Annotated in this window: 112 protein-coding genes, 3 tRNA genes and 3 pseudogenes (1 of these 118 running past the window's edge); 55 read left to right on the top strand and 63 right to left on the bottom strand. The window is 52.4% G+C overall.

What is annotated here, in order from left to right:
- Positions 1–136 carry the 5' end (the start) of an oligogalacturonate lyase family protein gene (locus tag MUU51_RS02460; RefSeq protein ID WP_159775678.1) on the bottom strand. 1,046 nt of this gene lie to the left of the window's left edge, so only the first 136 of its 1,182 coding nucleotides appear in the window; the start codon lies at positions 134–136; the stop codon falls past the left edge of the window.
- A 399-nt stretch (positions 137–535) separates the two neighbouring features.
- Here MUU51_RS02460 and MUU51_RS02455 point away from each other — a divergent pair, with 399 nt between their 5' ends.
- Positions 536–2,095: an MFS transporter gene (locus MUU51_RS02455; RefSeq protein WP_159775680.1), complete on the top strand. Its 1,560-nt coding sequence runs from the start codon at positions 536–538 to the stop codon at positions 2,093–2,095.
- A 71-nt stretch (positions 2,096–2,166) separates the two neighbouring features.
- On the opposite strand, the gene MUU51_RS02450 is transcribed toward MUU51_RS02455, so the two are convergent.
- A complete protein-coding gene (locus tag MUU51_RS02450; protein WP_159775682.1) occupies positions 2,167–2,397 on the bottom strand; it encodes a helix-turn-helix domain-containing protein in 231 nt (76 codons plus the stop codon).
- A 354-nt stretch (positions 2,398–2,751) separates the two neighbouring features.
- Here MUU51_RS02450 and MUU51_RS02445 point away from each other — a divergent pair, with 354 nt between their 5' ends.
- Together MUU51_RS02445 and nhaC are read left to right on the top strand one after the other, a co-directional pair.
- Positions 2,752–3,963: a trans-sulfuration enzyme family protein gene (locus tag MUU51_RS02445; RefSeq protein ID WP_258967015.1), complete on the top strand. Its 1,212-nt coding sequence runs from the start codon at positions 2,752–2,754 to the stop codon at positions 3,961–3,963.
- 10 nt (positions 3,964–3,973) lie between these two features.
- The gene (gene nhaC / locus MUU51_RS02440) at positions 3,974–5,413 is read left to right on the top strand and encodes a Na+/H+ antiporter NhaC (RefSeq protein WP_159775686.1); all 1,440 of its coding nucleotides are present in this window, start codon (positions 3,974–3,976) and stop codon (positions 5,411–5,413) included.
- A 59-nt stretch (positions 5,414–5,472) separates the two neighbouring features.
- Here the strand turns inward: nhaC and MUU51_RS02435 are convergent, their stop codons facing one another.
- The 6 genes from MUU51_RS02435 to tdcA all read right to left on the bottom strand — a co-directional run bounded on the left by MUU51_RS02435 (position 5,473) and on the right by tdcA (position 13,093).
- Entirely contained in the window at positions 5,473–5,958 is a 486-nt protein-coding gene (locus MUU51_RS02435; RefSeq protein ID WP_159775688.1) for a cold shock domain-containing protein, read from the bottom strand.
- A gap of 207 nt (positions 5,959–6,165) precedes the next feature.
- Positions 6,166–8,460, bottom strand: a complete 2,295-nt coding sequence (pflB, locus tag MUU51_RS02430) for a formate C-acetyltransferase (protein ID WP_258967014.1) — start codon at positions 8,458–8,460, stop codon at positions 6,166–6,168.
- A gap of 31 nt (positions 8,461–8,491) precedes the next feature.
- Positions 8,492–9,703 carry a propionate kinase gene (gene tdcD / locus MUU51_RS02425; protein ID WP_258967013.1) on the bottom strand — a complete coding sequence of 404 codons (1,212 nt, stop codon included), beginning with the start codon at positions 9,701–9,703 and terminating at the stop codon, positions 8,492–8,494.
- A 21-nt stretch (positions 9,704–9,724) separates the two neighbouring features.
- Positions 9,725–11,056, bottom strand: coding sequence for a threonine/serine transporter TdcC (tdcC, locus tag MUU51_RS02420; protein ID WP_258967012.1), 1,332 nt, complete (start codon positions 11,054–11,056; stop codon positions 9,725–9,727).
- A 23-nt stretch (positions 11,057–11,079) separates the two neighbouring features.
- Positions 11,080–12,069: a bifunctional threonine ammonia-lyase/L-serine ammonia-lyase TdcB gene (gene tdcB / locus MUU51_RS02415; RefSeq protein WP_258967011.1), complete on the bottom strand. Its 990-nt coding sequence runs from the start codon at positions 12,067–12,069 to the stop codon at positions 11,080–11,082.
- Between the two features lie 85 nt (positions 12,070–12,154).
- The gene (gene tdcA, locus MUU51_RS02410) at positions 12,155–13,093 is read right to left on the bottom strand and encodes a transcriptional regulator TdcA (RefSeq protein WP_110511339.1); all 939 of its coding nucleotides are present in this window, start codon (positions 13,091–13,093) and stop codon (positions 12,155–12,157) included.
- 720 nt (positions 13,094–13,813) lie between these two features.
- Here tdcA and MUU51_RS02405 point away from each other — a divergent pair.
- Complete coding sequence (locus tag MUU51_RS02405; protein WP_258967010.1) at positions 13,814–14,680, top strand: hypothetical protein; 867 nt, start codon at positions 13,814–13,816, stop codon at positions 14,678–14,680.
- Between the two features lie 15 nt (positions 14,681–14,695).
- Here the strand turns inward: MUU51_RS02405 and MUU51_RS02400 are convergent, their stop codons facing one another.
- Together MUU51_RS02400 and MUU51_RS02395 are read right to left on the bottom strand one after the other, a co-directional pair.
- On the bottom strand, positions 14,696–15,334 hold the full coding sequence (locus MUU51_RS02400) for an ECs1377 family protein (RefSeq protein ID WP_258967009.1): 639 nt from the start codon (positions 15,332–15,334) through the stop codon (positions 14,696–14,698).
- A gap of 220 nt (positions 15,335–15,554) precedes the next feature.
- Positions 15,555–15,713, bottom strand: coding sequence for a YqaE/Pmp3 family membrane protein (locus tag MUU51_RS02395; protein ID WP_110511345.1), 159 nt, complete (start codon positions 15,711–15,713; stop codon positions 15,555–15,557).
- A gap of 161 nt (positions 15,714–15,874) precedes the next feature.
- Between MUU51_RS02395 and MUU51_RS02390 the strand changes: the two genes are divergently transcribed.
- Positions 15,875–16,054, top strand: a complete 180-nt coding sequence (locus tag MUU51_RS02390) for a GDFGVC terminal motif YodC-like protein (protein WP_159758122.1) — start codon at positions 15,875–15,877, stop codon at positions 16,052–16,054.
- 50 nt (positions 16,055–16,104) lie between these two features.
- Here MUU51_RS02390 and stpA read toward each other — a convergent pair whose 3' ends face one another.
- The gene (stpA, locus tag MUU51_RS02385; RefSeq protein WP_159775702.1) at positions 16,105–16,506 is read right to left on the bottom strand and encodes a DNA-binding protein StpA; all 402 of its coding nucleotides are present in this window, start codon (positions 16,504–16,506) and stop codon (positions 16,105–16,107) included.
- Between the two features lie 693 nt (positions 16,507–17,199).
- On the opposite strand from stpA, the gene alaE reads away from it, so the two are divergent.
- Complete coding sequence (alaE, locus tag MUU51_RS02380; protein WP_159775704.1) at positions 17,200–17,637, top strand: L-alanine exporter AlaE; 438 nt, start codon at positions 17,200–17,202, stop codon at positions 17,635–17,637.
- A gap of 166 nt (positions 17,638–17,803) precedes the next feature.
- Here alaE and MUU51_RS02375 read toward each other — a convergent pair whose 3' ends face one another.
- The gene (locus MUU51_RS02375) at positions 17,804–18,148 is read right to left on the bottom strand and encodes a DUF2002 family protein (protein WP_110511349.1); all 345 of its coding nucleotides are present in this window, start codon (positions 18,146–18,148) and stop codon (positions 17,804–17,806) included.
- A gap of 160 nt (positions 18,149–18,308) precedes the next feature.
- Between MUU51_RS02375 and MUU51_RS02370 the strand changes: the two genes are divergently transcribed.
- Positions 18,309–18,635 (top strand): ElaB/YgaM/YqjD family protein, encoded by a 327-nt coding sequence (locus MUU51_RS02370; protein ID WP_159775706.1) that lies wholly within the window; start codon positions 18,309–18,311, stop codon positions 18,633–18,635.
- 64 nt (positions 18,636–18,699) lie between these two features.
- Here MUU51_RS02370 and pdxR read toward each other — a convergent pair whose 3' ends face one another.
- Complete coding sequence (gene pdxR, locus MUU51_RS02365; protein WP_258967008.1) at positions 18,700–20,052, bottom strand: MocR-like pyridoxine biosynthesis transcription factor PdxR; 1,353 nt, start codon at positions 20,050–20,052, stop codon at positions 18,700–18,702.
- A gap of 85 nt (positions 20,053–20,137) precedes the next feature.
- Here pdxR and MUU51_RS02360 point away from each other — a divergent pair, with 85 nt between their 5' ends.
- From MUU51_RS02360 to leuA, 13 genes are all read left to right on the top strand, one after another.
- A complete protein-coding gene (locus MUU51_RS02360; RefSeq protein WP_110511351.1) occupies positions 20,138–20,569 on the top strand; it encodes a carboxymuconolactone decarboxylase family protein in 432 nt (143 codons plus the stop codon).
- 181 nt (positions 20,570–20,750) lie between these two features.
- The gene (gene nrdH, locus MUU51_RS02355) at positions 20,751–20,996 is read left to right on the top strand and encodes a glutaredoxin-like protein NrdH (RefSeq protein WP_159775710.1); all 246 of its coding nucleotides are present in this window, start codon (positions 20,751–20,753) and stop codon (positions 20,994–20,996) included.
- A complete protein-coding gene (gene nrdI, locus MUU51_RS02350) occupies positions 20,993–21,403 on the top strand; it encodes a class Ib ribonucleoside-diphosphate reductase assembly flavoprotein NrdI (protein WP_125352032.1) in 411 nt (136 codons plus the stop codon). The genes nrdH and nrdI overlap by 4 nt, the downstream gene beginning before the upstream one ends.
- Complete coding sequence (nrdE, locus tag MUU51_RS02345) at positions 21,376–23,520, top strand: class 1b ribonucleoside-diphosphate reductase subunit alpha (RefSeq protein WP_258967007.1); 2,145 nt, start codon at positions 21,376–21,378, stop codon at positions 23,518–23,520. Before nrdI ends, nrdE begins: the two co-directional genes overlap by 28 nt.
- 10 nt (positions 23,521–23,530) lie before the next feature.
- Entirely contained in the window at positions 23,531–24,493 is a 963-nt protein-coding gene (gene nrdF, locus MUU51_RS02340) for a class 1b ribonucleoside-diphosphate reductase subunit beta (protein ID WP_258967006.1), read from the top strand.
- Positions 24,494–24,879: 386 nt separating this feature from the next.
- Positions 24,880–26,082: a glycine betaine/L-proline ABC transporter ATP-binding protein ProV gene (gene proV / locus MUU51_RS02335; RefSeq protein WP_159775718.1), complete on the top strand. Its 1,203-nt coding sequence runs from the start codon at positions 24,880–24,882 to the stop codon at positions 26,080–26,082.
- The gene (gene proW / locus MUU51_RS02330; RefSeq protein WP_159775720.1) at positions 26,075–27,157 is read left to right on the top strand and encodes a glycine betaine/L-proline ABC transporter permease ProW; all 1,083 of its coding nucleotides are present in this window, start codon (positions 26,075–26,077) and stop codon (positions 27,155–27,157) included. The genes proV and proW overlap by 8 nt, the downstream gene beginning before the upstream one ends.
- Before the next feature lie 63 nt (positions 27,158–27,220).
- Positions 27,221–28,216 (top strand): glycine betaine/L-proline ABC transporter substrate-binding protein ProX, encoded by a 996-nt coding sequence (gene proX, locus MUU51_RS02325; RefSeq protein ID WP_159775722.1) that lies wholly within the window; start codon positions 27,221–27,223, stop codon positions 28,214–28,216.
- 139 nt (positions 28,217–28,355) lie between these two features.
- Positions 28,356–29,540, top strand: a complete 1,185-nt coding sequence (locus MUU51_RS02320; protein WP_159775724.1) for an MFS transporter — start codon at positions 28,356–28,358, stop codon at positions 29,538–29,540.
- A gap of 276 nt (positions 29,541–29,816) precedes the next feature.
- Positions 29,817–30,347, top strand: coding sequence for a transcriptional repressor MprA (gene mprA, locus MUU51_RS02315; RefSeq protein WP_110511362.1), 531 nt, complete (start codon positions 29,817–29,819; stop codon positions 30,345–30,347).
- Positions 30,348–30,472: 125 nt separating this feature from the next.
- Positions 30,473–31,645 carry a multidrug efflux MFS transporter periplasmic adaptor subunit EmrA gene (gene emrA, locus MUU51_RS02310; RefSeq protein ID WP_159775726.1) on the top strand — a complete coding sequence of 391 codons (1,173 nt, stop codon included), beginning with the start codon at positions 30,473–30,475 and terminating at the stop codon, positions 31,643–31,645.
- Between the two features lie 16 nt (positions 31,646–31,661).
- The gene (gene emrB / locus MUU51_RS02305; RefSeq protein ID WP_159775728.1) at positions 31,662–33,200 is read left to right on the top strand and encodes a multidrug efflux MFS transporter permease subunit EmrB; all 1,539 of its coding nucleotides are present in this window, start codon (positions 31,662–31,664) and stop codon (positions 33,198–33,200) included.
- Between the two features lie 136 nt (positions 33,201–33,336).
- Complete coding sequence (gene leuA, locus MUU51_RS02300) at positions 33,337–34,995, top strand: 2-isopropylmalate synthase (protein WP_258967005.1); 1,659 nt, start codon at positions 33,337–33,339, stop codon at positions 34,993–34,995.
- Here leuA and MUU51_RS02295 read toward each other — a convergent pair.
- The 18 genes from MUU51_RS02295 to mltB all read right to left on the bottom strand — a co-directional run bounded on the left by MUU51_RS02295 (position 34,992) and on the right by mltB (position 50,045).
- Entirely contained in the window at positions 34,992–35,756 is a 765-nt protein-coding gene (locus tag MUU51_RS02295; RefSeq protein WP_159775731.1) for an AraC family transcriptional regulator, read from the bottom strand. The two genes, leuA and MUU51_RS02295, sit on opposite strands and share 4 nt — an antisense overlap.
- Positions 35,757–35,831: 75 nt before the next feature.
- A complete protein-coding gene (gene luxS, locus MUU51_RS02290; protein WP_110511367.1) occupies positions 35,832–36,347 on the bottom strand; it encodes an S-ribosylhomocysteine lyase in 516 nt (171 codons plus the stop codon).
- Between the two features lie 200 nt (positions 36,348–36,547).
- Positions 36,548–38,104 (bottom strand): glutamate--cysteine ligase, encoded by a 1,557-nt coding sequence (gene gshA / locus MUU51_RS02285; RefSeq protein ID WP_159775733.1) that lies wholly within the window; start codon positions 38,102–38,104, stop codon positions 36,548–36,550.
- A gap of 78 nt (positions 38,105–38,182) precedes the next feature.
- Positions 38,183–38,611 carry a YqaA family protein gene (locus tag MUU51_RS02280; protein WP_133461156.1) on the bottom strand — a complete coding sequence of 143 codons (429 nt, stop codon included), beginning with the start codon at positions 38,609–38,611 and terminating at the stop codon, positions 38,183–38,185.
- The gene (gene yqaB / locus MUU51_RS02275; protein WP_258967027.1) at positions 38,608–39,174 is read right to left on the bottom strand and encodes a fructose-1-phosphate/6-phosphogluconate phosphatase; all 567 of its coding nucleotides are present in this window, start codon (positions 39,172–39,174) and stop codon (positions 38,608–38,610) included. Before yqaB ends, MUU51_RS02280 begins: the two co-directional genes overlap by 4 nt.
- 118 nt (positions 39,175–39,292) lie before the next feature.
- The gene (locus MUU51_RS02270) at positions 39,293–39,607 is read right to left on the bottom strand and encodes a BON domain-containing protein (protein WP_159775735.1); all 315 of its coding nucleotides are present in this window, start codon (positions 39,605–39,607) and stop codon (positions 39,293–39,295) included.
- A gap of 326 nt (positions 39,608–39,933) precedes the next feature.
- Positions 39,934–40,010 (bottom strand) — tRNA-Arg (locus MUU51_RS02265).
- Positions 40,011–40,204: 194 nt separating this feature from the next.
- Positions 40,205–40,281 (bottom strand) — tRNA-Arg (locus MUU51_RS02260).
- A 3-nt stretch (positions 40,282–40,284) separates the two neighbouring features.
- A tRNA-Ser gene (locus tag MUU51_RS02255) sits at positions 40,285–40,377 on the bottom strand.
- Between the two features lie 325 nt (positions 40,378–40,702).
- Positions 40,703–40,888 (bottom strand): carbon storage regulator CsrA, encoded by a 186-nt coding sequence (gene csrA, locus MUU51_RS02250; protein ID WP_000906486.1) that lies wholly within the window; start codon positions 40,886–40,888, stop codon positions 40,703–40,705.
- 239 nt (positions 40,889–41,127) lie between these two features.
- Entirely contained in the window at positions 41,128–43,755 is a 2,628-nt protein-coding gene (gene alaS, locus MUU51_RS02245; RefSeq protein ID WP_258967004.1) for an alanine--tRNA ligase, read from the bottom strand.
- Between the two features lie 131 nt (positions 43,756–43,886).
- Positions 43,887–44,387: a recombination regulator RecX gene (recX, locus tag MUU51_RS02240; protein ID WP_159775739.1), complete on the bottom strand. Its 501-nt coding sequence runs from the start codon at positions 44,385–44,387 to the stop codon at positions 43,887–43,889.
- A gap of 149 nt (positions 44,388–44,536) precedes the next feature.
- Positions 44,537–45,595, bottom strand: a complete 1,059-nt coding sequence (recA, locus tag MUU51_RS02235; RefSeq protein WP_159775741.1) for a recombinase RecA — start codon at positions 45,593–45,595, stop codon at positions 44,537–44,539.
- 73 nt (positions 45,596–45,668) lie between these two features.
- Positions 45,669–46,166, bottom strand: a complete 498-nt coding sequence (gene pncC / locus MUU51_RS02230) for a nicotinamide-nucleotide amidase (protein ID WP_159775856.1) — start codon at positions 46,164–46,166, stop codon at positions 45,669–45,671.
- Between the two features lie 137 nt (positions 46,167–46,303).
- Positions 46,304–47,182 carry a metal ABC transporter substrate-binding protein gene (locus MUU51_RS02225; protein ID WP_159775743.1) on the bottom strand — a complete coding sequence of 293 codons (879 nt, stop codon included), beginning with the start codon at positions 47,180–47,182 and terminating at the stop codon, positions 46,304–46,306.
- Between the two features lie 14 nt (positions 47,183–47,196).
- Entirely contained in the window at positions 47,197–48,057 is an 861-nt protein-coding gene (locus tag MUU51_RS02220; RefSeq protein ID WP_159775745.1) for a metal ABC transporter permease, read from the bottom strand.
- A complete protein-coding gene (locus MUU51_RS02215) occupies positions 48,054–48,731 on the bottom strand; it encodes a metal ABC transporter ATP-binding protein (protein ID WP_374684567.1) in 678 nt (225 codons plus the stop codon). Before MUU51_RS02215 ends, MUU51_RS02220 begins: the two co-directional genes overlap by 4 nt.
- Positions 48,732–48,965: 234 nt before the next feature.
- Positions 48,966–50,045, bottom strand: a complete 1,080-nt coding sequence (mltB, locus tag MUU51_RS02210) for a lytic murein transglycosylase B (RefSeq protein ID WP_258967002.1) — start codon at positions 50,043–50,045, stop codon at positions 48,966–48,968.
- Positions 50,046–50,279: 234 nt separating this feature from the next.
- Here mltB and srlA point away from each other — a divergent pair, with 234 nt between their 5' ends.
- The 7 genes from srlA to gutQ all read left to right on the top strand — a co-directional run bounded on the left by srlA (position 50,280) and on the right by gutQ (position 55,218).
- The gene (gene srlA / locus MUU51_RS02205; protein WP_159775751.1) at positions 50,280–50,843 is read left to right on the top strand and encodes a PTS glucitol/sorbitol transporter subunit IIC; all 564 of its coding nucleotides are present in this window, start codon (positions 50,280–50,282) and stop codon (positions 50,841–50,843) included.
- Entirely contained in the window at positions 50,840–51,796 is a 957-nt protein-coding gene (gene srlE, locus MUU51_RS02200) for a PTS glucitol/sorbitol transporter subunit IIB (protein WP_159775753.1), read from the top strand. Before srlA ends, srlE begins: the two co-directional genes overlap by 4 nt.
- Positions 51,797–51,808: 12 nt before the next feature.
- Entirely contained in the window at positions 51,809–52,171 is a 363-nt protein-coding gene (srlB, locus tag MUU51_RS02195) for a PTS glucitol/sorbitol transporter subunit IIA (protein ID WP_258967001.1), read from the top strand.
- Positions 52,172–52,186: 15 nt separating this feature from the next.
- The gene (gene srlD / locus MUU51_RS02190) at positions 52,187–52,966 is read left to right on the top strand and encodes a sorbitol-6-phosphate dehydrogenase (protein ID WP_258967000.1); all 780 of its coding nucleotides are present in this window, start codon (positions 52,187–52,189) and stop codon (positions 52,964–52,966) included.
- 97 nt (positions 52,967–53,063) lie between these two features.
- Entirely contained in the window at positions 53,064–53,423 is a 360-nt protein-coding gene (gene gutM, locus MUU51_RS02185; protein WP_159775759.1) for a transcriptional regulator GutM, read from the top strand.
- A 63-nt stretch (positions 53,424–53,486) separates the two neighbouring features.
- Positions 53,487–54,260, top strand: coding sequence for a glucitol operon DNA-binding transcriptional repressor SrlR (gene srlR, locus MUU51_RS02180; protein WP_159775761.1), 774 nt, complete (start codon positions 53,487–53,489; stop codon positions 54,258–54,260).
- Positions 54,253–55,218, top strand: a complete 966-nt coding sequence (gene gutQ / locus MUU51_RS02175; RefSeq protein WP_258966999.1) for an arabinose-5-phosphate isomerase GutQ — start codon at positions 54,253–54,255, stop codon at positions 55,216–55,218. Before srlR ends, gutQ begins: the two co-directional genes overlap by 8 nt.
- On the opposite strand, the gene norR is transcribed toward gutQ, so the two are convergent.
- A complete protein-coding gene (gene norR / locus MUU51_RS02170) occupies positions 55,215–56,729 on the bottom strand; it encodes a nitric oxide reductase transcriptional regulator NorR (protein WP_258966998.1) in 1,515 nt (504 codons plus the stop codon). The two genes, gutQ and norR, sit on opposite strands and share 4 nt — an antisense overlap.
- A 182-nt stretch (positions 56,730–56,911) precedes the next feature.
- On the opposite strand from norR, the gene norV reads away from it, so the two are divergent.
- Positions 56,912–58,351 (top strand): anaerobic nitric oxide reductase flavorubredoxin, encoded by a 1,440-nt coding sequence (gene norV / locus MUU51_RS02165; protein ID WP_258966997.1) that lies wholly within the window; start codon positions 56,912–56,914, stop codon positions 58,349–58,351.
- Positions 58,348–59,481: an NADH:flavorubredoxin reductase NorW gene (norW, locus tag MUU51_RS02160; RefSeq protein ID WP_258966996.1), complete on the top strand. Its 1,134-nt coding sequence runs from the start codon at positions 58,348–58,350 to the stop codon at positions 59,479–59,481. The genes norV and norW overlap by 4 nt, the downstream gene beginning before the upstream one ends.
- 41 nt (positions 59,482–59,522) lie before the next feature.
- Here norW and MUU51_RS02155 read toward each other — a convergent pair whose 3' ends face one another.
- From MUU51_RS02155 to MUU51_RS02140, 4 genes are all read right to left on the bottom strand, one after another.
- Positions 59,523–60,536: a HoxN/HupN/NixA family nickel/cobalt transporter gene (locus tag MUU51_RS02155; RefSeq protein ID WP_258967026.1), complete on the bottom strand. Its 1,014-nt coding sequence runs from the start codon at positions 60,534–60,536 to the stop codon at positions 59,523–59,525.
- Entirely contained in the window at positions 60,536–62,758 is a 2,223-nt protein-coding gene (gene hypF / locus MUU51_RS02150; protein WP_258967025.1) for a carbamoyltransferase HypF, read from the bottom strand. Before hypF ends, MUU51_RS02155 begins: the two co-directional genes overlap by 1 nt.
- Positions 62,759–62,765: 7 nt before the next feature.
- Positions 62,766–63,293, bottom strand: a complete 528-nt coding sequence (gene hydN, locus MUU51_RS02145) for an electron transport protein HydN (protein WP_258966995.1) — start codon at positions 63,291–63,293, stop codon at positions 62,766–62,768.
- A 133-nt stretch (positions 63,294–63,426) separates the two neighbouring features.
- Positions 63,427–64,440 carry a LacI family DNA-binding transcriptional regulator gene (locus tag MUU51_RS02140; RefSeq protein WP_159775773.1) on the bottom strand — a complete coding sequence of 338 codons (1,014 nt, stop codon included), beginning with the start codon at positions 64,438–64,440 and terminating at the stop codon, positions 63,427–63,429.
- A gap of 322 nt (positions 64,441–64,762) precedes the next feature.
- Between MUU51_RS02140 and MUU51_RS02135 the strand changes: the two genes are divergently transcribed.
- From MUU51_RS02135 to MUU51_RS02120, 4 genes are all read left to right on the top strand, one after another.
- Positions 64,763–65,242 carry an Hcp family type VI secretion system effector gene (locus tag MUU51_RS02135; protein WP_258966994.1) on the top strand — a complete coding sequence of 160 codons (480 nt, stop codon included), beginning with the start codon at positions 64,763–64,765 and terminating at the stop codon, positions 65,240–65,242.
- 30 nt (positions 65,243–65,272) lie between these two features.
- The gene (locus tag MUU51_RS02130) at positions 65,273–66,157 is read left to right on the top strand and encodes a hypothetical protein (protein WP_258966993.1); all 885 of its coding nucleotides are present in this window, start codon (positions 65,273–65,275) and stop codon (positions 66,155–66,157) included.
- A 679-nt stretch (positions 66,158–66,836) separates the two neighbouring features.
- Complete coding sequence (ascF, locus tag MUU51_RS02125) at positions 66,837–68,306, top strand: PTS cellobiose/arbutin/salicin transporter subunit IIBC (RefSeq protein ID WP_258966992.1); 1,470 nt, start codon at positions 66,837–66,839, stop codon at positions 68,304–68,306.
- A 3-nt stretch (positions 68,307–68,309) separates the two neighbouring features.
- Positions 68,310–69,728 carry a 6-phospho-beta-glucosidase gene (locus tag MUU51_RS02120; RefSeq protein ID WP_258966991.1) on the top strand — a complete coding sequence of 473 codons (1,419 nt, stop codon included), beginning with the start codon at positions 68,310–68,312 and terminating at the stop codon, positions 69,726–69,728.
- A gap of 43 nt (positions 69,729–69,771) precedes the next feature.
- On the opposite strand, the gene hycI is transcribed toward MUU51_RS02120, so the two are convergent.
- Positions 69,772–70,227 carry a hydrogenase maturation peptidase HycI gene (gene hycI, locus MUU51_RS02115; RefSeq protein WP_159775779.1) on the bottom strand — a complete coding sequence of 152 codons (456 nt, stop codon included), beginning with the start codon at positions 70,225–70,227 and terminating at the stop codon, positions 69,772–69,774.
- Positions 70,228–70,478: 251 nt separating this feature from the next.
- Between hycI and MUU51_RS02110 the strand changes: the two genes are divergently transcribed.
- Positions 70,479–72,092 carry a sigma 54-interacting transcriptional regulator gene (locus tag MUU51_RS02110; protein WP_258967024.1) on the top strand — a complete coding sequence of 538 codons (1,614 nt, stop codon included), beginning with the start codon at positions 70,479–70,481 and terminating at the stop codon, positions 72,090–72,092.
- A gap of 18 nt (positions 72,093–72,110) precedes the next feature.
- On the opposite strand, the gene MUU51_RS02105 is transcribed toward MUU51_RS02110, so the two are convergent.
- The 10 genes from MUU51_RS02105 to MUU51_RS02060 are packed head-to-tail and all read right to left on the bottom strand — an operon-like array spanning position 72,111 to position 82,883.
- Positions 72,111–72,524 (bottom strand): formate hydrogenlyase maturation HycH family protein, encoded by a 414-nt coding sequence (locus tag MUU51_RS02105; protein ID WP_159775783.1) that lies wholly within the window; start codon positions 72,522–72,524, stop codon positions 72,111–72,113.
- On the bottom strand, positions 72,521–73,288 hold the full coding sequence (locus MUU51_RS02100) for an NADH-quinone oxidoreductase subunit B family protein (protein ID WP_258966990.1): 768 nt from the start codon (positions 73,286–73,288) through the stop codon (positions 72,521–72,523). The genes MUU51_RS02105 and MUU51_RS02100 overlap by 4 nt, the downstream gene beginning before the upstream one ends.
- Positions 73,275–73,835, bottom strand: coding sequence for a hydrogenase 4 subunit H (gene hyfH / locus MUU51_RS02095; protein ID WP_258966989.1), 561 nt, complete (start codon positions 73,833–73,835; stop codon positions 73,275–73,277). The genes MUU51_RS02100 and hyfH overlap by 14 nt, the downstream gene beginning before the upstream one ends.
- Before the next feature lie 10 nt (positions 73,836–73,845).
- A complete protein-coding gene (locus tag MUU51_RS02090) occupies positions 73,846–75,579 on the bottom strand; it encodes an NADH-quinone oxidoreductase subunit D-related protein (RefSeq protein WP_309582913.1) in 1,734 nt (577 codons plus the stop codon).
- Positions 75,576–77,165: a hydrogenase 4 subunit F gene (locus tag MUU51_RS02085; RefSeq protein WP_258966988.1), complete on the bottom strand. Its 1,590-nt coding sequence runs from the start codon at positions 77,163–77,165 to the stop codon at positions 75,576–75,578. The genes MUU51_RS02090 and MUU51_RS02085 overlap by 4 nt, the downstream gene beginning before the upstream one ends.
- A gap of 4 nt (positions 77,166–77,169) precedes the next feature.
- Complete coding sequence (gene hyfE, locus MUU51_RS02080; RefSeq protein ID WP_159775808.1) at positions 77,170–77,820, bottom strand: hydrogenase 4 membrane subunit; 651 nt, start codon at positions 77,818–77,820, stop codon at positions 77,170–77,172.
- A 10-nt stretch (positions 77,821–77,830) separates the two neighbouring features.
- Positions 77,831–79,270 (bottom strand): hydrogenase 4 subunit D, encoded by a 1,440-nt coding sequence (locus MUU51_RS02075; RefSeq protein WP_258967022.1) that lies wholly within the window; start codon positions 79,268–79,270, stop codon positions 77,831–77,833.
- A gap of 16 nt (positions 79,271–79,286) precedes the next feature.
- Positions 79,287–80,237, bottom strand: coding sequence for a respiratory chain complex I subunit 1 family protein (locus MUU51_RS02070; RefSeq protein ID WP_309582912.1), 951 nt, complete (start codon positions 80,235–80,237; stop codon positions 79,287–79,289).
- A 10-nt stretch (positions 80,238–80,247) separates the two neighbouring features.
- Positions 80,248–82,263 carry a hydrogenase 4 subunit B gene (hyfB, locus tag MUU51_RS02065; protein WP_258966987.1) on the bottom strand — a complete coding sequence of 672 codons (2,016 nt, stop codon included), beginning with the start codon at positions 82,261–82,263 and terminating at the stop codon, positions 80,248–80,250.
- The gene (locus tag MUU51_RS02060) at positions 82,263–82,883 is read right to left on the bottom strand and encodes a 4Fe-4S dicluster domain-containing protein (RefSeq protein ID WP_159775814.1); all 621 of its coding nucleotides are present in this window, start codon (positions 82,881–82,883) and stop codon (positions 82,263–82,265) included. Before MUU51_RS02060 ends, hyfB begins: the two co-directional genes overlap by 1 nt.
- A 311-nt stretch (positions 82,884–83,194) precedes the next feature.
- Here MUU51_RS02060 and hypA point away from each other — a divergent pair, with 311 nt between their 5' ends.
- Genes hypA through flhA form a run of 6 tightly spaced genes read left to right on the top strand, consistent with a single transcriptional unit; the run spans position 83,195 to position 88,924 of the window.
- Complete coding sequence (gene hypA, locus MUU51_RS02055; RefSeq protein ID WP_258966986.1) at positions 83,195–83,545, top strand: hydrogenase maturation nickel metallochaperone HypA; 351 nt, start codon at positions 83,195–83,197, stop codon at positions 83,543–83,545.
- Between the two features lie 3 nt (positions 83,546–83,548).
- Positions 83,549–84,418, top strand: a complete 870-nt coding sequence (hypB, locus tag MUU51_RS02050; RefSeq protein ID WP_258966985.1) for a hydrogenase nickel incorporation protein HypB — start codon at positions 83,549–83,551, stop codon at positions 84,416–84,418.
- Entirely contained in the window at positions 84,409–84,681 is a 273-nt protein-coding gene (locus MUU51_RS02045; RefSeq protein WP_159775820.1) for a HypC/HybG/HupF family hydrogenase formation chaperone, read from the top strand. The genes hypB and MUU51_RS02045 overlap by 10 nt, the downstream gene beginning before the upstream one ends.
- Complete coding sequence (hypD, locus tag MUU51_RS02040) at positions 84,681–85,802, top strand: hydrogenase formation protein HypD (RefSeq protein WP_258966984.1); 1,122 nt, start codon at positions 84,681–84,683, stop codon at positions 85,800–85,802. The genes MUU51_RS02045 and hypD overlap by 1 nt, the downstream gene beginning before the upstream one ends.
- Positions 85,799–86,809, top strand: coding sequence for a hydrogenase expression/formation protein HypE (gene hypE / locus MUU51_RS02035; protein WP_258966983.1), 1,011 nt, complete (start codon positions 85,799–85,801; stop codon positions 86,807–86,809). Before hypD ends, hypE begins: the two co-directional genes overlap by 4 nt.
- 39 nt (positions 86,810–86,848) lie before the next feature.
- Positions 86,849–88,924, top strand: a complete 2,076-nt coding sequence (gene flhA, locus MUU51_RS02030; protein ID WP_258966982.1) for a formate hydrogenlyase transcriptional activator FlhA — start codon at positions 86,849–86,851, stop codon at positions 88,922–88,924.
- A gap of 114 nt (positions 88,925–89,038) precedes the next feature.
- Here the strand turns inward: flhA and MUU51_RS02025 are convergent, their stop codons facing one another.
- Entirely contained in the window at positions 89,039–89,383 is a 345-nt protein-coding gene (locus MUU51_RS02025; RefSeq protein ID WP_258966981.1) for a nitrous oxide-stimulated promoter family protein, read from the bottom strand.
- Between the two features lie 203 nt (positions 89,384–89,586).
- Between MUU51_RS02025 and MUU51_RS02020 the strand changes: the two genes are divergently transcribed.
- Positions 89,587–90,108, top strand: a complete 522-nt coding sequence (locus tag MUU51_RS02020) for an NlpC/P60 family protein (RefSeq protein WP_258966980.1) — start codon at positions 89,587–89,589, stop codon at positions 90,106–90,108.
- A gap of 46 nt (positions 90,109–90,154) precedes the next feature.
- Here MUU51_RS02020 and MUU51_RS02015 read toward each other — a convergent pair whose 3' ends face one another.
- Positions 90,155–90,298 (bottom strand): hypothetical protein, encoded by a 144-nt coding sequence (locus MUU51_RS02015; protein WP_159775832.1) that lies wholly within the window; start codon positions 90,296–90,298, stop codon positions 90,155–90,157.
- A gap of 57 nt (positions 90,299–90,355) precedes the next feature.
- Here MUU51_RS02015 and MUU51_RS02010 point away from each other — a divergent pair, with 57 nt between their 5' ends.
- The 6 genes and pseudogenes from MUU51_RS02010 to MUU51_RS01985 all read left to right on the top strand — a co-directional run.
- Entirely contained in the window at positions 90,356–90,592 is a 237-nt protein-coding gene (locus MUU51_RS02010; RefSeq protein ID WP_159775834.1) for a hypothetical protein, read from the top strand.
- 127 nt (positions 90,593–90,719) lie between these two features.
- Positions 90,720–90,980 (top strand): SymE family type I addiction module toxin, encoded by a 261-nt coding sequence (locus tag MUU51_RS02005; RefSeq protein WP_258967020.1) that lies wholly within the window; start codon positions 90,720–90,722, stop codon positions 90,978–90,980.
- A 775-nt stretch (positions 90,981–91,755) separates the two neighbouring features.
- Positions 91,756–93,312, top strand: a complete 1,557-nt coding sequence (locus MUU51_RS02000) for a recombinase family protein (RefSeq protein ID WP_258966979.1) — start codon at positions 91,756–91,758, stop codon at positions 93,310–93,312.
- Complete coding sequence (locus tag MUU51_RS01995) at positions 93,302–94,201, top strand: ParB/RepB/Spo0J family partition protein (RefSeq protein ID WP_258966978.1); 900 nt, start codon at positions 93,302–93,304, stop codon at positions 94,199–94,201. The genes MUU51_RS02000 and MUU51_RS01995 overlap by 11 nt, the downstream gene beginning before the upstream one ends.
- Positions 94,194–95,090: a plasmid partitioning protein RepB C-terminal domain-containing protein gene (locus MUU51_RS01990; RefSeq protein ID WP_159775838.1), complete on the top strand. Its 897-nt coding sequence runs from the start codon at positions 94,194–94,196 to the stop codon at positions 95,088–95,090. Before MUU51_RS01995 ends, MUU51_RS01990 begins: the two co-directional genes overlap by 8 nt.
- A 56-nt stretch (positions 95,091–95,146) precedes the next feature.
- Positions 95,147–95,419 (top strand): annotated as a pseudogene (locus tag MUU51_RS01985) (transposase); the annotation flags it as partial.
- Between the two features lie 285 nt (positions 95,420–95,704).
- Here MUU51_RS01985 and MUU51_RS01980 read toward each other — a convergent pair.
- Entirely contained in the window at positions 95,705–95,851 is a 147-nt protein-coding gene (locus MUU51_RS01980; protein ID WP_235033698.1) for a DUF1214 domain-containing protein, read from the bottom strand.
- Between the two features lie 147 nt (positions 95,852–95,998).
- Here MUU51_RS01980 and MUU51_RS01975 point away from each other — a divergent pair.
- Both MUU51_RS01975 and MUU51_RS01970 read left to right on the top strand, forming a co-directional pair.
- Positions 95,999–97,019 (top strand): annotated as a pseudogene (locus MUU51_RS01975) (IS110 family RNA-guided transposase).
- 343 nt (positions 97,020–97,362) lie between these two features.
- Positions 97,363–97,554, top strand: coding sequence for a hypothetical protein (locus MUU51_RS01970; RefSeq protein WP_159775840.1), 192 nt, complete (start codon positions 97,363–97,365; stop codon positions 97,552–97,554).
- 100 nt (positions 97,555–97,654) lie between these two features.
- Here MUU51_RS01970 and MUU51_RS01965 read toward each other — a convergent pair whose 3' ends face one another.
- The 3 genes from MUU51_RS01965 to MUU51_RS01955 all read right to left on the bottom strand — a co-directional run bounded on the left by MUU51_RS01965 (position 97,655) and on the right by MUU51_RS01955 (position 102,828).
- Positions 97,655–99,319, bottom strand: coding sequence for a bifunctional aspartate transaminase/aspartate 4-decarboxylase (locus tag MUU51_RS01965; protein ID WP_159775842.1), 1,665 nt, complete (start codon positions 99,317–99,319; stop codon positions 97,655–97,657).
- Positions 99,320–99,404: 85 nt separating this feature from the next.
- Positions 99,405–101,090, bottom strand: a complete 1,686-nt coding sequence (aspT, locus tag MUU51_RS01960) for an aspartate-alanine antiporter (protein ID WP_159775844.1) — start codon at positions 101,088–101,090, stop codon at positions 99,405–99,407.
- Between the two features lie 40 nt (positions 101,091–101,130).
- The gene (locus tag MUU51_RS01955; protein WP_159775846.1) at positions 101,131–102,828 is read right to left on the bottom strand and encodes an aspartate-alanine antiporter-like transporter; all 1,698 of its coding nucleotides are present in this window, start codon (positions 102,826–102,828) and stop codon (positions 101,131–101,133) included.
- A 1,102-nt stretch (positions 102,829–103,930) separates the two neighbouring features.
- On the opposite strand from MUU51_RS01955, the gene MUU51_RS01950 reads away from it, so the two are divergent.
- Positions 103,931–104,317 carry a VOC family protein gene (locus MUU51_RS01950; RefSeq protein ID WP_258966977.1) on the top strand — a complete coding sequence of 129 codons (387 nt, stop codon included), beginning with the start codon at positions 103,931–103,933 and terminating at the stop codon, positions 104,315–104,317.
- Between the two features lie 168 nt (positions 104,318–104,485).
- Here MUU51_RS01950 and MUU51_RS01945 read toward each other — a convergent pair whose 3' ends face one another.
- The 4 genes from MUU51_RS01945 to MUU51_RS01930 all read right to left on the bottom strand — a co-directional run bounded on the left by MUU51_RS01945 (position 104,486) and on the right by MUU51_RS01930 (position 108,168).
- Positions 104,486–104,641, bottom strand: a complete 156-nt coding sequence (locus tag MUU51_RS01945; RefSeq protein WP_159775850.1) for a hypothetical protein — start codon at positions 104,639–104,641, stop codon at positions 104,486–104,488.
- A 231-nt stretch (positions 104,642–104,872) separates the two neighbouring features.
- On the bottom strand, positions 104,873–106,363 hold the full coding sequence (locus MUU51_RS01940) for a hypothetical protein (RefSeq protein ID WP_258966976.1): 1,491 nt from the start codon (positions 106,361–106,363) through the stop codon (positions 104,873–104,875).
- A gap of 426 nt (positions 106,364–106,789) precedes the next feature.
- Positions 106,790–107,815, bottom strand: a complete 1,026-nt coding sequence (locus MUU51_RS01935) for a hypothetical protein (protein WP_258966975.1) — start codon at positions 107,813–107,815, stop codon at positions 106,790–106,792.
- A gap of 170 nt (positions 107,816–107,985) precedes the next feature.
- Positions 107,986–108,168, bottom strand: a complete 183-nt coding sequence (locus tag MUU51_RS01930; protein WP_154158540.1) for a helix-turn-helix transcriptional regulator — start codon at positions 108,166–108,168, stop codon at positions 107,986–107,988.
- Positions 108,169–108,521: 353 nt separating this feature from the next.
- Between MUU51_RS01930 and MUU51_RS01925 the strand changes: the two genes are divergently transcribed.
- Positions 108,522–109,145: a hypothetical protein gene (locus MUU51_RS01925; RefSeq protein ID WP_258966974.1), complete on the top strand. Its 624-nt coding sequence runs from the start codon at positions 108,522–108,524 to the stop codon at positions 109,143–109,145.
- On the opposite strand, the gene MUU51_RS01920 is transcribed toward MUU51_RS01925, so the two are convergent.
- The 5 genes from MUU51_RS01920 to MUU51_RS01900 form a co-directional block, all read right to left on the bottom strand.
- A complete protein-coding gene (locus tag MUU51_RS01920) occupies positions 109,139–110,062 on the bottom strand; it encodes a tyrosine-type recombinase/integrase (RefSeq protein WP_258966973.1) in 924 nt (307 codons plus the stop codon). The genes MUU51_RS01925 and MUU51_RS01920 overlap by 7 nt on opposite strands.
- A gap of 37 nt (positions 110,063–110,099) precedes the next feature.
- The gene (radC, locus tag MUU51_RS01915) at positions 110,100–110,543 is read right to left on the bottom strand and encodes a RadC family protein (protein WP_159776997.1); all 444 of its coding nucleotides are present in this window, start codon (positions 110,541–110,543) and stop codon (positions 110,100–110,102) included.
- Positions 110,540–111,076, bottom strand: a complete 537-nt coding sequence (locus tag MUU51_RS01910) for a hypothetical protein (RefSeq protein WP_159776996.1) — start codon at positions 111,074–111,076, stop codon at positions 110,540–110,542. Before MUU51_RS01910 ends, radC begins: the two co-directional genes overlap by 4 nt.
- Positions 111,077–111,169: 93 nt before the next feature.
- Entirely contained in the window at positions 111,170–111,580 is a 411-nt protein-coding gene (locus MUU51_RS01905) for a DUF2787 family protein (RefSeq protein WP_154159021.1), read from the bottom strand.
- A 256-nt stretch (positions 111,581–111,836) separates the two neighbouring features.
- A complete protein-coding gene (locus tag MUU51_RS01900; RefSeq protein WP_235033757.1) occupies positions 111,837–112,220 on the bottom strand; it encodes a hypothetical protein in 384 nt (127 codons plus the stop codon).
- 132 nt (positions 112,221–112,352) lie between these two features.
- Here MUU51_RS01900 and MUU51_RS01895 point away from each other — a divergent pair, with 132 nt between their 5' ends.
- From MUU51_RS01895 to MUU51_RS01880, 4 genes are all read left to right on the top strand, one after another.
- Entirely contained in the window at positions 112,353–112,640 is a 288-nt protein-coding gene (locus MUU51_RS01895; RefSeq protein ID WP_159776995.1) for a helix-turn-helix domain-containing protein, read from the top strand.
- A gap of 499 nt (positions 112,641–113,139) precedes the next feature.
- Positions 113,140–113,460: a hypothetical protein gene (locus tag MUU51_RS01890; protein WP_154158545.1), complete on the top strand. Its 321-nt coding sequence runs from the start codon at positions 113,140–113,142 to the stop codon at positions 113,458–113,460.
- 15 nt (positions 113,461–113,475) lie between these two features.
- On the top strand, positions 113,476–113,820 hold the full coding sequence (locus tag MUU51_RS01885; protein ID WP_154158546.1) for a hypothetical protein: 345 nt from the start codon (positions 113,476–113,478) through the stop codon (positions 113,818–113,820).
- Positions 113,821–113,887: 67 nt separating this feature from the next.
- On the top strand, positions 113,888–114,310 hold the full coding sequence (locus MUU51_RS01880; protein WP_159776994.1) for a hypothetical protein: 423 nt from the start codon (positions 113,888–113,890) through the stop codon (positions 114,308–114,310).
- A 755-nt stretch (positions 114,311–115,065) separates the two neighbouring features.
- On the opposite strand, the pseudogene MUU51_RS01875 reads toward MUU51_RS01880, so the two are convergent.
- Positions 115,066–115,182: pseudogene (locus MUU51_RS01875) on the bottom strand (IS3 family transposase); the annotation flags it as partial.
- Between the last annotated feature and the right edge of the window lie 161 nt (positions 115,183–115,343).

Genomic DNA, 115,343 nt, shown 5'->3' with positions numbered 1-115,343 from the left:
CGCGACTAAAGCACTTCTGATAAAAATAGTTACGATGACACAGGACATTGACAGGCGTTAAGCGCGTGACATAAGCGCCGGTGTCTTCATCCCGAAAGGTGTGGAAAGTAAACTGAATCTGCGATCCTTTTGCCATAGCTCACCTCTGAGTAGCAAGAAAGCAGGCCTGTTATTTGACCTGTCGATTAATTGAAATAACATTTCAATAATATAAAAACAAGCTACCATTAAAGGCAATGATCGTCGTCAAGCCTTGCCAAAAATGCCGAAGGGATCACAAAGCGAGCGCTACTTGGTGACAGACGATAATGTCATTATTCAAATTACAATTAATTGTTTTTTAATCATTCATGGCTGTTACCGGCTTCGGGAGATTAAACTGTTACAGATGTAACAAAATTGAACTAAAAATCGCCAACTGCTGCTCTGAATGTGATTATGCTCACGTTTATTCCTTCATTTGACACTTATAAAACCGAATGCCTTAAAAAATAAAACAACGGTTTAATTTATCAACCCAGAGGGTGGGACGGTCATGAACGCAGAAAAACCAATATTACTCAGGCACCAACTGGCTTATGGCGGTGGGAACTTGCTGGGGAGCGGCGCACTGGCGATCGCCGGGATCTGGCTTCTCTATTTCTATACCACCTTCTGCGGCCTGTCGTTGTTAGAGGCATCTGCGATTTTCTCTGTTGCCAGCATCATCGATGCCATCAGTAATCCGCTGATGGGCTATCTTTCTGATAATTTTGGTAAAACACGCCTCGGCAAACGCTTTGGCCGTCGCCGTTTCTTTATTTTACTCGGCATCCCGCTGATGATGTTCTATCCGCTATTGTGGGTTGAAGGTTTCGGCTTCTGGTATTACTTGTCCACTTATGTGCTGTTTGAACTGATTTACACCTCGGTCATGGTGCCATATGAAACCCTGGCCACAGAAATGACCACCGACTTCTCAGCCCGTTCCCGGTTGACGGGTTATAAGGCGATTTTTGGCAAAGTGGCAAACTTTCTCGCGGCATTTATTCCCGGTCAGTTCATTTTGATTTACGGAAAAGAATCAGCACAGCCCTTCTTTTTCACCGCCTTAACCTACGGCGTGATTTTATGCGTCGCGATTGGCTTACTCTATTTCTCGTCCTGGGAGCGACCTACAGAAGAAACGACCCCGGCGAATGAGAAGAAAATGTCACTGGGACAAACAATGCTGACGCTTGTCCGTGATATGAAATCGACTTTCCATCTACGGGTATTCCGCAAACATTTAGGCATGTATTTGTTTGGCTTCGGCGCAGAGTGGTTATTTGCTTCGGTGTTTACCTATTTCATTATCTTTGTATTGCAGTACGACCCGGCGATGGTGGCTGGACTCAGCAGCCTCAACTCGGTGCTGCAACTCTTCTCAACCGCTATTTTCATCGTTATTTGCGTAAAACATGGCTTCTGTAAGCCGTATATTCTGGCACTGGGGATCGTGGTGTTCACCATTATCTGCTACAGCCTGCTCTATTTTCTGCACCTGCCGCATCAGTATGCGACCATCGCAATGCTGACCATTACCGTGATTTTCGGGATTGGTACTGGTGGGGTGTATTACATTCCCTGGACGGTCTACACATTCCTGGCCGATATTGACGAAGCGTTTACCGGCCGGCGTCGGGAAGGGATCTACGCCGGGGCGATGACCTTCTCCGGCAAGCTGATGCGCTCCGTTATCGTCTTTGTAATGGGCGCCATTCTCAGCTTCTATGGCTTCCAGTCTAAATCCCATACCCAGCCAGAAAGCGCGGTCACTGCCATTGCGCTGGTATTCTGTGTGGGGGTTATAGCCCTGGCGCTGATGGCGATTGTGTTCAGTATGCAAATGAAACTGAACCGTAAAACCCATCTGGTTGTCCTCGGCGAGGTCGCCAGAGTGAAAGCGGGTGGAGAGATAAGTCAGGTTGAACCGGCGGTTCGTACGGTGATGGAAGAATTGATTGGCTATCCCTATGAACAGTGTTGGGGCAACAGCAAAGTGTGCCGCAAAATTTTCGCCGAGCCAGCCCATGTGGAGGCGGAACCGCCGCTGAGCCCATCCCGAAACGCCTGACCGCTTACCCTCACTGGCCGGGAAACCGGCCAGCCTTAACGGCAATGCCGTACTGCTAAATGGAAAAAGATTCAGGGTGGGCTGTCAAAATCAAATAACGCATTGATAGCCACTCCCAATCCTTTAGCCAGAACACCCACCACTTCAATAGTAGGATTCCGGACTCCTCGCTCAATACCACTCACATAGGTTCGATCCAGCCCGCATTTGTCGGCAAATGCTTCCTGAGAGAGACCAGACTGTAACCTAAGCCTTTTAAGGTTTGCGCCAAAAAGCGACCTGATGCCAGATGTAGTTTTCATGCTGACAACATGACGCATTGTAGTCTTTCAGCCCACGGACTATAAGTCACATCCATTCATTAGCCTTCTGCTTCCCCTGCACTTCCTCATATAAACAAATGACCGATTCCCCTCCCGCAACGCCTTATTTTTCCGCTTTTTTAAGCCCATTTCTTCTTTTCTGCGCCGCAAAAACGGCCTTTTTTTCTCACATTCCAACAGTGCAAAAACTGTTGACTATGAGCCACATTATTCACGTGCTAGCATACTTAAATGTGACTTATAGTCCACATAACACGTTCACGTAATAGCCGTACCGCCTTGTTTACAGAGTCACTCACACAGTTCATCAGAACGTTGAAAAGGATATGTAGCATGGATATCAGCAACCTGTTTTTGGAAAACAACGCATTTAGCGACGCCGATAACATCATCTGTTCCGGGCATGAAGAGCAGCATGAAAACTATTTTGGCGCGGTCAGTCCTCCCATCATCCAGACCAGTCTGTTTGTGCAGAAAAATTACCAGGCCTACTGCGATGACATGCAGCATGAGGCGGAACGCTTCATCTATTCCCGCGGGCTAAACCCGACAGTTCAGATGGTGGAGGAGAAGCTGGCCCGTCTGGAGCGCGGCGAAGCCTGCCGCTGTTTTGCTTCCGGCATGGGGGCCATCAGTGCGGTATTAATGGCGAACCTGAGCAGCAATGACCACATCATTCTGGTGAATAACATTTACGGCCCAACGATGGCGCTGATCAAACTGATGGCTAAGAAGTTTGGCATCCACTATAGCGTGGTACTGGATGGTAATCTGGAGTCGATCGCCAACGCCATCCACGCCACCACCCGCATGATATACGTTGAATCTCCTGGCACGATGACCATGAACGTCGTGGACCTGGCCGCCATCGCCCGGCTGGCGTCGGCGCATAATATTACCACTGCAATTGATAACACCTGGGCGACTCCGCTGTTTCAAAAGCCGCTGACGTTAGGCTTTGATATCGTCATTCATTCCTGCACCAAATACCTTGGCGGTCACAGCGATCTTATCGCCGGAGCGGTAGTGACGTCGCATGAACGCATGATTGCGATCCGCGATTTCTCGCACCAGCTACTGGGCGCGGTACTGTCGCCGTTTGCTGCCTGGCTGCTGCTGCGTGGGCTGCGCACGTTGCCGGTGCGAATGCAGCGCCATCAGGAGAATGTCGTGCAGGTGATCGAATACCTGAAAACCCGTCCGGAAGTGGAAAATATTCGTCATCCCTCTCTGGCCGATGCGGCACAACGGGCGATTATCCGTAAGCAGATGTTTGGTTTCTCGGGGCTATTCTCGTTTGAAATTCGCGACGGTGGCTTTGCCACGGTGAAAACCTTTATCGACAGTTGCCAGCTCTTTAAAGTCGGCTGTAGCTGGGGTGGATACGAAAGCTTAATCATCTCTCCTAACCGGGGCTATAACGAACCAGCGCTGGCGGCAGACAACATTGCGCCCGGGCTGATTCGCCTGTCCATCGGTCAGGAAAGCCCGGCGATGTTGATTGCCGATTTGGATACTGCATTTGCAGCACTCTCTGCACGGTAAGGAACAACACATGAATGCGCAGAAACAGCCTTCATTTATGTCCGCCGTCTGTTTGCTGGCGGTCATTTTTATTATTTTTGCCATCGGCATTGGCCTGCTGAATTACCCGGTCGAGTTCACCTTAATCTGCATCACCATCGTCACCAGCCTCTATGCCGGGATGTATGGCGGCCACTGGAGTGAAGTGATGGCGGTGCTGGTCGGCAAAATTAAAGATGCGGTGCCCGCGATTTTGCTGCTGCTCTCCATCGGGATGCTGATTGGCTGCTGGATGGTCTCCGGCACCATTCCGCAGATGGTGTTTTACGGCCTGGCGATCATTAACCCGGCGTATTTGTACCTCACCGCGTTCCTCGTCACCGTGTGTATTTCGACGTTTACCGGCACCTCGTGGGGAACGGCGGGCACCATTGGCGTGGCGCTGATGGCAGTGGCCTCGGCGATGGACGTTTCGCTGCCAATCACCGCTGGCGCAGTGATTTCGGGGGCATATTTTGGCGACAAACTCTCGCCGCTGTCGGATACCACCAATATGGCGGCCATCGCCGCCGGAGCGGATTTATACCAGAGCATCCGCAATATGCTCTACACCGCGCTTCCCGCTTTTGGCTGCGCATGCATCGGCTTTTATCTGCTCGGCAACCATCTCGATGGGGGTAACAGCAGCCAGTTGGCCACCATTGAGGTCATGAAATCGTCTCTGTCTTCGCTGTTTTGGCTCAACCCGCTGCTGCTTTCCCCGGCGCTCCTGGTATTTGTTGGCGCGCTCAAAAAATGGGATTCGGTGCTGGTTCTGGTGGCGTCTGCGCTGTCGGGGATTTTGCTGGCGGTTCTGTTTCAGAATATCGCAATGGCCGATATCATCAGCGCCGCGATTAACGGCTTTAAATCGAGCATGCTACCGGAATTACAGGCGCTGTCGATGGACGAGTCCACGGCGAAAAATATCAACGTGCTACTGAATCGCGGGGGCATGTATTCGATGGTGAGCCCGATAGTGGTGATGCTGTGCGCGTTTATCTTCGCCTCGGCGCTCGACGTCTCCGGCGCGCTGGCGGTTATCCTGCGCAGCCTGGTGAAAAAGCTCAACACCATCACCAGAACCATTCTGGCAACGATGTTTACCAGCTCGCTTCTGGTGGCCTGTACCGGCAATGCAGTGATCAGCTTCTTTATCGTCAAAAGCATGTATGACCCGTGTTACAAGGAGAAAAAACTCCATATGGTCAATATGTCGAGGGCGATGGAATCAGGCGCGACGCTGCTGGAAGGGTTGTTCCCGTGGACAATTTCCGGGATGTTTATGGCGAAAACGCTTGGCGTGGCGACGCTGGATTATGCGCCATTTGTCCTGTTTAACCTGGCCTGTCTGCTAATGGCAATTGTGTATGCCATCCTCCCGCGCTGGACTCACTTCGGCACCCGATTTGAAACGGCGGTTGTACAGTAGCGTCAACGAGGAAACGAGGAATAGAACGGAAAGGGCAAGGTGCATCTTGCCCTGTTCGTTTATTTCGACTGCAACATCTTCATCGTGGCGTCGATATCAATCTCATCTTCCGAGAAGATGTGCGTCGTTCCCTGGAAAGTGGTGATAACCAGCTTTTTCAGGGTGCGCATTTCGCCTGGTTTTGGCGCCGCTTTCGGGCGAATGTTGTGCATCAGTGCGCCAACCGACAGCACCGCGTTCTCTTTATCAATCCCGACTTCAGCAGGCACTTCTTCGTTGAAGGAGAGGAACGATTTAATCGCCGTGAGCTTGATACGCTCGCCCGCGATATAAATGTATTTGCTCTCAGGATCGACCTTCACGGCGAACGCCGAGGGGCCTTTATTGTTGGTGGTTGGCTCGAACGTCACCGTGGCGTCTTTCTTAATCAGCTCAGGGTTCGAGACCTTAATCACATGAAAATAGCGGTTCTCGCCGTTTTCATCTTTGATAAAACCGAAACCTTTGTCTTCAAACCAGGTTGTGATTGTCCCGCGCATCGCCATTACCACCTAATAAATCGTTAAACATGTCAAAAATTGCAGCGCGCAGTTTAATGCAGAATCCCTGCGCCGACCATGTCTTTAGTTTAAGTCTGAACGATTATTCGCCAGCGCGCCAGACAACAGGCGGGGAATTAACGCGGAGTGAGGAAGAGTAAAAAAAAGGGGCGCCTTCCAAGCGGAGTCGCCCCGATGACTATGATGACGGTTTTAAATCGCCTGGGTGAATGTCCGTGAAATCACATCCTGCTGCTGCTCGCGGGTCAGTGCGTTAAATCGCACCGCATAACCGGAGACGCGAATCGTCAGGTTCGGGTAATTGTCCGGGTGTTCAATGGCGTCCATCAACATGTCGCGGTTCATCACGTTGACGTTCAGATGCTGCCCGCCTTCAATGCGCTCCTCATGATGGAAATAGCCGTCGAGCAGCCCGACGAGGTTGGTTTTGCGACTGCCCTCTTCCTTACCGAGCGCTGCGGGGACTATCGAGAAGGTGTAGGAAATGCCGTCTTTGGCATAGGTGAACGGCAGTTTTGCCACTGACGTCAGCGAGGCCACCGCGCCTTTGCGATCGCGGCCGTGCATGGGGTTCGCGCCCGGCGCAAACGGCGTCCCACCCCGACGTCCGTCCGGCGTGTTGCCGGTTTTCTGCCCGTACACCACGTTAGAGGTGATGGTCAGCACCGACTGAGTCGGCACCGCATTGCGGTAGGTTGGCAGCGCGCTAATCTTCTTCATAAAGCGCTCTACCAAATCGCAGGCAATGTCGTCCACGCGGTCGTCGTTGTTGCCGTACTGCGGGTAGTCGCCTTCGATAACGAAGTCCACCGCCAGGCCGTTGTGGTCACGAACCGGGCTCACTTTCGCGTACTTAATCGCCGACAGCGAATCCGCCGCCACTGACAAGCCGGCGATCCCGCAGGCCATGGTGCGATAAACATCGCGGTCGTGCAGCGCCATCAGCGAGGCCTCATAGCTATATTTATCATGCATATAGTGAATGAGATTCAGCGCGCTGATGTACTGTGTCGCCAGCCAGTCCATAAAGTGGTCGAGGCTGCTCATGACGGTGTCGTAATCCAGCACGTCGTCCATCAGCGGGGCCGTTTTCGGCCCGACCTGGATTTTGAGCTTCTCGTCCACGCCACCGTTAATCGCATACAACAGCGTTTTTGCCAGGTTGGCACGCGCGCCAAAGAACTGCATCTGCTTACCGATCACCATCGGGCTGACACAGCAGGCAATCGCATAGTCATCGCTGTCGAAATCGCTGCGCATCAGATCGTCGTTTTCATACTGCAATGAAGAGGTGACGATAGACATCTGCGCGGCGTATTTCTTGAAGGCAATCGGCAGCGCTTCCGACCACAGAATGGTCAGGTTCGGCTCCGGCGCGGGCCCCATGGTGTGCAGGGTATGCAAGTAGCGGAAAGCAGTTTTAGTCACCAGCGTGCGGCCATCAAGACCCATGCCGCCAATCACTTCGGTGGCCCAGATAGGGTCGCCGGAGAACAGCGTGTCGAACTCCGGCGTGCGCAGGAAACGCACCATCCGGATCTTCATAATGAAGTGATCGACCAGCTCCTGGGCCTCTTTCTCATTCAGGCGACCGGCCTGCTTATCGCGTTCAATGTAAATATCGAGGAACGCGGTGGTGCGGCCGAGCGACATCGCGCCGCCGTTCTGCGATTTCACCGCTGCCAGATAAGCAAAATAGACCCACTGCACCGCCTCCTGCGCGGTCTGCGCCGGGCGGGAAATGTCATAGCCATATTTGGCGGCCATTTCCTGAATCTGTAATAGTGCGCGCCGGTGTTCAGACAGTTCTTCACGCAGGCGAATGGTGGCTTCCAGATCTTCGCCACGCTCCATCGCGCCCTGCAAACCAGCAAACTGCAGTTCACGTTCGCGCACCAGATACGTAATGCCGTACAGCGCCACGCGGCGATAGTCGCCGATGATGCGCCCGCGCCCGTAACCGTCCGGCAAACCGGTCAGCACGCCCGATTTACGGCAGCGCATCATTTCCGGGGAATAGACGTCAAACACGCCCTGGTTATGGGTTTTACGCAGCGACGTGAACTGGTATTCAAACTGCGCATCCATTTCACGGCCGTAAGCGTCGAACGAGCTTTTGATCATGTTGATGCCACCAAACGGATGCAGCGCACGCTTGAGCGGTTTGTCAGTCTGCAAGCCGACTATTTTTTCCAGCGGCTGGTCGATGTAGCCCGCGTCATGGGCGGTGATGGTGGTTGCGACGTTGGTATCAAAATCCACCGGCGCATGGGTGGCGTTTTCCTGGCGAATGCCCGCCATCACCTTTTCCCACAGCGCCGTAGTGGCCGGCGTGGCGTCAGCGAGAAAAGATTCATCGCCTTCGTAAGGGGTGTAGTTTTGCTGAATAAAATCACGAACGTTAATACTGTGCTTCCATTCCATGCCGTTAAATCCCTGCCAGGCATCGGTATAATGCATATCGTTTATGTCGATATTAACCTTCATTTCTGAGCTCTCTGTTATTCAACTTTCTATTTCAGGAAAGTGCGTATTCAGCAGAGAAATTCATTTCCCCTAACTGAATGGCATCGAGTGCAATCATCTTTTCTTCATTGGTCGGAATAACGGCGCAGGCGACCGCCGAATTTGCGCCGGAAATAATCCGTTCCTCGCTTCCACGCAGGGCGTTTTTATCTTCGTCCAGCGTCAGGGAAAACACCTGCAAATGCGCCATCACCAGTTGGCGAATTAACGTGGAGTTTTCGCCGATCCCGCCGGTAAAAATAATGCCGTCGAGGCGGTGTAATGAAGCAGCGTGTCCGGCAATATGGCGCGCGATGCGATGCACAAAAGTCTGAATGGCGAGCCGGGCGTGAGTGTGCCCGTCGTGCCACGCCTTTTCGAGCGTGCGCATATCCGACGAAAGCCCGGAAATGCCCAGCAACCCGGACTCCTTATTCACGACCCGCTCCAGATCACTGAAGCTTTGCCCGGTCTGTTCGGCAATCCACGCCATCGCACCGAAATCGACGTCGCCGCAGCGGGTGCCCATCATTAGCCCTTCCAGCGGCGTCATGCCCATTGAGGTATCCACGCTGCGCCCGTTACGAACCGCGCAAATCGACGCGCCGTTCCCCAGGTGCGCAATCACCAGCCCGGAATCCTCTTCATTCAGGCCCAGCAGGGTATGCGCCTGCTGGCTGACATAGCGATGCGAGGTGCCGTGAAAGCCGTAGCGACGCACGCCCAGCGCTTCAAAATAGTGCCACGGCAGACCGTACAGATACGCGTGCGGCTCCAGCGTCTGGTGGAAACTGGTGTCAAACACCGCCACCTGTTGCACACCGGGGAACAAACGCTGCGCCGCCTCCACGCCGCTGAGGTTGGCGTAGTTGTGCAACGGTGCCAGCGGCGAGACTTCACGGATTTGGGCAATAACCTCGTCGGTAATCCGCACCGATTCGCTGAAAATACTGCCGCCGTGGGCGATACGGTGGCCAATTAAGGCCACGCTGTCGATCAGGGCGCGTTTTTCCAGTTCGCTGGCAATCGCCTGCAACGCACATTCGTAGGTTGGGTAAGCCAGCGTCGCAGGCTCACCTCCGTTCACCGTGAGGGCTGCGCCTTCATTATTGATGCCGTCCGCGAGGCCGGTCAGCAATACGTCCTGGCTTAGTGCATCCAGTACCGAAAACTTAATCGATGAGGATCCACAGTTAATGACCAGCACTACCGGAAATTCAATCATTTACGACTCCATCATCCTTGATCAGAACAGCTTATAAACGATGTTCAGAATGGTCAGGAAACCAATGGCGGTGACAAAAATGTTGTCCGCCTTCCCTTTGAATTTCGCCAGCGCCGGGACTTTACGAATCGCGAACATCGGCAGCAGGCACAGCAGCGAGGCGATAATCGGCGCGCCCATCGCTTCAATCAAATCGAGGATATTCGGGTTGGCGTATGCCACCACCCAGGTCGAGCCCATGATGAAAATCATGCTCAGGGTGTTCAGTTTGCGGCTGGTGATTTTGGTCTTGTCGCCTTTGTAACCGAACTTAAGGATCAGCCCGTTCAGCCCTTCCAGGGTACCGAGGTAGTGGCCGAAGAAGGATTTGAAGATAGCGACCAGTGCGATAATCGATGCGCCGTATTCCAGCACGGTGGCGAACGTGGTTTTCTGTCCGGTCATCGACGCGAAGTGGTTCGCGAGGTAGGAGAGCACCGGAATGTTCTGCGCTTTGGCTTCCACCATGTTTGCCGGCGAGAGCGTGAACAGGCAGCTAAAGGCGAAGAACATCACCACCGCGACCATCAGCATACTGGCGCGACCGATGATTTTGGAACACTTCTTCTCGGTGTAATCACGGCCAAACTCCCCTTCGTACTCTTCGCGCTTGGAGACCACAAAAGAGGACACAATCGGCGAGAAGTTGAAGGAGAACACCATGATAGAAATACCCAGCCACACGGTCACCAGAATGCCGTCGTGTCCGGTCAAGGCGATATCGCTGAGGTTAACCTGGTCAATCACCGCGGAGTTCCAGTAAGGGATCAGCGACAGCGAAATCAGCACCAGACAGGCAATAAACGGAAACACCAGGAAACTCATCACCTTGACCATCAGGTCTTTGCCGAACCAGATAATGAACGCCATCACCAACAGCAGGAACAGCGCCACCAGGCCACGGTTGAGCGGCACCAGTTGAAGCTGGTTTTCCCAGAAGGTCATGAAGGTGTTGGTTATCGTGACCCCGTAAATCCACAGCAGCGGGCAAATCGCAAAGAAGTAAAGGAAGGTAATGACGACGCCGCCGGTTTTGCCGAAGTGTTCTTCGACGGTTTCGGTGATGTTGCCGGACGGATTGCTCCCCGAAAGACACAACCGCGCCAGCGCCCGGTGACAGTAAAAGGCAATCGGATACGCCAGCACCAGCATCAGTAAAATTGGGATCAGGCCACCGTAACCGGCACGGATTGGGAAAAACAGCACCCCTGCCCCGATAGCGGTGCCAAACAGACCCAGCGTCCAGGTGGTGTCAGATTTGCGCCAGGCCGACGCTTTGTCGGTACTGGCAATGAGGGTTTCTGCATTGCTCATAGTCGTTTCCTTTTCAAAAGAAATTAAGCGTCAACTAAACCAGTAATTTGCGACACGCGGGACAGGTCGATATTGCCGCCAGAAATGATGCTGACGGTTTTGCGCCCACGAATATGTTCATCAAGTTTGCCGCTGAGTAGCGCCGCCGAGGCCAGCGCGCCCGCGCCTTCGGTAATGACTTTATTGCGCTGGATGAGCGCCACCATGCTGCGGCGAATGTCGTCTTCGCTGACCAGCACAATGTCGTCCACCAGTTCGCGCACGATTTCAAAGGTCAGAATGCCTGGGCGGGAGACGTCGCAACCGTCCGCCAGCGTGGCGCAAGTGCGGTGGTTGGTGATCTCCCCGGCGCGGAACGAGGCCGCCATACCGTGTACGTTTTCGGACTGCACGCCGATGATGCGGATGGTCGGGTTAATGGATTTAATTGCCGTGGCGATCCCCGCAATCAGGCCGCCGCCGCCGATCGGTACAATCACGTTATCGACGTCGTACAGATCCTGGAGGATCTCAAGCCCGATGGTGCCCTGCCCGGCGATAACCATTTTGTCGTCATACGGCGGGATGAAAATGCGCCCTTCCATTTCGACGATTTCGCTGGCGCGGGCGATGGTGTCGTTAAAGCTGTCACCGTGCAGCACCACTTCGGCGGAATAATCCGTGGTGGCTGCGACCTTCGATTTCGGCGCACTGCGCGGCATCACCACTTTGCCGTCGATGCCAAGCATCGCACAGGAGAGCGATACGCCCTGCGCGTGGTTCCCGGCGGAGCATGCCACGATGCCTTTGCGTTTTTCCGCGTCGGTCAAAGAACTTAATTTGTTAAATGCGCCACGGATTTTAAATGAGCCGGTGCGCTGCATATTTTCGAACTTGAGGTATATTTCGCCTTTGCAGCATTCGCTCAAATAATTAGAACGTGGCATCCCTGTTTTATATATTTTACCGATCAGACGTTTTTGCGCCATTTGAATATCATCAAGGGTGACGGGCAGATCGTATGTAATATGCATTTTATCCTCTTCTCAGGAATAAAAATAAAGGGGGGGCAGAGCCTGTCTTCCAGCGCTCCAGAGTTAGTAATAATAAAAATTTAAATCAGGCTAATTCGGCGAATTCTTTTCGCTTGCGACAATTATGCAGTGAATATTGTTTTGCCAGTTCGACTAATACTGAGGCGGATTTTTTAATTCGATAATTCTTTGACCAGATGGCAGCATAGCGCGCCACCGGCAGCACGTCTTCGACGGGCAGCGTAATAAACTGGTTTGAACCAAACGGGGCGGTCATGTCACACGGTATGACGGTCAGGAAATTGGCATTCAGAACCAGGTTGTAGATGGTGACGACGGAGTCGGTTTTAACGATGTTCTCGGTGCTGATGTGGTGTTTTTCGAAGGTGGTGAGCAGCTCTTTATAGAATCCCATATCGGTTTGCGGCAGGACCCACTGTTCGTTTTGCAACGCATCCAGCGTGGTCATGCCGGTGCATGTTCGGGATTTACTGGCCACCAGCACGAACTCGGATTCAAACAGCGGCTCGACGTGCAGATCCTGAAGCTGCATTTCATCGCTAAGGGTGCCGATGGCAAAATCCAGTCGCCCATCACGCAGCGCCGGGAGGAACGATGCCAGCTGTGCTTCGTACATCGACACCTGCGCCTTCGGGAATACCTCTTTGAATTTCTTCATCATGCTGGAAAGAAAGGTAAAGCCAATCAGCGACGGGAACCCGAAGGAAACGTCCACCACATGGCTACAGCTCAGGCTGTTAATCTCGCTCACCATGTTTTTCATTTCACGGGTGATGGACTCGGAATAGGAGAGTAAAACCTGGCCGGCACTGGTGAGCGTCACGCCGGTATTTTTCCGGACCATCAGCTCAATGCCAAAATAGGATTCGATGTCATTGATCGTTTTACTGACCGCAGGCTGGGTTAAACCAAGCTGTTTCGCCGCTGAGCCGATAGAGCCACTTCTGATGACTTCCTGAAAAACCACCAGCTGCTGCGTTTTCGGTAAAATGATATTTTCCATCTTATTCACCCTTAATTTCCATTTCGCGGTGAATTCTAGGCAATATAACCCCTTGGGGTATGTGCGATTACTCACAGTTTGCCAGAAACCGTTTTTACACAACCCGACAAAATACAAAAAATCGTTATAATTCATATCGTTGATTATTTTTAATCTGCATTTAGAGTGATTTCCATCAATGAATAAGAAGGGTATAAATTTATTTTATGGCGATAAAACATGACGTTCATGGTTATATTCCCCGCTTGCTTAAGGTTAACTTTCAATCAATTAGCGAGCAGGAAACAATCATTCATTAATCAATTATTTTTGTATTTATCAACATAAGCTATAATGTCACACGTAAATAAAGGTTAAATTCAGATCAGGTTCGCACTATTATGTTAATCACAGCGCCGCAGCAATGTTTTGTTATCATTACCTAAGCTTGCTCTTAACATGCGATTAGAAATTAGAACATATTTACAACACTGCCTTTTCCCGTAAATTCAGGCTAATATTTTACATAACCTGACATTCCTAAGCATAAGAATGAACTCAATTATGCCATGGCAGTCTTTTGTGCTCCATGTCGCATATTGAACATCTTGCAGCTTTCGGCGTGAGCGCAGGTTACCGGATTATTTTTAAACAACACTCGGATTGTCGTATTAATGACCAGACAGCTAAGATCGGGCTTATCCTTCCTAATTTCTCCGCTTTCGCGCGGGTGGAGTCAGTATGTTTGATTCAAAAATGGCGGACCTACGACAGGGGCGATGGAAAAAACGTCTTCCGCTGCTGGTCTTAAAAGGCGCACGCAGCGGTAATCCTTATGATTACTACGAGGTGCATCTGGTTGATGTCGACCGTAATCGCTATCAACTGGTGGGTTACAAGCATCGCACCGTGACACTTGCCCGCTGGGATTATGACGTGGGGCGCTATCTCGACGAGCAGCGCATCAGCGTGGCGGAACTCGACGCTATGCAGGCAGAAATTATCCATCACCGCAGCTACGGGCCGGTGAGTTTCTCCGGCATTCTTGGCTTCAACTTTAGCTATCGCACCCGTTTCGCCTATATCAAAACCCTGTTTAGCCGGGGCAAGGGCAAACTGGTGTCGACGTTTTTCGCCAATAAAGAACTGAAAAGCCGTGACCGCATCGCCCTGCTTAATCTGCTGGTGAATGAATACATTCAGCAGCGCCCATCGCGGCTCCACGCTGGCGTGCTGATCGATGAAGTGATCGAAATGCTGTACGGCAAGCTCTGGTACAAGCACATTCGCAATGAAGAGTTTCGCCGCAAAGTGAGACTGCTGCTGAAATCGCTGGTTATCACAGGGGATTTGGCGCAGAAAGATGACCGCTATTACGTGCAGCCGCAGTCCGTCGCGACGATCGTCGAATTTGAAAAAGAAGAGCGCCGCGTCAAGCAGCAGGACAAAATGCAGCGCAATTTCGTGCGCCTGATGATTGTCATCACCGCCTCTACGGCGCTGATCACCCTTGCGCTGCTCGGGCTGGCGGGTGTGGTCGATTTGCATAAAGTCTGGGACACCCTCAGCGACCTTAATCCATTCAGCGTCCTGATGAAGCTGATTTAACGCCGCTTCCTCTAATTATCTCTCCTGCCTCACCCACTGATAAACAGGTACCCGGCGAAGGGTACCTGTCAGCGTATCGAACGCGTCCACTTCATCGGTGGAAATCTTCATGCCGGACTTTCTCAGGGTAGAAACATCCGCGGCGATACGCTGCATGCCAAACCAAAACAGGCCATCCAGCGCCGTAACCGGTAAACCAGCCTCCAGCGCCAGTCTCAGACGTTCGCGCGGGGCTTTCACCTGTTTCGCAATATTCTGATAGGAGGCTGTCGTGACATTTCCCGACTCAACCCGGCGTATGCGGTTGGAGAAACGGTAGCGGAACGTTTCCGGCACGTGGCTGAGATCGGCTTTGAGGCTATAAACGCAACCATAGCGGTTATCGCTGATGGTGACGGGTTTACGGCTGAGTTGCAGCTCAGCACGCAAACGGTCGATAAACTGCGGCGCGCGGATCAGTTGCAGGCGAAAAGGCAGCTCAAAACTGGTGACATAGTCCACGTTAAGCAAGGCCAGCCGCAAACGCGCCTCACTGCCCGCTTTTTCCTGTCGACACTCTTCAAGCACTTCAGCCCATTGCTGCGTCAGCCGTGGCGATTCATCCACTTGCGTAAACTGGTATTTTTCAATTTCATAATCGATGCGTGCTGCCATGGATATTTCCTTACCCGCATACCCTCAATTTTCACTCACTTTACCGCATAAAACTTCCCCTGCGCTACGGCGCACAGGTGCGCAGCGTCCCGGATGGCTCTGCGCTGGCGTTTCGTCGGAGTGTTGAAGGGGGCAAAGCGGGCAGGTGTTAAAAGTCGGGTATTAAAGCACAGGCCCGGTGAGCGAAACGCCACCGGGTAAAAAACGTCACTGATTGAAATCAGTCGCGCGTCTGAACCCAGAATGCGTGGATCAGACCCGGAATATAACCGAGCAGCGTCAGCACGATGTTAAGGATAAACGCCCAGCCAAATCCTTTACCCAGCAAAACGCCCAACGGTGGGATGAGAATGGTAAAAACGATGCGCCAGAAACCCATAAAAACTCCATGCAATTAGTCATGATAAAAAAGAGATACATCTCTAAGCGTAGCCATTGTCGCCCGTCCTGGCATTTTCACCCATCGCGTTTACCCTCTTTTACCTTTTTAACCCTGCGTGCGCTAAGGTATAACGACAGGCAATAAAAAAGGAGAACACAATGTATTCTGTTGGCGATCTGGTACAACCCAAAATGGGCGGCCCCAAAATGAAAATCATCGAAATTCACGGCGACCAAATTGTGGCTGTTGCTGCAAGCGATGAACAGGGGGAGAAATATACCCTGAAAGCGGTAGATGTTGCTCCCTACCATGAAGAAGGCGACTTTGGCGTCTGCTAAATAAAAACGGTGAGGGAAACCTCACCGCCATCGTTGTTAACGCTTCAATCTTAAATCAGAAAATCATTAAGCGATTTACCGTTAGCCACCGCCTGAGCGATCGGCTTCGGCATTCTGCCCTGACCAGTCCAGGTTTTCTGCTCACCGTTGAAATCAGTGAAACGGTATTTTGCCGGGCGAGCCGCACGTTTTTTGCTGGTGCCTGTTGGCGCCGCAAGGTCACCCACCAGGTCATCCGGGGAGATGCCTTCGGATTTCATAAGTTCAAGCCAGGTATTGATTTTTTCCTGTTTCTCGGCCAAATTTTCGCGCAGACTTTCTTCTTCGCTACGTTTTTCTTCAGTCACGATCCTGAATTTTTCCAGCATCTCTTCAAGCACGTCAATGGAGAATTCACGCGTCATGGCGCGCAGGGTACGAATATTATTAAGTTTCTGTAACAGAGTTGACATATATTATTTAAATTCCTTTCCACTGGCTAAAAATTGTTACTACGGGAACGATTGTATTATATGAGTGGATTATTTACCACCGCTGCACAGGTCTCTTTATCTCATAGTGATATTATCAATATATATATTTAACGATAACAGCCCAGGAATACTTTCATATATCCGTAAACATTTAACGGTGACGACTGAATAAATACTGTTAATTTTATCTGTAGGCATGCCTGACGGAAGGAAAACTCTTTCTTTACTGTCAGGCGATTAGCCCAGCCCACAACTGAACAAGAAACTGAATAAACACCCACTTAAGATGAATAGAAAAACCACAGCACACCCAGAATAAACCACTGCAAAAATTAACATAATAAGCAATAAACGCTGAATAAATTTTGGATGATGCCACAGGATAAAATTTTGCTCGCTCAACCAGCGCCACTGAAACAGCCTTGCCGAAAAATACAATTAACATATTGAAAAGTAACAACAAAAACAACATCAGCAACAAAAATAGCGTTATGCAATGAAAACCTCTCCACGCAGAGTATTTTATTAACAAAACGCGTATAAATAAAAATTTTGAGCTAGTTGTTACTTTCAATCCAGATAGATATTCTATTCCGGAAAGCAGAGCCAACCCAAAGCACTGTTCATAACGCTAAAAGCCCGTTTTTACCTCTTTCTTCAAGGAGCATACTGATGTTCTCTGCGCAGTCTCGCCTGCGTCATGCGGCAGCAGACACTTTCGCCATGGTGGTCTACTGTTCCGTCGTGAACATGTTAATTGAAATCTTTCTCTCCGGTATGAGCTTTGAGCAGTCACTTTCTTCGCGTCTGGTGGCTATCCCGGTCAACATTTTAATTGCATGGCCATACGGTTTTTACCGTGACTGGATGATGCGCTATACCCGCCGATTGAGCCCGTCAAAATGGATGAAAAACCTCGCCGACGTCGTAGCCTACGTGACGTTTCAGTCGCCGGTGTATGTTTTGATTTTACTGTCGGTGGGCGCAGACTGGCATCAGATTGCCGCTGCGGTAAGTTCTAACATCGTGGTGTCGATGATGATGGGCGCCGTTTACGGCTATTTCCTCGATTATTGCCGCCGTTTGTTTCGCGTCAGTCAGTACGCCTGACGCTGATATACTCGAAACAATTCACATTGCAGGCAGACGGCAACCCTGCGTGTCCCGGGAGCTTACTCAAGTAAGTGGCTGGGGTGAGCTGGTATAGCCAACGCACATGCGGCTTGAAGTATCACGAGTATAAATGCCACGACTGGCCAGACTGCCAGTCGTAGGCTTATAACCCGTCGCCAAAAAGTCCATTCAGAAAACGCTCAAGCGCAATGCGAGAGCTGAAGCCGTGCGGTATTCCATAATGCTGTTGCGCATCGCCGCCTAAATAAAGCGGAAACTGTTGATAATGGTCGCAGGTTTTAATATCAGAAGCCGGGTCCGCCAGCATATTGCTGCGCTCTTTAAGGGCCGGATGAATGATAAGCGCCGTTCTGCCCATCCTCGCTTCGCGATTCACATAGACATAATTATCGCCACGGCGGTAGCCGTAAATTTTCTGCGTCACGTCGTCCATCGTGAAACCGACTTTTTCAAGAACGCGCGCTACCTCATCAGGTCGTAAATACATAGTGTTTCCTCGTTATCCTGTACAGCCACGCCACCTTACAGTATTCAGCATTAGCATCGCTTTCAGAAAAATCCATAAACGGCTTAATAAGGCGTGATTCATCTCAGAGGAATGAAATCTGTCCTAGACTTAAAGTCACCGTTAATCAGGGGAGGATCCCATGTTCAACAGACCTAATCGCAACGATGTAGATGATGGCGTTCAGGATATTCAAAACGATGTAAGCCAACTGGCCGACTCCCTGGAAGAGGTGCTAAAGTCCTGGGGCAGCGATGCCAAAGACGAATCGGATAACGCCCAGCGCAAAGCCAAAGCATTGCTGCGTGAAACCCGCGCCAGGATGCATGGTCGCACTCGCGTCCAACAGGCAGCGTGCGATGCTGTAGGATGTGCGGACAGCTTTATTCGTGATAAACCGTGGCAAACTGTGGGTGCCGCCGCTGCGGTCGGTATCTTTATTGGCGCGTTACTGAGCATGCGTCGATAATTAGCGCTTCGTGCTGATAATAAATATGCGTCCGCCCCGGCAGGCTTCTGGTCTGCCGGGGTTTTTATTTTATCGCCTGGTAGAGCATTTTCGCCTGCTGCTGCGCCATCGCCAGACTTGAGATATTGGTGAAGCTCATCAACAACCCCGATTCACCTTGGCTGTTGAGCCGCCAGTCGCTTAATGCCTGAACCGCAAGCCGGGCCTGACGCCCGCGGCGGGCAAGTTCGTGACAGTCCCCGTCTACGCTCATCACCAACTGAATACCCCCCTGCTGCGACACAACGCGAAACCCCTGCTCCGCCAGCGCCTGCTCCAGCCACTGACGTCGCTGGGCATAGTGTTGACGCATCTTTTTCAGATGTCGCCAGAAATGCCCTTCGCGCATGAAATCCGCCATCGTTTGCTGCCACAACAGCGGCACGCCGCACGCCGCCAGCGACGCCTGCTGACGAAATGCGTCCACCTGTGGCAGCGGCACCACCAGCCAGGCGGTGCGCAGGGCGGGAAACATCGATTTGCTGAACGTTCCGGCGTAAATCACCCGCTGCGGTGCATCCAGGCTTTTAATCGGTGGTAGCGGTTTACCCTGATAGCGAAATTCGCTGTCGTAGTCATCTTCGATTACCCACGCTTCCCGGTGCGCGGCCCAGTCCAATAGCTGATGGCGGCGCGGGAGTGACAGCGCTACGCCCAGCGGGCTCTGATGCGCGGGCGTCAGCAGCGCAAAACGCGCATCCGGTGCCAGCCGCAGTCCTTCATCAATACGCATGCCTTCGCCATCCACCGGCACCGGACAATACGCGATGCCCTGACGGGCGATCAACGGGCGGATCAGCGGAAAACCAGGGTCCTCCAGCCAGATTTTATCCCCCGGATGGCCGAGCGTGTTGAGGATCAGCGCCATCGACGCCGCATAGCCCGTGGTGATAAACACCTGTTCCGGCAGACACTCGATGCTTCGGGAAAAACGCAGGTATTCGACAATCGCACTGCGCAGCGCCATTTCGCCACACACATCGCCGAGCGCCAGATCGAAGCGCGTCTGAGTGCGCAGCCGCCGCCCCATCACCCGCGCCCACTGCGCACGCGGGAACAGATCCAGGGCGGGTAGCCCCATCTGAAACGGTTGCGGCTCCGGCTGCTCGCCGCCGTACCACATCGGTTCCGGCGCGGCGGGCCCTGGCATCACGCCTGCACTGACAAACGTTCCTGCCTGCCCGCGTCGCTCCAGCCAACCCTGCGCCACAAGCTCACCGTAGGCGGCTTCCACCGTGGCGCGCGAGACGCCAAGTTCCTGGGCGTAGACCCGGCTGGCAGGCAGCCGTTTGCCCGGCTCAAGTTCGCCCTGCTCAATGGCGGCTTTAAGCTGGCGGGAAATTTGCTGGTAGCGTGGTCCACGGGAGATGTCATTCATGGTCTGGTTTTTCACTCAAAAGATGGCTCTCTTTAGCAGACCATTATAGTGCTAAAGTTCTGCCATCGTTAAGAGGAGAAACCCAATGACCACATTACGTCAGCCGTACTATGAACTGAGCCCTGAAGTCTATGCCGCCTTTGTGCAAGCAAGTAAAGCGCTTGAGCGCAGCGAACTGGATCTGTCGTTGATTGAACTGGTGTATCTGCGCGTATCGCAGATTAACGGCTGTGCTTTCTGCCTGGAAATGCACAGTAAAGCGCTACGCAAACAGGGCGTTGAGCAGGTGAAGCTGGACGCGCTCGCCGGCTGGCGCGTGAGTCAGCAGTTCTCCGACCGTGAGCGTGCGGCGCTGGCCTGGGCGGAAGATGTGACCGACATTGCCCGCACCCGTGCAGAAGATGCGGTTTATGAACCGCTGCTGGCATATTTCAGCGCGAAAGAAATCAGCGAATTGACCTTTGCCATCAGCCTGATGAATGCCTTTAACCGTCTCGCCGTCAGTATGCGCATGTAATTTCAGTCAAAAAACCTCGCCCTCGCTACGCTCGTTAGCGGGGGCAAATCAATTCAAAATAACTATATATTGTATGGTTGAAGTTTTTATTAACTACATCTAGTATTCCTTTTGAAGAGACACCCACACAACCGACGCTAACTTTCGCGCCGCTTTGTCATTTTAAACGGAAATACGAATCATGCGCATTACTATTTACACTCGAAACGATTGCGTTCAATGCCACGCCACTAAACGTGCGATGGAATCCCGGGGCTTTGAGTTTGAGATGGTGAACATTGACCTCGATCCTGCCGCCGCTGACACCCTGCGCGAACAAGGATTCCGCTCTCTGCCGGTGGTTTTCGCCGGGGAAGAAAGCTGGTCAGGCTTCCGCCCGGACATGATCAACCGCCTGCGCCCTGAGGCGACCGCGGCTCGCGCATGAGCACCCTCGTCTACTTCTCCAGTAGTTCCGAAAATACGCTGCGTTTTATCGAGCGTTTAGGGCTGCCCGCAGTGCGCATTCCGCTTAACGAGCGGGAGCGCATTCAGGTAGACGAGCCGTACATTCTGGTGGTGCCAAGCTACGGCGGTGGCGGTACGGCAGGCGCCGTGCCTCGCCAGGTGATCCGTTTTTTAAATGACCCGCATAATCGCGCGCTGATCCGCGGCGTGATTGCGTCGGGAAACCGAAACTTTGGCGAGGCCTACGCCCGCGCCGGAGACGTGATTGCGCAGAAATGTGACGTGCCTTATCTCTACCGTTTTGAGCTGATGGGCACCCCGCGCGATATCGATAATGTGCGAAAAGGAGTGAGCGAATTTTGGCAACGACAACCGCAGAACGTGTGACCCACAGCACCCCGGACTACCATGCGCTGAACGCGATGCTGAACCTGTACGACAAAGCGGGCCGTATTCAGTTTGAAAAAGATGCCGAGGCGGTGAGCGCTTTCATGGAAAGCCACGTCAGACCGCAAACCCGCACCTTTGCCAATCAGGACACGCGGCTCGACTGGCTGGTTGCCGAAGGGTATTACGATGCTCGCACGCTTGCCCGCTTCGATCGCGCCTTTGTGGTGGACCTGTTCGCGCACGCGCACGCCAGCGGCTTTCGCTTCAAAACATTCCTCGGCGCGTGGAAGTATTACACCAGCTACACCCTGAAATCCTTCGACGGCAAACAGTTTCTCGAACACTTTGAAGACCGGGTGGTGATGGTTGCGCTGAGCCTGGCGCAAGGCGATGAAGCCCTCGCCCGTCAGCTCGTCGATGAAATGCTTTCCGGACGTTTTCAGCCCGCCACTCCGACGTTCCTCAACGGCGGCAAACAGCAGCGCGGCGAACTGGTATCCTGTTTCCTGCTGCGTATTGAAGACAATATGGAGTCGATTGGCCGCGCGGTGAATTCGGCGCTGCAGCTCTCCAAACGCGGCGGCGGCGTGGCATTTTTACTCTCCAACCTGCGAGAGTCCGGGGCGCCGATTAAGCGCATTGAAAATCAGTCCTCCGGCGTGATTCCGGTGATGAAGATGCTGGAAGATGCGTTCTCTTACGCCAATCAGCTAGGGGCGCGTCAGGGCGCCGGTGCGGTTTATCTGCATGCGCATCACCCGGATATCCTGCGTTTTCTGGATACCAAACGCGAAAACGCCGACGAAAAAATTCGCATCAAAACGCTGTCGCTCGGCGTGGTGATCCCGGATGTGACCTTCCAGTTAGCGAAAGAAAACGCGCAGATGGCGCTGTTTTCGCCGTATGACGTGGAGCGCCTGTACGGCAAACCGTTCGGGGATGTCGCCATTAGCGAGATGTACGACGAACTGCTCGCCAACGACCAGGTACGTAAAACGTACATTAACGCCCGTGATTTCTTCCAGACACTGGCCGAAATTCAGTTCGAATCCGGCTATCCGTACATCATGTACGAAGATACCGTGAACCGCGCCAACCCGATTGCCGGGCGCATCAACATGAGCAACCTGTGCTCTGAAATCTTGCAGGTTAACAGCGCCTCGAGCTTCGATGAAAATCTGGATTACGCCCATACCGGGCATGATATCTCCTGCAACTTAGGCTCGCTGAACATCGCGCTGGCGATGGATTCCGCTGACTTCGGCCTGACGGTGGAAACGGCAATCCGCGGCCTGACGGCGGTGTCGGACATGAGCCACATTCGCTCGGTGCCGTCAGTCGAAGCCGGAAATGCCGCGTCGCACGCTATTGGTCTCGGGCAGATGAACCTGCACGGTTATCTGGCGCGGGAAGGCATTGCTTACGGCAGCCCGGAAGGACTGGATTTCACCAACCTCTATTTCTACACCGTGACGTGGCACGCGCTGCATACCTCGATGAAACTGGCGCGTGAGCGCAACCAGCGTTTTGCCGGATTTGCCGATTCGCGCTACGCCAGCGGAGCGTATTTCCGCCAGTATCTTGAGAATGACTGGCAGCCGAAAACCGAGAAAGTCCGTACGCTGTTTGCAAAGGCGGGCATCACCCTGCCCACGCGTGAGATGTGGCAACAGCTGCGTGAAGACGTGATGCAGCACGGGATTTATAACCAGAATCTACAGGCCGTGCCGCCGACCGGGTCGATTTCCTATATCAATCACGCGACGTCGAGCATTCACCCGATCGTGTCCAAAATTGAAATTCGCAAGGAAGGCAAAACCGGCCGCGTTTACTATCCCGCGCCGTTTATGACTAACGACAACCTGGCGCTGTATCAGGACGCTTACGAAATCGGGCCGGAGAAAATCATCGATACCTACGCCGAAGCGACGAAACACGTCGATCAGGGGCTGTCGCTGACGCTGTTCTTCCCCGATACCGCTACAACGCGCGACATCAATAAAGCGCAGATTTACGCCTGGAAGAAAGGCATCAAGACGCTGTATTACATTCGCCTGCGCCAGCTCGCGCTGGAAGGCACTGAAATTGAAGGCTGCGTGTCGTGCGCGCTGTAAGGAGAAAAGGATGAACCGTTTATCACGCGTCAGCGCCGTTAACTGGAACAAGATTGAGGACGATAAGGACCTGGAGGTCTGGAGCCGTTTGACCAGCAACTTCTGGCTGCCGGAAAAAGTACCACTGTCGAACGACATTCCGGCGTGGCAGTCGCTGAGTCACGCCGAGCAGCAGCTGACCATCCGCGTATTCACTGGACTGACGCTGCTCGACACCATTCAGAATACCGTTGGCGCGCCGTCGCTGATGCCGGATGCGCTGACGCCACACGAAGAAGCGGTGATGTCGAATATCAGCTTTATGGAAGCCGTCCATGCCCGCTCGTACAGCTCGATTTTCTCCACGCTGTGCCAGACCAAAGACGTGGACGCGGCCTACGCCTGGAGCGAAGAAAACGCGCCGCTGCAGCGCAAAGCACAGCTGATGCTGGAACACTACGCCGCCGATGCGCCGCTGAAGAAAAAAATTGCCAGCGTTTTTCTGGAATCCTTCCTGTTCTATTCCGGCTTCTGGCTACCGATGTATTTCTCCAGCCGTGGCAAGCTGACCAATACCGCAGATCTTATTCGTTTGATTATTCGAGACGAAGCGGTTCACGGATATTACATCGGATATAAATTCCAGAAAGGCCTGGAAAAAGTCAGCGCCGAAGAGCAGCAGGCGCTGAAAGATTTCGCCCTTGAACTGCTGTTGGATTTGTACGACAACGAACTCGCCTATACCGACGCGTTGTACGCTGGCACCGGTTGGGAAGACGATGTAAAAGCGTTCCTTTGCTACAACGCCAACAAGGCGCTGATGAATCTGGGCTATGAAGCGCTGTTCCCGGCGGAAATGGCAGACGTGAACCCGGCGATCCTGGCCGCGCTGTCGCCGAACGCCGACGAAAACCATGACTTCTTCTCCGGTTCTGGCTCTTCCTATGTGATGGGGAAAGCGGTCGAAACCGAGGACGAAGACTGGAATTTCTAATCCTCTTCATATTTCAAGTTGCAGGTGCGTTGGCTGCATGCGTGCCCCCCTGTCACTTACTTTAGTAAGCTCCAGGGGATTTGCGCATTGGCCGCCCGCCTGCAACTCGAACTATTTAGAGGATTAAGCCATATTTATAATGCAGTTATTTATAATCCTATCATTTCACCCCCAATTTCCCTCGCAGTAACAAAAAATATCAGCAAATTTCATGGGTGCTCAGCCCTTATATCATGGGGGCATCGCGCCTGTTGGCGCCGGAAATGCCCGCGTCATTAGGACATTGAGGGTTGTCTCAGATTCTGAGTATGTTAGGGTAGATCCGGTCAATTATTTTCATCAGGTAGCATATCGACATAATTAAATAACAGGAATCAGTTTATTGCATGGCAATTAAATTAGAAGTTAAGAATCTTTATAAAATATTTGGCGAGCATCCGCAACGCGCATTCAAATATATTGAAAAAGGTCATTCGAAAGAACAAATTCTTGAGAAGACCGGGTTGTCACTTGGCGTTATGGACGCCAGTCTGGCCATTGAAGAAGGCGAGATTTTTGTCATCATGGGGTTATCCGGCTCCGGTAAATCCACCATGGTACGCCTTCTCAATCGCCTGATTGAACCCACCCGCGGTCAGGTTCTCATCGACGGTATTGATATTGCGAAAATATCCGATGCTGAGCTCCGTGAGGTGCGCAGAAAGAAAATTGCGATGGTCTTCCAGTCATTTGCGCTTATGCCGCATATGAACGTCCTGGATAATACGGCCTTCGGAATGGAATTAGCGGGCGTGCCACCGCAAGAGCGTCATGAAAAAGCCCTGGACGCGCTTCGTCAGGTGGGTCTCGAAAATTATGCTCACGGTTATCCGGATGAATTATCCGGGGGGATGCGCCAGCGCGTGGGTCTCGCCCGTGCATTAGCCATTAACCCTGACATCTTATTAATGGATGAAGCGTTCTCCGCGCTCGACCCTTTAATTCGTACCGAAATGCAGGACGAGCTGGTGAAATTACAGGCCCGTCATCAGCGCACCGTTGTCTTTATTTCCCACGATCTCGACGAAGCCATGCGCATCGGCGACCGTATTGCCATTATGCAAAACGGCCGAGTGGTACAGGTCGGTACACCGGATGAAATTCTGAATAATCCGGCCAATGACTATGTGCGCACCTTCTTCCGTGGCGTGGATATCAGCCAGGTGTTTAGCGCCAAAGACATTGCGCGCCGTAACCCAAAAGGGCTGCTGCGTAAAACGCCGGGCTTTGGCCCACGCTCTGCGATTAAGCTGTTGCAAGATGAAGACCGCGAATATGGCTATGTCGTTGAACGCGGTAATAAATTTGTCGGTATTGTTTCCATTGATTCTCTGAAGGCCGCGCTGGCCGAGGGCCTGGGCATAGACGCTGCGCTGCTGGATGCGCCACTGCCTCTTGACGCTCAGACCGCGCTTAGCGAGTTGCTCTCTCACGTTGGTCAGGCACCGTGCGCGGTACCGGTCATCGACGAAGAACAACAGTACGTGGGCATCATCTCCAAGAGCATGCTGCTACAGGCTTTAGATCGCGAGGGAACAAACAATGGCTGATCAATCGAATCCGTGGGCAACCACACCGGCGGCCGATAGCGCCGCACAATCAGGCGCTGCGCCATCTGCCGACGCCTGGGGCACGCCTGCTTCTACTCCGCCTGCAAATGGCGGCGGCGCAGACTGGCTGCATAGCGCGCCTGCGCCAAAAGCAGAACACTTCGATATTCTGGACCCGTTCCATAAGACACTGATCCCACTCGATAGCTGGGTAACCAGCGGGATTGACTGGATAGTGGTGCATTTCCGTCCCGTGTTCCAGGGCATTCGTGTACCCGTGGATTACATTCTGGGTGGCTTCCAGCAGCTGTTGCTGGGTATGCCCGCGCCGGTGGCAATTGCGGTCTTTGCCCTGATTGCCTGGCAGATTGGCGGCGCCGGAATGGGTATCGCCTCACTGATTTCACTGATTTTGATTGGTGCAATTGGCGCGTGGTCTCAGGCGATGGTGACCCTCGCGCTGGTACTGACCGCCCTGTTGTTCTGCATCGTTATCGGCCTGCCGCTTGGCATTTGGCTGGCGCGTAGTCCGCGTGCGTCGAAGATAATCCGGCCGCTGCTCGATGCGATGCAGACGACACCCGCGTTCGTGTATCTGGTGCCTATCGTGATGCTGTTCGGTATCGGTAACGTGCCGGGCGTGGTGGTGACCATCATCTTTGCCCTGCCGCCGATTGTGCGTCTGACTATCCTCGGGATTAACCAGGTGCCAGCCGATCTTATCGAAGCGTCGCGCTCGTTTGGTGCCAGCCCGCGCCAGATGCTGTTCAAAGTGCAGCTGCCGCTGGCGATGCCGACCATTATGGCTGGTGTGAACCAGACCCTGATGCTAGCGCTGTCGATGGTGGTTATCGCCTCGATGATTGCCGTAGGTGGTCTGGGACAAATGGTTCTGCGCGGTATCGGCCGACTCGATATGGGTCTGGCGACCGTCGGCGGGGTGGGGATCGTTATCCTCGCGATTATTCTCGACCGTCTGACTCAGGCTGCTGGCCGTGATTCCCGTAGTCGCGGCAACCGTCGCTGGTACACCACTGGCCCAGTAGGCCTGGTGACTCGCTTCTTCATCAAGTAATTCTGCATTTCCCGGCAGCCCTGCCTGCCGGGTCCACTCCCTGATACTTATAAAGGAACAACAATGCGAAATAGCGTAATTTTTGCCACTGCGTTTGCCACCCTTGTCTCCGGTAGCGCGTTTGCCGCTGACCTGCCAGGCAAAGGCATTACCGTTCAGCCGGTACAGAGCACCATTTCCGAAGAGACCTTCCAGACCCTGCTGGTTAGCCGTGCGCTGGAGAAACTGGGTTACACCGTCAGCAAACCGAGCGAAGTGGATTACAACGTCGGCTATACCTCGATTGCCTCCGGAGATGCGACCTTTACCGCCGTGAACTGGAAACCGCTGCATGACGATATGTATACCGCAGCCGGTGGCGATAAGAAGTTTTATCGTGAAGGTGTGTACGTGACCGGTGCCGCGCAGGGTTATCTGATGGATAAGAAAACCGCTGAGAAGTACCACATCACCAAAATCGATCAGCTGAAAGATCCGAAGCTTGCCAAAATCTTCGATACTAACGGCGACGGTAAAGCAGACCTGACCGGTTGTACGCCGGGCTGGGGTTGTGAAGCGGTAATTAATCATCAGATTGACGCGTACGGCCTGAGCAATACCGTGGTGCATAACCAGGGTAACTACGCGGCCATGATGGCCGATACGATTACACGCTTTAAAGAAGGCAAACCGGTGCTGTATTACACCTGGACGCCATACTGGGTGAGCGATGTGCTGAAGCCGGGCAAAGACGTGGTGTGGCTGCAGGTGCCGTTCTCCGCAATGCCGGGCGAGCAGAAAGATATCGACACCAAGCTGCCGAACGGTGCCAATTATGGTTTCCCGGTGAACACCATGCATATCGTGGCCAACAAAGCCTGGGCCGAGAAAAACCCGGCGGCGGCGAAGCTGTTCGCGCTGATGAAACTGCCTATCTCTGATATCAACGCCGAAAACGCGATGATGCACGAAGGTCATTCGTCAGAAGCCGATATCCAGGGTCATGTGGACGGTTGGATTTCAGCTCACCAGCAGCAGTTTGACGGCTGGGTGAAAGAAGCGATGGCTGCGCAGAAGTAAGCACGTTCTCAGGCCCGGCAGCACTCTGCTTGCCGGGCCTGGATTTCCACTCACCGCACTATCCGACATCCTTCATTTTCCTTCTCCCCGCACTTATTGGTTATCATTGCTTACCTGCAAAATAATCACTTAAAGAACAATGACCAAAAAATCTCATGAGCTTAGCCCGGCGCTGATTGCGCTGATGTCCGTCGCAACCGGCCTTGCTGTGGCCAGTAATTACTATGCCCAACCACTGCTGGACACCATTGCCCGCGCCTTTTCTCTGAGCGCAGGACAAGCCGGTTTTATCGTCACCGCCGCACAACTGGGCTACGCCGCCGGGCTGCTGTTCCTGGTGCCACTGGGCGATATGTTTGAGCGCCGAACCTTAATCGTTAGCATGACGTTACTGGCGGCGGGCGGAATGCTCATTACCGCCTCCAGCCAGTCTCTTGCGATGATGATCCTCGGCACCGCCCTGACCGGCCTGTTTTCGGTGGTGGCGCAAATTCTGGTCCCGCTAGCCGCGACGCTCGCCAGTCCGGATAAACGCGGAAAAGTGGTCGGCACCATCATGAGCGGGTTACTGCTCGGCATTTTGCTGGCGCGAACCGTCGCCGGGCTGCTGGCCAGTCTCGGCGGCTGGCGCACCGTGTATTGGGTGGCGTCGGTATTAATGGTGCTGATGGCATTCGCCCTGTGGCGCGGCTTGCCGAAAGTGAAAACGGAAACGCATCTGAATTACCCGCAGCTGCTGCGTTCCGTATTCAGCTTGTTTAAGCACGATAAACTCCTGCGCACCCGCGCGCTGCTCGGCTGTCTGACCTTCGCTAACTTCAGCATTCTCTGGACCTCGATGGCATTTCTGCTGGCGGGCGCACCATTCCACTTTTCGGAAGGCATGATTGGCCTGTTTGGCCTGGCGGGTGCTGCCGGGGCGCTGGGCGCTCGTCCGGCAGGTGGTCTGGCGGACAAAGGCAAATCACATCTCACCACCACTACCGGGCTGGTGCTGCTTCTGCTCTCCTGGCTGGCTATCTGGTTTGGACACGCCTCGGTGCTGGCGTTGATTGTCGGCATTCTGGTGCTGGACCTCACCGTGCAGGGCGTACACATCACCAACCAGACGGTGATTTACCGCGTGCAGCCAGAAGCACGTAATCGTCTTACCGCAGGCTATATGACCAGCTACTTCATCGGCGGAGCTGCCGGGTCGCTGATTTCGGCATTTGCGTGGCAGCACTGGGGCTGGGCGGGCGTTTGCCTCGCCGGGATGACAATGGCCGCACTGAACCTGCTGGTATGGTGGCGAGGTTTTCACCGACAAGAAGCCGTTGTCTGAAAAGTCTCTACATTCAGGGCCTTATTCCCGCGTTGGGGTTTAAGCACATCCCCTGGTCTGTTAAGGTTATCTACCTGATTAGCCGGGCAACTGTTTCAAGGGTAAATAATTCATCCACGCACTGAAACCTCCCGGACACTGGCGGCGTGTACCTTTGCCGCCGGTCTCAATTTTTTGATTTATTTGCTCCATCGTATGAATTCGTCAGATTAATTCATTTACATTATTTGTCACCGTCGTTACTATATCGGCTGTAATTAATGAGGTTATGCCCAAATGGATAGTTCGTTTACGCCCATTGAACAAATGCTAAAGTTTCGCGCCAGCCGCTATGAAGATTTCCCGTACCAGGAAATCCTTCTGACTCGCCTGTGCATGCACATGCAAGGGAAGTTGCTGGAAAACCGCAATAAGATGCTGAAAGCTCAGGGTATCAACGAGACATTATTTATGGCGTTAATCACGCTGGAGTCTCAGGAAAACCACAGTATTCAGCCGTCAGAACTGAGCTGCGCACTGGGTTCTTCACGTACGAACGCCACCCGTATTGCTGATGAACTGGAAAAACGCGGCTGGATTGAACGCCGTGAAAGCGACAATGACCGTCGCTGCCTGCATCTGCAACTCACCGAGAAAGGACATCAGTTCCTGCGCGAAGTGTTACCGCCGCAGCACAACTGCCTGCACCAGCTCTGGTCTTCTTTAAGCGTCACCGAAAAAGAGAGCCTCGAGCAAATCACCCGAAAACTCCTGACCCGTCTCGACCAGATGGATGAGGATGGCGTGGTCCTGGAAGGGCTTCGCTAAGCGTGTGAATCGCTCAGTTTCCTGATTTCAAAAATAAAACCGACAGGCCAGCAGCGAAATCTGCTGGCCTTTCTGACAAAAGGTCGGCTTAGCCGATGTGAAATAATAAGATCGTGGAGAAAAACATGAGCGCGAATGCGGAGACTCAAACCCCGCAGCAACCGGCCACCAAGAAAGGTAAACGTAAAGGTGCCCTTCTTCTGCTGACCTTGCTCTTTATTGTTATTGCCGTGGCATATGGGATTTATTGGTTTTTAGTACTGCGTCATTATGAAGATACCGATGATGCATACGTGGCAGGGAACCAGGTTCAAATCATGGCACAGGTGTCGGGCAGCGTGACGAAAGTCTGGGCTGATAACACCGACTTCGTGCAAAAAGGCGATGTGCTGGTCACCCTCGACCAGACCGATGCGCAGCAGGCGTTTGAACGTGCACAGACGGGGCTTGCCTCCAGCGTGCGTCAGACCCGCCAGATGATGATCAATAGCAAGCAATTACAGGCCAGCATCGACGTCAAAAAAACAGCACTGGCGCAGGTGCAGACCGACCTTAACCGTCGTATTCCGCTGGGCACCGCGAACCTGATTGGTCGCGAAGAGCTGCAGCACGCCCGTGATGCCGTGGCCAGTGCACAGGCTGAACTGAATGTGACTATTCAGCAGTTTAATGCCAACCAGGCCATGATTCTGGGGACCAAACTGGAAGACCAGCCAGCGGTGAAACAGGCAGCGACCGAAGTACGTAACGCGTGGCTTGCGCTGGAACGTACCAAAATCGTTAGCCCGATGACCGGCTACGTCTCTCGCCGTGCGGTTCAGCCAGGCGCGCAGATTAGCCCAACCACTCCGCTGATGGCGGTGGTTCCGGCAACCAATCTATGGATCGATGCTAACTTTAAAGAAACCCAGCTGGCGCATATGCGTATTGGCCAGCCTGTGACCGTTATCAGCGATATCTACGGCGATGACGTGAAGTACACCGGGAAAGTAGTGGGTCTGGATATGGGGACCGGCAGTGCCTTCTCCTTGCTTCCGGCGCAGAACGCCACCGGAAACTGGATCAAAGTGGTTCAGCGTCTGCCGGTTCGCGTAGAGCTGGACGAAAAACAGCTGGCTCAGCATCCGCTGCGTATTGGGCTGTCTACGCTGGTGAAGGTGGATACCTCCAACCGCGACGGTGAAATGCTGGCGAATCAGACGCGTCACACGCCTGCTTATGAAAGTAATGCACGTGAAATTAGCCTTGATCCTGTGAATAAGCTGATCAACACCATCGTGCAGGCCAACGCCAACTAATTCCGGGGTGAACGTAATGCAACAGCAAAAACCGCTGGAAGGCGCGCAGTTGGTCATTATGACCATTGCGCTGTCTCTGGCGACGTTCATGCAGGTGCTGGACTCGACGATTGCTAACGTGGCGATCCCCACCATTGCTGGTAACCTTGGCTCATCGCTGAGTCAGGGAACGTGGGTTATTACCTCGTTCGGGGTGGCGAACGCCATTTCCATTCCGATTACCGGCTGGCTGGCAAAACGTGTGGGCGAGGTAAAACTGTTTACCTGGTCCACCATCGCCTTCGTTATCGCCTCCTGGGCGTGTGGCGTGTCGAGCAGCCTGACGATGCTGATTTTCTTCCGCGTCATTCAGGGTATCGTTGCCGGTCCGCTGATCCCGCTTTCGCAGAGTCTGCTGTTAAACAACTACCCGCCAGCAAAACGCGCCGTGGCGCTGGCGTTGTGGTCGATGACAGTTATCGTTGCACCGATTTGCGGCCCAATCCTCGGCGGTTATATCAGTGACAACTATCACTGGGGTTGGATCTTCTTCATCAACGTGCCGATTGGTGCGGTGGTGGTGCTGTTAACCCTGCAAAGCCTGCGCGGACGCGAAACCCGAACCGAACATCGCCGCATTGATGCCATTGGCCTGGCGCTTCTGGTGGTCGGGATTGGCAGTCTGCAGGTCATGCTCGATCGCGGGAAAGAGCTCGACTGGTTTAACTCTACCGAAGTCATTGTCCTGACCATCGTCGCGGTGGTGGCGATAAGCTTCTTGATTGTCTGGGAGCTAACGGACGAGAACCCGATAGTCGATCTCTCGCTCTTCAAATCGCGAAACTTTACCATCGGCTGTTTATGTATCAGCCTGGCCTATATGCTCTACTTCGGCGCGATCGTTTTGCTGCCGCAGCTGCTGCAGGAGGTATATGGCTACACGGCCACCTGGGCGGGTCTGGCATCGGCGCCGGTGGGAATATTACCCGTTATTCTGTCGCCGATTATCGGCCGCTTTGCGCATAAGATAGATATGCGCCGGCTGGTGACCTTCAGCTTCATTATGTACGCGGTGTGCTTCTACTGGCGTGCGTATACCTTCGAACCGGGAATGGACTTTGGCGCATCGGCGTGGCCACAGTTTATACAGGGCTTCGCGGTGGCGTGCTTCTTTATGCCACTGACCACCATCACCCTTTCCGGCCTTGGGCCAGAGCGGATGGCGGCGGCATCGAGCCTGTCGAACTTTACCCGTACGCTGGCGGGCTCTATCGGTACGTCAATAACGACCACCATGTGGAGTAACCGTGAAGCGCTACATCACGCACAGCTGACCGAGTCGGTGAATCCTTTTAACCCGAATGCGCAGCAGATGTACGGCCAGCTTCAGGATTTAGGGATGTCGGAGCAGCAGGCCTCCGGCTGGCTGGCACAGCAGATCACCAACCAGGGATTGATCATTTCCGCGAACGAAATCTTCTGGATGTCAGCGGGGATCTTCATCGTACTTCTGGGGCTCATCTGGCTCGCCAGACCGCCGTTTGGCGCAGGTGGTGGTGGCGGTGGTGCGCACTAACGTATCGTGAATAACAGGACCCTCCTTTTACAGAGGGTCTTTTTTTGTCCATTTCTCGCAAGACTCTGTCACATCCGCTAAAGCGCTGCACCCTGCTCTTCCGTCAGGATTAAACCCACGACAAGAGGAGAATCCCATGCTGAACAACCCCGCTGAAAAATATCGCCCCTGGCCCGTTTTATCCTTACCGGACCGCCACTGGCCGGACAACGCGCTGACTCATGCCCCGCGCTGGTTATCAACGGATTTGCGCGACGGGAACCAGGCTCTCGCCGAGCCGATGGACGCCGAACGCAAGTTGCAGTTCTGGGATTTACTGCTGCGCTGCGGCTTTAAAGAAATTGAAGTAGCATTTCCGTCCGCATCGCAAACGGACTTCAATTTTGTCCGCCAGCTGATTGAGGAGAAACGCATTCCGGAAAACGTCACAATCCAGGTCTTAACCCAGGCGCGTGAAGATCTTATCCTGCGCACCTTCGAGTCGCTACGTGGGGCGCACCGGGCGACGGTCCACCTCTATAACGCCACTGCCCCATTGTTTCGCCGTCTGGTATTTGGCATGGAAAAAGCACAAATAGTGGAACTGGCGACACGCTCCACGCGCCTTATTCGTCAGCATTGCGAGGCCCAGCCGGACACCCTTTGGCAATATGAGTATTCGCCGGAAACATTCTGCTTTACCGAGCCTGAGTTCGCGCTGGAAATTTGTGAAGCCGTGGTGGCTGTTTGGGAACCCTCCGCCAGCCGACCGATGATCATCAACCTTCCCGCGACGGTGGAAGTGAATACCCCCAACGTGTATGCCGATCAGATTGAATACTTCTGCCGTCACTTCTCGCGCCGCGATGATGTGTGTATTAGCGTGCATCCGCATAACGATCGTGGAACCGGCGTCGCAAGCGCCGAGCTGGCGGTAATGGCCGGAGCTGACCGCGTGGAAGGATGTCTGTTTGGCAACGGTGAGCGCACGGGCAACGTTTGTCTGGTGACACTGGCGATGAACCTTTACAGCCAGGGCGTTTCGCCGGGGCTGGATTTCAGCGAGATGAAACAGGTCGTTGAGGTAGTAGAGAGCTGTAATCAGCTGCCGGTTCATCCGCGTCATCCGTGGGCCGGAAGCCTGGCTTACACCGCATTCTCCGGCTCGCATCAGGATGCTATCAAGAAAGGCTTTGATGCACGTAAGCCCGACGAACACTGGGAAATGCCCTATCTGCCAGTCGATCCGCAGGATATCGGCTGTAGCTATGAGGCGGTTATCCGCGTGAACAGTCAGTCAGGAAAAAGCGGTAGCGCATGGCTTATCGAGCAGAATCACGGCCTGACGTTGCCGCGGGCGTTGCAGCAGGATTTCAGCCAGCATGTACAGCGTGAAACCGACGCTCACGGCCGGGAAATGACTCACAATGCACTGTGGCGGCTGTTCCGTTCCCGCTACGGCCTGATCACACAGCCGGCCCTGCAGCTGAAAGATTATAAGAGCGAGAGTCAGCACAACGGCGAGCTGTTATTGCAGGCGACGCTGCTGATTAATGGGGAGAGCTGGCACTTGCAGGGTAGAGGCAATGGTCTGCTTTCGGCGGCAGTCAATGGCCTGACGCGTTTGCACAAGCAGACGCTGGTAATTAAGGACTATCACGAACACACGCTGGGAGAACGTAGCGACAGCCGATCGGTGGCCTATATTCGCTGTCTGTCAGCAGATGGCAGCAGCCAGTGGGGTGTCGGCATCGACAGCGATATTTCACGGGCATCACTTCAGGCGCTGCTCAACGCCGTCGGCGCGCGGTCCTAATCGCTATAAAAATACTCGCTGGGTGACGTGCCCATCACCCGGCGAAACATGGCGGTGAATGCGCTATGGCTGCCATACCCGAGGTCGAGAGCCACTCTGAGTACCGATTGCCCCTGGGCCAGCCGCACCAGCGCTTCCATTAATCGGGCGCGCCTAACCCACTCACTCCAGGTCAACGCCGTCTGCTGCTGAAAATGACGGTTAAGAGTGCGCTCACTCATATTGGCCACGCTTGCCGCCCGGCGGCTGTCCCACCCGTCGGCAGGGCTTTGCCGCATCTTCTGACACAGCGCGCGCAGAGCAACGTCCTGCGGCTCCGGTAGGCCAAAAGGTAGCACCTGCATGCCGCGGATCTCATCGAGGATCAACTCATAGATCCTTTCTTCGCGGCTGCCCGGCGCATACTTTTCGGCAAGATTTAGTGAAGCAACGATAAGCTCCCGCAGCAACGGCGAGATCTGCACAATCTGGCAGGTCGCGGGCAGAAACGCGCGGGCCAGCGGATCGATAAACAACGTGCGGGCCGCCACGTGTCCAGTCGTGCGCAGCGCGTGGGGCGTGCCAGCAGGCAGCCAGACGCCGCGCCCCGGCGGCACTACCCAGCATCCTTCCTGCGTATCTACCCGAACAACACCGCTCAGAATATGCAGCAGCTGGGCACAGTCGTGCTGATGCCAGGGTTCACTATCGCCGTGCGCATAGTCATGGGCAAAGGGAACAAGCGGGCGATGGATGAAGGAGAACGTTAGGGTTGTGGTCATTGGCGCAATCGCGGTGGCAGGCCTGAGAGGAAGATAAAAAACCCGGCGCATTAGGCCGGGTATCTAAAGAGAATACTAGATGTGCAGTTCCTGCAGCTTCTCTTTTGGCAGCGCCAGCTCATCATTACTGTTCACACGAACACCGCGGTCAATGATATGACGGGCGATTTCCTGTGCTTCTTCCAGCGAGTGCATGGTGTACGTCCCGCACTGATAGACGTTCAGCTCAGGGATCTGGTTCTGCTCTTTCACCTTCAGCACGTCGGCCATCGCCGCTTTCCATGCTTCGGCTACGCGGGATTCGTCCGGCGTGCCAATCAGGCTCATGTAGAAGCCGGTGCGGCAGCCCATTGGGGAAATGTCGATGATTTCCACGCCGTTGCCGTTGAGATGATCGCGCATGAAGCCCGCGAACAGGTGCTCAAGAGTATGAATGCCGCGCTCTGGCATCACTTCTTTGTTCGGTACGCAGAAGCGCAGATCAAAGACGGTGATTTCATCGCCGTGTGGCGTGTGCATGGATTTCGCTACACGAACAGCAGGGGCTTCCATTCGGGTATGGTCGACAGTGAAGCTATCTAATAACGGCATTTTGTCTCCTCCGAACTCTTCTCATCCCTTGTGCCATAAGGGCTACGCGGAAAATATTACGAAGAGTATTTTTTTTGAAATTAACTGAACTCTTTGTTCGCAGGCGAGTCTTACTCTATGAAAGACGCGCATTTGTTATCATCATCCCTGTATTCAGAGATGAAATTTTGGCCACATTACTGTGGCCTTTTTCTTTTCTGTCAGGCGTGACGCGCGACCAGCTCGGAGAACGGCTCTGTATCCGCCTCTTCAGTCTGACGCTGACGTGCTAACGAAGCTTCACGCTCCGCTTCAAAATCCGCTTCGCTCAAAATCTCCAGCGGTTCTTCACGCAGCATTTTACGATATTCATCGCCCAGCGCTTTGCCGGTGCCACCAATGCCACTCTCAAGCATAGAACGCAAAATACGTGCTGAGAACGTTAATTCCGGATTATCAAAGCTTGCGACCAGCTCGTCACACACCTTCTGATACGCTTCGCCGCCTTCGATGCCGTCCAGCGTCTGCGCCACTCGACGCAAATCAGCAAACAGGTCTTTGCCGACCTGAGCCAGCGGGAACTGTGCTGTTTCACAGCCAATGCCCAGCGTCAGACCCGGTTTACGACCTTCCAGAATCACACGATTCCAGTTAGTGCGAGTACACAACAGCTCATCGCTGCTCATTTCTGGCGCATCTGCCAGCACGCACCAGACCATGAACAGGTCGAGGAAGCGAACCTGCTGCTCGTCCACACCAATTGGCGAGAACGGGTTGATGTCCAGCGAACGCACTTCGATATATTCAATACCGCCACGCAGTAGCGCATCCGACGGCGTTTCACCGCTGCGAGTGACGCGTTTTGGACGAATCGGCGCGTACAGTTCATTCTCAATCTGCAAAATGTTGCTGTTAATCTGCAGATAGTGACCGTCTTTTGCCAGACCAATTTTGGCGTACTCTTCTGACGGCGTTTTGATCGCCCGCTTCAATCCTGCCACATACTCGTGGAGATCGTTAAACGTAATTCCGAGATTACTTTGCGACTTATTGGTATAACCCAGATCGCTCAAACGCAGAGACGTCGCGTACGGCAGGTAATACATGCCGCCCTCGGTTTTCTCAAACGGCAGCGTGGTCGGTTTGCCCTGCAAGAACGATGAGCAAATGGCCGGAGAAGCCCCGAACAGATACGGGATCACCCAACCAAAGCGGTAGTAGTTGCGGATCAGGCGGAAATAGCCAGCAGAGATAGCCTCTGTGCCGTCTTCCTTGCCTTCTATGCCACACTTTGCCTGCCAGAACGCCATCGGCAGCGAGAAGTTGTAATGCACGCCGGAGATGGTCTGCATCAGCGCACCGTAACGGTTTTTCAGCCCTTCACGGTACAGCGTTTTCAGACGACCCACGTTAGAGGTGCCGTACTGTGCCAGCTCGATATCCTGGCCTGGCGCGATATAGCATGGCATGCTCAGTGGCCACATGCGCTCGTCGCCGATATGGCGTGCGGTGTGTCGATGCACGTCACGCAGCAGCGTCAGCATGTGGTCAATGTCGCCATCTACCGGAGTGATAAACTCCAGCAATGCTTCGGCAAAGTCAGTTGTAATCCATTTATGGGTCAGTGCTGAACCCAGTTCTACCGGGTGACCCGTTGTTGCCAATGAGCCATCAGCATTAACGCGCAGCGTTTCGCGCTCAAGACCGCGTTGGATCCCCTGAACTGCCTGAGGATTTTTTTCCAGCCAGGTCAGCGCCTGTGATACGTCCGGGATCAAATTGACCTCCCGCCTGTCGAAATCATTTTATTAAGCATAATTGTAATGGTTGACGATTAAAGGTCACAATCAATCCAATTAGTGCCACCACGTCATACCCTGAAGCGTCGCTGCGGCGATAGCCACATAGCGCAACGCCTTGCCAAGGCATAAGAAAAAAAGCACCGGTCCCCAGGAAAGACGCATCCATCCTGCCAGGACACACAGTAAATCGCCGATAACCGGCATCCAGCTAAGTAATAGTGTGGCCGCGCCATAACGTCTTAGCCAGCCCATCGCTTTCTCCCGCCAACGCGAATTATCACGCTGCGGAAATAAACGCCCAAGAATAACGTTAGTTACCCCTCCAAGGCTATTACCCATTGTTGCTATTAATACGAGTAACCACGGATGGCTGACGCCCGCTATCAGCATGCCTATCAGGACAACTTCTGAATTTCCGGGTAACAGCGTGGCGCTCAGAAAACTACTGGCAAAAAGCGATAACAGTGGGAGCGCGTCACTCACAGCAAACGCACGTCCACAATATCCATACCCGCACTTTTCGCCGCCTGAATACCAAAATCGGCATCCTCAAACACCACGCATTGCTGCGCAGGGACGCCCATCAGTTCTGCACACAGCAAAAACGTATCCGGCGCTGGCTTATGATGAGAGACATGATCGGCAGCAACCACCGCGGTGAAGTACTGGCGCAGGCCCAAATGATTGAGCAACGCTTCCGCCATTGCACTTTCACTGCCGGTGCCAACCGCCATCGGACGGCGGCCGTGCCACTCTTTGACAACGTCAATTAGCGGCAACGGGCGCACGGTATCCAACAGAATCGCTTTCACGGCGTCCGTTTTCTCACGTGCCAACTGATGGGGATCGAGAGTGGCCTGATTCAGCTCAATGACCGCCTGAGCAATGTGCCAGGTCGGTGAACCGTTTAAGGCAGCCATGGCGTGTTCATCAAATCGCATTCCGTATCGCCCGAGAACGTCTCGCCACGCTATAAGATGAGTGGGTTCGGTATCAAGGATGGTGCCATCCATGTCGAAAATCAGCCCTGCATAGCGCTCGTACATCATGTTCTCACTCACCGGATATCGAAACGTTACTTTAACGTAAAACGTCACTGTTTGTCGCTGCCCGCTGAAGACAACAAAGGCACCTGACGGTGCCTTTTATCCGTATTTTCAGACGTTACTTGACCTGCATGTCATTCTCAACAATGCGAACACCGGTCACGTTGCGGGTTATCTCCACCGCACGGTTGGCAACCTTCTGCGATGAGACGAATCCACTCAGCTGAACGCGCCCTTTAAAGGTCACTACGCTGATTTCTGAGGATTTAACGTCTTTATCGTTGAACAGTGCGGATTTCACTTTGGTGGTCACCACGGTGTCATCGATATAGCCGCCAGTGCTTTCCTTCGTGGAAGAACCTGCACACCCGGCCAGGGACACGCTAACGATAAGAGCTGCACAACATGCAGAGACAGCTTTGAACCATTTCATGGATTTCTCTCCTTGCTACCTTAAAACAGATTAATCACAGATATAAATTAGCCTGAAAGAGGAAAGATGCCAATAGTAAACAAACGGTTAAAGAATTGTCTGGAAAGTTCATGACAAAGTGATATGCGAGAGAACAAAGAGAATGTGTAACAAATGTGAGTATTTAATGCTGGGGGAGGGATTCAAAAAGAATGGTGCATCTGGGAGGATTACTCGCCGAAGGCTCGCCCTTTCGGGCCGTTGCTAAAGCAACGTTATCCTCTCTGGTGCCCGCTGAGAAAGTAACTTTCTCAGGAGTACTATCATCGCTGATAGCCAAGAGAATATGGTGCATCCGGGAGGATTCGAACCTCCGACCGCTCGGTTCGTAGCCGAGTACTCTATCCAGCTGAGCTACGGATGCATCGGAATTACTAAGGTACTGCTGACTCAATGTCACTCATCATGCCACAACACTGATGAAGATGGTGCATCCGGGAGGATTACTCGCCGAAGGCTCGCCCTTCTGGGCCGTTACTAAAGCAACGTTATTTTCCCTGCACCACTGAGAATGAGAGTTTCTCTGGCATACCGTCATCACTGACGGTCAGGAAAATATGGTGCATCCGGGAGGATTCGAACCTCCGACCGCTCGGTTCGTAGCCGAGTACTCTATCCAGCTGAGCTACGGATGCAAATGGCGGTGAGGCGGGGATTCGAACCCCGGATGCAGCTTTTGACCGCATACTCCCTTAGCAGGGGAGCGCCTTCAGCCTCTCGGCCACCTCACCATACGCCTCTTACGAGTGCTTCGAATAACTCGTTAGAGCTCATCGTCGCTGCGTGGCGCACATATTACTTTCTGGGACTTATAAGTCAAACAATTTTTCCAGACCTTTTATTGTTTGCACACTTCCCGTTCAATTAGCCTGCAAAAACGGCAAAAAGAGCGATTAATCAACACAAAGAGTCAGCGATAACCCGATGAATATCAGACGGGCAGCAAGGGCTTTCAGCAAAAAACAGGTGATGGATTCAGGGCAAAAACGAAAAACGAAGCGGAAAAACGGAGAAAGCGAGAGGTTGCGTCTCACCGGGCAGTGAGACGCGGGAATATTAGTAACTGGACTGCTGTGATTTTTCAGCCTGGATACGCTGGTAGATCTCTTCACGATGGACAGAGACTTCTTTAGGGGCGTTTACGCCGATGCGTACCTGGTTGCCCTTCACCCCTAAAACTGTCACGGTGACCTCATCTCCAATCATGAGGGTTTCACCAACTCGACGAGTCAGAATCAGCATTCTTTGCTCCTTGAAAGATTAAAAGAGTCGGGTCTCTTGTATCCCGGCATTATCCATCACATAACGCCAAAAAGTAAGCGATGACAAACACGTAAACGTGTAAGCAGTCACGGCATTACATTCTGTTAAACGTAAGTTTAGCCGATTTACACAATTTCAACCTGACTTTATCGTTGTCAGTCTTGCTATTGCAAGGCGCTAAAACCGCATGGTTAAAGCGCCCGCCGCGTTTATTGTTATTACAGTTTTGCGCTGACCCAGTCTTTTACGCTGGCCAGTGCGGCCGGGAGAGCCGCTGCATCCGTACCACCGGCTTGCGCCATATCAGGACGACCGCCCCCTTTGCCGCCCACCTGCTGAGCGACCATACCAATCAGTTCCCCTGCCTTCACACGGTCAGTCACATCCTTAGAGACTCCCGCAATCAGAGAAACCTTATCGTCTGCGACCGTAGCCAGTACCACAATTGTAGAACCCAACTGGTTCTTCAGATCGTCGACCATAGTACGCAGCATCTTCGGTTCAACGCCAGTAAGTTCACTCACCAGCAGTTTCACGCCATTGATTTCTTCAGCTTTGCTGGAGAGGTTTGCACTCTCCTGCGCGGCAGCCAGCTCTTTCAGTTGCTGCAGCTCTTTTTCCAGCTGACGGGTGCGTTCAAGGACAGAACGGACCTTTTCAGTCAGGTTATGGCTGTCGCCTTTAACCAAATGCGCTACATCGTCAAGCACATCGCTCTGCGCATGCAGAGTGGCAATCGCACCTTCACCGGTCACCGCTTCGATACGACGCACGCCTGCCGCAGTACCGGATTCAGAAGTGATACGGAACAGGCCGATATCGCCAGTACGTTTAGCATGTGTACCGCCGCACAACTCGGTAGAGAAATCACCCATGCTGAGGACGCGCACCCGCTCATCATATTTCTCGCCGAACAGCGCCATTGCGCCTTTCGCTTTCGCGTCTTCCAGTTCCATGACGTTGGTTTCGATAGGCAGGTTGCGACGGATCTGGGCATTAACCAGGTCCTCTACCGCGCGGATCTCTTCCGGTTTCATGGCTTCGGAATGTGAGAAGTCAAAGCGCAGCGCTTTGTCATTCACCAGGGAACCTTTCTGCGCAACGTGGGTGCCGAGCACCTGGCGCAGCGCCGCGTGCATCAGGTGCGTCGCGGAGTGGTTCAGCAGAATACGAGCCCGGCGAGCTTCATCCACGTCAGCCTGTACCGCGTCGCCCACTTTCAGGGAACCGCTGTTGAGCGTGCCGAGATGACCAATGGCCTGGCCGTATTTCTGCGTGTCGCTGACGCTGAAGGCACAGCCTGCGCCTTTCAGTTCGCCTTTATCACCGACCTGGCCGCCAGATTCTGCATAGAATGGCGTCTGGTCCAGAACGACAACCGCATTCTGACCCGCAGCGATAGCGTCAACGGCTTTACCGTCTACGAACAGCGCGGTCACTTTCGCGTTCAGCTCCAGATGGTCGTAACCTTTAAATTCAGAAGCGCCGTCAACGCGGATCATCGCGTTGTAGTCTGCGCCAAAACCGCTGGATTCACGCGCACGACGGCGCTGCTCTTCCATTGCGGCTTCGAAGCCTGCTTCATCAACTTTGAGGTTACGCTCACGGCAAACGTCCGCCGTCAGGTCAACCGGGAAGCCGTAGGTGTCATACAGACGGAAAGCGGTTTCGCCATCCAGCGTATCGCCTTTCAGCTTCGACAATTCTTCGTCCAGTAGAGCCAGACCACGCTCAAGCGTACGGGCAAACTGCTCTTCTTCGGTTTTCAGCACCTGCTCAACCTGAGCCTGCTGCTGCTTCAGTTCTTCGCCTGCAGAACCCATCACACCGACCAACGGGCCAACCAGTTTCCAGAAGAAGCTCTCTTTTGCACCAAGCATGTTACCGTGACGAACAGCGCGACGAATGATACGTCGCAGCACGTAGCCACGGTTTTCATTCGACGGGATAACGCCATCGGTAATCAGGAACGCACATGAACGAATGTGGTCCGCGATCACGCGCAGAGATTTGTTGCTGAGATCAGTCGCACCGGTCTCTTTCGCCACGGACTGAATCAGGGTGCGGAACAGGTCAATGTCATAGTTGGAGTTCACGTGCTGCAGCACAGCCGCGATACGTTCCAGGCCCATACCGGTATCAACAGACGGCTTCGGCAGTGGTTCCATCGTGCCATCGGCCTGACGGTTGAACTGCATGAAGACGATGTTCCAGATCTCAATGTAACGGTCGCCGTCTTCTTCCGGACTTCCCGGAGGGCCGCCCCAAATGTGATCGCCGTGATCGAAGAAGATTTCGGTACACGGACCACACGGACCGGTGTCACCCATCTGCCAGAAGTTATCTGAGGCATACGGCGCACCTTTGTTGTCGCCGATACGGATAATACGTTCACGCGGAACGCCCACTTCGTTGGCCCAGATGTCGAATGCTTCGTCATCGGTTTCATACACGGTGACCCACAGACGCTCTTTTGGCAGCGCAAACCAGTTCTCACCGGTCAGCAGCTCCCAGGCGTACTGGATAGCATCATGTTTGAAGTAGTCGCCGAAGCTGAAGTTGCCCAGCATTTCAAAGAAAGTATGGTGACGCGCAGTGTAACCGACGTTTTCCAGATCGTTGTGCTTACCGCCCGCACGTACGCAGCGCTGCGAAGTAGTCGCGCGGGAATAATTACGCTTGTCGAGACCAAGGAACACGTCCTTGAACTGGTTCATCCCGGCGTTGGTAAACAGCAGAGTCGGGTCGTTGTTTGGCACCAGGGAGCTGCTAGCAACTACCTGATGTCCCTTGCTATGGAAAAAGTCGAGAAACGCCTGACGGATCTCAGCGGTGCTCTTGCTCATAATTATCCTGGAATCACGCTAACGGATTGTTGCAGGCCGCAACTGAACAGTTTTTACACAGTCAGGCGACCTGGCGGAAAAAGTGGGAATAAGATAAGTTTTCTTGGGAGGGAAGTAAAATACCGAGTGACTCAGTCGGCAAAATTTCGCCAAATTTGCTGGATATCTTCCATAAGATAACCCCGGTTAAGTAGAAATCTCTGCACCTTCACTTTTTCGGCAAAAACAGTGGGAAGAGGTTCACCGTATTTTCGCTGCGCCTGCTCACGGGCAAGTTCCATCCAGTCAATTTCACACTCATACATGGCCTGATCGATATCCGTTCGGCCAATGCCTTTTTGGTTCAATTCCTGGCGAATGCGCGCCGGACCATAACCCTTGCGACCACGGCTGGCGATGAACTGTCGGGTGAAGCGTGCATCATCCAGATAGTTGCTTTCTATACACCAGGCAACGACCTTATCCACCTCTTCCGGCGGTGCGTCGATGGGTTCCGGCCCCTTTTTGGTCAGCACTGGCGCCACCAGCTTTCGCCGTAGCTCTTTTTCACTGTGATCGCGCATTGCCAGGATGCGAATCGCCCTGTCCAGCAGACGGGCATAAGCGGAACGACGCGGTGAGCTTTCAGTCATATCTGGCCCTTAATAACTGCAAAATTTGAGCGGGATGAAAAAGCAAAAGGGCCGCATCAGCAGCCCTTTATCATTTCAACAGTGATACCCGTCATACTTCAAGTTGTGGCTGCCGTGGCGTGCCTGTAACTCGCATTATTTAGGATAAATCAGAAATCTTCTTTGGTTTCTTCAACGCTGTTGTCATCAACGGTGAAAGCCGGCTTGTCATCCTGATTGCTCAGCAGCAGCTCGCGTACTTTCTTCTCGATTTCTTTCGCCGCAACCGGGTTCTCTTTCAGCCAGGAGATAGCGTTCGCTTTACCCTGACCAATTTTGTCGCCGTTGTAGCTATACCATGCGCCCGCTTTCTCGATCAGCTTCTCTTTCACGCCGAGGTCAACGATCTCGCCAAAGAAGTTAATGCCTTCACCGTAGAGGATCTGGAATTCAGCCTGTTTGAACGGTGCCGCGATTTTGTTTTTCACGACTTTCACGCGGGTTTCGCTGCCGATTACGTTATCGCCATCTTTCACCGCGCCGATGCGACGGATATCAAGACGTACAGAAGCATAGAATTTCAGTGCGTTACCGCCGGTGGTGGTTTCCGGGTTACCGAACATCACACCGATTTTCATACGGATCTGGTTGATGAAGATAAGCAGCGTGTTGGACTGCTTCAGGTTACCGGCCAGCTTACGCATCGCCTGGCTCATCATACGTGCCGCGAGACCCATGTGAGAGTCACCGATTTCACCTTCGATTTCCGCTTTCGGCGTCAGCGCCGCAACGGAGTCGACGATGATGACATCAACCGCACCAGAACGGGCCAGCGCGTCACAGATTTCCAGCGCCTGCTCACCGGTGTCCGGCTGAGAACACAGCAGGTTGTCGATATCGACACCCAGTTTGCGTGCATAGACCGGGTCCAGCGCGTGCTCCGCATCGATAAACGCACAGGTTTTGCCTTCACGCTGTGCTGCAGCAACGACCTGCAGGGTCAGCGTGGTTTTACCGGAAGATTCTGGTCCGTAAATTTCAACAATACGACCCATCGGCAGGCCGCCAGCCCCCAGAGCGATATCCAGAGAAAGCGAGCCGGTGGAGATGGTTTCCACGTCCATGGAACGGTCTTCACCCAGGCGCATGATAGAGCCTTTACCGAATTGTTTTTCGATCTGGCCGAGTGCTGCCGCCAACGCTTTCTGTTTGTTTTCGTCGATAGCCATTATTGCTCCTGTCCGGGTGTTACCGCGTAAATTCTGTTTCGTTGAGGCAATTATACTGTATGGTCATACAGTATCAAGTGTTTTGTAGAAATTGTTGCCACAGCAGTTGCAAGGCATAAGCCGTAGCCTGACGGCGCACGGCTTCGCGGTCTCCTGCGAAGCATTCCTGGTAAGTAAAGCCTTGTCCATTCGCACAGGCCAGGCCAAACCATACCGTGCCAACAGGCTTTTCTTTGCTGCCACCATCGGGCCCGGCGATGCCGCTCACGGAGAGCGCATAGGTGGCGCGTGCCGCGCGCAGTGCACCAATCGCCATTTCGACCACCACCGGTTCACTGACCGCACCATGGTTCAATAATGTCTCTTCGCGCACGCCAATCATCTGGGATTTCGCTTCGTTGCTGTAGGTGACAAACCCCCGTTCAAACCAGGCTGAACTGCCCGATATATCGGTCAGAACTTTGGCAATCCAGCCCCCGGTGCAGGATTCCGCCGTGGTGACGGTCGCCCCCTGCGCCTTCAGCGCCAGTCCAACTTCTTCGCTGAAGGCCATCAATTCACTGTCGGTCATCATCATCGCTCGCCGCCTGAAAAAGATGTTCAACAAGATACCATTTTCTTTCGCAGGAGGGAGATGAGGTGACAATTTTACGAGGACGCTTCAGAAAAATCGTGCAGCGCCCCGGGCTACCGGAGCGCTTATCAGAATTACTTCATACTATTGGCGAGAGATTCCACATTATGACGCAGCATTTTGACGTAGCTGTCAGCGACACCGCCTGGTTTCGACAGCGCCTCAGGATAGAGTTCGCCGCCAGGCTGTGCACCGGTTGCCGTCGCAATTTGTTTTACCAGACGCGGATCGAGCTGGTTCTCCATAAACCAGGTATGCACGCCATCGGCTTTAATCTGATTGATGAGCGCGCCAACCTGTGCCGCGCTGGCTTCACTTTCTGACGACAGCCCCTGAGGCGCCATGAACGTCACACCGTAAGCCCGACCGAAATAACCAAACGCGTCGTGACTGGTCAGCACTTTACGCTTTGCGAGTGGAATAGCGTTGAAACGAGCCTTCGCCCAACCGTCAACTTCCTGCAACTGAGCGATGTATTTCTGCCCGCTGGCATTGAGAGCGGCTTCATCCTGCGGGTCCGCTTTCACCAGCCCCGCCAGAATATTTTGTGCATACAGCGCCCCGTTGGCCGCACTGTTCCACGCATGTGGGTCAGTCACGGTTTTACCGTCTTCATCCAGCGTTTGCGTTTTCACCCCTTCCGACGCCACGACCAGCTTGCCTTTAAACCCTGACGCCTTCACCAGCCTGTCCAGCCAGCCTTCAAGCCCAAGACCGTTGACCACCACCACGTCGGCCTTGCTCAACAGCACACTGTCTTTGGGCGAAGGCTCGAAGGTGTGCGGATCGCCATCCGGCCCGACCAGCGTATCGACGTGGACGTGCTCACCCCCAACCTGCTGAACCATGTCGCCGAGCACTGAAAAGCTCGTCACCACGTTCAGCGTTTTCGCCATTGCGCCCTGCGAAAGCGCCCCCAGCGCAAGCGCCAGAATCAATCCCGTTCTTTTCATCATTTCCCCTTGCGTTAAAAAAGCGCTCGCAGGCTGAAAGCCAGCCGGCTGCGCGTGCCAAAAAATATCGAAATGAAAAACAGTCCGCTGGCGGTCAGCACGATTGACGGCCCTGCAGGTAAATTGGCCGACCACGACAGGCTTAAGCCGAGCCAGGCGCAGAACGCGCCGCTGACCGCCGCGAACAGTAAAATACCGGGCAGGGTTTGCGCCCAGCAGCGCGCGGCGATGGCGGGTAGCATCATGACACCGACCGCCATCAGCGTGCCGAGCACCTGAAAGCCCGCCACCAGGTTGATAACCAGCAGCGCCAGAAACAGCCCGTGCAACAGCGGCGGCAAACGGCGGTCATTGACTTCCAGCCACGCGCTGTCAAAGGCCTCACTGACCAGCCCGCGATAAAGCAACGCCATGACCACCAGTGTCAGGCTGGCTACGCCGGAGACAAACAGCGCCGCATCGTTGTCGACCGCCAGAATCGAACCAAACAGTAGATGCAGTAGATCTACGCTAGAGCCGCGCAGGGACACGAGGGTGACGCCCAGCGCCAGCGAGCCGAGGTAGAATCCGGCAAAGCTGGCATCCTCCTTTAGCGGCGTGCGGCGACTGACCCAACCGGCAACCAGCGCGACAGCAATCCCGGCAATAAACCCACCGATAGTCATCGCCAGCAGCGACATTCCGCTCAGCAGATACCCCACCGCGACGCCGGGTAAAATCGCGTGAGACAGCGCATCGCCCATCAGGCTCATCCGGCGCAGTAAGAGGAAAACGCCGAGCATCGTGGTACTGACCGACAGCGCCAGGCACACAACCAGCGCGCGACGCATAAAGCCAAATTCGATAAAAGGCTGAAAGAAGGTGTGCCAGATCATGCTCGCCTCTCGTGGTCGAAGGCCGCCAGAATGGTGGGCGTGTTACCCCAGCGAGCGTGCTGTGATTCCAGCAACAGTGTTTCCGGAAAGTGACGGGCCACGCGGAGATTGTCGTGCAGCACGGCGAGCACGGTTTGCCCTTCGCGATGCATTTCAAGAATCAGCTCCATGAGCACCTGGCTGGTTGCTTCATCGATTCCGGTGAACGGTTCATCCAGCATCACCAGCGGCGCCTGCTGAACCAGCACTCTTGCGAACAGCATCCGCTGAAACTGGCCGCCGGAAAGCGCTTCAATGGGCGACGTACCAAGCGATGAGAGCCCTACCCTTTCCAGTGCCGAGGCAATTCTGCGGCGCATTTCAGCATTGAGACCGCGAAACAGCGAAACGCGCGGCCATGCGCCCTGGCTCACCACGTCATAGACGCTCAACGGAAATTGCGATTCCAGCGCGTGACGCTGTGCCAGCCAGCCAATCACCGGGCGCGGTCCATGCCAGCGCAGCTTCCCGCTGACCGGAGGAATAAATCCCGCCAGCGTTTTCAATAATGTGGATTTACCGCAGCCGTTAACACCGACGATCGCCGTCAGCGAACCGGTCTCAATCGTGCCGCAGAGCGTGGGGGTAATAGCCAGGCGATCGTAACCCGCCACCAGATGGTCGAGTTCAATCATGGGAGTGCCACCGCCCAGCAGGTCGCCAGCCACAGCATGGCCAGTACAACCAGAGCCAAAGCCAGCCGCAGCAGGCCGGAGGCGTTAAAAAGGGAAAAGGGAATCATCGCCAACCTCAATTATGTTATAACATAACAATAATGAGATTAACGAAAGTTGTAAATCTGCGTCTGACGTTGGGCCTGTATCGAAATGTTTCAGACACCCCTCCCGCAGGAGGGGATATCGGCAGGATTACTGCTGAGCGCGCGCCGCTGCCACTGCCTGACCAAGCTGCCAGACTGCCATTGCGTAGTGCGTACTGTGGTTGTAGCGGGTGATGGTGTAGAAGTTCGGCAAGCCGTACCAGTACTCATACCCGGTGCCCACGTCGAGGCGTAACAGGCTCGCCTGCTGGTGATCACCCAGCGACTGAGTCGGCGACAATCCTGCGGCTGAAAGCTGTGAAACACTGTAGTTCGTTTTGAAACCGTTATCCAGGCCTGGCGCCTGGCCCGCGGCTGGCACCGCAACCAGATCGCCCTTCACCCAGCCATGCTGTTTGAAGTAGTTGGCTACGCTGCCGATCGCATCGTCCGGATCCCACAGATTGATGTGGCCGTCGCCGTTGAAGTCCACGGCGTACTGCTTATAGGACGACGGCATAAACTGACCGTAGCCCATCGCACCAGCAAACGAGCCTTTCAGATCCAGCGGATCGTCCTGCTCGTCGCGCGCCATCAACAGGAAGGTTTCCAGCTCACCGGAGAAGTACTTCGCCCGACGCGGATAGTTGAATGACAGCGTCGCCAGCGCATCCAGAATGCGGGTTTTGCCCATCACGCGACCCCAGCGGGTTTCAACGCCGATAATGCCAATGATAATTTCCGGTGGTACGCCGTACACCTGCCAGGCGCGGGTCAGTGCGTCCTGATGTTCATTCCAGAACATGACGCCGTTTTGCACATTGTCCGGGGTAATAAACTGTTTGCGATAGCGCAGCCAGGCGCCGTTTGGTCCGGTAGGAACCTGCGCCGTCGGTGCCTGACGGTCCATCAGACGCAGAACGTAATCAAGACGTTTGGCCTGAGAGAGAATTTCATGCAGTTGTTGGCGGTCAAAGCCATGCTTACTGACCATCGAATCGATGAACTGATTCGCCGCCGCGTTGTTGGCGAAGTCGCCGCCCATCAGGGTCGTATTATGCTGCGGCTCCAACAGGAACCCGCCAGAGGTATTCGCCGTGGTCGGCGCTTCGGCGGTTTTCGGTTTGCTGCTACAGGCAGCAACCAGCACGCAGAGCGGGAGTAAGGTCAGGTAACGACGCTTCAACATGTGACATCCATTTAGCTAATTCGGCAGAGATAAATATGGTAAAGCATCCCTGACCTCACAAGGAAGCGCTACCTGAGGTTAAAAAAAATCTTTCTTCAGTTTCTCTCTCACCTCACACAAACTTTCAAAATGATCATTTTATCTTTCATTGTGAGATCTACTTAACACTTAAAAACCTTTCAAAGTGATTATTATTGGCATCGGTTAAATAATAAAAATTCACAGGAGAGAAGAATGATAGAAATCATTACCCACGGCGCCGAGTGGTTCATCGGGCTTTTTCAGAAAGGTGGAGAAGTCTTTACCGGGATGGTGACCGGTATTCTGCCTCTGCTGATAAGCCTGCTGGTTATCATGAACGCCTTAATTAACTTTATCGGCCAGCAACGCATTGAACGATTTGCTCAACGCTGCGCAGGCAATCCGGTCTCCCGCTACCTTATCCTGCCCTGTATCGGCACCTTTGTTTTTTGTAACCCGATGACGTTAAGCCTTGGCCGTTTTATGCCCGAGAAGTACAAACCGAGCTACTACGCCGCCGCGTCCTATAGCTGCCACTCAATGAACGGCCTGTTCCCGCACATCAATCCGGGCGAGCTGTTTGTCTACCTCGGCGTTGCCAACGGCCTGACCACACTCGGCCTGCCGCTGGGACCGCTGGCGGTCAGTTATCTGCTGGTCGGTCTTTTCACCAATTTCTTCCGCGGTTGGGTAACCGATCTGACGACGGCCATTTTCGAGAAAAAAATGGGCATTCAGCTTGAGCAAAGCGTTCGACTTTCAGGAGCCATCGTATGACGCGCATTCGGATTGAAAAAGGCGAAGGCGGCTGGGGCGGCCCGCTGGAACTCGACGCCGTTGAAGGGAAAAAAATCGTCTACATCACCGCAGGCACCCGCCCGGCGATTGTCGATAAACTGAGTAAACTCACCGGCTGGGAAGCGGTGGACGGCTTTAAAGAAGGGGAGCCCCCCGAGTCAGAAATCGGTGTGGCGGTGATCGACTGCGGAGGCACGCTGCGCTGCGGCCTTTATCCCAAACGTCGGATCCCGACCGTCAATATTCACTCGACGGGGAAATCCGGGCCGCTGGCACAGCACATCGTCGAAGACATTTATGTCTCTGGCGTCAAAGAGAACAACATCAGCCTGGTTGACGGAATAACGCCACAAAAAGGCGGCCCTCGCGAGTATGACTCCCGCAAAAAAATCACCGAACAAAGTGACGGCTTGCTGGCAAAAGTCGGTATGGGAATGGGCTCTGCCGTGGCTGTGCTGTTCCAGTCCGGGCGCGACACCATCGACACGGTGCTGAAAACCATCCTGCCGTTTATGGCGTTTGTTTCGGCGCTGATCGGCATCATCATGGCCTCCGGGCTGGGTGACTGGATAGCGCACGGCCTTGCCCCGCTCGCCAGCCATCCGTTAGGCCTGGTGACGCTGGCGCTGATTTGCTCCTTCCCGTTACTGTCGCCTTTTCTCGGCCCAGGGGCCGTTATCGCCCAGGTGATAGGCGTACTGATTGGGGTGCAGATAGGTCTGGGCAACATTCCCCCGCATCTCGCCCTGCCCGCCCTGTTTGCCATTAATGCACAGGCGGCCTGTGACTTTATCCCGGTGGGTCTCTCCCTTGCGGAAGCGCGACAGGACACGGTTCGCGTTGGTGTGCCTTCGGTGCTGGTAAGTCGTTTCCTGACCGGCGCCCCGACGGTGCTAATTGCCTGGTTCGTTTCCGGATTTATTTACCAATAAGAGGTGCCCCTGATGACCGTGATTTACCAGACCACCATTACCCGCATCGGCCAGAGCGCGCCCGACGCGTTGAGCGACAAGATGCTCATCACCTTTCGCGAAGGCGCCCCGGCGGATATCGAAGAGTTTTGTTTTATTCACTGCCACGGCGAGCTGAAAGGCGCATTGCGGCCCGGCAGTCAGCTTGCGCTTGACGACGTGTGCTACCCGGTCACCGCTGTTGGCGATGTGGCCGAGCAGAACCTACGTGAGCTGGGACATATCACCCTGCGTTTTGATGGACAGACCGAAGCCGAGTATCCCGGGACGGTGCACGTTACCGGCCCCGTACCCGAGGCGCTTCACACTGGCTGCACAGTAAAATTCGTTGTGTAATTTAAGGAGAAAATCATGAATCAGGTTGCCATTGTCATTGGCGGAGGACAAACCTTAGGGGAGTTTCTTTGCCGTGGGCTTGCTACTGAAGGCTATCGCGTCGCGGTGGTGGATATTCAAAGTGAAAAAGCGGCGCGGGTCGCTGCGGTCATCAACCAGGAATTTGGTGAAGGGATAGCGTACGGATTTGGCGCGGATGCCACTAGCGAACAGAGCGTGATGGCGCTTGCCCGCGGTGTGGACGAGATCTTTGGCCGCGCCGATCTACTGGTCTATAGCGCAGGCATTGCCAAAGCCGCGTTTATCAGCGACTTCGCTCTGGGTGATTTCGACCGCTCTTTGCAGGTGAACCTGGTGGGCTATTTCCTCTGTGCTCGCGAGTTTTCACGGCTGATGATCCGGGACGGCATTCAGGGGCGCATCATTCAGATCAATTCAAAATCGGGCAAAGTGGGCAGCAAACACAACTCTGGTTACAGCGCGGCAAAATTTGGCGGCGTGGGGCTGACGCAGTCCCTGGCGCTGGATCTGGCGGAATACGGAATAACCGTACATGCGCTGATGCTGGGCAACCTGCTGAAATCGCCGATGTTCCAGTCATTGCTACCCCAGTACGCCACCAAGCTTGGCCTCAACACGGACGAAGTGGAGCAGTATTATATTGATAAAGTGCCGCTCAAACGCGGCTGCGACTATCAGGATGTGCTCAATATGCTGCTGTTTTACGCCAGCCCGAAAGCGTCTTACTGCACTGGACAGTCCATCAACGTGACCGGCGGGCAGGTGATGTTCTAAGTTGCCATGCCCGGTGGCGCTTCGCTTAACGGGTCTACACGCTCAACCGTAGGCCGGATAAGCAGAGCGCCATCCGGCAATCACCAGGAAGATAAATATGATAACCACCCTCATTACCCTCGCCATTATCGCCTGGCTGAGCCAACTCATCCTCGGCGGCTGGCAAATTCATCAGTTCAACCGTGAGTTTGATGCACTGTGCCAAAAAGGCCGGGTCGGCATCGGACGCTCCGGTGGACGTTTCAAGCCCCGTGTAGTGATAGCTATCGCCCTGGATGAGCACAACCGGGTGTGCGATTCGTTGATGCTTCGGGGCCTGACGATTTTCGCCCGGCCGGTGAAAATTCCGGCCATCAACGGTACACCGTTACAAAAATTGCAGCCTGATGTGATCTTTCCCCATGATCCACGCTGTCAGAATGCACTATCATTAGCGCTTAATCTGAAACATGGATAATTTCGTTGTGAACGTTATAAGCTTGCGAAATTATCATTTCGCAACTTAAGGAACACATCGCCAATGAAACCACGTCAGCGGCAAGCTGCCATTATTGAGCATCTGCAAAAGCAGGGAAAAAGCTCAGTAGAGGAACTCGCCCACCACTTTGACACCACCGGTACCACGATACGCAAAGACCTGGTTCTACTCGAAAATGCCGGGGCGGTGATCCGAACCTACGGCGGGGTGATGCTCAACAAGGATGAGGCCGATCCGCCTATCGATCATAAAACGCTGATCAACACCCATCAGAAAGCGTTGATTGCCGAAGCCGCGGTTAAATTTGTCCATGACGGCGACTCGATTATTCTCGATGCGGGCAGTACGGTACTGCAGATGATCCCGATGCTGAGCCACTTTAATAACATCACCGTGATGACCAATAGCCTGCATATCGTCAATGCGCTGTCCGAAGTCGATAACGAACAAACCATCCTGATGCCCGGTGGCACGTTCCGCAAAAAATCCGCCTCCTTCCACGGCCAGTTGGCCGAAAACGCTTTCGAGCATTTCAGCTTTGATAAACTGTTTATGGGCACCGACGGAATCGATCTCAACGCGGGTGTGACCACCTTTAACGAAGTATTCAGCGTCAGTAAGGCGATGTGTAACGCCGCCCGTGAAGTGATCCTGATGGCGGATTCGTCAAAGTTTGGCCGCAAAAGCCCCAATATCGTCTGTAGCCTTGAAAGCGTTGATAAGCTGATTACAGACGCAGGTATCGATCCGGCGTTCAAAAAAGCACTGGAAGAGAAAGGCATCAACGTCATCGTAACGGGGGAAAAAGATGAGTGACTTTCTGATTAACGCAGGCCGTCAGACGCTGAGGCTGGAACTCGAGGAAGCGAGCCGCCTGCCGGACCGACTTGGCGATGATTTTGTTCGCGCCGCAAACACCCTTATTCAAAGCGAAGGCAAAGTGATTGTCTCCGGAATTGGCAAATCCGGGCATATCGGCAAAAAAATTGCCGCCACGCTTGCCAGCACCGGCACGCCTGCTTTTTTTGTGCATCCGGCAGAAGCCCTGCATGGCGATCTGGGGATGATCGAAAGCCGTGACGTGATGCTGTTTATTTCCTACTCCGGCTCGGCCAAAGAGCTCGATCTGATCATCCCACGCTTACAGGAAAAATCGGTCGCGCTGCTGGCGATGACTGGCAAAACCCGCTCACCACTGGCGCTGGCCGCAAAAGCCACTCTGGATATTTCGGTCGAACGCGAAGCCTGCCCGATGCATCTCGCCCCGACTTCCAGCAGCGTCAACACCCTAATGATGGGTGACGCCCTGGCGATGGCAGTGATGCAGGCGCGTGGCTTTAACGAAGAGGATTTTGCGCGTTCCCACCCGGCGGGTGCGTTAGGCGCGCGTTTGCTGAATAAAGTGCATCACCTGATGCGTACGGGCGATGCCATCCCGCAGGTCAAACTCACCACCAGCGTGATGGACGCGATGCTGGAGCTGAGCCGCACCGGGCTTGGGCTGGTTGTGGTGTGCGATGAAAACAGTCGGGTGCAAGGCGTGTTTACCGATGGCGACCTGCGTCGCTGGCTGGTCGGCGGCGGCACACTGGCGGAAAAAGTTGCAGAAGCCATGACCCGGGGGGGCGTCACGCTGAATGCACAAAGCCGCGCGGTTGAGGCCAAAGAAGTGCTGATGAAGCGTAAAATCGCCGCCGCACCGGTGGTCGACGATTGCGGTCTGCTGTGCGGGGCGATCAACCTGCAGGATTTCTATCAGGCCGGTATTCTTTAATCCTTCAGCCCCAGTCGTTTCGCCAGCCGGTGCAGGTTGGCGACGTCCAGCGACAATGCGCGGGCTGTCGCGGCCCAGTTGTTCTGCTGGCTTTCCAGCGCCTGCATAATCGCCTGACGTTGAAACGCGTCGGTGGCCTCCCGTAAATTCACCGCTTCCGTCTGCATTTCACGCGGTTGTACAACGGAAACAGGTTCGCAGTGAATAGCAAAATGTTGCGGTTTTAGCGTGACGTCGGCGCCATCGCTGGCCGCGCGCGCCAACACCACTGCCCGATGGATGGCATGTTCCAGCTCACGCACATTACCGGGCCAACGATACGACGCTAAATGCGCGCGGGCTGCTGCGCTAAGAATGACGCTGCTCAGCCCCATTCGAGCCCGGCACTGCTCGCAAAAATAGCCCGCCAGTAGAATGACGTCTTCATCGCGCTCGCGGAGTGGCGGCACGTAAAGCGGGAACACGCTTAAACGGTGGAACAGATCCGCGCGAAAACGCCCGGCCAATACCTCTTCGCGTAGATCGCGGTTAGTTGCCGCCAGTACGCGCACATTAACCCGCAGACTGCGGTCATCGCCGACTCGCTGGATATCACCATACTGCAATACCCGCAGCAGCTTGGCCTGCAATGACAAAGATAGCTCACCGATTTCATCGAGGAACAGCGTACCGTTATCCGCGATTTCAAATTTTCCGCTGCGATGGCTGATAGCCCCGGTAAACGCACCCTTCACATGCCCGAACAGCTCGCTTTCCGCCACGCTTTCCGGTAACGCCGCGCAGTTGAGATACACCAGCGGGTTCGCCGCACGCGATGATTGCTGATGAATCGCCTTCGCCACCAGCTCTTTCCCGGTGCCGGTTTCACCGCCGATCAGCACATTAAGATCGGACGCCGCGACGATCTCTATCTCTTTTTGCAGCTGTACCACCGGAGCCGAGAGACCAATCATCTCCTGCGCACCTGTCGTCGCGTCGCCACTGACGTTGGTCATCAACACATTCTGGCTTTCCAGCCGGGCAATCAGCAGCGCGTTATTCAGCGCCCCGGAAACCAGTGCTGCAATCAGGCGCAGTTCTTCGTCGCTGTGGCTGTCGAATTGATGAGCATCCATGCCATCAAGGGTTAACGCGCCAATCAGATTTTGCCCGGCGAACAGCGGCAGACCGAGACAGGCGTGAACCTTCAGGCTTTCCTGCCCAGGAATCAGCCCGTCGTAAGGGTCCGGCAACGTGCTGTCTGCGGGAAAACGCACGATATCGCCAGCACGGGCAATCGCCTCCAGTCGAGGGTGGGCCTGTAACGCAAACCGGCGGCCCAGTACGTCTTTCGCCAGGCCGTCAATTGCCAGCGGAATGAACTGATGTGCCTCGTAGCGCAACAACGCCGAGGCGTCACAGCCCAACAGCTCGCGCAGAGTGATGATAAGCCTCGAAAAACGGTCCGGATGACCAATGTCGCTTTGCAATTCGATGGCTATTTTCGCCAGCGCTTCGGTAGAAAAACTCATGCCTGCCTCATTGTCATTATGACTGTCATTATTGTCTTTTTGACCCACTAAAGAATAGTCATTATGACAAACACTCACAACACTCAAACTTAAAAACCATTAATTATCAACAAAATAAAAACTGGCACGCAACTTGATATAGCCCATTAACGATTTGAACCAGAAGAGTGATTGAGGACGTTATGGCTATTCACGTTAAAAACAATATTCATTGGGTTGGGCAACGCGATTGGGAAGTGCGTGATTTTCACGGCACCGAATACAAAACTCTGCGCGGCAGTAGCTACAACAGTTATCTGATCCGCGAAGAGAAAAATGTGCTGATTGACACCGTCGATCATAAGTTCAGCCGCGAGTTCGTGCAGAACCTGCGGGCGGAGATCGATCTCGCCGATATCGACTACATCATCATCAACCACGCGGAAGAGGATCATGCCGGTGCGCTAACCGAGCTGATGGCATCCATTCCGGACACGCCGATTTATTGCACCGCCAACGCTATCGATTCGATTAACGGCCATCACCATCACCCGGAGTGGAATTTCAACGTCGTTAAAACAGGCGATTCGCTGGATCTGGGCAACGGCAAACAGCTGATTTTCGTGGAAACCCCGATGCTGCACTGGCCCGACAGCATGATGACCTACGTGACCGGCGACGCGGTGCTGTTTAGCAACGACGCTTTTGGTCAGCACTATTGCGACGAACACCTGTTCAATGACGAAGTGGATCAGGCTGAACTTTTCGAACAGTGCCAGCGCTACTACGCCAACATTCTGACGCCGTTCAGCCGCCTGGTAACGCCAAAAATCACCGAGATCCTCGGTTTCAACCTGCCGGTAGAGATGATTGCCACCTCTCACGGCGTGGTGTGGCGCGATAATCCGACACAAATTGTCGAGCTGTATCTGAAATGGGCGGCGGATTATCAGGAAGACCGCATCACGATTTTCTACGATACCATGTCCAACAACACCCGCATGATGGCGGATGCCATCGCCCAGGGCATTAACGAGGTCGACCCGCGCGTGGCGGTGAAGATTTTTAACGTCTCCCGCAGCGATAAAAACGACGTGCTGACCAACGTCTTCCGTTCCAAAGGCGTGCTGGCGGGCACTTCGACCATGAACAACGTGATGATGCCGAAAATTGCCGGGCTGGTTGAAGAACTGACCGGGCTACGTTTTCGCAACAAACGCGCCAGCGCTTTTGGCTCACACGGCTGGAGCGGCGGCGCGGTGGACCGACTTTCTACCCGCTTGCAGGACGCGGGTTTTGACATGTCGCTGAGCCTGAAAGCCAAGTGGCGTCCCGATCTCGACGCTCTGGAAATCTGCCGCGAGCACGGTCGCGAAATCGCCCGTCAGTGGGCGCTCACGCCGATTTCGTTACCCGTAGCGGTGAATGTAGCGAGCGAGTCGCAGCCTGCCGAATGCACCGTCGATTCCGGGCCTGCCATGCAGTGCAGCGTTTGCCAGTGGATTTACGACCCGGCACAAGGCGAGCCGAATCAGGATGTCGCCCCAGGCACGCCGTGGAGCGAAGTCCCGGACAGTTTCCTGTGCCCGGAATGCTCGCTCGGTAAAGAGGTGTTCGACGTACTGGCGACGGAGGCAAAATGACTCACGGGATTGTCATCATCGGTTCAGGTTTTGCGGCTCGTCAGTTGGTCAAAAGCATCCGCAAACAAGACGCGCAGGTGCCACTGACGCTGATTGCCGCCGACAGTATGGATGAATATAACAAACCGGATCTCAGCCACGTCATCAGCCAGAACCAGCGCGCCGCAGACCTGACGCTCCAGACGGCGGGCGAGTTTGCCGAGCAGTACAATCTGTGTCTGTTTCCGAACACCTGGGTGGCGGATATCGACGCCGCCGCGCGGGTAGTGAAAAGCAGTGACCAGAGCTGGCCGTACGACAAACTGGTGCTGGCGACGGGAGCCACGCCGTTTGTCCCGCCGGTACCGGGCCACGAGTTGATGCTCACACTCAACAGCCAGCAGGAGTATGGCGCGGCACAAAGGGTGCTGCACGATGCCAGGCGCGTGCTGATTGTCGGCGCAGGCCTTATCGGCAGTGAACTGGCGATGGATTTTTGTCGGGCGGGGAAAGCGGTTAGCGTGGTGGACAACGCCGCGAGCATCCTGGCCTCCCTGATGCCGCCCGAAGTCAGCAGTCGTCTTCAACATCAGCTGACCGATATGGGCGTTCATCTACTGCTGAAAAGCCAGCTTCAGGGGCTGGAGAAAACCCGCACCGGGATCCGTGCCTGCTTTGATCGCGAGCGGGTACTTGAGGTGGATGCCGTCATTGCTGCTACGGGTCTGCTCCCGGAAACCACGCTTGCATGCCGCGCAGGTGTTGAAATCCACCGTGGCGTGGTGGTCGATGGAACGCTGCAAACCAGCAACCCGGCCATTTACGCCCTCGGCGACTGCGCAGAAATCAACGGTCGAGTGCTGCCGTTCCTCCAGCCGACACTGCTGAGCGCGCTGACCCTGGCAAAAATCCTGCTGGGTCAGGCTGCAAACCTGACGCTGCCGCCGATGCTGGTCAAAGTGAAAACGCCGGACCTGCCACTGCATTTAGCGGGCGATACGCGTCATCCGGATCTACGCTGGACGCTCAATACCACTCCCGATGGAATGATTGCGCAAGGGTTTGATAGCGAGGAGAAGCTGCGGGCGTTTGTGGTCAGCGAAGGGAAGATGAAGCAGGCGTTCGCGCTACTGAAACAGATCCACGCCTGAATAAAAAATGCCGGGCCTGATTTGGCCCGGCACCGTTTGCCTTACACGCTCAGTGCGTCATACCCGCGCCAGCGATACACCGCCAGAGAGACTATCCAGCAGGCGATAAACAGCCCGATAACGATGAATCCGGCATTGCCGAGATTATCATTCAGCGCACCGACCCAGTTCCACAGCCCACCGCTAAAGCCAAATTTATCCATCAGCAGGCCCAGCGCTTCCAGGCCGCCGATAAACAGTGCCACCACCACCGACGTGCCGGTAATGGTCATGTTGTAGTACAGCTTGCGCTGAGGTTTGTTGAAGGCCCAGCCGTACGCCCCGACCATCAACACGTTATCAAGCGTATCCACCAGCGCCATGCCGCTGGCAAATAGCGCCGGGAAAATCATGATGCTCCAGATAGACATTCCGCTGGATGCGCTGGCGGCAGTGATCCCCAACACCCCAATTTCGGTGGCGGTATCAAAGCCGAGGCCAAACAAAAAACCGACCAGATACATGTGCCAGCTTTTGTCGATCAGGCGGAACGTCTTGCCGAACAGCCAGCTCATCATCCCGCCCGTTGCCACCGGATCACGGTTGAACGGCTTACCCTGTTTGAAAGCGCGGAAGCTGCGCCAGATGCCACGCAGAATAACCAGGTTGATAAAGGCCATCGCCAGCAGGAACAGTGATGAAACCGCGGTGCCAATCAGGCTACCGGTATCGTGAAACCAGCTCATGTGCTGCTGGAACGCTGTTGCGGTGGCTGCGATCGCCGCCGAAGCCAGCACCACAATGGAGGAATGGCCGAGCGAGAACCACGCGCCAACGCCGAACGGGCGTTTGCCCTGCTGCATCATTTTGCGCGTAACGGTATCAATTGCGGCGATATGATCGGCATCCACCGCATGGCGCAGGCCGTAGCCCCAAGCCAACAGGCTGGCGGCCATTAGCGCCCCACTCTCACCAAACACCTGCCACGCCCAGCACCACGCCAATAGATTGGCCATCATCAGCACGAAAACCAGTAGCGCTGCGCGCGGCTGTTGACGTAAAAGCCTAATCAGCATCATCCGTTCCCTTCCTCCTGGAGGCGGGCTGCGGCAATCACCGCCTGCCCATATGAAATTCCGCCGTCGCCCGCGGGCAAACGCTGCGGAAATAAAAGTGTAAAACCAGACAGATAAAAGCCCAGCCGCTCGCGCAACAGGCGGTTATGCAGCACGCCGCCGCCGAAAACCAGCGTGCGGAGACCGCGAATGCCCGCGTGATAGCGCATCATCTGCGCCAACCCACAGGCCAGCGCATCATGAAATGCCCAGGCCTTATCTGCTTCTGGCGCGGACCAGCTCAGCCACTGCGGCCAGAAAATCCGTAAATTCAGGGTGTTACCCTGAAAAAGAAGCGTCAGCGGATGGTCGAGACCCTCGCTTGTTCGTGCCAGCGCTTCCAGCCGGCACGCCGCTTCACCTTCATAACTTTGCTTATCCGGCGTGCAGCTCAGCGTGCTCGCAACCGCATCAAATAAACGCCCGCAGGAAGACGCCATCGGTGCATTGATCCCGCGTTCAATGGCGCGAGCCAGTGCGGCGACGGGGTGTGACTGCAACAGCGCGAGCGATTGCCAGTCCGGAACAAACGCCACGCACTGTGCGAGCAGGTTACGCCACGGCTGGCGAGCCGCCAGATCACCGCCGGGCAGCGCCACCACAGGCAGACCGCCGAGATGTTCACATTCCCGATAGTTCACCCGCAGGCATTCGCCGCCCCAGAGCGCCCCGTTTTCCCCCTGCCCTATGCCGTCGAGAGTCAGCGCGATAACATCACCACCGTCCAGCGGCCAGCCGTGTTCTGCCATGCAGGCCGCTGCGTGAGCGTGGTGATGCAGCACCCTGTCGCACGGAATATTCAGCGCCTCGCCCCACTGCACCGAGCGATAACCTGCGTGCGCATCCACCACCACGCGTTCCGGGGTAAACGCATATATTGACTGTATTAATGCCAGCGCACTGCGCCACTGCGCCTCCACGCCTTCTTCGCAAACGTCGCCCAGATGCTGGCTCAGTACCGCTTCTTGCCCGCGCACCAGACAAAAGGTGTTTTTCAAATCTGCGCCGTAACACAACAACGGCGGAACATCCGCGAAACCCGGCGGCAGCGGCAGCGCATCCGGCACGTAGCCACGCGCCCTGCGCAGCATTTCGCCGCTTTGCCGGACCACGGAATCATCCATACGCTGGACAATATCGCGGTTGTGCAGCAGGAAGCCGTCGGCTATCTCCGCCAAATCCACCAGGGCATCCTGATTCGAAATCGCGGGCGGTTTGCCGTTGAGGTTCCCCGAGGTCATGACCAGCGGACGTTGCAGCGACTGCATCAACAAATGCTGAATGGGGTTCGATGCCAGCATTACACCGATTTCATCCAGCCCGGGAGCGATGCCATCGCATATGCCGTCTACCGCGTTTTTCTTCACCAGAACAATCGGCGACGCCGGAGTGTTAAGCAATTTCCGTGCCTGTTCCGGCAGGAAACTCACCTGCGTTAGCATCACCGCCAGCGGTTTCGTCGGGCGTCGTTTGCGTTTGCGCAGCAGCGCCACCGCGGCGGCGTTTCCGGCATCACACACCAGATGAAAACCGCCAAGCCCTTTGACAGCCACAATGTTGCCCGCGGCCAGCATCCCGACCGCCGCCGCCAGCGCGTTTTCGCCCGTGGATTGTTCAGAGGATGCGTGCCAGCTCAGCTGCGGACCGCATTCTGCGCAGGCTACCGGCTGGGCGTGAAAACGGCGATCTGACGGGGCGCGATACTCTTTTTCGCAAGCCAGACAAAGCGGAAACGCCGCCATCACCGTGAAGGGGCGGTCATATGGCATTGCCTGAATAATGGTGAAGCGCGGGCCGCAGTGGGTGCAGTTGATAAACGGGTAGCGGTAGCGCCGGTTATGCGGGTCATTGAGCTCTGCAAGGCAGGCCGGACAGGTGGCGGCATCGGGCGCAATCTGCGTGCTCATGCGCCCGGTTCCGCTTTGCTGGATGGTAAAATCCTGTGGTAAATCAGGCCAGTGATACGGCGTGATTTCGGTGGCGTCAATGCGCGCCAAAATGGGGCAATGCACCTTAAGCTGCGCAGCGAAGCCGTTTTCTGCACCAACGAGGTGCACCAGCACGCCTTCTGCGTCATTGCTGACGTTTCCCTGACGATTTAGCCGCTGCGCCATTTGCCAGACAAACGGCCGAAACCCTACGCCCTGAACCCTACCTCGCAGGCGAATGACGACGCCGTTGATTGCCATCTCAGTACGCCAGAGCCGTTCGGCGACGTTTCTCCGCATTGAGCTTATCCAGCGCCGCACGGTCGATGCAGCTCAATGCAAATGTCGGACACACCGCCACGCAGGCCGGACCGTCGGCGCGGGTATGGCAGAGGTCACATTTGTTGGCTTCGGCTTTTTCCACTTTAACCTTCATGCCGAATCCGCTGGTGCGCACTACCGGGCGAACGACGACTTCCATCGCCCCGTAAGGGCAGGCCACGACGCAGGTTTTACAGCCGATGCAGCGTTCCTGCATCACATGCACGAAGCCGTTTTCACGGGCGATGGCCCCGTTAGGACAGACGTTGGCACACGGCGCGTCTTCGCACTGGCGACAGGCGGTCGCCGTAGAAAGGTTTACGCCTTTAACGACGTGAATACGGGGCAGGAACGTTTGTGGCGTCAGCGCCGCGCAGTCCTGATCTTGTTGATGGGCGACGGCGCAGGCCACTTCGCACGTACGGCAGCCAATACATTTGCTCGCTTCCGCGATGATGAAACGGTTCATCCACTTCTCCAGCCTTAAACGTTAAGGCCGGGGATATGCATTTTCCGCGCCATTATTAAAATGGCTATTTATCAATGCATTAAAACTTCAGACATCTGTCATCGACATTAATGACGACAACAGATGACGGGCATCAGGCGTGAGGACCAGCAATGACGGAATCGCGTAGCATCAGTTCGCCAGGAAAGGATTGTTGCAGATGAAATTCACCGCCGTCGAGCATACAAATCAAGCGGTTGATGGTCTCTTCGATCATCTCGGTTACCGGGATTTTGACACTGGACAGGGCCGGAACGATGTAAGGCGCGAGGGCAATATCGTCAAAGCCAATCACCGACACCTGCTCTGGCACGCGCCAACCCGCAGTACTGAGCCGCTTGATAGCCCCGATGGCCATATCGTCGTTGCTCGCCACCAGCGCACTGAACGTAATCCCGCGCGACAATAGCGTTTCGACACCTATCGCACCGGTAGCGGGCGTCCATTTGCCTTCCGCAATCCACGCATCTCGTACCGGAATGCCGTTGTGCTCCAGTGCCGTTTTGTAGCCCGCGAGGCGTTCAATCCCGGTCGGTGAATCCAGCGAGCCGGTAATGAACGCGATATCGCGATGACCCATCGCAATCAGCCGCTCAACCGCCGCCTGGCTGGAAGCTTTTTGATCCGACCACACGCAGTGGCTGGCGTTACCGCGCAGTCGGCGATTCAACACCATAATCGGCCGATCGTGATCGTGGATGATCGCGTCCATCTCATCCGGCGTCAGAAAGCGCGGGTAGATGATGATCGCGTCGCAGCGCAGATCGAGCAGATACTGGATCGCCGCCCGCTCCTCTTCCGCGCTGTGCTTGCCATCGGCCAGGATCAGCTGTCGGCCCTGATCTTCGGTCAGACGCGCGGCGTGAAACAGCAGTTCACTGAAGTAGACGCCGTGATACAGGGTGTTCGTCACCACCAGGCCCAGGGTCTGACTTTTTTTGGTCGCCAGATTGCGCGCCAGCAAATTCGGGCGATACCCGCTTTCGCCGATCGCCTGATACACGCGGTCTTTGGTTTCCTGGCTGACGTAGCCATTCCCCGACAGCACGCGGGATACGGTGGCTTTCGACACGCCAGCGCGCTTCGCCACTTCCAGCATCGTTGCCATGTTGCTCATCCCCGATTTTTCGATGGCCGAAAGTTTACTTCAGCCCAGCAGAGATTGCAGCGATTTGTCCACAGTCAAGCCCCCGCCCCGGAACCGGGTCGGAAAAAAGGAGCTGTATTTATATTTACCTCAGTTATTTACTTGAATCATTAATAATGAAATGTTTTTGTTTCTTCGTGCGCATCAATTAATTCCACACGCACTTTTTATCATTTTATATTGCCTGTTTATTGTTAACGGAGAATACTGCCAAACGATTCAACAAGCACACGACCACTCACATTACATTTATACATACGACTAATGAATAAGGAGCATTCATTTGGCTGGCTTAACTTATTTAACGATCAATGGTAAAAGGCAAGGGTTGATATCAGAAGGTTGCCTCACTCAGAGCTCACTCGGTAATAAAGCACTGATTGCGCACCAAAACCAAATTTTTATCTTTTCTCTCTCGCACTCCCTTTCACGGGAACAAAATGTCAACCATCACAACCTCACCATTATAAAACCTGTTGATAAGGCATCTCCACTACTCGCAAATGCCATTTCAGAAAATGAATCCTTGAGTTGCGAGTTCGAATTTTATCGTACTGCTAAAGCTGGATGCATGGAACGTTACTATCTAATAAAACTAACTGAGGCTCGGGTAGCGGACTTCCACCTGCATATTCCCCACAACGTTCATCACAATGGCGAAGAACCGCAGGAAAGCGTTTCCTTTTCCTACAGGTCAATCACCTGGGAACATTGCATTGCTGGGACCAGCGCCTACAGCATTTGGGACGACAGGGTTTTTTAACCTTTTATCCATTAATAGGGAGAAATGAGCATGCCTGTTTTTAAAGGAAAGCCCGCAACATGGGCCGATTCAGTAGGAGGCGTATTACGCGGTGAACAGCGGATTAACCAGTGGGTACCTGATCATCCATATATAAACAATCTCCCGCATATGGAAGAACTGCTGGCGAAAAACACTCAGCATTTCATGTTGCTGACGCTGAATGAAGTCAGAGACATTCTGAGCGATCTGACAGGCATGGCGGATGACTTTTTCTCTTATAAGCTGGGCGGGGGCAACATTAAGGATATCTGGGACGGTAAAAACACTTTCGGTAATTTCACCAGCTATTTTAACGAAGCGGAACAGCTGAAATTCAATTTAAAAGGACTCGGCATTAAGGCGATCGCCTGCAAATATGGTGCCGAAACCTATATCAAAATCACCGGCTATCCCAGCGTGCGGCGTATTCTGAATGGCACCCGTTATAAGGCAAGTCATCCACAATTACTGGAACTGGGTATTGGCTGGCGAGGCGTGGCGCATACTGTTGTAAAAGGGATAAAATTCTGTGTTTACTTTTCACTGGCCTTTCGCGCGATAGAGTTGATGTTTAAAGACGAGTACACCCTCGTGGATTTCTTTGGTGATGTGATTATGGATACGGCGAAGACGTTGGTTTCTGCTGTGGTAGCGGGTCTCGTTGCAGGCAGTTTAATCACTTCAGCCCCCATTGTGATTACTGCAGGTATCGTTATTGTAATTGGCATCACTCTAAATATAGAGTTAAATAATCTCGATTCAACATTTGGATGGTCCCTCCAATTGAAGAAAGCGCTTCGCGAGTCATTCGCTGAACAGCAAAAAATCAGAAGCTGGAATATAAACCATATGAATAATGCAAACAACCCATTCCATCCGCAATGGAAAATTTAAAAATTGAATAATAATCTAATCCTTCTACTAAAGCAGATTGGCGCATGTATTTCGGTCCTTTTCGTCATAACAATCCTATGCTCACTGATCTATTTTTCTCTCAATCTTCCATACAAAGACATAACATCACCATTTACTTATGGAGACTATTTTTGGTTTGATGGTAGACGCCTTTCACTGTTAACTGCTGTTCCATTTTTAATTTATATAATATACTTTACACTTATAACAAAAGTATCTAAAAAAAAGAAATGGCATGAGCTTAGTGAAATCATTGGTAGCATTCTATCAATACTTTCCGTGGCACTATTAGCATTGTTGAACATCTTCTTTTTATTTGTATATTTATACATTGCCATTTTCACCCAGTACAAACCCTGTGAAGACCCAAAACTCAAACATTACTTCGTCACCGATTACGCCATCTGCAAAACCATAGTTAACAATGAATTCAATTAATGAGCGTTAGAAAAATCAGATTTTGACTACCTAAACTGCCTGAGTGCGCCCATCAGGCGGTCACCCGCCAGCCACGAATTCCCCCTCACTCAAACTCGATCTAAATCACAAAAATAAAATAGATCCCACCTCACTCTTGTTTCACCAATCCAATCTCTTCATGATTTTGTGGAACCGGTTTCCTATACAAATTCTAATCACAATAAGATGGATTGACCCGATGCCGAAAAATTATGCCGCGCTGGCCCGCGATGTAGTAGCCGCACTGGGCGGCGTTAACAACATCACCGCCGCGACCCATTGCATGACACGACTGCGTTTTGTGCTTAACGACCCCACTCTCGCCGATGCCGCAACGCTGAAAGCCCTCAAAGGTGTACTCGGCGTGGTACGCAGCGATAACCAGTGCCAGGTGATCATCGGCAACACCGTTTCTCAGGCCTACAAAGAAGTGATGAATCTGTTGCCGGGTAACCTGCAACCCGCTGTGGAACAGGGGCCGCAGAAATTGACCCTGCGTCGAATCGGCGCGGGCATTCTGGATGCGCTGATCGGCACCATGTCGCCGCTGATCCCGGCGATCATCGGCGGTTCGATGGTGAAACTGCTGGCGATGGTGCTGGAGATGTCCGGTGTGCTTCCCAAAGGCGCGCCGACGTTGACTATTCTGACGGTGATTGGCGATGGCGCATTCTTCTTCCTGCCACTGATGGTCGCCGCATCTGCCGCGGTAAAATTCAAAACCAACATGTCGCTGGCGATTGCCATTGCAGGCGTGCTGGTGCATCCGAGCTTTATTGAGCTGATGGCGAAAGCCGCCCAGGGCGAACACGTTGAGTTCGCATTCATTCCGGTGACGGCGGTGAAATACACCTATACGGTGATTCCGGCGCTGGTGATGACCTGGTGCCTGTCCTATATCGAGGTCTGGGTCGATAAAATCACGCCCGCGGTCACAAAAAACTTCCTCAAGCCAATGCTGATTGTGCTGATTGCCGCTCCGCTGGCTATCCTGTTGATTGGCCCGATTGGCATCTGGATCGGCAGCGGCATTTCCGCAGTGGTGTATACCGTTCACGGCTATCTTGGCTGGCTGTCAGTGGCGATTATGGGCGCACTGTGGCCACTGCTGGTGATGACCGGGATGCACCGCGTATTCACCCCAACCATCATTCAGACCATTGCCACCACCGGCAAAGAAGCGATGGTGATGCCGTCTGAAATTGGTGCCAACCTGTCGCTCGGTGGCTCATCGCTGGCGGTGGCGTGGAAAACCAAAAACCCGGAACTGCGCCAGACGGCGCTGGCCGCAGCGGCTTCTGCGATTCTGGCTGGCATTTCAGAACCGGCGCTGTATGGCGTGGCGATTCGCCTGAAACGTCCACTGATTGCAAGCCTGATAAGCGGTTTCATCTGTGGTGCCATTGCGGGTATCGCAGGCCTGGCGAGTCATTCGATGGCCGCTCCTGGGCTGTTTACCAGCGTACAGTTCTTTGACCCCGCCAACCCGATGACCATCGTCTGGGTGTTTGGCGTGATGGCGCTCGCAGTCGTGCTCTCCTTCGTGCTGACGCTGCTGCTGGGCTTTGAAGATATTCCGGTGGAAGAAAACCCTGCTGTCGACGGTGCCGAACAGGCGCGCAAAGCGCAAGGCATCGCCGCAACCGTTCAACCCTTACAAGCGAGGTAACGCATGTTTCCGAAAGGATTTTTATGGGGCGGCGCTCTGGCCGCTAACCAGTCTGAAGGCGCGTATCTGGAAGGCGGAAAAGGCCTGACCACTGTCGACACTATCCCGCACGGCGCCAACCGTATGCCGGTTAAACTGGGACTCGACAAGCGCTTTACCTTACGCGAGGACGAATACTATCCGAGTCACCAGGCGATCGATTTTTATCATCGCTATAAAGAAGACATCGCGTTGATGGCGGAGATGGGCTTCACGGTGTTCCGCACCTCGATTGCCTGGGCGCGTCTGTACCCAAACGGCGACGAATTAACGCCAAATGAAGAAGGCATCGCGTTCTACCGCGACCTGTTCGCCGAGTGCAGAAAATACAATATTGAGCCGCTGGTCACCCTGTGCCATTTCGACGTGCCTATGCACCTGGTGAAGGAATACGGCTCGTGGCGTAACCGTAAAATGGTGGAATTTTTCACTCGCTACGCCCGCACCTGCTTTGAAGCCTTCGACGGCCAGGTAAAATACTGGCTGACCTTCAATGAAATCAACATCATGTTGCACAGCCCCTACTCCGGGGCCGGGCTGGTGTTTGAAGAGGGTGAGAATCAGGAGCAGGTGAAATATCAGGCCGCGCACCACGAGCTGATTGCCAGCGCGCTGGCAACGAAAATTGCCCATGAGGTAAACTCGCAAAATCAGGTCGGCTGTATGCTGGCGGGCGGTAATTTTTATCCGTATTCCTGCAAGCCGGAAGACGTGTGGATGGCGCTGGAAAAGGACCGCGAAAACCTGTTCTTTATCGACGTGCAGGCCCGTGGCGCATACCCGGCCTACTCGGCCCGCGTGTTCCGTGAGAAAGGCGTGACCATCGAGAAAGCGCCGGGCGATGATGAAATTCTGAAGAACACCGTCGATTTTGTGTCGTTCAGCTATTACGCGTCACGCTGCGCCTCCGCGGATATGAACAGCAATAACACCAACGCGGCCAACATCGTCAAATCGCTGAAAAACCCGCATATCAAGGCCAGTGAATGGGGCTGGGGTATCGACCCGCTAGGCCTGCGTATCACCATGAACATGATGTATGACCGCTATCAGAAACCACTGTTCCTGGTGGAAAACGGGCTTGGCGCGAAAGACGTGGTGGAACCCAACGGCGAGATTAACGATGACTATCGCATCAGCTATTTACGCGAGCATATCCAGGCAATGGGTGAAGCTATCAATGACGGTATTCCGGTGATGGGTTACACCACCTGGGGCTGTATCGATCTGGTGGCGGCGTCGACCGGTGAGATGAGCAAGCGCTACGGCTTCGTGTATGTCGACCGTGACGACGCCGGGAACGGCACGCTGGCGCGTTCGCGCAAGAAATCGTTCTGGTGGTATAAGAAAGTGATCGCCAGTAACGGTGAAGATTTAGCGTAAAACATTGCCCGGTGGCGATAATGCTTACCGGGCCGACGCCTCATTACAGCCGCTCAAACCCGCCGTCACCGACCCACCCTTCCAGCCGCTGATATACCACTTCCGTCGCCGCTTTCACTTTCTCGGTCATCGGATAATAGAAGCCAACAATATCCGGCTGAATTCCGAGGAATATCACCTCGCCTGCATCCTCTTTCAACTGTTCAATCAGATAGTTGAGGGGCATGTTGTGCGTCGTCATCAGGAACATTTCCGCAATATCGTCAGGATCGACAATCCGGATGTCACCCGGTTCCAGCCCCATCTCAGTGGCATCAACAATCAACAAGCACTCCGGCTTCATTTCGCGAATCGCCGCCACTTCCCTTTCCGGCGCGCTGCCACCGTCCAGCACCTGCCAGTCCCCTTTTGGCGCTGCGGCACACATTTCCGCGAGTAGCGGCCCGGCGCCGTCGTCGCCCATCATGCTGTTACCGACACACAGTAATACGTTGGACACGCTTTTCTCCCAATAAAAAATGGTCTGAATGAGCAAACTACCCATTGATATCAACGAATGATCCTAAGGGGGTATCTTATATTGCACGCAGTCCGCAAATACTGATCTCAAATAGCATTGCAGATACATCATGCAACGCGGCAATTTCCCGAAAACAGGCTGAAGTGATGAATGACGTAAAGACGTTGAATGGCAAGAAAATAAGAACCATTCCCATTACTAATACGGAGTGGAATAATCAATTGATTGCCATGATCAATTCTGGCGTTGCACCTGAATTACTGGAGTTCTTTCATCAACTAAAGGATGAACGTGACGAATACCGCATTTTGGTGGATATCACCAACTCGGTACTCGCACACCTTGACCGGGAAGGTCTGGTCAGCGCTATCGCCCAGGACATCCACCGTTTCTTCGCTATTCCCTGTGTGTCGATAGCCTTTTTTGATGGCGAATCGTCAGACGCGTTTCCGGTCACCGCCTGCGGCTGGCACGATGACAGCCACCACTACTGCCAGCAAAAATCCTACCCGCTGGTGCAGAGCATACTGAAAAATGTGCTGGATAACGGGCAGCCTCAGGCCGTGGCATTGCACGAAAATCAAAACGATCCCTTGTTGCAGGATTTATTCTCTGCCGGTATGCAAGCCGCGTTGCTGCTGCCGCTGACGTTTAATACCCATTCACCCGGAATATTAATTCTCGCCCATACCGAGGTCAGTGCCTTTACACCGGCGGTATGTTCATTACTCGGACAAATTGCTTCACGTATCAGCATCGCGGTAGATAATGCCAATGCCTGGAATGAAATCACCCGGCTAAAAGATTCGTTAAAACAAGAAAATATCTGGCTCAATGAACAAATCCAGAATGTCGAAAGCCTGAACGATATTATTTATCAGAGCACGGTAATGAAAAATCTGCTGCGTCAGGTGGAAATGGTCGCCATGAGTGACAGCACCGTGTTGTTACTGGGCGAAACCGGCACCGGTAAAGAACTTATCGCCCGCGCGATTCATAAACTCAGTCAGCGTACCAGCAAGCCACTGGTAAAAATGAACTGTGCGGCGATACCGGCAAGCCTGCTGGAAAGCGATCTCTTCGGTCATGAAAAAGGGGCGTTTACCGGCGCCACCAGTACTCACATCGGGCGATTTGAAATGGCCGATGGCGGCACGCTGTTCCTCGATGAAATAGGTGATATGCCGCTTGAACTTCAGCCAAAACTGCTGCGCGTGTTGCAGGAGCGTGAAGTGGAACGCCTCGGCGGCAGCAAAGTTATCCCGGTAAACGTCCGAATGATCGCTGCCACCAATCGCGATTTGCATCAAATGGTTCAGGATCGCGAATTTCGCAGCGATCTGTTTTACCGCCTGAACGTTTTCCCGATTGTGATCCCGCCGCTGCGTGAGCGGCCAGAAGATATCCCACTGCTCGCCATCGGGTTCACTCAGAAGCTGGCGGCGCGGATGAACAAAAATATCGATACCATTCCCGCCGCGTCACTTCAGGCGCTGTGCCAGTATCCGTGGCCGGGCAACGTGCGTGAATTGCAAAACGTGATTGAACGCGCGGTGATCCTCACCCAGGGCAACACGCTGAATTTGCAGCTCAACGATTTGAAAATACCATCGTCAACGGCGCAAGCAACCCGCGTTCAGGCCGCCACCATCAAACTGCCGCCAATGTTTAACCCGCAAACGCCGGAAACGGATGAGGGAGAACGGGAACGGATAATCCAGGCATTGCGGGAAACCAACGGGATTGTCGCGGGGCCAAAAGGGGCGGCGCAGAAACTGGGGCTGAAGCGAACGACGCTGCTGTCGAGAATGCAGCGTCTGGGGATTAACACGCGGGATCTGTAACAGCCCCCCGCGCGGTGATCACGCAAGCTGGCGTTTGACGATCAGATAGATAGCCGGTTCACGTTCGATCTCAGCCAGCAGTTCAATCAACCGCAGGCTCCAGCTTTTATACGGCTCATCGCCGCTAAGGCTCAGCGGCGACAGCGCATTGGCCAGCAGCGACGTGTGCGTGGAATCAATGGTGATTTCCCCAAACGTCAGCAGGCCACGCAGCTTACGACGCGCATCCCCCACCGGCAGCTGTTTCAGCCATTCCGTGTAGCCTTCCAGCGGGCATTCCAGCTCCGTTTTCAGACAGTCGATCATGCCGACATGATGGCCGATCGCCAGCGAGTAATACATGACCTGTTGGCTTTCAGCGGGCATGTCTTCATCGCTGTCGACGAACTTCTGGCGCAGCGACCAGAACGTCACTTTTCCGATGTCGCTCACGCCATCACCTCCCCGGCAATCACCGCCATCAGCGTATTCACAATTTCCGTCAGCCGCGGATCGTTCTCTTTATGCAGCCAGACGGAGACATCATGCGCCGCCTGCTGCGGCTGCTTATGCTGAATGAGCGACAGTAGACTCAGGCTGATATCGCCGCCCTGCCGATAACCCGCCATTCTTCGCGCTTCACGCTCAACGGACACCCGCAACTGCAGCGGGACATCAGGCAGGATCAGCGCTGGCTTTTCACTTTCGCCCTGCACGTGTTCAACGCCTTTCAGCTTTTGCTCCAGCAAACCGAGCGCCACGGCAAACCCGTGGATCGTCGCCGCAGGCGTTGGCGGACAGCCGGGGATCCACACATCAACCGGCACGATAGTATCGCTGCCGCCCCAGACGCAGTAGAGATCGTGGAAAATCCCACCCCCGACGCCGCACGCCCCGTAGGAAATGCAGATTTTCGGATCCGGTGCCGATTCATAGGCGCGTAACGCCGGGACGCGCATCGCACGGGTCACCGCCCCGGTAAACAGCAAAATATCGGCATGACGCGGGGAAGCCACCACTTTGATACCAAAACGCTCGGCATCGAACACCGGGGTGATCGCTGAGAAAATCTCGATCTCGCATCCGTTGCAACCACCGCAGTCCACGCGATATACGTAAGCTGAACGCTTGATGTCTTTCAGCAGCGTCTGTTTCATGCGCGCCGCGTCGTCTGCCAGGGTTATCGGCTGGCTGGCGTGATGATTAAACTCGCTCATGGCTTTTCTCCGCACCGATTGAACTGAACATCTGCCGATCGTGCTGGCTCAACGTCCGCTGGCGTTTGCAGGCTGGGCAGGTCGTAAACTGCGCGCTCATGCCTGCCAGCGCCTCGTCGCTCATGCCGGACTGCCGCAGCAGCTCAACCGCATACTGCGCCGATTTCTCCGGGGTGTACGGCAGCTTGCATACATCACAGTGCTGCAAACGAAACACTGCTTTGACGTACAAATCAGCTTTGTTAGTCACCGCCAGTTCGAAATCATTGGTCAGGCGGATCGCTTTCGTCGGGCACACTTCTTCACAGCGACCGCAAAAAATGCAGCGCCCGATGAACAGCTGCCAGATCCGCTCGTTGCTTTCCGGATGCGTTTCCATCGTCAGCGCATTCGCCGGACACGCCATGGTGCACGCCGCGCAGGCGATACACTGTTGCGGGTCAAGCTCCGGCCTGCCGCGAAAATCGGGGCTGATGTCCAGCGGTGCAAACGGGTATTTAACCGTAGGTTCGCCCGCTTTCAGGATAGTTTTAAACAGTTTCAGCATCGTTTAATCCTTACTTGATCGGCGAGTGTTTACGCTCAATGCTATAGCGTTCGATCTCTTTATACGGCACGGTGGTGGACTTGCGTTTGCGAACATCCACCAGCGTGACGCGGTCGGTGCAGGAGTAGCAGGGATCGAGGCTACCGATGATCAGCGGCGCATCGGAAATGGTGTTCCCGCGCAGTATGTAGCGCAGCACCGGCCAGTTGGCGTAGGTCGCCGCGCGGCAACGCCAGCGGAACAGCTTCTGGTTGTCACCGAGCATGCTCCAGTGAACGTCTTCCCCGCGTGGAGCTTCCACGTAACCGAGCGCAAATTTGTTCGGCTGATAGGTGAAACCTTCGGTCAGCAGCGGGCCGTTGCCCATGGTATCCAGCGCGTATTCAATCATCGCTAGCGAGTCGAATGTCTCTTTCACGCGCACCATCACGCGGGAGAACACGTCGCCGCCATCATAGGCAAACAGGGTTTTCGGCAGATTGCCGTAATCGGAATACGGGTGGTCAAAACGCATATCGCGTTTGAAACCACTGCCGCGGATCAGCGGCCCAACCGGGCTGTAATCGCGCGCCACCTGGCGGTCGAGAATGCCGACCCCTTGCGTACGCTGGGCGATGTTCGGGGTGGACAACAGCATGTCGACCAGCTGCGTCACTTCTGCTCGCATCTCGCGCACCAGCTGGATGGTTTTAATTCGCTGCTCTTTTAGGATATCGCGACGGATGCCGCCAATCAGGTTCAGACCGTAGGTTTTACGCGAGCCGGTTAACAGCTCTGCCATTTGCATGGATTTTTCACGCACGCGGAAAAACTGCATGAAGCCGGTATCAAACCCGACAAAGTGGCTCGACAGCCCAATGTTCAGTAGGTGGCTGTGCAGGCGTTCCACTTCCAGCAGAATGGAACGAATAGTGTGCGCACGCTGTGGTACCACGATGCCCAGCGCATTTTCGACTGAGGTGGTGTAAGCCACGCTGTGCGCAAACCCGCAGATGCCGCACACGCGGTCGGACAGGAACGTCACTTCGTTGTAGCCCATGCGGGTTTCGGCCAGTTTTTCCATGCCGCGATGCACGTAGAACAATCGGTAGTCGGCATCGACAATGGTTTCGCCGTCAACGAACAGGCGGAAGTGGCCCGGTTCATCCGAGGTAATGTGCATCGGGCCAATCGGCACCACGCGCGCTTTGCTGTCGCCGTCGTTGATGAACGGATAGGTTTCCGTTTCTGTGGTCGGCGCCGGGCGCTGGCGATAGTCCATGGCATCTTTGCGCAGCGGGTACATTTCGTCAGGCCAGTCATCCGGCAGCACCAGGCGACGCTCGTCCGGCAGACCAATCGGTTTCAGGCCATACATATCGCGAATTTCACGCTCGCCCCACACCGCCGCAGGTACGCGTGGGGTCACGGACGGAAACTCAAGCGAGTGATCGACCAGGCCTTTTACCACCACCCAGCACTTCTCGCCTTCTTCCATCGACATCGCGTAGTAGACCGCGAAGTGACCATTGAGCGTGCGCTCATCATTGCCAAACAGCACCGGCAGCCAGCCGCCGCAGCCGTAATAGAGAAATTCAACGATTTCCGGCAGATGGCCAATTTTGACGGTGATCGTCACCTGATCGTTAGTCTGTCGCTCTTCTTCAAGCACCGCGCCGGGGAATTTTTCCCGTACCGCCGCCAGATAACCCAAACCGCGTACATCGCCCTGCGCGAGGCCGTTCATATATTGTTGATAACTCACTTCGTTTCTCCAGCGCACTCGCGGGTGCAAAGACTGTGGTTAGCGGCTGCGGCAGTTTTACCCGCCCACGGCCACTGAAATTCTTGCTGCGGGGACTGATGCATTACAATCGACGCGGCATTTTCCAGCAGGCGGCTGACCGGCTGCGGAATGTGGGTGCCCATCACCAGCATCAGCACCAGCAAAATGGCCATCGGTAAAGTCGTCAGCAGACCCAGCTCGCCACGGCTGGTCGCTTCCGGCGCGCTGCCGAACAGCAGACAGGCGATCATGCGAACCAGCCCACCCAGCACGACGGTTAACAACAGCAGCAGGCCAATTGTCAGCCAGATATGTCCGGCGGCCAGACCTGCCGTTACCACCATAAACTCACTCAGGAAGACGTTGAATGGCGGCATTCCGCCGAGCGCCAGCGCGCCAGCAGCCAGCAGCACCGCGCTGAACGGCATCAGTTTAAGCATGCCGCGCACCACGCCGAGGTCGCGGGTACCGTACTTCAACAGCACGTTACCGGAACCGCAAAACAGCAGCGTTTTCGCCAGGCTGTGATTGAGCGTATGCAGCAGCGCCGCCAACACGCCAAGCGGACCACCGATACCAAGCGCCACGGCGATGAGCCCCATGTTTTCCACGCTGGAATAAGCCAGAAGCCGTTTCACGTCCTGCTGAACCAGAATGAAAAATGCCGCCACCGCGACGGACAGCAGGCCGAATATCACCAGCAGCGTGTTGGTGAACGAGGAGCCAATCGACTGGGTGATGATGATATGGAAGCGGATAATCACCAGCAGCGCACAGTTGAGCAGCACGGCTGACAGCAAGGCGCTGGTTGGGCTCGGCGCTTCACTGTGGGCGTCCGGCAGCCAGGCATGCATCGGGAACAGCCCAGTTTTGGTACCAAAGCCAATCAGCACGAACACAAACGCCAGATGCATCAGCGTCGGGTCAAGCTGACTGGCGTGTTTCAGCACTTCACTCCAGAAAATAGCGTTGTGTGGATCCGGCATGAAACTAGCGGCATTGGCGTACACCAAAATGGTGCCGAACAGACCGAACGCCACGCCAACGGTACAAATGATGATGTACTTCCACGCCGCTTCCAAAGACGAGCGCTGACCGTAAATTCCCACCAGAAATGCTGAGCTGAGCGTGGTGGCTTCAATCGCCGCCCACATCACAATCAGGTTGTTACTGGTCACAACCAGCATCATGGTGAACAAAAACAGGTGGAAGAAGCCGTAGTAGTTGCACAGCGTGGTGACGGAAATCTCGCCTTCGTCGACCTCGTGGCGCATATAGCCCATCGAGTAGAGGCCGGTAAGAAAACCGATAATCCCGAGGATCGCCAGAAACAGCGCACTCAGACTGTCGAGATGCAGCCACAGATTGGGGGAGAACATCTCGCCCTGGCGATAAACCAGCGCCACGGCATACAGTGTCACCCCTAACAGCGTAACAATGCCCACGCCGTGTAGCAGCGTGACCGCCACACGGGAGGCCGCGCCGAAACGCTGGCAGGCAAACGCCAGCAGCGAAAGCACCAGCGGCGTCAGCAGTAACAAGGTGAAAATTGCAGAATGACTCATTGTGTTATCCCTTCAGCGCCGTCAGTTGATTGACATCCAGCGTGCCGAGCGTGCGCCAGATTTTTCTCACCAGCAGCACCATGACGATCACCGCGAAAATCGCGTCGGTGGCGATCCCAATCTCCACCAGCTCCGGCGCTTTATTCGCCAGCAGCGCCAGCACCAGATGCGACCCGTTTTCCATCAGGCAGTAACCAAACACCTGCTTAAGAATGTTGCGTTGGGTCACGATGCACAGCAGCCCCAACAGGAAGTGGCCGAGCGCCACCGCCAGTGCGGGCTTCAACCCTTGCAGCAGCGGAAGCTGTACCGGGCGCACCACCAGCCAGCACAGCACCACAATCACTGCGGCGGCCAGCATCAGCAGAACCGGGCTAATCAGGCTGGCATCGGCCTGTGGGTCGTTGAGCTTGCGCAGCGCAAACCCCATTATCAGCGGCACCAGAATGACTTTGGTCAGCAGCGCACTGAAGGACCACATCAACAGTTGTTCCGAATCCAGCGTGCGCGAGAGGGTGAAGAAAATCAGCACCAGCACCAGCGATTGCAGGGCGTAGCACCAGCAGGCTCCGCGCGGATGCTTCGCACCAATCACCAGCAGCGACGTCACCATCATCAGCCCGGCGAGATTATTTACGAGTAAGGCTCCGGTCATCGTCGTCTCCTTAATTAAGCCACATCGCGGCAATCACGCTGGAAACCAGCGACATGATTACCAGCACGACCAAAACAGCACGCATCGCCCACGGAAGCGGCGCCATCTGCGCCACTTCCGGGCTCTGCTCCCCTGGGACTACGCGACCAAACCAGTAAATCAACCAGGCAAAACTTGCTACCGATTCCACCAGCGCCAGCACCATTACCGGGATCAGCTCCCAGTGTTCAGTTGAGAGCGTGAAGCCCGCGGCAAAGACCGGGAATTTACTGAAGAAGCCGTTGAACGGCGGCACACCGGCAATCGCCAGCGCGGCCACGCAGAAACCGATGCCGAGCAGTGGCGACTTGCTCATCACCCCACGCAGCTTCGGCAGCAAGCGGGTCCCGCAGCTGTAGCTGAACGCACCCGCCACCAGGAAGAACAGGCTTTTGGCAAAGGCATGGTTGAAGATGTAGGCAATGCCGCCGTCGAGGGCCTGTTTTGAGCCCAGCGCCGCCATCGATAACGCAAGGAACATCCACGCCAGTTGGGTAATGGTTGACCACGCCAGCAGGCGTTTCATATCCTTCTGCGGCAGGTACATCAGGAAGCCGTACACCATCGTAATGGTTGCCATCACGATGCCCACCCAGCCAATCACGTGCGGTACGTTGCCGCCTTCCAGAATGGCGCGGGCAAAGATGTAAACGCCCACTTTCACCATCGACGCGGCATGTAAGTAAGCACTGACTGGGGTCGGGGCTTCCATCGCATCCGGCAGCCAGGCCTGCATCGGCAGCTGGGCAGATTTACCCCAGGCTGCGAACAGGATCCCGCCGTAAACGATGTAGCTGGCGCTGCCCTGCAACTGGCTTAACGCACTCAGTGCGAAGGTACCGGTGTTGATGAACAGCGTCGCCGCGGCGAGATACAACCCGAGAGATGCCACATGGGTAATCAGCAGCGCTTTCATCGCTGAACGTTGCGATTTCTGCGTCTGGTAATAGCCAATCAGCGCCCAGGAACAGCCGCCGGTAATTTCGAAGAACAGCAGCTGACCGAGCAGCGTGGACGACAGCACCAGCCCCGCCATCGCGCCAATAAAAATCAGCAGGAAGGCGTAGTAGCGGTTATCTCCGTCGTGCGGATGTTCGCGGTTGCCCGTCGTCAGATAGCCCGTGGAATACAGGCTCACCAACAGGCCGAGGAACACCACCGCAAATGCAATCAGGGTGCTTATCCGGTCAACGGTGAAACCAAACAGCGCCACGCCGTGATAGCTCACCAGCGTATAAGTGGTGTCGGTTTTGCCACCTGCGAGGAACTGCCAGCCCAGCACCACGGTGCCAAGCGTGGCCAGCAACGCAAATACGGTGCAGATATTTTTCGCCTGTTGCTTCGGCGCACAGGCCGTCAGCAGCGCGCCGACGAACGGCACCAGCAGGGTCGTCAGAGCGATATTTTCCATCATTTCACTGGGCTCCTTACAGACCGGTAAAGTAGAAGACGAAGCCCAGCGCCGCGACGCCAAACCCAAGCCAGGTCACGTGATGCGTCAGCAGGAAGCGTCCGCGCGCCAGCGAGTTTTCCACCAGCGATGCCAGCACGAATACCACCAGCAGCTTGATGACCATCACGACCAGCGCCAGCAACAGCGCGGTCGGGCTAAGGCTCACGGCCTTGCCAAACGGAATAAACACTGCGAGGAACATTTCGGCGACGACCACCTGCTTGAGGCCAATCCCCCACTTCACCAGCGCGAAATCAGAACCGGAATATTCGGTCAGCGGCCCTTCCTGGAGTTCCTGCTCGGCTTCGGCGACGTCGAACGGGATTTTGCCCATCTCGATAAACGACGCGAACCCGCAGGCCAGGAAAGCCATGAAGATTGCCAGCGGCGAACTCCAGCCGTGAGCCAGCGCCGCGCTGATGGTGCCGATGTTGGTTGAGCCAACAATCAGCGCCACGACCAGCAGGCCGAGCAGCAGGATCGGCTCCACCAAAATACCGAGCGTGAGTTCACGGCTGGCTCCAATCCCCGCGAAGGAACTGCTGCTGTCGAGCCCGGAAAGGGCAAAGAAGAAACGGAACAACGCGAACAGGTACAGCAGAGTGATTAAATCCCCTGCCCCGCCGAACGGTGAGGTGGCGGTAAAAACGGGCAGCGCCATCGCCACCAGTAGCATGCTGCTGAGCAGCACCCACGGCATCAGGCGGAACATCGCCCCGGACTGATCCGGGCCGACCGGCTGGCGTTTCAGCAGCTTGACGAGGTCACGATAGTCCTGAAGAATGCCAGGCCCGCGACGAGAGTGCATACGCGCACGGATCTGGCGGGAAATGCCGGTCATCAGCGGCGTCAACGCCAGCAGAATGACCGCCTGACACACGGCGAACAGCCCCATGCCCCACGCAGGCGTTTGTTGGATTAACATCTCATTCTCCTCACAGAGCCACGGTCAATAACAGAACCACCAGCGCCACCACCACATACAGGCAGTAAAGGCGGAAGTCCCCGCTCTGCATTCGCTGAATGCCCGCACCGGCGCGCTGAACAAGGCGCACCAGCGGCCAGATAATACGGTCGTCCCAGAACGGCTCGACCGCCGCCGCACCCTCGGTGACTTTGGTCAGGCTGCGGCTTAACGCGTCAGAAGGATCGAGCTGTTTGCGCATCCGGTACAGCGGGGCAAACATCACGCGCAGCGGCTGAGTGAAGCTCCCCGCGGAGGCAGACATCGCCTCTTCCCAGGCGTAACCACAGGCCCACGGCTGGCCACGACGGCGGAATGGCCCGCGTGCGCCACGCAGCACCCACCATACCGCCAGCGGCAGTAACGGCAGGCCCAGCAATAGCAGGAAGGTCATGGCCGGAGAGAACATCGCCTGAGCGCTGTCACCCGGTTGCAGAAGGGTGTTATTGGTGACAATCACATCTGAGGTGTGCGTCAGCGAAGTCGCCACCTGCGTCAGTACCGGTGCGACAACGGACGCGCCGATGCCAAGCGCCACGCACAGCAGCGCCATCACGATCATCGCGGCGGTCATCGGCCAGGGTACTTCGCGCGCGTGCTCCGCCTGCTCACTGCGGGCGCCGCCGCAGAAGCTGATACCGTAGACTTTGACGAAGCACATTGCCGCCAGCGCGCCGGTAATCGCCAGCATGACCATCGCAACCGGCCCGGCAAGACGCATGGCAAAATCGCCGTCATGGCTCATGGTGAACAGTGACTGGTAGGTAAACCATTCGCTGACGAAGCCGTTCAGCGGAGGCAGTGCGGAAATGGACATACAGCCAATCAGGAAAGCGGTGCCGGTGAGCGGCATCAACTTGGCGAGGCCGCCCATTTTTTCCATATCACGGGTGTGAACGCGGAAAATCACCGCCCCCGCGCCGAGGAACAGCAACCCTTTAAATAGCGCGTGGTTGAGCAAATGGAACAGTGCGCCAAGCAGGCCAATGGTCGCCAGCAGCGGATGGTGCGTTGCGATGCCGACCATGCCGACGCCAACCCCCATCAGGATGATGCCGATGTTCTCCACGGTGTGCCACGCCAGCAGGCGCTTGATATCGTGTTCGGCCAGCGCGTACAGCACGCCAAGCACCGACGACACCGCACCAAACGCCAGCACCACCAGCCCCCACCAGCTTTCGGTCGCCCCAAGCAGGTCGATCCCGACTTTGATAATGCCGAAGATACCGATTTTGACCATCACCCCAGACATCAGCGCGGACGCATGAGACGGGGCCGCCGGGTGCGCTCGCGGCAGCCAGCTGTGCAGTGGCAGCATCCCTGCCTTCGCCCCAAAGCCGAGGAATGCGAGAATAAACACCACCGACGCCAGGCCTGCGGAAAGATGCACATGACGGAAGGATTCAAACTCCAGACTGCCGCTTTCACGCCACATCAGGAAGAAGGCCACCATGATCAGCACCGACCCGGCATGCGCGATAAAGAAGTACAGCAGCCCGGCCTTGATTGACTCTTCGCTCTGATCGGCGATGACCAAAAACCACGAGGCCAGCGACATCATTTCGAACAGGATGATGAACCAGAAGCCGTTGTCCATCACCACCAGCCCGACCATCGAGGCGATAAACAGGTTCATAAAGAACCCCATCGACGCCGCGCCTTTGCCGAGATATTCCTGCATATAAGAGAGCGAATAGAGGGCGCAGAGCATCACCAGCAGTGAAATCACCGTCACCATAAATGCTGCCAGGCTGTCGATGCGCACGCTAAACGCCGCGAACGGGAACGGCCCCGCCGCACTCCAGTTCAGCACTTCACCGCTGAACAACACCGGCAGTGCGCTGCACAGGCCAAGCAAACCACCGAGCATCGCACTGATGCCCGCCACGCGAATGGCCAGCCCTTCGTTTTTTTGCAGCAGCAAAGACACCACGCCGCCTGCAACGTACAAGGCCAGCGACCACATCAGTAATTGCAGTGAATCCATTAGTTTTGCTCCCCTGCAAAGTTCACCTGACCCGGCAAGGTCTCCGGCATCGACAGCGCGGTTTGCGACCGACGCTGTTTCGCCTGAGCCTCAATGGACTGCGGCTCAATCAGGTGCAGTGCTTTTGTCGGACAGGAATGCACGCACGCCGGGCCTTCCGGCAGGAAATGGCACAGGTCGCATTTCACGGCGATGGTGCGCATCCCCGCATTCCAGCTCAAAAACGGATGCATGCTGTCCGGGCTGACCGGCACATCGCTGAGCAATGACGCCGGAACGTAGTGTTCAAACTGCGCGGGCATATTTAGCGGCGTACTGCCCGCAGGCGTAATCGCCCCGAACGGACACACCAGACCACAGAGTTTGCAGCCGATGCACAGGCTTTCGTTTATCTGGACGCTGTCGTCCTCAAGGGCAATAGCATTGACCGGACACACCCGTTTGCAGGGCGCATCTTCGCAATGACGACATAACACTGGGGCCGTGTCGTCACCGGTGCGCGCCATCGTGAGTCTCGGGTGCTGCTGTAGCCCCTGAGCTTTATGGACATCGGAGCAGGCCGCGAGGCAGGTATTGCATCCGATGCACCACTGAGGATCCGCAATCACAAAGCGGTTCATGGTTATTCCTCTGAAGCGGAAGAAAATTATCCGGCTTGTATAGCAATTTGCGTGCCATCTCACTATTCATCTATTAAACAATAAGTTATACATCACCCCTCCCCTTCAGCGACTGTCATCGTCAGCGTGACGACGATTGTGACGATCGACGTTTACTGTGCCATTCGACCTCACCGTCATTTGTGGCGACATGCCGTCACTATTGTCATTCCAGATCTGTCATTCAGTGATTTATCGATAAAAATCAACAAAATGAATAATGGCCTGTTTTTTGCTTAGGGAAGCGAAGTCCAGAATTAACGGGAAATGTTATGCACGAAATCACCCTTTGCCAGCGGGCGCTGGAAATTGTCGAGCAGCAAGCGCTCGCCAACGATGCCAGCCGCGTGACGGCGGTCTGGCTGAAGGTCGGGGCCTTTTCCTGCGTGGAGCCCTCATCCCTGAGTTTCTGCTTTGAGCTGGTGTGTCGCGGCACGCTGGCGGAAGGCTGCCAGCTGCACATTGAAGAACAATCTGCGCAGTGCTGGTGCCCGGAATGTCAGATGGACATCAAACTTATCTCGCAACACGTTCGCCGCTGCCCACAGTGCGGCAGCGACCGGTTACGTATTGTCGCTGATGACGGATTTCAGATTCAGCGCATCGAAGTCATTGAGGAATAAGGTATGTGTACAACCTGTGGCTGCGCGGACGGCAATCGCTATATAGAAGGCGACGAGCACAATCCGCATTCGGCCTTTCGCGGTGCGCCGTTTGCGCCTTCCTCGCGCCCGACGCTCACGATTACCGGCATCACGCCAGAATTCAGCCCACAGCAGTCTACGCAGGGCGATTTGCACTACGGACACGGTGAAGCGGGCACGCACGCCCCGGGCATCAGCCAACGCAAAATGCTGGAAGTGGAAATCGATGTGCTGGAGAAAAATAACCGGCTGGCGGCCCGCAATAGGGCGCAATTTGCCGCGCGTGAACTGCTGGTGCTGAATCTGGTTTCCAGTCCCGGCTCCGGTAAAACGACGCTGCTGACTGAAACGCTGACCCGCCTTAACGGCAACGTACCCTGCGCGGTTATCGAAGGTGACCAGCAAACGGTGAATGACGCCGCCCGCATTCGCGCCACCGGCACCCCAGCGATTCAGGTCAATACCGGCAAAGGCTGCCATCTCGATGCGAAGATGATTGCCGACGCCGCCCTGCGCCTGCAGTTGAAAGATAACGGAATTCTGTTTATCGAAAACGTCGGCAACCTGGTGTGCCCGGCCAGTTTCGATCTTGGCGAGCGGCATAAAGTGGCGGTGCTCTCCGTCACCGAAGGCGAGGACAAACCGCTGAAGTATCCGCAAATGTTTGCCGCCGCGTCCCTGCTGCTACTGAACAAAATCGACCTGCTGCCGTATCTGCAATTCGACGTCGAAAAGTGCCTGAGCTATGCGCGAGAAGTAAACCCTGCCATTGAGGTTATCCTGATATCCGCCACCAGCGGAGAAGGCATGGACACATGGCTCACGTGGCTGGAGACGCAGCGATGTGCATAGGCGTTCCGGGACAAATTTGCGCTATCGACGGGAACCTGGCGAAGGTCGATGTCTGCGGAATTCAGCGCGATGTGGACCTGACGCTGGTCGGCGTCACCGATGAACAGGGCCAGTCACGCATGGGCCAGTGGGTGCTGGTGCACGTCGGTTTCGCCATGAGCGTGATTGATGAGCACGAAGCCCGCGAGACGCTGGCCGCGTTGCAAAACATGTTCGAAGTCGAACCCGACGTCGGCGCGCTGATGTGGGGCGAGGATAGGTGATGCGTTTTGTTGATGAATACCGCGCGCCTGAGCAGGTAATGCAGCTTATCGCGAACCTGAAAACTCGCGCCCCGCTTCTTTCCTGTACGCGTGAAAAACCGCTGCGGATCATGGAAGTCTGCGGTGGGCACACTCACGCTATTTTCCGCTTTGGCCTCGACCAGCTTTTGCCGGACAACATCGAGTTTATTCACGGCCCGGGATGCCCGGTCTGCGTGCTGCCGATGGACAGAATCGACACCTGTATCGATATCGCCAGCCACCCTGAGGTCATTTTTTGCACCTTTGGCGATGCGATGCGCGTGCCGGGAAAAAACGGCTCGCTGACCCAGGCCAAAGCGCGCGGGGCTGATATCCGCATCGTCTATTCACCGATGGATGCCCTACGCCTGGCGACGGAAAATCCCGGGCGCAAAGTGGTCTTTTTCGGTCTCGGTTTTGAAACCACCATGCCCGCTACGGCGATCACTTTGCAGCAGGCAAAGGCGCAGAACCTGACCAATTTTTTCTTCTTTTGCCAGCACATTACATTGATTCCCACCTTGCGCAGCCTGCTTGAGCAGCCCGACAACAGCATTGACGCCTTCCTGGCTCCGGGCCATGTCAGCATGGTGATTGGTACGCACAGCTACGATTTTATTGCCGATCATTATCAGCGCCCGTTAGTGGTTGCCGGTTTTGAGCCGGTCGATCTGTTGCAGGGTGTCAACATGCTGGTGGAACAGAAAATCGCGGGTGAAAGCCTCGTCGAGAACCAGTATCGCCGCGTGGTGCCGGATGCGGGCAACGCCCTGGCACAGACGGCCATTGCCAACGTTTTTGCCGTCAACGGGGACAGCGAATGGCGCGGTCTCGGGGTCATTGCCGAATCGGGCGTGAAATTAATGCCGGAGTACCAGCGCTTTGACGCCGAAGCCCATTTCCAGCCGCCGCCGCGTCAGGTATGCGATGACCCGCACGCCCGCTGTGGCGAGGTGCTCACCGGTCGCTGCAAGCCGCATCAATGCCCGCTGTTTGGCAAAATCTGCAATCCACAAAGTGCGTTTGGCGCGCTGATGGTGTCCTCCGAAGGCGCCTGCGCGGCGTGGTATCAGTACCGAAGTCAGGAAGGTGAACAATGAAAACCGTACAAATAGCCCACGGCAGCGGCGGCCAGGCGATGCAGCAACTGATTAACGATTTGTTCATGCAGGCATTCGATAACCCGTGGCTGGCAGAACAAGAAGATCAGGCCCGTTTATCACTCGCGTCGCTCACCGCCAGCGGTGACCGGCTGGCCTTTTCCACCGACAGCTACGTTATAGACCCGTTATTCTTCCCCGGCGGGGATATCGGCAAGCTGGCGATTTGCGGCACCGCCAATGACGTCGCCGTCAGCGGAGCTATTCCGCGCTACCTTTCCTGCGGTTTTATCCTCGAAGAGGGACTGGAGATGGCGGTTCTGGAAAAGGTCGTCAACAGCATGGCGCTGACGGCAAAAGCCGCCGACATCGCCATCGTCACCGGTGACACCAAAGTGGTGCCGCGCGGTGCTGCGGACAAACTGTTCATCAACACCGCCGGGCTGGGTGCCATTCCGGCTGATGTTCATTGGGGCGCGCAGCAGCTCGCGCCAGGCGACGTGCTGCTGGTCAGCGGCACCCTCGGCGATCATGGCGCAGCCATTCTCAACCTGCGAGAACAACTGGGGCTGGATGGCGATTTGCGCAGCGACTGCGCGGTTTTGACGCCGTTGATTCAGACCCTGCGAGGCATTCCCGGTGTGAAGGCATTGCGTGATGCGACTCGGGGCGGCGTGAATGCGGTAGCCCATGAATTTGCAGCCGCCAGCGGCTGTGGTGTGATGTTGCATGAGGCCAATCTGCCGGTGAAATCAGCCGTCCGCGGCGTGTGTGAACTGCTCGGGCTTGATGCCCTGAACTTCGCCAACGAAGGCAAGCTGGTGACAGGCGTGTCCGCAGACGCTGCTGAGCGCGTACTCTCCACGCTACGCTCGCACCCATTAGGCTGTGATGCCGCCATCATCGGCGAAATTACCGAGCGCCGCGGCGTGCACCTGACCGGACTTTACGGCGTCCGTCGCACGTTAGATTTACCTCATGCCGAACCGCTGCCGCGGATCTGCTAACGCTATTTTCGCGCCAGCGGCGCATTGTAGGTAAGCACTATGTCATCAACAGCGATGAGCGATCTCGGCCAGCAGGGCCTGCTCGATATTACCCGGTCTTTGCTGCAACAGCGCGATCTGTCCGGTGTTTGCGAAGCATTGACACAGTTGATCAAACAGGCCGGGCTTGCCGAACGCGTAGCTATTTTGCTGTGGCAGCCCGGAAATCAGCGCGTGAGTTATCACGCCAGCGCCACCTGTGCGCCCGGTAAAAGCGGCGAAGAAAACCTGCTGGCGCAGGGCCCCCTTCACCGGCTATTGACCCGGCCAGATGCGCTCAACTGCGACTATCAGGAATTTTGTGCCGCCTGGCCGACGCTGACGAATAACCCTCTTTATCCTGAATTTGGTCGCTATGTCCTGCTCCCGCTGGCGCAGGAAGGTCGCATTGTAGGTGGCTGCGAGTTTATCCGCGACAACGACGCCGCGTGGAGCGAGAAAGAATTTCAGCGCCTGCAAACATTGACTCAGCTGGTGGCAATCGTCACCGAACAGTTCCTGACCCGCCTTAGCCGCAGCGCCGATCGCCAGCAGCTTCGCCTTGAACGGGATAATTTCCGCATTCTGGTCGATATCACCAACGCAGTACTGTCGCGGCTTAACATTGACGAACTGGTCAGCGAAGTGGCAAAGGCCCTTCACGATCATTTCCACATCGATGCGATTAGCGTGGTGCTCCGCAGCCCGCAGCCGGGCAAGCTCGACGTATACACCAGCCATTATCTGGACGGTGAAGCGCCACTGCATGATGTCGCTGAAGTGGATGAACGCGGTACGCTGAGTGAGCAAATCTTTAAAAATCAGCAAATGATGCTGCTGACGCTGGCCAATCTGAATCAGCTGCCGCAGGGGGATCGCCAGCTGTTTTCCCTGTGGGGAAATGAGCTACAAAGCCTGTGCCTGCTGCCACTGATGTCTGGCTCCACGACGCTCGGCGTGCTGAAACTGGCCCAGCGTAACGAACAGGTTTTCACTGCCAGCAATCTTCGTCTGCTGCGCCAGATTGCCGGACGGGTGTCGATTGCGGTCGATAATGCGCTGGCGTATCAGGAAATCCAGCGTCTGAAAGAGCGCCTGGCGGATGAAAACAAAGTGCTCACCGAACAGCTCAATACGCTGGATAACGATTTTGGCGAGATTATCGGGCGCAGCGATGCGATGCTTACCGTGCTGCGTCAGGTGGAAATGGTGGCACAAAGCGACAGCACGGTGCTTATTCTCGGTGAAACCGGTACGGGTAAAGAGCTGATTGCGCGCGCCATTCACCATCTGAGCCATCGTCGTGAACAGCGGATGATCAAAATGAACTGCGCCGCAATGCCCGCTGGATTGCTGGAAAGCGACCTGTTCGGCCATTCGCGCGGGGCATTTACCGGGGCGAGCACGCCACGCATCGGACGTTTCGAACTGGCAGACAAAAGCTCGCTGTTTCTTGATGAGGTCGGCGACATGCCGCTTGAGCTTCAGCCGAAGCTACTGCGCGTTTTACAGGATCAAGAATTTGAGCGCCTCGGCAGTCACACGCTTATCCGCACCGATGTGCGCCTGATTGCCGCCACTAATCGCGATTTGCGTCAGATGGTAGAAGACCGGGAATGTCGCAGCGACCTTTATTATCGCCTGAACGTCTTTCCTGTCCAGCTGCCGCCACTGCGTGAGCGTCCGGATGACATTCCGCTGCTGGCAAAGGCTTTTACCAGCAAAATTGCCCGCCGTCTTGGCCGTCAGATTGACAGCATTCCGGCGCACACGCTGCGCACGCTGAGTGAAATGCCATGGCCGGGGAACGTACGTGAACTCGAGAATGTCATTGAACGCGCTGTTTTACTGACGTCGGGTCACGTGCTGCAATTTTCACTGCCAGAAATGCTGTATCGCCCTACAGCACAACTCGTCAATCAGGGTGAACTGCCGCAGGAAGGTGAAGATGAAACGCAGCAGATCGTTCGCATACTGAAAGAAACCAACGGTGTGGTGGCCGGGCCGAAAGGTGCGGCTCAACGGTTGGGCCTCAAACGAACCACGCTGCTGTCACGCATGAAGCGCCTGGGGATCGATAAAGACACATTGGTGTAAACCGGCAGGAAAAGCGATAAAGCCAGGACACGCGCAAAGGAGGCGGTTTACCCGTATCAGCACGCCACTCGCTTAGCGGTAAATTTCGACGCGACTTCTCCTGCGACGAGTTTCTTATTTCTTCGGTCGGTATTTTTCCGGTAGCTCAGGCACCGCGCGCTTATCATCAATCAGATGCAGGACAGTCAGCAACGGATGCCGCCACAGCATGCGTGGCCCCGCCCAGCGCATAATCTGCTTCATCTCCTCCCGCTTAGCGGGCTGATAGCAATGCACCGGGCATTGCTTGCAGGCCGCTTTTTCTTCACCAAAGACACATTTGTCGAGCCGTTTTTCGGCGTAGGCATTCAGCGCCGCGTAGTGCTCTGGCGCTGAAATGGCCTGCGGACAGCGTTTTGCATAGAGCGCAATCATCCGACGAATCGTCAGTTTCTCTCTGCGAATACGGCTTCCTGACATGGTGCTTCCTCAAATCATAAGATGCATGAATAATACCCTTTTAGATAGGGGGATTCCAGGCAAGCAGTGAGGCTGAGTCCAAAAAGAGACCCAAACGGTTCTGGACAAAAAATGAGCAAAGTATATTATTTGCGCACTTTCCGGGAGGAGTCCGGTCCATTATTCGTAAGGATTTTTTCGCTCTTTTAAAGACTTTCTCTTTTATGCATTTATCTAAAACTTTCTTTGCTCTCGTTTTGTGTACCACCACAATTATTTCTGGCCATGCATTCGCTTTTAACATGCCATCAGAGTTGACCACTTTAAATAATCAGAGCCTGACCCAGAAAATATCTGCACCGACGTCAGAAAATATAAAATCAAAAATCCTTGCTCAATATTCTCGCTGGAAAGGAACACGCTATCATTTTGGTGGCGCATCTCATCGGGGAATCGACTGTTCCGCGCTGATGCAGGCTGTTTTTCAGGGATCAATGAACATGAGTCTGCCCCGCACCACCGGCGAGCAAATTAATCATGGTTTTCATATTGCTCAGAATGAGCTGAAACCTGGCGACCTGGTGTTTTTTAAAACCTCAAAAGCTACCCGCCATGTCGGCGTCTATGTGGGAAATAATGAATTCATCCACGCGTCGAAAATAAAAGGGGTGACGATTTCAAGTCTCGCTAATAATTACTGGCAAGCTCATTACGAAACCGCTCGTCGTATTACCGCAAATGCCTAAAGAAAACCCCGGTGATGTCAGCACATCACCGGGGTTTTTTCACCGCTTACGTCAACAGGCGTATCACTTCCGCCATTCCTCTGCTGAGGATTTTGTCCGGGCGCATCACGAACGCCAGCTGACGATGCAGAACGGGCATCAGCGAATGAACCTCTAATCCTTGGCTGTCGATTACATTCTCAACCGCCATCCAGTCACCGTGGGAATGCTGTAGGGCACGGGCCAGACAGGTGCACGACTGCTCGATGTGATCTCAGGGCAGCGCCTGACGCCCGCACGCCTGGCCGTCATTACATCGTTACTGATCCCGCTGTGTTTTCTGCTCGCGTTGACCGCCAACTATGCTCCTGTCGTCATCGCGGGGTTTGCCCTCGGATACGGCGCGGTCAACGGATTGATGACAGTTGTGAAAGCCACGCTGGCGCTCGCGAAATGCATCCGGTTACGTGGACAGTTTTCCGAACGGCTATCCAGTAATGCATGAAACGACCACACCGTTTCATTTTCTCAGGAAGGCAGTGCGCACTTTGCATTTTTTCCATCATCAAGATGCTGGACTGATCTCCCATTCTTTTTATACTGCGCCACAGACGGCAAAGGAGAGAATGGCGATGAATCTTCCCAACGCATTAGGGGTAAATACAGTAAAAACAGCGCGTCAGATTAAAGTGAGCTACGTCAGAAAACGCCATCAGGACCCAAAAACTGGACGCACGCGTCATTACAGTCGTCATCCAAGTCTGGTGCTCAGCGGTAACTGGCTTGAAAAGGCTGGATTCCCCACAGGGGTGAGTGCCTCCGTGAGCGTGCAGCATGGACAACTGATTCTGAAGCCACTGTATTCAGCAGTTACGCTTCCCATTGAGACTTAAAGCATGTCATTTTTTGTTGAAGTTCCAGGCCCACTGTCAGCGCAGTTTTTACTGCGAGAAAGCTGCTGTTCATGCGACAATAGCGCCATCTTACGCGCATGAAAAATGCCTGAATACTATTGTTTTTCAACGAAATGGACATCATAACTCCATGACCACACTTGAAAATTTCGAAGCCCACACCCCCATGATGCATTGGTGTTTTCATACTGTTTTTTAAGGATTTTTTTTAGTTATAAACTGAAAAGTTATATTTTAGCCTATATATTTATCATCATCTCATTTGACCGCATTTCATCATTTAATAGGAGAGATGACCTCCTTCATGTGAGCACTGCTCTGATTTTGGGTCAGGGTCACAGCCAACTGAACGGTCCGCTGTGTGCCAAAAGCGGAAGTTGAGAGGTTTTGGCAAGCTCTCGTATCGTGGCAAAATTTTAGCGAGAGCTTTACCCCCCCCGATAGCAACTGATTTAGTTGCCTACGATGTGTGTGTTTATCTGATGTTGGTCAAATTTTTATCGAAGAAAATAAGCACGGAACAGATCCAATGACCAAACACCCATGTCCTTAAACCTCCTCACAAAATCTAACACCTCCGCCATATCATAGAAACCAGAACCGCAATATCATTTTAATCCTTAAAAACAGATAGTTAGAAAAAAAACATCATGATCTACTCTTATCGTTCCGTTCAAATTTAGTAACCACAGGAAAAAACGTCTAAAATTTAACCATCTTAAAACTAAATGACAAACTCAAAACAGGAGATAGAATGATAAATAATAAAGGTCTCCTTCAAAAAATCCCAGTAGCTCAGTACCTTAGGATGTCAACAGATCATCAGCAGTATTCTCTCCATAATCAAGCAGACTTCATAGCAAAGTTTGCCGAGAAGCATAATATGGAAATCCTGCACACCTACGATGATGCCGGGAAAAGCGGAGTATCAATAGCCGGTAGAGACTCATTGAAAAAGCTGGTATACGATGTTATGGAGGGCATCATAAGCATACAGGCAATTTTACTCTACGATGTAAGCCGATTCGGACGTTTTCAGGAAACTGACGAAGCGGCCTACTACACTCACCTATTTAGGATGCATGGCGTTGAGCTGATATTCTGTGCAGAACCTTTGCCGACAAAAGAGTTCCCTCTGGAAGCCTCAGTCATGCTAAATCTGAGGAGAGCTGCGGCAGCAAGTTTAAGTAAAAACATTTCTGATAAAGTATTTCTCGGGCAAGCAAATCTAATCAGACATGGGTATCACCAAGGAGGAATAGCCGGATATGGATTACGTAGAATCTTAATTGATGAGAAAGGGAATATAAAAGAAATTCTTTCTTTCGGCAAACGCAAAAGTATACAAACTGATAGAGTAATACTTGCTCCTGGCCCAGCAAAAGAGGTAAGAATAGTAAATTTAATTTATGATATGTTTATAGAACAATACATTCCAGAGTTTCTTATTGCAGACAAACTAAATAGAAATGGAACACCTGCCGAAAATGGCACTCTATGGACTCGCGGGAAGATTCACACAATACTTACAAATGAGAAGTACATAGGAAATAATGTTTATAACAGAACATCTAGCAAACTAAAAACAAAAACAGTTAAAAATCCCAAAGAGGAGTGGGTTAGGTGCAATAAAGCTTATAAGAAAGTTGTAAGTATCAAGAAATTTTTGAAAGCACAAGAGATCATCCAGGCTCGTTCTAAAAACATGACAAATGAGGAACTTCTTGAATATTTAAGGCTAAAACTACAGGAAAAGGGGAAATTATCAGGTGTAATTATTGATGAAGATGATTTTGGTCCTTCATCATCAATCTACAAAAGCCGATTTGGTGGGTTGATTCGAGCATACCAATTGATAGAGTTCAAGCCTGAACATGACTACACCTATCTTGAGATTAATAATCATTTAAGAGTTTTTTATTCTAAGTTAATTGAAATATTCAAAACTGAAATTGAGAATTGCAATTGTAAGATAGAATATGAGCCTAACACACAAGAATTTATAATAAATAACAATATGTCCGTTTCCGTGATCATATGTAAATGTAAGAAACTAAAATCAGGGAGACTTCGCTGGAAAATACGGCTAGAACCCAATCATATTCCAGACATAACCATAGTTATCAGAATGGATAGCGAGAACAAGCTGCCAGTAGATTATTTCATTTTACCAAAGTTAGATTTTAATTTCACTAGATTGATTATTAAAGAAAACAATCCTGCATTGTTTGAATTGTATAGATATAACGATATTGATTTATTTTACCGCCTATTAAAGAGAATACAAATAAGGAAACAATATGCAGCCTAGAACATTCCCACATCAAATAGTAATGATCGGTATAGATCAAATAAAAATCATAAACCCACGCTCTCGTAATAAATTCATTCATGATGGAATAAAAGAGAGTATAAATAAAAGAGGATTAAGTAAACCTGTCACTGTGAGGCGTATAGAGGATCCTTTATATTCATATGCACTTGTATGCGGCCAAGGAAGAATAGAAGCCATATTAGGGCTAGGGGAATCCTTAGTGCCAGCAATCATTCGAGACATCAGCGAAGAAGATGCTTATATCATGAGCCTTGCTGAAAACATAGTTAGAAGAAAACCTCGCTCAAATGAGCTCCTTGAAGTAGTAAGAACAATGAATAAAAAAGGGTTAAGTGACAGTGAAATAGCAGAAATACTCGGCTACTCAGGAAGCTGGGTTTCTTACATAAGAAAATTATTGGAAAAAGGGGAACATAAATTACTGAGTGCAGCAGATAGAGGTGAAATTCCACTTTATCTAGCTGTAGAGTTTTCTAAATGCAATAATGAAGAATCTCAGATGTTATTAGTAGATGCATATGAAAAAAAACTAATTAAAACAAAAGACATACAAAAGGTAAGAGGTATTCTTAACCAACGACAAGAAGGAAGAAAAGGAAATAGTATAATTTCTTTCTCGCAAAAGAAAGACAGCAAGAGGATGACTACGGATGAACTAATGAAAATGTATAAAAGCGTGATAAATGAACATAGATCTATCTTAGAACACTCTGATTTTATAAAAGAAAAGCTGACAGTAATAAACGAAATATTTACGAAATTGCTGCAACATGATTCGTTTATAAAATTAGCATATGAAGAAAAATTGGTAGAGATACCTAATCATATTCTTGCTGCAATAGATGGAGATAACAAAAATGATTAAGCAAAGTTTTTCAAATGAATTTATACATTTAGATGTGTATAAATTAACACCTTCAAAACCTCTTATCCATAATATTAAGGACTCAATTAAATATCAGCAGATAAAAACATCTATTGCAGAGTTTGAATTGGTTGAACCGATATTGGTATACTTCGATAAAAAAGAGAATGAAATTCGAATTCTAGACGGACATTTAAGAATTGAAGCAATGAGAGAATTAGGAATTGAAAAAGCTACATGTATAGTATCAACTTTAGATGATACATTCACTCCCAACAAACATGTCAATCATATGAACCCTATACAAGAATATAAAATGATAAAAAAGGCTTTAACTAAAGTTTCTGTTGAAAAGCTAAGTGCTGTGCTGGGAATCTCCGTTGATAATATTATAGGGAAAACAAATCTTTTGACCGGGATAGACCCTATAGTTATTTCTCTCTTATCAGACAAACCTGTCCCTAGAACTACATTTTCCATTTTGAGAAAGATGAAGCCAATCAGACAAATTGAAGCAGTTGAATCAATGATAGGCTTTGATAACTACTCTCGAGGGTTGGCTGTATCGATGCTTGATAACACTCCGGGGCATTTGCTAGTAAAAGAAATAAAACAACCTCTTAAAAACAATCAAGCCAAACAAGCAATACTACGTCTTGAAAGAGAAATGACTGTAACCAAAGAGGAAACTAGCAAGATAAAAAATGAATATGGGGCGAATACTCTAAAGTTTTCGATCGCCAGATCCTATATTGATTCTTTGCTGTTAAGCCCTAAAATACTCCACTGGTTTCTTGAAAATGAGCCACAATACCTTACTGAACTCAAGAATATATCGAAGATAAATTCAATAGATGATATTAATCATAAAACAAATGAAGATCTATAGAGTGCGTTAGAAATTCTGTGTCATTCCAGTAATATACTTCCGAAAAGGAATAGCACATGTCCCAGCCTTTCGATTTTAACAAACCACTCAACGCTCTCCACTCCGGTCAAGCGTTAACAGGAAAGGATGGTATCTTAACCCAGTTAATCAAACAGTTAACGGAAGCTGCTCTGACCGCTGAACTTGACTCTCATCTCGTTGCTGATGTAGAGGCAAACCGTAAAAACGGCACTAGCTAAAAGACCATTTAAGCGACGACCGACAGTTTCGAACTCGCCACTCCACGCGATCGCAACGGGACTTTCGAGCCTCAACTGTGGAAGAAGCACTAGACCTCGCTGGCGGGCGAGATCGAACAGAAGACTATTCGACTGTTCGCTCATGGTAATCCCCCCGAAATCTGCTCCTCGCTCAAAGCTGCCCCTCACTCTCCACTACGGCAACTGTGTGCCATTAACGGACGCTGATTACTCCAAAAAAATCCTAAGCTAGAAAAGGGCCGCAATCTCAGAAAAATTACGGCCCTTACATAACTACTATTTGTTCAGCCTGTCTCTGGATAAGGTATTCACCTCTGAGAGGTGACTTTGAACAACATTATTTATTCGCGATTATCAGTGGCTTTTCGTCACCTGTGGCAGTTTCCATTCATTATCCATGACGGCATCTTTCGGCTGATACATACGGAATAGCAGATAGAAGTTGCCTTCAGGTGCAGGGAACCAATTGGCATTCGGGTCGGTCGGTTTTGTGTGGCTCAGTGAGATGGTCAGCCCATTCCCGGGAGGTAAACATGGTCTGGCAAAAGTGTAGCGGTATTAGGCGCTAATCAAATGGACACCTCCCCACAAAGGCTTCAGTGAGCCATACTGTAAGTGCAAACCAACAGCAATATGAAGAGGTGTCCCATGGAACAAATTATCGGAATTGATCTGGCAAAGCGAGTTTTTCAGGTGAATATCGTATCTGCGCAGGGTGAGAAGAAGGCGAATAAAATGATCACCCGTGAAAAATTAACGGCGTTTATTGCTCAGCAGCCTCCGTCCCGTATTGTGATGGAAGCGTGCGGTAGTGCAAATTACTGGTCACGCCAGTTCAGACAATACGGACATGAAGTTAAACAAATCAGCCCCCAGTATGTTGCCCCCTTCAGAATGGGCAGTAAAAATGACAAAAATGACGCCGCTGCCATTGTGGAAGCTGACAGCCGTCCGGGAATGCGTTATGTGCCGGAGAAATCCAGTGAGCAGCAGGATATTCAGTGTCTGCACCGGGTTCGCCAGCGGTTGATGAAAAATAAAACCGCTCTGATTAATCAGATTCGTGGGCTGGGTCTGGAATACGGTATCGCCATACCGGAAGGAGCTCATAAAATTATGACCTGCCTGCCGGATTATCTGGAGGATGCGGAAAATGAGCTCACCACGCTCAGCCGGGAGCTGTTCCACGAGATGTTGCAGGAACTCCGGGACAATCAGCAGCGGATTAAAGCGCTGGATCTGCGTCTTGCACTTATCAGCCAGCAAAATGAGGATACCCTCAGACTGGAAAGCATACCTGGTATCGGGCAATTGGGCGCTTCTGCTCTGACGGTGGCTCTGGGCGACAGCGCTGATTTTCAGAATGGTCGGCATTTTCCAGCTATCTGGGGCTGGTTCCGAAGGAGCACAGCAGTGGTGGTAAAGTCAGACTACTCGGGATAACAAAACGTGGAGATGGTTATCTGCGAGGAGTACTTATTCATGGCGCCCGCTCGGTGGTTTATCGGGTCATCAACCTTCCGGAAGAACGGTGCGGAGGTCTCCAGCGATGGCTGAAAGGTATTATTGCCCGAAGTGGCGTAAACAAAGCTGTAGTGGCGCTGGCTAACAAAATGCCCGAATAGCGTGGGCGCTGATAAACCGGAAAACAGAGTATATCGTTAAGTAACTAACTGATTTTAATAAGTCCAAAGAGTTGATGTACTGACAGGTAGAACCGACTCTCTGTAAACCTGGCAAATAGCTTGGCTGTAACAAGCCATGGCGCTAATGAGGGCAGAGAGTGCGGATGTTCATCAGGGCTCATGAAGCCGGATATATGTATGCGGCTACATTGTCAGAAAAAGATCTGTCCGTGCTTGCATCGGGGAGGTGTCCATATAGCTATTTAGGGGGGCTTGGTATGAAGAGCTTTGCATCAGGTCCTCTGTGGTTCACAGGTATGCCGCTCTCTATATGGGGCGGGAGTATGGCAATTGTATTCATTGGATTGCAGACATGGCTGCTGCGTAATGCAGGAAATGCCGCACAGCCAGCTGTCGGCCATTTACGTTGCAATTTTCAATGCAGCGATTGGCATCGGCGCACTTGCCGGAGGGCAGATATTCGCTGTCGTCGGTCTTCAGAACATGGTCTTGCTGGCTGCGTGTGTCATCATGTGCAGCATCGCTTTTGTATCAAGGCTGAAAAGCCCCGGAAGATAAAGTGAATCCTCACAACGTGTTCCTCTAAATACCCGCCCCATAAAAAAGGCAGTGCCCCAAAGGACACTGTCTGTTATTCCATCAGAACTACCCTACTCGATTATTTCTTTTTGCCTTTCGCTTTTACGGTGGCATTTTCAATCGTTTTGACGGCTTTGGCCGCAGGCGTCGCTACCTTGGCCCCGGTCGCCTGAACGAACATTTGATAATACTCTTCTGACAGTTTGCGTATCGCTTTACCGATATTGGCATAGTCATATTCATTCAGGTTGGCCAGCGAAACGCGCCATGATGGGTCGGTGGTGCCGAACCCTTTACCTGGCAGCAGGATAACCCCCGTCTCTTCGGCAAGACGGAACAAGGCCTGATTCGGTTTCATCTGGCTTATCATCCACTGGGTAAAATCTTTCCCGTACATTTCTTCGGTCAGGTCTTGCAGATCCAGCAAGTGGTAATAACGTACTGAGTTGGCGTCATACGGCATTGGCAGACCCAGCTCGCGGTACAGCGCTTCTTTACGGCGCAGTACGATACGTTTCATTTCGTCTTTGTAAGCATCCGGCTCATCCATCAGACAGAACAGAGAGAACAGCGTCATCTGCGCCTGGATTGGCGTTGAGAGCCCTGCGGTGTGGTTCAGCGCGACGGTACGGCTATCCGCCACCAGACGGTCAATAAACTTCAGGCTACGTGGCGTGGTGGTGATGGAAGAATAGCGTTTATCCAGCTGCTTCTGTTTGGCCTCTGGCAACGCCACGATCGCCTCATCAATGATGTTGTTTTCGTGGGTCGCCACAATCCCCATACGCCACCCCGTTGCACCGAAGTATTTGGAGAAGGAGTACACCAGGATAGTGTTGTAAGGGCAAATAGCAAACAGCGAAACAAAGTTATCGGCAAACGTGGCGTAAACATCGTCCGTCAGGATGATCAGGTCTGGACGTTTTTTCACGATTTCGGCGATATAACGCAGCGTATCGTCGTCAATTTTAACCGATGGCGGGTTGCTAGGGTTGACCAGGAAGAAGGCTTTAACCTTCGGATCCAGCAGCTTATCCAGCTCTTCGCGCGTGTACTGCCAGTTGTTCGACTGCGGCGCGTCGATATGGATAGTTTTGAGGTTGTAGTCACTCAGCTCAGGGATCTCAATATATGGCGTGAAGATCGGCATGCCGAGCGCAATCGTATCGCCCTCATTGATGACATGGTTCGATTTCAGGCTGGCGAACAGATAGGTCATCGCCGCGGTACCGCCTTCCAGCGCATACATATCGAATTTGCCCACGAAAGGATAATTACCAATCATTTCTTTGTGGATGTACTTGCCGACAATCTCTTCGCTCATCGTCAGCATGCGGTCCGGCACCGGGTAGTTACAGCCCAGGATCGCTTCACACATCTCGTAGATGAAATCGCCCGCATTCAGCCCCATCTGGTCGCGGATATACGACACGGCGGACTCAATAAAACGCACTCCAGGAACCGTTTCATGCTGTTTGGCGAACAGTTCGAAGCGTGCCTCGATCCCTTCGCGCTGAGGGAATCCACCAACATGTTCCATGTACCGGTAAGAACGTTCGGCTTCGGTCATCGCAAACAGGCCAAACTGGAAGAAGCCATGGCGTGGTGTCGTTGCGAGGAAGTTCGGGTTCCCACGGCCTGCATTTAACATCAACTGATTGCTTTGAACGGCACGCTGCATCAGTGCATCTTTCAGTTCAAAAGGGCTTAATAACGCGAGTTTTTCCGAATCGCTAAAATCCATGTCACTACTCCTTACTGAATCATTAACAGATTAAATTGCCAGCCCGCGGTGCTAGGGGCTGGCGACCTTGTATGACGAGACGTCTTTAAACCAATGCGATCACCAGCGGCCCCAGCAATGTCAAAAAGACGTTGGCGAGGGCGTAAGTGATGGCAAAAGGAACGGTTGGGACTGAGTTTTCAGCTTTATCAAGAATTTCACCAAAGGCAGGGTTAGCACTGCGCGTACCACTCAGCGCCCCGGCAAAAATGGCGGTGTTGTTGTAGCGAAGGACATAGCGGCCAAACAACATGGTGAGGATTAACGGCAGGATCGTCACCACGACACCGATAATGAGAAGTTTCAGACCCTGACTCTCGACGGTTTGTACCGCTTGCAGGCCAGAAGAAATCCCCACTACGACCACAAACGCAGCCAGGCCCAGATCTTTCAGGATTTGTACGGCACCAGAAGGCATATAACCGAACGACTGACGACGAGAACGGAACCAACCGAACAACAAGCCAGACAGCAATGCGCCGCCGCCACTGCCGAGGGTCAGTGGAATAGAACCGATTTTTGCGGTGAGCATACCGACCAATAGACCGACCACCAGACCTGCCCCCATATAAACGAAGTCTGTCTTGGCACTCGGCACAATGGCATGGCCGACCAGGTCTACTACGCGTTTAACGTCATTCTCCGCGCCAAACACGGTGACCATATCGCCCAACGCCAGCTCAGTTTCCGGCTCCAGCGGCAAAATTTTACCCTGACGCGAAATCTGCGAGACATACACGCCGTGACGCACATCGTGTGCCACTTCCGCCCGAATCTCGCCAAACGCCCTTTTATCGAGCGTCTTGTTGGTGATCACCACATCCCGGCGCTGCATGGTCAATTCCATGCCTTCTTCGTCGTGCATCTCCTTGCCTAATTTATCGGCAACGGAGACCACTGCGTTACGACGCCCCACCACCAGCACGATATCGCCAGGCAGTAACTGCATATCTGGGCTCGGCTCGAGAATTTGCTTATCGCGCTTAACACGCTCAATGGTGATAGGCACCTCGGTGTTGTTTTCGAGCGCCTGGACGGAAGTCGCGGTGCTGGCAGGTAACTTGAAAATCCTGCCCACTAAATCAGGTGCAGCCGCTTCCTGACCTGGTCCAAAAACATTTGCCCCGGCCTGAATTTCGTTCTCGGCTTTCAGAGCATCTTCTTTAATGCTTCGGCCCATAAATTTAGGCAGAAGGTTCACACACACCAGAATGGCGCCGAATGATCCGAACACGTAGGTCACGGCGTAGCCAATGGCCACATTCCCTTGCAGGCGCTGAACCTCATCGGCCCCGAGGCCCAATTTGGTAATTGCGTCACCCGCCGTACCAATGATCGCTGACTGGGTCAGAGCTCCCGCAGCAACCCCGGCGGCCAGACCTTTATCCAGATCAAACCAACGGGCTAACACCACCACAGTGAGCAGGCCGGTGACAGCAAGAACAACAGCGAGAACGATCTCTTTAATGGATTGTTTACCCAGTGAACGGAAGAAATCTGGTCCGCTCTCATACCCCACGGCATAAATAAACAGGGCAAACATCACGGATTTCACTTCGGGATCAATTTGAACCCCGACCTGGCTAACTAACACGGCCACCAGTAACGAGCCTGCTACCCCACCTAACTGAAACTTCCCAAATTTAATCTTGCCGATGTAATACCCGGCAGCGATCGAGAAGAACAGTGCGATCTCGGGAGACTTTTGAAACAAATCGTGCAACCAGTTCATGGGTTAACCTCAGTTACATAGAAAAATAGTCCTGACACCATTAAGGCTGGAGCGAACTCGCCAGCCCGACAATCAACGGCCCCATCAATGGCAGCACGACGTTCGAAATTGCATAGGTGATGGTATAACCCAGCAGGGGGGTAGAGTTTCCACACGCATTCTGAATCGCACTCAGTGCCGGTGTACTGCACTGTTGCCCGGCGATAGCGCCTAATAAAACGGGTGGGCTGAGTTTTAGCCAGAAATGACCGACCATCAGGGAGATCGAGGCGGGAATGATCGCAATAGCGACCCCAAGGACAGGCAAGGTGAAGCCGTATTGCTCAATCAGCGCCAGCGCCTGTGGTCCAGACGACAGGCCGACACCGGCAATGAACCCGGCCAGGCCGAGGTCTTTAAGCAGCGACAGTGCATCTGAATTGACCGTATGTAAGTCGGCGCGTCGGGCGTGATACCAGCCGAGAATCAAGCCGACTACCAGCACGCCGCCACCGGTACCGGCGGAGAAAGGAATGCCGCCAATTTTAAGAGTAAAACCGCCCAGAATGGTGCCCACTGCAATCGCCACCCCGGCGATGCCGAGATTGCTGGCCAGTTTGTCTGGCAGCAGCTTACCAATCACACCCAGCTGCGGGGCTGACGTGCGACCACCGCCGGTACTTGCGTCGTAAACCTGCAAGATATCGTGTTTCTGCATCAGCGTGCCGGGCAGCGCGGGCAAAGTGGCATCGCCCCGCTGAATGGAGGCGACATGCACCCCTGGAGGTAACGTCAGGGTCTGAAGCGGCTGGTTAAACATCGCGGGTGCAAGGAGGACAACCTTGTAAGTATCAAGCGCAACGCTCAGCGACGTGGTATCGGGCATTTCCCTGCCAAGCATCTTCGAGATATCAATCATTGACCCGCGATAGCCCACCACCAGTACTTCATCGCCACGGCGTAGCTTGAGCCCCGGCGACAATGCCACCTGCCGCCCATGGCGTTGGACGCGGATAATACTGCTTTGCTGTCCCAGTTTTGTCAGGATCGAGGAAACGGTATACCCTGCTCCCCCTTCAACAATGTAAGCGCGCCCGACGACGGCAGGCAGAGCAGAAACCCCTTCGGTTTCAATGCGTCCGCCCATGATCACCCACAGTTTATCGGCCTCTTTGCGCAAATTAATACGCAGGAGAAGCGGAAACAGTTGGCTGGTAACAATCACGATAGTGATCAGGCCGCAGATATAGGTAATGGAATACGCCGTCACCACATTACCCTGCAATCGAATGATTTCGTGGGCAGGCAGGTCGAGACGCGAAATCGCATCCGTCGCGGTACCCACCACGGCTGACTCGGTCGCGGCCCCGGCCATCATCCCTGCCGCGGTACCGGGGTCCAGCTGCATAACGACAGTAGCGGCCAGCACCAGAGCCAGCACCGCCACCACTTCAATCAGGCAAAAAATGCCCAACTGCAGGCCTCTGGCGTTCAGATTGGCAAAGAACTGTGGGCCGCCGCTGTAACCCAAAGCGAAGATAAACAACATAAAAAACACATTCTTAATCCCCGACTCTACCGGAATATTCAGCTGTCCAATCAACAAGGCTGCGATGAGGGTGCCGCAGACGCCACCGAGCTGAATTGGCCCAAGGCGTATTTGACCAATCCCATAGCCAAATGTCAGGGCCAGAAAAATCGCCAGTCCTGGAGTCGTCTGCAACGCATGTGTGACGTCGGCGATCAAAGTACCCAACATTCTGTATCCCCGGTCATTGAGTGAAACCTAACGCAACGCATAATGGCCTGGTCATCAGCGATGCCCAATAATCCATTACTTTATTTATCCATAATAAAATCAGGGGAATTACACCCCATTAGAAAATGCCAGCCGAGACCTGATGAAACCTTTTCATCAGAAAGAGAGACTGTTTTTGAAAATATAGCAGACAATTCAACCATCAACAGATCAATGTAGAATGCAAGGGAGACCAGCACGGTCTCCACATTGACAATATATTTTCTTTGTTATACCTCTGCTTTCGACGGTTTCGCCGTGTAGACAGCCTGCTGGTTATTGCTAAAGAGTTAACAACAATGCCTTTTTAATTAATCAGCCGCCCTAAAGATCCAAGCCCCCCCTAAAAAGGCTGATTATTAGCATGAACATTTCAGTTTCAACAGTGTTATCACATACAAAACATTAAAAATTCATAATAAAAATCTGGTTATCTTCACTTCTTTGGATGAAATGATAAGGAGTGAAAAGGTCCTTAAACAACCGTTTCATTTCGGAAAACGCAATTTAACCAGTGAAAGCAACCTGCCAGAAATAAGGAGGGGCGGAAGCAACGAAGCGGCAGAACAATAACCATTACAAATTACAGGGGTAAGCATCCTCTACATTTCATGCATCTTATTTTTGTGGGCAGGGTGAATTAATTATTTGGATATTCCGAAAAGAATCCTTATATAAAGACCGTACGTAAAATCGCCGACGCCGAAGACAAAGATTACATCATTTAAGATGGCGACGCGGTGAACATCCTGTTCAACATGGAAACCATACGTTGGAGTTACGTTGAAGCGTATCCGGAAATGAAATTATAATACATCGTGGAAATGATGAATCGCCAAGGTTAATATCGATTAATTGATGACTTCGACAAGAGGAATGTCCGTAGTTCGCTCACAGTGGACTTCATGATCGTGCTTCCAGTCCGCTCCGTGCCAGGAGCGGACTGGAAGCAAGTCGAAGCAGGATATCTCGGAGGCTCTTCTTGACAAATGAAATGCATAATCACATGTAAACTCAGGCGGGATTTCAACATTAAAGCAGTATCTTCCTCTGGAGAACCCGGATGTTTACTCATATGCGTATTGCCAAACCCGTCACCAATCTTGAAAGGTCTTTTCTGATGTACAGCCAGGGGTTGGGTCTACATAAAATTGCTGAATTCAACGATCATGAGGGTTTCAATGGAATAATGTTAGGGCGGGGAGACTTAGATTGGCACATAGAGTTCACCTTTTGCCAAAACCATCCAGTTCAACCTTTGCACACAGAAGAGGATTTACTCGTTCTTTATTACTCTGAAGAAAAAGAATGGGGACGTGCCTGCGAAAGGATGATCGACGCTGGCTTTAGAATGACAAAGTCATTCAATCCTTACTGGGATGCCAACGGAAGGACATTTGTTGACCTCGACGGATATAGGGTGGTTATCCAAAACAAGGCGTGGGTATAATCCCAATAAATATTGCAATATTGCCACCATCATACTGCAAGCTAAACATCCGCTGCTCGCTCATAGCTGCCTGAAGTCAATATTGGGCAGTTCAGTGCTAGGTACGGACACCATACGGAATAGCGACGGCTGCAACCTTCTCAGCGGCTACCGCCTGCCGCTTGCTCTTCACCAACCAATCAGCATAAAAGGCGTAGTAATCGGCAAAAGCACCAGCTGAAGGATCGATCGGGCGGCGTTAACTTCGATATTACGACGCGTATGCCCAGATCCCCGATTAAGACGGGCTTTCATCGTGCGGTTGGTACGGTAACAGCGTGTCATTTCTTGTTCCTTCTATAGTGATAGACCAGCGCGGCGATACGGGGGATGTAGTGGGGCTTTAAGTTTCTTGTCGTCCATAATTTGCCTGTCTTCGTTAATGAAGTTAACTTATCAAAAACAGGCAGAGAGACAATTTTCATTACAAACTCCCGGGCCATGCCATGGTTTTCATCTCTGTTTTAAAACTGTTTCGCAATGAAGAACAAATCCGATACAGCATTAACCCAGCAATCAGTATTTCAGTGCAAGTCGCAGATATGGATGTTTCCAGTCCTTAGTAATATTAATTTTTCTACAACTAACAAATCCATCATGCTCCAGAGCGCAGACGCCTTCATGCGAAATCACAAAATCATACACCGCTTTGCTCTCCAGCCCCTGAATCATATGTGCAAGCAACTTACGGCGCATTTGCAACGTTTGCCATCTTTTGCCATCCTCGTTATAAGTACAGTTAAAGTTTTGTCCCACCGCATTTCTCACATAAAGCCCATACTCCCGATTATTCCTCCCCGTAGACAAATAATAATCGACCAAAACATCGAGGTCTTTACATAATGGCTTCATTAGTTCTTTCCAGCGTTCTAGCACCCTTCTCGCTTTTTTCTCTCCAAGCTTTATAGACAATTTTTTGTATATAGTTGATTTGGGCGACAAGCTGACTTGCCCACAATTGAAGATTGTAGAGAATCTGATTTCTTTCACAGACTCCTCTCCTATCTTAAGATTATTACAAATATACCAGGTTCCTAAACTGGCCAGATTTGAATCTGATAACGATAGATTACTTAACTCACTTCTTAAAATTTCAAGCTGACAACTCTTAATATCATAATTATACCCATATGAAAGGCAAGTACGCTTCATTTCAGAAGGAAGGTATTGATAGCCGGTTCCGACCTCAAAAGACCTGCCACCCAGCATTGCTGTTTTATAAGACTGTTGATACTTTATAATAAATGGAGCTTCACTTACTAACTCTGCACCAACCTTCATAATGTGAGATATGAAGTTATAATAATAACCCATATTCTTGATGGTCGGATGCTGATTACAATATTCTCTGAGAGCATCAATGTTAATGCAGATACTTTCCATGTTTCTATATACTTTTTTAACCGTATCCCTGAATACCCGGTCCTTAACTATCCTCTCAGAAACATGGTGCTTTGCCCTACACTGACCTGTTCGCGCAGTAACAATTAATTTTTCTAACGATTTCGGTTCACTACGTTTGCCATGGATGTTCGTCAGGTAAGCGTATCGGTCGCACTGTAATAGGTATTCACCCCGATCATTGGGAAATAGTTTCTGCAAAAAATCCTTCGACAAAGCAAATTGCCGACATTTTTTAATGTAGATATTTTTTGAAACTATCTTTATTATTCCTCTTTTGTATATTTCCTCTAGCGCCCGTTGAAACGGTAGGTCCCGTGATTGCCTGAAAACTTCAGGAGCAACGTCTATTCCTAATTCATAAGGGAAAGGAACAGAATGTGTCCATTTATCATCACCCTTAAAACTCGACTTCCTCTCAGTTCGTTTACTGACGGTTGCGCTACAAATAAGATGCTGCAAGAATACTGCAATCGCGGAATAATATCGATATTTAGAACGATTGTCTCTACAACCTCGCAGCGGGATACTGAAGACCAGTTGTTTAAATTCCTTCAATGTCTTTTCTGTCACAAGTATGTTATTTTTTGTGCAATATGCTTTCATACTTACCCCCGTATAAAACAAAGTTGCTCTTAAATACTCAGCAACTATGAATTACGTTGAAATGCATTTTTTGATAGCTAATTAAAAAAGGTAAGTTCTGGTATAATCATGGAAAATCTTAAGTAATGTATATCTGGAAAGGGATGGAAGATGATTTCCCGTGAATAACTCTGAAATGTCACACCTGGCATTCACCAGATTATAGCCACATAGCAATATACATATCATAACATGCACCTCACAGCACCTTGGTGCAACATATAATAACCATCACAAACTTTTTTCCGCTTTAATATATTAAATTCAGAAAGAAGTTCGTAAGGAATTTCGTAACTCCAATACCTTATTGTCAATAATAAAAAAGGAGAGCAGACAATGCCAACATCTGCTCTCCAGCGCCTATTTTAACTATATGGATTCAGGACCTTATTTTTCAACTAAAACCCCTAACCTTTTCACACATTCACCCCACCATTCCCATATCTCATCCCTGTCAAACAATTGCACTTCATGTTTTTTAATTATACTTTCAATCTTCCTTGAAATCCTTTGTTTTTTTACCCCACCAAGGGTGAATTCTTTATAGGCCTTAATGGTGTTGTTTTTGGGCTTATTCCAAATAGATTTATATACATTCAGATGTGCTTCCAGTTTTGTTGAATATACTTGCAGATATTCAAAAGGGTTGGGCATCAGGTCCAACTTCTTCAGCATTAATGCTTTTTTGCGCTTACTTCCGGGTTTAGCACATGGCCTGACACGGGCTTCAATACGTAAAAATGAAGGATATTTATCGATGTCAATATCCAGGAATTCACTATCATCATTAAAGTGCAGGCCTGAACCATTGATATCTACTTTCTCATAGACTCCCATATGCCTCGGAGACCTGAGGCTGCCCAGGCGGATACCAGGTAATCCATCGACTGTGTTATAACTGTTATATTCCGACACTCCACGGGCTCCCCAAATATAATCTTTTAACTTGCACCCATAGAGATCTAACGCAACATCCACCTGTGTTACCCATGCAGTACCTAGCAGTGGGATAAGACGACCATTGAGCCGTTGATTAAGCCAGTTAATAAAGTTATCCATGCCTTTCCCTGTCATATATTGAGGCCGAAGGTCAAGCCGAATAGCTCCTGTATTTTTACGGGATGGTTTAAAGCTGATATGTGCCAACATATTCGATCCTTTACTAATAGTAAAAAACATCTTATACGGATTATTCGGCCTGGTACGTTTAATGCTACCTACTTTGTATTTACGCCACGTACTTTTCGGCATAATCATGAACTTTCTGGATAAGTAATCATACTGTTCAGTTTCAGACATAACATCCAGAACGATGCTAAGTTTATCGACCCTCATCTTCATTTCGTGACCATCATTACTGAAACCAATCTCCAGGGATTTACAACGTTCTATATTTTTCTTATTTAAGCGCATGATTTAACTCCTCACCGGTAAGGAATAGAGGAGGTATGTAGATATCAACCCTCTATTCCTATCTTATAATGTGCATATAACGGGCTATTAGATATCAACCCTCTATTCCTATCTTATAATGTGCATATAACGGGCTATTAGAAGGAGCAGCACTGCTGCCCCTTCTCCGGTTATGCTTTTTTCAGATTTTCGATGTGGTGCTCTACTTCATCTAAACGCCAGGCAACGCGCCGCAATCCGATTTTCACTGGTGCAGGCATCATCCCTACCTTGATTTGCCGGTACAATGTTGCCCGTGAAACTGGGTAGATCGTCAAAAGCTCTTTGATGGAGATCAGTTGTACGTTTTTCATGGGAAAACCCTCTGGTACGTATGCTCGTTGCATACGGCACCAATTACGAACAACGTTTTTATCCATTTTTTTCTTAAAATACATGACTGATCGTCAGATCTGAACGTCAGATCTGATCGTCATGTAATAGCAAATCTGAACATCAAGCCCGGCACCAAAAATCTGAAGATCAGATCTCTGTCATAAATCTGATCGTCAGAAGCCACACCCAACGTCTCCTCGGCTACTCTTAATGTGTAGGTCAAAACTGATGCTCATTTTTTCATCATCATCATATAGAGAACCAGAGAAAGATGTGGGCGGGAACTGTGCGCCCCCATCGTTATGTTTACTTGGTACAAACAGGAGACATTATGGTTACGAAACCCAAGAGTGCTGCACCGCAACAAAAGAAAAGTACTGGCATGGCCCCTAAAGTAAAAAAAACAGATAAAAAACATAACGATGTAATAGAGGAAAAAAAGCCAATAGCAGGTATTAGTGAAGATACAGAAAAGGTTGCAATACGGAGAAAAAACGTGGGCTATCAACATACTCGACAGGAGAAACTCAATCAACTTGGCACGCACAAAATAACAGCAAGGTTAAATGACGCTGATTACGAAAAGCTCGGTGATCTGATTGAATACATGAACCATCCCAGACCTAAAAAAAATGAACATCAGCTGATAGAAAAATACTCCGAACTCCTGTCTTATTTGTTAATAATGGTACACAAGTCACGTATACTTTCACCTGAAAGTGAACAAGCAAAAGAATTATATCGATTACACAAGGTAGTCAACGACCTCAAATATAATAAAGCCCATACAAACAATGAGATCATAGAAATAATGAAAAATAAAAATGAGATCAGACCAAAGTCAGTATTTACGGATAATAACATGTATGATTGGAACGATAATATCATTGAACTCCTTCTTGACATTGAAAAGCTAAAAATAAAAATCCATAAATTAGATAAATTAGATCAGTAACACTTCAGTTGCTGGCTTGCCATCATCTGGATTTCACTGCTACGTCTGTCATACAACGCGGTGGTGCTGATATCGCTGTGCCCCGCCAGTTGACGCACGATATTGATATCAGCCCCCTGCTCCAGTAATCGTGTAATAAACGTTCTGCGCAAATCATGAGGCGTGAAGGGCTGCAGCTCAGCAATATTACCAAGTTGAAAGAGTATCGCGGTAATCCCCGCTGAACTGAGCGCCTGCTCCCTCAGCTTGCCATTTCGATAGAGGCCAGTGAACAGCTCTCCCCGACTGGGCCGAACGTCACACCACGCCAGTAATGCAATGGCAACTGCAGTATTCACCGCAATTTGTCGGTACTTACGTCCCTTTCCCTGGCGAACCGTCAGTACATGCGTCACGGAACAAAAATCTTCAATGCGTAAAGCCGCCAGCTCCCCCACCCGCAGACCTGCGCCACATAATGTCAGCACAATGGCCCTGTCCCTTTTTTGTCGTAATGGCTGCGGATGTTCGCTGGCGGCGTCTATCAGCAACTTCACCTCCGCCTGACTCAACGCCCTTCCCTTATGGCCACTGTCACCTTTCACTCGTTTCACTGACCTGATACGTCCAAGCGAATCCGCATCAAGTACCTGCAAATTGAATGCAGTCTGGGCAATCCCTTTCAGCGCCGCCAGCGCCATGTTCACTGTCGCAATCGCATAATCCTGATCCAGCAACCTCACCCTCACCTTTGACACATGCTCATAACGTAACTGTGACCAGTCATACGTCGCCGCCTTCTTACCGGTATGCAGGATTGCAGCACTGTGATTAAGCAAACTCAGCATGCTCTTTCGTCCACTGGCAGCCAGCCCGTTGAGGTAGACATCAACAATACTGACGTCATGTTGCTTTGCCGCTAATTTCAGTCGTGCCATGATAAATCCCATTAATGCATATTAAATAAAGTTACTTTCAAACCAGTCCTAGCTCTGCCATAGAAACCGTCTGATCACCCGCCACGATAAAATGGTCAAGTACGCTGACATCAATTAACGCCAGTGCCTCCCTGATTTTCACCGTGACATCTTTGTCCGCCTGGCTTGGGCTGGGGTCTGCACTGGGATGGTTATGAACCAGGATGACGGCCGCCGCATGATGGCTAATAACCGCCTTCACTATTTCACGGGGATAAACCATGGTTTGATTAAGCGTCCCCTGGAACAGTTCCTCATAAGCCAGCACCCTGTACTGTGTGTCCAGCATGAGGATGCCAAACACCTCCCTGTCGTTCTGGCTCAGCTGGAACAGGAAATAATCACGGACATCCTGTGGTGATTTCAGCTTAACCCCTTGCCTGACATGTCGGGCCAGAATGTGCCTCGCCTGGGCAATAATTGCGCGTTCTTCAGCATTCACTGGATATCCTCACTACGCTCAATGAAATAGATGGCTTCCGGATAAAGATGGTAAGCACCTTCTCTGCGTCGCAATGAATAACGCGTTCGCTTTATTCTGGTGTAATCCCAGCTGTCGTAAAAATGGAGATACTCATTATCAATATGTGTGATGACGGACCAGTGATACTGGTCACTAATCAGTATTGCCCCGTCCTCATGGCTTGTGAGAAAGGCCTGACAATCTTTAAGTATTTGTTCCGTCTGCTGCGTACGCTGCATCCTGAATGGCTGACTAATGGTAATGGGATATTTGCTGTACCGGGCTTTTTTCAGGCACTTTAGTAATATGTCCATTTGTGATGAGTTCATGCCACTGGTTAAGCATTCAATAACAGGCCAGTGTTGGTCATAATATTGCACCAGTGTTTTAAAAAGAGGTTTTCGCTTTATACGGTTGCCATAGAGCCAGTGCATCATATTCACAACACTATAAAAGCCGCACAGATTATCCAGATCACCTTGTTGTGATGCATTAAAAACTTTTCGTTCCATAATTGAGCCACATCATTGAAACTCATGACGTCATGATAATAGTAATTCCGCGCGCATTATTTCTTGTTTAAACGGTCGAGATCTGCTGTATCACTATGATACGGTTACCGCGTATATCCCCACCTTCCAGTACTGGATGAAGTTCCTTTGCCAGAGCTCAAATAATTCACCGCCTTCCTCGGCATCAATGTCACCCATGATATAATGCCATATATAACCCATTGACCATGATACATCGAACTCTTTTTCCAGTTCTGGATACACTCGACCCATATAGCTAAAGTCAGTCAGATAATCAAAATGCCATTCATTATTTCGACGTACCAGTCTGATTTCAACCGGATGGAACCCACCATTTTCAGCGGAGTATTGTTGATCACGAAAGTTGAGTGTCACATCTGTCTTCATTGAATCAATAACCCCTGATAACGTCATCTCTTCATACAATATATTGATAAACGCTGCACTAATGGGCACATTAATATTGGATTGATGAATAATCATTTTAGTATTCACGCTACACTTTCCAGGTAATTTCACATGGCGCTATCAATAATTATTTATTCACATAATTTTAATTTGGACATGCACATAAAGAATATTAATAGCATTGATATGCTGGTATATATATAAACTCAACCAGCCAGCGTAATAAACACTATCAATAAATAATGAGCAATGCAAATAATTTCACAAAGAAACTATTTGCACTGTATTTTATAAAACCGTATTTTTAGCAGACTTGTGAGGGATATTTTATTTATTTTGTATCATCTGATAAATCGACAGAAACCTGCTCCAGTACTATTTTCAGCATTTTTTCACGCGAGGCAGGTTTCATTGTCTTGAAAAGCTGTATCCAGAGATTCAGTTGCTCATTTTCAATAGAAGACGCAGCCTGCTGTCCTCCACGTTCACTCTTCAACATCATCCCCGCCGCACTGATATGATACTCGAAACCTTTATGACCGGTTCTCTTCCTTTTGATCTCAGGATGTATTTCAGCCAGCTTCTCCAGCCGTATACGGGCACCCCGCGCCGTTGAAGGCATCCCCTTCATTCCAGTAAATGCCTGAGCAGTCAACCATTGCGAGGGATCTGTAAAGTCTACTTTGGTAGCGGCCTGCAATGTACGTTCGGTCATATTTCTTCCCATAAAATCACACGGAATATCAATGCGTTGGTTAAATGGTCACAAAAAAACACAAAGGAAATATTGAAAAGTTCCCTTTATTCCCTTTTAATGTTTAAGTACTAAGTCCATGGAGTTAATACCGTGAATAACCGAATAGCATCGCAAAAAAAACAAACTATGGGAACCCTGGAGGACTGGCATCGTGCTGATATCGTGGCTGCGCTACGTAAACGGGGAATGAGTCTGGCACAGCTATCTCGTGATCATGGGTTAGCCTCCAGGACATTAAACAATGCCTTTGAACGTCACTATCCCAAGGCAGAAAGCCTGATAGCACAGGCGCTGGAAATGTCCCCGGAACAGTTATGGCCAAGCAGGTATTCGGGTAAAACGTTGAGCAAATTGTTGCCCGGTGATCGCGATAAATAACAGAGACGAGTCAGCCTTAACCATAAGCAAGTGAGTGTTGCGAACGTACCTGGCTCATTCGGAAGTGAGGTCTTTGTTAACGCAGAACGCCACACAAAAGGAATTAAAACAATACTTCCCATTAGTCTTTTTAAGTATCTTTTAAGTGAATCAAGTCCGGGGCCAAGGAAGGAACATTGAGCAGAACACCGATAAATGAAGAGTCTGCTGGGCATGCAGCCGCTGTCCTGGTCGTTAAACGTTAAGCATCAGACTGGCCAGATTGCAGGTTACAACAAAAGCGCCATGAGTGCCTGCTGGCGTGTCGTACATTTTTTATGTGTCACAGAAAACCAGATGTGCAACAGGGACGTTATTATCAGCCTCTATTACAGGCATCGGCAGGTGTCATAAATTTTCAGCATCAGATATCGCTTGTGTTTATGCCACACCATACACAGACATCCCATATTGGGATGGTCTTATATATCAAACTTTGATAAGCAGGGTTAAATGAGCCATGAAAAAATTACTTTATGTACTACCTATATTTCTTTTGGCGGGATGTGGTGATAAAGCACCAAAATGCAGCGGTGAGGATTCAATTGGTGTTGTTAAACAAATCTTAACACGCGAGTACCTGCAGAAAGGACTAATAAAACTCACTGAGGTTAATGTGCTGGCTATCCGCACCATAGGTGTTGATAAAGAGGTTGATATCTCTCATTGTGCTGCCAGTGTGTCAATGAAAGATGACGCTGATCGTGAATATCAAAAGGACATAACCTATGACACGCAGTATACGGATGATAAGTCACAAATTTATGTCACGATTAACTGAGTGCAGGAGAAAATCATGTCACTGAAAAACAATTTGCAGAATAATGATAATAATGGTTCAAAAGAACACGATAGCGGTGATCCATTCCAGAATAAGTTAAGAAATGGTGGCTTTGGACTTACGAAAACATTTTGGCTGTACTGGTTTTTACCCGTACTGGCTCTTGAGATTCTTGACCCTATTATCAATGAACATCATGTAAGTAGGATTTTACAATATTCTATACTAGCCTTGAGTTTTTTCATAATACCTTGTATTAAGAACACGACAGGTAAGAAGGCCTGGCGAATAATGGCAATATTATTTGTTATTTTTTACTTGATTCTGGATGCATTTGCATTATATCTGTTTCCTTTTTGATGCCTATGACGGTGTTCATTAAAACCATCATAGATATCACCGTCAAACAAATTATAAGGGTTTAAAGATGAAAAATGCGATACTTATACTACTCTTTCTATCATCCACCTCCTCTGCGACAGAGCTTCATCGCATCGCAGACCTGAATCAGAAAAAGGTGACTGATAACGCTGTCATATCCACGAAGGGTCACTGGAACAATTTAAATATAACGCTAAATGGCACCACAGATCCGAATGATGTTAATGCCGCAATGTATGGTACATGTAATGTTGACATGGACAAGTCTGCCTACAGTCATTCCGTCAAAAAGTCGGATGAAGGGAATGATATTCATGAATACAACTATACTGCTGACCAGTGTAAAGCAAAAGTAGAGATCATTGACATGAATAAACAAGAGGCCCGGGTTACATTGTCAGATCAATGCCAGGTTTACTGCGGGGTCCAGGGTGATATTCATTCACTGGATGGTTACTACCGTCAGTAACGCCCTGGGAGAAGCTGTTATTTTCTCATGGTTGCATCTGGGGGCGCCGCCCCCTTTGCTCAGGATACCGAATGCCTGATTTTATGATATCCATGCTATACAGCAATAAAGAACGGAAAGGTCTGACATCTCGGATAATACATGAACATAAATATCTGGAGAAATATACTTCGTACTCAACATTCTATCAGAACCAGAATGCATATGACTTTTACAAAGAAAAACCATTATATGATATCGAACATAACGCGCCTCCATATTTTGTATTTGTTAGAACAACGGACACTCTATATCCTCAATATGATAATGAAGATTGTTTTGAGGTGACAGTTTTAGATACAAACAGAAAACAACTGGTATTCTGCTTTCTCTGCTTTGTTGAGGGATTAAGTATTTGTCCTGTTACATGGTTTACACCAGAATTTAAGTCTGTAAGCCCTTATCTGCATAATCTTCTGGATTTATTTTTTGAGGATTTAATGAAAACATATGTTCTACGCATAGATCATCGACAGGGATATTCAGCTCATACTTATTTCTGGTTGAAACGGGTGCGTTACCTGTCAGAACAAGGTCATCAATTGTTCTTATGCAACAGGAGGTCTCATGCTCGCACACTCATTCACCCCAATAATATTAATCCACATCATATGAACCGAAAGAAAACTAACTATTACTATTTAGTCGTGAACAAAAACTATCATTTAGCAGTGCCACGGTAATCCCTCCATTTTTAACGGAGGTGATAAGTAGAATCAGTTCATGCGCTGAATATGCTGCATCGGCGTGAAGCCATTCAGTGCCATATTCGGACGTTCATGATTATAAAACCATTGCCACTGCGTGGCATAGCCCTGCAATTCGTCCAGTGAGCTAAGCGGACGGCTTCCCGTTTTCTGCTGCAAACAGGATTACTGTCATCCGGTATCAACTAATAGCGCATACGAATGCACACTAGCACCACTTTTTGCCTTGTACAAGAACACGCGTATCAAACCCGAGAATAAAACTAACATTTCATTGACAATTATCC

It is taken from the genome of Scandinavium manionii (genome assembly GCF_024764775.1).
GTDB classification, from domain to species: domain Bacteria; phylum Pseudomonadota; class Gammaproteobacteria; order Enterobacterales; family Enterobacteriaceae; genus Scandinavium; species Scandinavium manionii.
This window is presented reverse-complemented; position numbering and strand designations above follow the sequence as displayed.

Bases quoted from the DNA above. Each gene is read 5' to 3' on its own strand.
- MUU51_RS02455 (WP_159775680.1), top strand. From the start codon at position 536: ATGAACGCAGAAAAACCAATATTACTCAGGCACCAACTGGCTTATGGC.
- MUU51_RS02450 (WP_159775682.1), bottom strand. From the start codon at position 2,397: ATGAAAACTACATCTGGCATCAGGTCGCTTTTTGGCGCAAACCTTAAA.
- MUU51_RS02445 (WP_258967015.1), top strand. From the start codon at position 2,752: ATGGATATCAGCAACCTGTTTTTGGAAAACAACGCATTTAGCGACGCC.
- nhaC (WP_159775686.1), top strand. From the start codon at position 3,974: ATGAATGCGCAGAAACAGCCTTCATTTATGTCCGCCGTCTGTTTGCTG.
- MUU51_RS02435 (WP_159775688.1), bottom strand. From the start codon at position 5,958: ATGGCGATGCGCGGGACAATCACAACCTGGTTTGAAGACAAAGGTTTC.
- pflB (WP_258967014.1), bottom strand. From the start codon at position 8,460: ATGAAGGTTAATATCGACATAAACGATATGCATTATACCGATGCCTGG.
- tdcD (WP_258967013.1), bottom strand. From the start codon at position 9,703: ATGATTGAATTTCCGGTAGTGCTGGTCATTAACTGTGGATCCTCATCG.
- tdcC (WP_258967012.1), bottom strand. From the start codon at position 11,056: ATGAGCAATGCAGAAACCCTCATTGCCAGTACCGACAAAGCGTCGGCC.
- tdcB (WP_258967011.1), bottom strand. From the start codon at position 12,069: ATGCATATTACATACGATCTGCCCGTCACCCTTGATGATATTCAAATG.
- tdcA (WP_110511339.1), bottom strand. From the start codon at position 13,093: ATGGAAAATATCATTTTACCGAAAACGCAGCAGCTGGTGGTTTTTCAG.
- MUU51_RS02405 (WP_258967010.1), top strand. From the start codon at position 13,814: ATGTTTGATTCAAAAATGGCGGACCTACGACAGGGGCGATGGAAAAAA.
- MUU51_RS02400 (WP_258967009.1), bottom strand. From the start codon at position 15,334: ATGGCAGCACGCATCGATTATGAAATTGAAAAATACCAGTTTACGCAA.
- MUU51_RS02395 (WP_110511345.1), bottom strand. From the start codon at position 15,713: ATGGGTTTCTGGCGCATCGTTTTTACCATTCTCATCCCACCGTTGGGC.
- MUU51_RS02390 (WP_159758122.1), top strand. From the start codon at position 15,875: ATGTATTCTGTTGGCGATCTGGTACAACCCAAAATGGGCGGCCCCAAA.
- stpA (WP_159775702.1), bottom strand. From the start codon at position 16,506: ATGTCAACTCTGTTACAGAAACTTAATAATATTCGTACCCTGCGCGCC.
- alaE (WP_159775704.1), top strand. From the start codon at position 17,200: ATGTTCTCTGCGCAGTCTCGCCTGCGTCATGCGGCAGCAGACACTTTC.
- MUU51_RS02375 (WP_110511349.1), bottom strand. From the start codon at position 18,148: ATGTATTTACGACCTGATGAGGTAGCGCGCGTTCTTGAAAAAGTCGGT.
- MUU51_RS02370 (WP_159775706.1), top strand. From the start codon at position 18,309: ATGTTCAACAGACCTAATCGCAACGATGTAGATGATGGCGTTCAGGAT.
- pdxR (WP_258967008.1), bottom strand. From the start codon at position 20,052: ATGAATGACATCTCCCGTGGACCACGCTACCAGCAAATTTCCCGCCAG.
- MUU51_RS02360 (WP_110511351.1), top strand. From the start codon at position 20,138: ATGACCACATTACGTCAGCCGTACTATGAACTGAGCCCTGAAGTCTAT.
- nrdH (WP_159775710.1), top strand. From the start codon at position 20,751: ATGCGCATTACTATTTACACTCGAAACGATTGCGTTCAATGCCACGCC.
- nrdI (WP_125352032.1), top strand. From the start codon at position 20,993: ATGAGCACCCTCGTCTACTTCTCCAGTAGTTCCGAAAATACGCTGCGT.
- nrdF (WP_258967006.1), top strand. From the start codon at position 23,531: ATGAACCGTTTATCACGCGTCAGCGCCGTTAACTGGAACAAGATTGAG.
- proV (WP_159775718.1), top strand. From the start codon at position 24,880: ATGGCAATTAAATTAGAAGTTAAGAATCTTTATAAAATATTTGGCGAG.
- proW (WP_159775720.1), top strand. From the start codon at position 26,075: ATGGCTGATCAATCGAATCCGTGGGCAACCACACCGGCGGCCGATAGC.
- proX (WP_159775722.1), top strand. From the start codon at position 27,221: ATGCGAAATAGCGTAATTTTTGCCACTGCGTTTGCCACCCTTGTCTCC.
- MUU51_RS02320 (WP_159775724.1), top strand. From the start codon at position 28,356: ATGACCAAAAAATCTCATGAGCTTAGCCCGGCGCTGATTGCGCTGATG.
- mprA (WP_110511362.1), top strand. From the start codon at position 29,817: ATGGATAGTTCGTTTACGCCCATTGAACAAATGCTAAAGTTTCGCGCC.
- emrA (WP_159775726.1), top strand. From the start codon at position 30,473: ATGAGCGCGAATGCGGAGACTCAAACCCCGCAGCAACCGGCCACCAAG.
- emrB (WP_159775728.1), top strand. From the start codon at position 31,662: ATGCAACAGCAAAAACCGCTGGAAGGCGCGCAGTTGGTCATTATGACC.
- leuA (WP_258967005.1), top strand. From the start codon at position 33,337: ATGCTGAACAACCCCGCTGAAAAATATCGCCCCTGGCCCGTTTTATCC.
- MUU51_RS02295 (WP_159775731.1), bottom strand. From the start codon at position 35,756: ATGACCACAACCCTAACGTTCTCCTTCATCCATCGCCCGCTTGTTCCC.
- luxS (WP_110511367.1), bottom strand. From the start codon at position 36,347: ATGCCGTTATTAGATAGCTTCACTGTCGACCATACCCGAATGGAAGCC.
- yqaB (WP_258967027.1), bottom strand. From the start codon at position 39,174: ATGTACGAGCGCTATGCAGGGCTGATTTTCGACATGGATGGCACCATC.
- MUU51_RS02270 (WP_159775735.1), bottom strand. From the start codon at position 39,607: ATGAAATGGTTCAAAGCTGTCTCTGCATGTTGTGCAGCTCTTATCGTT.
- csrA (WP_000906486.1), bottom strand. From the start codon at position 40,888: ATGCTGATTCTGACTCGTCGAGTTGGTGAAACCCTCATGATTGGAGAT.
- alaS (WP_258967004.1), bottom strand. From the start codon at position 43,755: ATGAGCAAGAGCACCGCTGAGATCCGTCAGGCGTTTCTCGACTTTTTC.
- recX (WP_159775739.1), bottom strand. From the start codon at position 44,387: ATGACTGAAAGCTCACCGCGTCGTTCCGCTTATGCCCGTCTGCTGGAC.
- recA (WP_159775741.1), bottom strand. From the start codon at position 45,595: ATGGCTATCGACGAAAACAAACAGAAAGCGTTGGCGGCAGCACTCGGC.
- pncC (WP_159775856.1), bottom strand. From the start codon at position 46,166: ATGACCGACAGTGAATTGATGGCCTTCAGCGAAGAAGTTGGACTGGCG.
- MUU51_RS02225 (WP_159775743.1), bottom strand. From the start codon at position 47,182: ATGAAAAGAACGGGATTGATTCTGGCGCTTGCGCTGGGGGCGCTTTCG.
- MUU51_RS02220 (WP_159775745.1), bottom strand. From the start codon at position 48,057: ATGATCTGGCACACCTTCTTTCAGCCTTTTATCGAATTTGGCTTTATG.
- MUU51_RS02215 (WP_374684567.1), bottom strand. From the start codon at position 48,731: ATGATTGAACTCGACCATCTGGTGGCGGGTTACGATCGCCTGGCTATT.
- mltB (WP_258967002.1), bottom strand. From the start codon at position 50,045: ATGTTGAAGCGTCGTTACCTGACCTTACTCCCGCTCTGCGTGCTGGTT.
- srlA (WP_159775751.1), top strand. From the start codon at position 50,280: ATGATAGAAATCATTACCCACGGCGCCGAGTGGTTCATCGGGCTTTTT.
- srlE (WP_159775753.1), top strand. From the start codon at position 50,840: ATGACGCGCATTCGGATTGAAAAAGGCGAAGGCGGCTGGGGCGGCCCG.
- srlB (WP_258967001.1), top strand. From the start codon at position 51,809: ATGACCGTGATTTACCAGACCACCATTACCCGCATCGGCCAGAGCGCG.
- srlD (WP_258967000.1), top strand. From the start codon at position 52,187: ATGAATCAGGTTGCCATTGTCATTGGCGGAGGACAAACCTTAGGGGAG.
- gutM (WP_159775759.1), top strand. From the start codon at position 53,064: ATGATAACCACCCTCATTACCCTCGCCATTATCGCCTGGCTGAGCCAA.
- srlR (WP_159775761.1), top strand. From the start codon at position 53,487: ATGAAACCACGTCAGCGGCAAGCTGCCATTATTGAGCATCTGCAAAAG.
- gutQ (WP_258966999.1), top strand. From the start codon at position 54,253: ATGAGTGACTTTCTGATTAACGCAGGCCGTCAGACGCTGAGGCTGGAA.
- norR (WP_258966998.1), bottom strand. From the start codon at position 56,729: ATGAGTTTTTCTACCGAAGCGCTGGCGAAAATAGCCATCGAATTGCAA.
- norV (WP_258966997.1), top strand. From the start codon at position 56,912: ATGGCTATTCACGTTAAAAACAATATTCATTGGGTTGGGCAACGCGAT.
- norW (WP_258966996.1), top strand. From the start codon at position 58,348: ATGACTCACGGGATTGTCATCATCGGTTCAGGTTTTGCGGCTCGTCAG.
- MUU51_RS02155 (WP_258967026.1), bottom strand. From the start codon at position 60,536: ATGCTGATTAGGCTTTTACGTCAACAGCCGCGCGCAGCGCTACTGGTT.
- hydN (WP_258966995.1), bottom strand. From the start codon at position 63,293: ATGAACCGTTTCATCATCGCGGAAGCGAGCAAATGTATTGGCTGCCGT.
- MUU51_RS02140 (WP_159775773.1), bottom strand. From the start codon at position 64,440: ATGGCAACGATGCTGGAAGTGGCGAAGCGCGCTGGCGTGTCGAAAGCC.
- MUU51_RS02130 (WP_258966993.1), top strand. From the start codon at position 65,273: ATGCCTGTTTTTAAAGGAAAGCCCGCAACATGGGCCGATTCAGTAGGA.
- ascF (WP_258966992.1), top strand. From the start codon at position 66,837: ATGCCGAAAAATTATGCCGCGCTGGCCCGCGATGTAGTAGCCGCACTG.
- MUU51_RS02120 (WP_258966991.1), top strand. From the start codon at position 68,310: ATGTTTCCGAAAGGATTTTTATGGGGCGGCGCTCTGGCCGCTAACCAG.
- MUU51_RS02110 (WP_258967024.1), top strand. From the start codon at position 70,479: ATGATCAATTCTGGCGTTGCACCTGAATTACTGGAGTTCTTTCATCAA.
- MUU51_RS02100 (WP_258966990.1), bottom strand. From the start codon at position 73,288: ATGAGCGAGTTTAATCATCACGCCAGCCAGCCGATAACCCTGGCAGAC.
- hyfH (WP_258966989.1), bottom strand. From the start codon at position 73,835: ATGCTGAAACTGTTTAAAACTATCCTGAAAGCGGGCGAACCTACGGTT.
- MUU51_RS02085 (WP_258966988.1), bottom strand. From the start codon at position 77,165: ATGAGTCATTCTGCAATTTTCACCTTGTTACTGCTGACGCCGCTGGTG.
- hyfE (WP_159775808.1), bottom strand. From the start codon at position 77,820: ATGACCGGAGCCTTACTCGTAAATAATCTCGCCGGGCTGATGATGGTG.
- MUU51_RS02075 (WP_258967022.1), bottom strand. From the start codon at position 79,270: ATGGAAAATATCGCTCTGACGACCCTGCTGGTGCCGTTCGTCGGCGCG.
- MUU51_RS02070 (WP_309582912.1), bottom strand. From the start codon at position 80,237: ATGTTAATCCAACAAACGCCTGCGTGGGGCATGGGGCTGTTCGCCGTG.
- hyfB (WP_258966987.1), bottom strand. From the start codon at position 82,263: ATGGATTCACTGCAATTACTGATGTGGTCGCTGGCCTTGTACGTTGCA.
- MUU51_RS02060 (WP_159775814.1), bottom strand. From the start codon at position 82,883: ATGAACCGCTTTGTGATTGCGGATCCTCAGTGGTGCATCGGATGCAAT.
- hypA (WP_258966986.1), top strand. From the start codon at position 83,195: ATGCACGAAATCACCCTTTGCCAGCGGGCGCTGGAAATTGTCGAGCAG.
- hypB (WP_258966985.1), top strand. From the start codon at position 83,549: ATGTGTACAACCTGTGGCTGCGCGGACGGCAATCGCTATATAGAAGGC.
- MUU51_RS02045 (WP_159775820.1), top strand. From the start codon at position 84,409: ATGTGCATAGGCGTTCCGGGACAAATTTGCGCTATCGACGGGAACCTG.
- hypD (WP_258966984.1), top strand. From the start codon at position 84,681: ATGCGTTTTGTTGATGAATACCGCGCGCCTGAGCAGGTAATGCAGCTT.
- hypE (WP_258966983.1), top strand. From the start codon at position 85,799: ATGAAAACCGTACAAATAGCCCACGGCAGCGGCGGCCAGGCGATGCAG.
- flhA (WP_258966982.1), top strand. From the start codon at position 86,849: ATGTCATCAACAGCGATGAGCGATCTCGGCCAGCAGGGCCTGCTCGAT.
- MUU51_RS02025 (WP_258966981.1), bottom strand. From the start codon at position 89,383: ATGTCAGGAAGCCGTATTCGCAGAGAGAAACTGACGATTCGTCGGATG.
- MUU51_RS02020 (WP_258966980.1), top strand. From the start codon at position 89,587: ATGCATTTATCTAAAACTTTCTTTGCTCTCGTTTTGTGTACCACCACA.
- MUU51_RS02015 (WP_159775832.1), bottom strand. From the start codon at position 90,298: ATGGCGGTTGAGAATGTAATCGACAGCCAAGGATTAGAGGTTCATTCG.
- MUU51_RS02005 (WP_258967020.1), top strand. From the start codon at position 90,720: ATGAATCTTCCCAACGCATTAGGGGTAAATACAGTAAAAACAGCGCGT.
- MUU51_RS02000 (WP_258966979.1), top strand. From the start codon at position 91,756: ATGATAAATAATAAAGGTCTCCTTCAAAAAATCCCAGTAGCTCAGTAC.
- MUU51_RS01995 (WP_258966978.1), top strand. From the start codon at position 93,302: ATGCAGCCTAGAACATTCCCACATCAAATAGTAATGATCGGTATAGAT.
- MUU51_RS01990 (WP_159775838.1), top strand. From the start codon at position 94,194: ATGATTAAGCAAAGTTTTTCAAATGAATTTATACATTTAGATGTGTAT.
- MUU51_RS01970 (WP_159775840.1), top strand. From the start codon at position 97,363: ATGCAGGAAATGCCGCACAGCCAGCTGTCGGCCATTTACGTTGCAATT.
- MUU51_RS01965 (WP_159775842.1), bottom strand. From the start codon at position 99,319: ATGGATTTTAGCGATTCGGAAAAACTCGCGTTATTAAGCCCTTTTGAA.
- aspT (WP_159775844.1), bottom strand. From the start codon at position 101,090: ATGAACTGGTTGCACGATTTGTTTCAAAAGTCTCCCGAGATCGCACTG.
- MUU51_RS01955 (WP_159775846.1), bottom strand. From the start codon at position 102,828: ATGTTGGGTACTTTGATCGCCGACGTCACACATGCGTTGCAGACGACT.
- MUU51_RS01950 (WP_258966977.1), top strand. From the start codon at position 103,931: ATGTTTACTCATATGCGTATTGCCAAACCCGTCACCAATCTTGAAAGG.
- MUU51_RS01945 (WP_159775850.1), bottom strand. From the start codon at position 104,641: ATGACACGCTGTTACCGTACCAACCGCACGATGAAAGCCCGTCTTAAT.
- MUU51_RS01940 (WP_258966976.1), bottom strand. From the start codon at position 106,363: ATGAAAGCATATTGCACAAAAAATAACATACTTGTGACAGAAAAGACA.
- MUU51_RS01935 (WP_258966975.1), bottom strand. From the start codon at position 107,815: ATGCGCTTAAATAAGAAAAATATAGAACGTTGTAAATCCCTGGAGATT.
- MUU51_RS01930 (WP_154158540.1), bottom strand. From the start codon at position 108,168: ATGAAAAACGTACAACTGATCTCCATCAAAGAGCTTTTGACGATCTAC.
- MUU51_RS01925 (WP_258966974.1), top strand. From the start codon at position 108,522: ATGGTTACGAAACCCAAGAGTGCTGCACCGCAACAAAAGAAAAGTACT.
- MUU51_RS01920 (WP_258966973.1), bottom strand. From the start codon at position 110,062: ATGGCACGACTGAAATTAGCGGCAAAGCAACATGACGTCAGTATTGTT.
- MUU51_RS01910 (WP_159776996.1), bottom strand. From the start codon at position 111,076: ATGGAACGAAAAGTTTTTAATGCATCACAACAAGGTGATCTGGATAAT.
- MUU51_RS01905 (WP_154159021.1), bottom strand. From the start codon at position 111,580: ATGATTATTCATCAATCCAATATTAATGTGCCCATTAGTGCAGCGTTT.
- MUU51_RS01900 (WP_235033757.1), bottom strand. From the start codon at position 112,220: ATGACCGAACGTACATTGCAGGCCGCTACCAAAGTAGACTTTACAGAT.
- MUU51_RS01890 (WP_154158545.1), top strand. From the start codon at position 113,140: ATGAAAAAATTACTTTATGTACTACCTATATTTCTTTTGGCGGGATGT.
- MUU51_RS01885 (WP_154158546.1), top strand. From the start codon at position 113,476: ATGTCACTGAAAAACAATTTGCAGAATAATGATAATAATGGTTCAAAA.
- MUU51_RS01880 (WP_159776994.1), top strand. From the start codon at position 113,888: ATGAAAAATGCGATACTTATACTACTCTTTCTATCATCCACCTCCTCT.